General features: G+C 69.9%; 86 protein-coding genes and 1 tRNA gene. 53 read left to right on the forward strand and 34 right to left on the reverse strand.

All coding sequences use genetic code 11. The features are described 5' to 3' along the window. The 3 genes from GC203_RS16570 to GC203_RS16580 all read left to right on the forward strand — a co-directional run. Positions 1 to 1132: class I tRNA ligase family protein (locus tag GC203_RS16570; RefSeq protein WP_293456784.1), on the forward strand; the 1132-nt coding region annotated here is incomplete at its 5' end. A 131-nt stretch (positions 1133 to 1263) separates the two neighbouring features. Next, positions 1264 to 2145 carry a hypothetical protein gene (locus GC203_RS16575; RefSeq protein WP_293456787.1) on the forward strand — a complete coding sequence of 294 codons (882 nt, stop codon included), beginning with the start codon at positions 1264 to 1266 and terminating at the stop codon, positions 2143 to 2145. Between the two features lie 105 nt (positions 2146 to 2250). After that, positions 2251 to 2865: a PEPxxWA-CTERM sorting domain-containing protein gene (locus tag GC203_RS16580; protein ID WP_293456790.1), complete on the forward strand. Its 615-nt coding sequence runs from the start codon at positions 2251 to 2253 to the stop codon at positions 2863 to 2865. A 73-nt stretch (positions 2866 to 2938) separates the two neighbouring features. On the opposite strand, the gene katG is transcribed toward GC203_RS16580, so the two are convergent. Both katG and GC203_RS16590 read right to left on the reverse strand, forming a co-directional pair. Beyond that, entirely contained in the window at positions 2939 to 5173 is a 2235-nt protein-coding gene (gene katG, locus GC203_RS16585; RefSeq protein ID WP_293456793.1) for a catalase/peroxidase HPI, read from the reverse strand. A gap of 215 nt (positions 5174 to 5388) precedes the next feature. After that, the gene (locus GC203_RS16590) at positions 5389 to 6102 is read right to left on the reverse strand and encodes a methyltransferase (RefSeq protein ID WP_293456796.1); all 714 of its coding nucleotides are present in this window, start codon (positions 6100 to 6102) and stop codon (positions 5389 to 5391) included. 166 nt (positions 6103 to 6268) lie between these two features. Here GC203_RS16590 and GC203_RS16595 point away from each other — a divergent pair, with 166 nt between their 5' ends. Beyond that, on the forward strand, positions 6269 to 6790 hold the full coding sequence (locus tag GC203_RS16595) for an ACT domain-containing protein (protein ID WP_293456799.1): 522 nt from the start codon (positions 6269 to 6271) through the stop codon (positions 6788 to 6790). Between the two features lie 37 nt (positions 6791 to 6827). On the opposite strand, the gene GC203_RS16600 is transcribed toward GC203_RS16595, so the two are convergent. Beyond that, entirely contained in the window at positions 6828 to 7202 is a 375-nt protein-coding gene (locus tag GC203_RS16600) for a glycine zipper 2TM domain-containing protein (protein WP_293456802.1), read from the reverse strand. A gap of 189 nt (positions 7203 to 7391) precedes the next feature. Beyond that, the gene (locus GC203_RS16605) at positions 7392 to 8444 is read right to left on the reverse strand and encodes a hypothetical protein (protein ID WP_293456805.1); all 1053 of its coding nucleotides are present in this window, start codon (positions 8442 to 8444) and stop codon (positions 7392 to 7394) included. Between the two features lie 229 nt (positions 8445 to 8673). On the opposite strand from GC203_RS16605, the gene GC203_RS16610 reads away from it, so the two are divergent. The 4 genes from GC203_RS16610 (at position 8674) to GC203_RS16625 (ending at position 13413) form a co-directional block, all read left to right on the forward strand. Beyond that, positions 8674 to 9183 carry a hypothetical protein gene (locus tag GC203_RS16610; protein WP_293456808.1) on the forward strand — a complete coding sequence of 170 codons (510 nt, stop codon included), beginning with the start codon at positions 8674 to 8676 and terminating at the stop codon, positions 9181 to 9183. A gap of 117 nt (positions 9184 to 9300) precedes the next feature. After that, a complete protein-coding gene (locus GC203_RS16615) occupies positions 9301 to 10818 on the forward strand; it encodes a peptidase S10 (RefSeq protein WP_293456811.1) in 1518 nt (505 codons plus the stop codon). 115 nt (positions 10819 to 10933) lie between these two features. After that, on the forward strand, positions 10934 to 12688 hold the full coding sequence (locus tag GC203_RS16620) for a class I adenylate-forming enzyme family protein (RefSeq protein ID WP_293456813.1): 1755 nt from the start codon (positions 10934 to 10936) through the stop codon (positions 12686 to 12688). After that, the gene (locus GC203_RS16625; RefSeq protein WP_293457029.1) at positions 12685 to 13413 is read left to right on the forward strand and encodes a TlyA family RNA methyltransferase; all 729 of its coding nucleotides are present in this window, start codon (positions 12685 to 12687) and stop codon (positions 13411 to 13413) included. The genes GC203_RS16620 and GC203_RS16625 overlap by 4 nt, the downstream gene beginning before the upstream one ends. Here the strand turns inward: GC203_RS16625 and GC203_RS16630 are convergent. After that, positions 13410 to 14012 carry a glycine zipper 2TM domain-containing protein gene (locus GC203_RS16630; RefSeq protein WP_293456816.1) on the reverse strand — a complete coding sequence of 201 codons (603 nt, stop codon included), beginning with the start codon at positions 14010 to 14012 and terminating at the stop codon, positions 13410 to 13412. The two genes, GC203_RS16625 and GC203_RS16630, sit on opposite strands and share 4 nt — an antisense overlap. 206 nt (positions 14013 to 14218) lie before the next feature. On the opposite strand from GC203_RS16630, the gene GC203_RS16635 reads away from it, so the two are divergent. Together GC203_RS16635 and GC203_RS16640 are read left to right on the forward strand one after the other, a co-directional pair. Continuing rightward, on the forward strand, positions 14219 to 15448 hold the full coding sequence (locus tag GC203_RS16635; protein WP_293457032.1) for a class I SAM-dependent RNA methyltransferase: 1230 nt from the start codon (positions 14219 to 14221) through the stop codon (positions 15446 to 15448). Then, a complete protein-coding gene (locus GC203_RS16640; RefSeq protein ID WP_293456819.1) occupies positions 15445 to 16515 on the forward strand; it encodes a glycosyltransferase family 2 protein in 1071 nt (356 codons plus the stop codon). The genes GC203_RS16635 and GC203_RS16640 overlap by 4 nt, the downstream gene beginning before the upstream one ends. Here GC203_RS16640 and GC203_RS16645 read toward each other — a convergent pair. Both GC203_RS16645 and GC203_RS16650 read right to left on the reverse strand, forming a co-directional pair. After that, positions 16512 to 17078, reverse strand: coding sequence for a PEPxxWA-CTERM sorting domain-containing protein (locus tag GC203_RS16645; RefSeq protein WP_293456822.1), 567 nt, complete (start codon positions 17076 to 17078; stop codon positions 16512 to 16514). The genes GC203_RS16640 and GC203_RS16645 overlap by 4 nt on opposite strands. A gap of 121 nt (positions 17079 to 17199) precedes the next feature. Then, positions 17200 to 18294 carry a PA0069 family radical SAM protein gene (locus tag GC203_RS16650; RefSeq protein WP_293456824.1) on the reverse strand — a complete coding sequence of 365 codons (1095 nt, stop codon included), beginning with the start codon at positions 18292 to 18294 and terminating at the stop codon, positions 17200 to 17202. A 77-nt stretch (positions 18295 to 18371) separates the two neighbouring features. Between GC203_RS16650 and GC203_RS16655 the strand changes: the two genes are divergently transcribed. Then, a complete protein-coding gene (locus GC203_RS16655) occupies positions 18372 to 18818 on the forward strand; it encodes a cell wall biosynthesis glycosyltransferase (RefSeq protein ID WP_293456827.1) in 447 nt (148 codons plus the stop codon). Here the strand turns inward: GC203_RS16655 and GC203_RS16660 are convergent. Next, on the reverse strand, positions 18726 to 20324 hold the full coding sequence (locus GC203_RS16660) for a lytic transglycosylase domain-containing protein (protein WP_293456830.1): 1599 nt from the start codon (positions 20322 to 20324) through the stop codon (positions 18726 to 18728). The genes GC203_RS16655 and GC203_RS16660 overlap by 93 nt on opposite strands. 77 nt (positions 20325 to 20401) lie before the next feature. Further along, positions 20402 to 21223, reverse strand: coding sequence for a uracil-DNA glycosylase (locus GC203_RS16665; protein ID WP_293456833.1), 822 nt, complete (start codon positions 21221 to 21223; stop codon positions 20402 to 20404). 88 nt (positions 21224 to 21311) lie between these two features. Here GC203_RS16665 and GC203_RS16670 point away from each other — a divergent pair, with 88 nt between their 5' ends. Then, positions 21312 to 22724: a M48 family metalloprotease gene (locus tag GC203_RS16670; protein WP_293456836.1), complete on the forward strand. Its 1413-nt coding sequence runs from the start codon at positions 21312 to 21314 to the stop codon at positions 22722 to 22724. Positions 22725 to 22752: 28 nt separating this feature from the next. Here GC203_RS16670 and GC203_RS16675 read toward each other — a convergent pair whose 3' ends face one another. Continuing rightward, positions 22753 to 23400 carry a PEPxxWA-CTERM sorting domain-containing protein gene (locus GC203_RS16675; protein WP_293456839.1) on the reverse strand — a complete coding sequence of 216 codons (648 nt, stop codon included), beginning with the start codon at positions 23398 to 23400 and terminating at the stop codon, positions 22753 to 22755. 229 nt (positions 23401 to 23629) lie between these two features. Here GC203_RS16675 and GC203_RS16680 point away from each other — a divergent pair, with 229 nt between their 5' ends. The 5 genes from GC203_RS16680 to GC203_RS16700 all read left to right on the forward strand — a co-directional run bounded on the left by GC203_RS16680 (position 23630) and on the right by GC203_RS16700 (position 29947). Beyond that, a complete protein-coding gene (locus tag GC203_RS16680; protein ID WP_293456842.1) occupies positions 23630 to 24631 on the forward strand; it encodes a sodium:calcium antiporter in 1002 nt (333 codons plus the stop codon). Positions 24632 to 24695: 64 nt separating this feature from the next. Continuing rightward, positions 24696 to 25499, forward strand: coding sequence for a universal stress protein (locus GC203_RS16685; RefSeq protein ID WP_293456845.1), 804 nt, complete (start codon positions 24696 to 24698; stop codon positions 25497 to 25499). A 158-nt stretch (positions 25500 to 25657) separates the two neighbouring features. Further along, complete coding sequence (locus GC203_RS16690; protein WP_293456848.1) at positions 25658 to 27316, forward strand: electron transfer flavoprotein-ubiquinone oxidoreductase; 1659 nt, start codon at positions 25658 to 25660, stop codon at positions 27314 to 27316. 67 nt (positions 27317 to 27383) lie between these two features. Beyond that, on the forward strand, positions 27384 to 29069 hold the full coding sequence (locus GC203_RS16695; RefSeq protein ID WP_293456851.1) for a tetratricopeptide repeat protein: 1686 nt from the start codon (positions 27384 to 27386) through the stop codon (positions 29067 to 29069). A gap of 2 nt (positions 29070 to 29071) precedes the next feature. Next, positions 29072 to 29947: a 4-(cytidine 5'-diphospho)-2-C-methyl-D-erythritol kinase gene (locus tag GC203_RS16700; protein WP_293456854.1), complete on the forward strand. Its 876-nt coding sequence runs from the start codon at positions 29072 to 29074 to the stop codon at positions 29945 to 29947. 201 nt (positions 29948 to 30148) lie between these two features. Here the strand turns inward: GC203_RS16700 and GC203_RS16705 are convergent, their stop codons facing one another. Both GC203_RS16705 and GC203_RS16710 read right to left on the reverse strand, forming a co-directional pair. Continuing rightward, on the reverse strand, positions 30149 to 31618 hold the full coding sequence (locus tag GC203_RS16705) for an ammonium transporter (RefSeq protein ID WP_293456857.1): 1470 nt from the start codon (positions 31616 to 31618) through the stop codon (positions 30149 to 30151). 25 nt (positions 31619 to 31643) lie between these two features. After that, entirely contained in the window at positions 31644 to 31982 is a 339-nt protein-coding gene (locus GC203_RS16710) for a P-II family nitrogen regulator (protein WP_293456860.1), read from the reverse strand. 392 nt (positions 31983 to 32374) lie between these two features. Between GC203_RS16710 and GC203_RS16715 the strand changes: the two genes are divergently transcribed. The 6 genes from GC203_RS16715 (at position 32375) to ppdK (ending at position 39699) form a co-directional block, all read left to right on the forward strand. After that, the gene (locus GC203_RS16715; RefSeq protein ID WP_293456863.1) at positions 32375 to 32986 is read left to right on the forward strand and encodes a fasciclin domain-containing protein; all 612 of its coding nucleotides are present in this window, start codon (positions 32375 to 32377) and stop codon (positions 32984 to 32986) included. Between the two features lie 87 nt (positions 32987 to 33073). Continuing rightward, positions 33074 to 33490, forward strand: coding sequence for a hypothetical protein (locus GC203_RS16720; RefSeq protein ID WP_293456866.1), 417 nt, complete (start codon positions 33074 to 33076; stop codon positions 33488 to 33490). Positions 33491 to 33584: 94 nt separating this feature from the next. Continuing rightward, positions 33585 to 34469, forward strand: a complete 885-nt coding sequence (locus GC203_RS16725; protein ID WP_293456869.1) for a glycine--tRNA ligase subunit alpha — start codon at positions 33585 to 33587, stop codon at positions 34467 to 34469. 8 nt (positions 34470 to 34477) lie between these two features. Further along, positions 34478 to 34984, forward strand: a complete 507-nt coding sequence (locus tag GC203_RS16730; protein WP_293456872.1) for a DUF2314 domain-containing protein — start codon at positions 34478 to 34480, stop codon at positions 34982 to 34984. Beyond that, entirely contained in the window at positions 34984 to 36987 is a 2004-nt protein-coding gene (gene glyS, locus GC203_RS16735) for a glycine--tRNA ligase subunit beta (RefSeq protein ID WP_293456875.1), read from the forward strand. Before GC203_RS16730 ends, glyS begins: the two co-directional genes overlap by 1 nt. A gap of 18 nt (positions 36988 to 37005) precedes the next feature. Next, on the forward strand, positions 37006 to 39699 hold the full coding sequence (gene ppdK / locus GC203_RS16740) for a pyruvate, phosphate dikinase (protein WP_293456879.1): 2694 nt from the start codon (positions 37006 to 37008) through the stop codon (positions 39697 to 39699). Between the two features lie 52 nt (positions 39700 to 39751). Here ppdK and GC203_RS16745 read toward each other — a convergent pair whose 3' ends face one another. Both GC203_RS16745 and GC203_RS16750 read right to left on the reverse strand, forming a co-directional pair. Further along, on the reverse strand, positions 39752 to 40096 hold the full coding sequence (locus tag GC203_RS16745) for a VOC family protein (protein WP_293456882.1): 345 nt from the start codon (positions 40094 to 40096) through the stop codon (positions 39752 to 39754). 96 nt (positions 40097 to 40192) lie between these two features. After that, positions 40193 to 41914, reverse strand: coding sequence for a D-aminoacylase (locus tag GC203_RS16750; RefSeq protein ID WP_293456885.1), 1722 nt, complete (start codon positions 41912 to 41914; stop codon positions 40193 to 40195). Positions 41915 to 42009: 95 nt separating this feature from the next. On the opposite strand from GC203_RS16750, the gene GC203_RS16755 reads away from it, so the two are divergent. Continuing rightward, positions 42010 to 43221 carry a M48 family metalloprotease gene (locus GC203_RS16755; protein ID WP_293456888.1) on the forward strand — a complete coding sequence of 404 codons (1212 nt, stop codon included), beginning with the start codon at positions 42010 to 42012 and terminating at the stop codon, positions 43219 to 43221. Here GC203_RS16755 and GC203_RS16760 read toward each other — a convergent pair. Then, on the reverse strand, positions 43208 to 44323 hold the full coding sequence (locus GC203_RS16760) for a beta-ketoacyl-ACP synthase III (protein ID WP_293456891.1): 1116 nt from the start codon (positions 44321 to 44323) through the stop codon (positions 43208 to 43210). The genes GC203_RS16755 and GC203_RS16760 overlap by 14 nt on opposite strands. A gap of 197 nt (positions 44324 to 44520) precedes the next feature. Between GC203_RS16760 and GC203_RS16765 the strand changes: the two genes are divergently transcribed. From GC203_RS16765 to GC203_RS16775, 3 genes are all read left to right on the forward strand, one after another. After that, entirely contained in the window at positions 44521 to 45057 is a 537-nt protein-coding gene (locus tag GC203_RS16765) for a porin family protein (RefSeq protein ID WP_293456894.1), read from the forward strand. Positions 45058 to 45201: 144 nt separating this feature from the next. Then, entirely contained in the window at positions 45202 to 45591 is a 390-nt protein-coding gene (locus GC203_RS16770; RefSeq protein WP_293456897.1) for a hypothetical protein, read from the forward strand. Then, positions 45588 to 46526, forward strand: coding sequence for a sterol desaturase family protein (locus GC203_RS16775; RefSeq protein WP_293456900.1), 939 nt, complete (start codon positions 45588 to 45590; stop codon positions 46524 to 46526). The genes GC203_RS16770 and GC203_RS16775 overlap by 4 nt, the downstream gene beginning before the upstream one ends. On the opposite strand, the gene GC203_RS16780 is transcribed toward GC203_RS16775, so the two are convergent. Together GC203_RS16780 and GC203_RS16785 are read right to left on the reverse strand one after the other, a co-directional pair. Further along, positions 46462 to 47421, reverse strand: coding sequence for an NAD regulator (locus GC203_RS16780; RefSeq protein WP_293456903.1), 960 nt, complete (start codon positions 47419 to 47421; stop codon positions 46462 to 46464). The genes GC203_RS16775 and GC203_RS16780 overlap by 65 nt on opposite strands. Then, positions 47418 to 48062, reverse strand: coding sequence for an HD family hydrolase (locus GC203_RS16785; protein ID WP_293456906.1), 645 nt, complete (start codon positions 48060 to 48062; stop codon positions 47418 to 47420). Before GC203_RS16785 ends, GC203_RS16780 begins: the two co-directional genes overlap by 4 nt. Positions 48063 to 48169: 107 nt before the next feature. Between GC203_RS16785 and GC203_RS16790 the strand changes: the two genes are divergently transcribed. Beyond that, positions 48170 to 48985, forward strand: a complete 816-nt coding sequence (locus GC203_RS16790; RefSeq protein ID WP_293456909.1) for a universal stress protein — start codon at positions 48170 to 48172, stop codon at positions 48983 to 48985. A 32-nt stretch (positions 48986 to 49017) separates the two neighbouring features. Continuing rightward, a complete protein-coding gene (locus GC203_RS16795; protein WP_293456912.1) occupies positions 49018 to 49392 on the forward strand; it encodes a hypothetical protein in 375 nt (124 codons plus the stop codon). Here the strand turns inward: GC203_RS16795 and GC203_RS16800 are convergent, their stop codons facing one another. Further along, the gene (locus GC203_RS16800) at positions 49393 to 50235 is read right to left on the reverse strand and encodes a hypothetical protein (RefSeq protein ID WP_293456915.1); all 843 of its coding nucleotides are present in this window, start codon (positions 50233 to 50235) and stop codon (positions 49393 to 49395) included. An 82-nt stretch (positions 50236 to 50317) separates the two neighbouring features. Continuing rightward, the gene (locus GC203_RS16805; protein WP_293456918.1) at positions 50318 to 51187 is read right to left on the reverse strand and encodes a MoxR family ATPase; all 870 of its coding nucleotides are present in this window, start codon (positions 51185 to 51187) and stop codon (positions 50318 to 50320) included. A gap of 211 nt (positions 51188 to 51398) precedes the next feature. On the opposite strand from GC203_RS16805, the gene GC203_RS16810 reads away from it, so the two are divergent. Together GC203_RS16810 and pseH are read left to right on the forward strand one after the other, a co-directional pair. Further along, the gene (locus tag GC203_RS16810; RefSeq protein WP_293456921.1) at positions 51399 to 52097 is read left to right on the forward strand and encodes a glycosyltransferase family protein; all 699 of its coding nucleotides are present in this window, start codon (positions 51399 to 51401) and stop codon (positions 52095 to 52097) included. After that, on the forward strand, positions 52094 to 52675 hold the full coding sequence (pseH, locus tag GC203_RS16815; RefSeq protein ID WP_293456923.1) for a UDP-4-amino-4,6-dideoxy-N-acetyl-beta-L-altrosamine N-acetyltransferase: 582 nt from the start codon (positions 52094 to 52096) through the stop codon (positions 52673 to 52675). Before GC203_RS16810 ends, pseH begins: the two co-directional genes overlap by 4 nt. Here pseH and GC203_RS16820 read toward each other — a convergent pair. Together GC203_RS16820 and GC203_RS16825 are read right to left on the reverse strand one after the other, a co-directional pair. Then, the gene (locus GC203_RS16820) at positions 52672 to 53199 is read right to left on the reverse strand and encodes a hypothetical protein (RefSeq protein ID WP_293456926.1); all 528 of its coding nucleotides are present in this window, start codon (positions 53197 to 53199) and stop codon (positions 52672 to 52674) included. The two genes, pseH and GC203_RS16820, sit on opposite strands and share 4 nt — an antisense overlap. Before the next feature lie 64 nt (positions 53200 to 53263). Beyond that, positions 53264 to 55069, reverse strand: a complete 1806-nt coding sequence (locus GC203_RS16825) for a tetratricopeptide repeat protein (protein ID WP_293456929.1) — start codon at positions 55067 to 55069, stop codon at positions 53264 to 53266. A 198-nt stretch (positions 55070 to 55267) separates the two neighbouring features. Here GC203_RS16825 and flbT point away from each other — a divergent pair, with 198 nt between their 5' ends. The 10 genes from flbT (at position 55268) to ssb (ending at position 64405) form a co-directional block, all read left to right on the forward strand. After that, positions 55268 to 55693, forward strand: a complete 426-nt coding sequence (gene flbT / locus GC203_RS16830; RefSeq protein ID WP_293456932.1) for a flagellar biosynthesis repressor FlbT — start codon at positions 55268 to 55270, stop codon at positions 55691 to 55693. Then, positions 55653 to 56021, forward strand: coding sequence for a flagellar biosynthesis regulator FlaF (flaF, locus tag GC203_RS16835; protein WP_293456935.1), 369 nt, complete (start codon positions 55653 to 55655; stop codon positions 56019 to 56021). Before flbT ends, flaF begins: the two co-directional genes overlap by 41 nt. Before the next feature lie 309 nt (positions 56022 to 56330). Further along, positions 56331 to 57158 carry a flagellin gene (locus tag GC203_RS16840; RefSeq protein WP_293457035.1) on the forward strand — a complete coding sequence of 276 codons (828 nt, stop codon included), beginning with the start codon at positions 56331 to 56333 and terminating at the stop codon, positions 57156 to 57158. A gap of 280 nt (positions 57159 to 57438) precedes the next feature. Next, positions 57439 to 58266, forward strand: coding sequence for a flagellin (locus GC203_RS16845; RefSeq protein WP_293456938.1), 828 nt, complete (start codon positions 57439 to 57441; stop codon positions 58264 to 58266). Between the two features lie 124 nt (positions 58267 to 58390). Further along, positions 58391 to 58678 (forward strand): flagellar protein FlaG, encoded by a 288-nt coding sequence (locus GC203_RS16850; protein ID WP_293456941.1) that lies wholly within the window; start codon positions 58391 to 58393, stop codon positions 58676 to 58678. Between the two features lie 179 nt (positions 58679 to 58857). Then, positions 58858 to 59694 (forward strand): flagellin, encoded by an 837-nt coding sequence (locus GC203_RS16855; RefSeq protein WP_293456944.1) that lies wholly within the window; start codon positions 58858 to 58860, stop codon positions 59692 to 59694. A 134-nt stretch (positions 59695 to 59828) separates the two neighbouring features. Next, positions 59829 to 62615, forward strand: a complete 2787-nt coding sequence (locus GC203_RS16860; protein ID WP_293456947.1) for a hypothetical protein — start codon at positions 59829 to 59831, stop codon at positions 62613 to 62615. A 46-nt stretch (positions 62616 to 62661) separates the two neighbouring features. Then, positions 62662 to 63366: a hypothetical protein gene (locus GC203_RS16865; protein ID WP_293456949.1), complete on the forward strand. Its 705-nt coding sequence runs from the start codon at positions 62662 to 62664 to the stop codon at positions 63364 to 63366. A gap of 49 nt (positions 63367 to 63415) precedes the next feature. Beyond that, positions 63416 to 63793, forward strand: coding sequence for a hypothetical protein (locus GC203_RS16870; protein ID WP_293456952.1), 378 nt, complete (start codon positions 63416 to 63418; stop codon positions 63791 to 63793). Between the two features lie 135 nt (positions 63794 to 63928). Beyond that, positions 63929 to 64405, forward strand: coding sequence for a single-stranded DNA-binding protein (gene ssb, locus GC203_RS16875; RefSeq protein ID WP_293456954.1), 477 nt, complete (start codon positions 63929 to 63931; stop codon positions 64403 to 64405). A 6-nt stretch (positions 64406 to 64411) separates the two neighbouring features. On the opposite strand, the gene GC203_RS16880 is transcribed toward ssb, so the two are convergent. The 4 genes from GC203_RS16880 to GC203_RS16895 form a co-directional block, all read right to left on the reverse strand. Further along, positions 64412 to 65221: a tryptophan 2,3-dioxygenase gene (locus tag GC203_RS16880; RefSeq protein ID WP_293456957.1), complete on the reverse strand. Its 810-nt coding sequence runs from the start codon at positions 65219 to 65221 to the stop codon at positions 64412 to 64414. Positions 65222 to 65280: 59 nt separating this feature from the next. Continuing rightward, positions 65281 to 65721: a DUF3617 family protein gene (locus tag GC203_RS16885; RefSeq protein ID WP_293456960.1), complete on the reverse strand. Its 441-nt coding sequence runs from the start codon at positions 65719 to 65721 to the stop codon at positions 65281 to 65283. A gap of 76 nt (positions 65722 to 65797) precedes the next feature. Further along, positions 65798 to 66856 (reverse strand): 2OG-Fe(II) oxygenase, encoded by a 1059-nt coding sequence (locus tag GC203_RS16890; RefSeq protein WP_293456963.1) that lies wholly within the window; start codon positions 66854 to 66856, stop codon positions 65798 to 65800. Continuing rightward, positions 66856 to 67893: a 2OG-Fe(II) oxygenase gene (locus GC203_RS16895; protein WP_293456966.1), complete on the reverse strand. Its 1038-nt coding sequence runs from the start codon at positions 67891 to 67893 to the stop codon at positions 66856 to 66858. Before GC203_RS16895 ends, GC203_RS16890 begins: the two co-directional genes overlap by 1 nt. Positions 67894 to 68048: 155 nt before the next feature. Between GC203_RS16895 and gyrA the strand changes: the two genes are divergently transcribed. From gyrA to GC203_RS16915, 4 genes are all read left to right on the forward strand, one after another. Next, on the forward strand, positions 68049 to 70814 hold the full coding sequence (gene gyrA, locus GC203_RS16900) for a DNA gyrase subunit A (protein ID WP_293456969.1): 2766 nt from the start codon (positions 68049 to 68051) through the stop codon (positions 70812 to 70814). 86 nt (positions 70815 to 70900) lie between these two features. Then, the gene (gene coaD, locus GC203_RS16905) at positions 70901 to 71395 is read left to right on the forward strand and encodes a pantetheine-phosphate adenylyltransferase (protein WP_293456972.1); all 495 of its coding nucleotides are present in this window, start codon (positions 70901 to 70903) and stop codon (positions 71393 to 71395) included. A 41-nt stretch (positions 71396 to 71436) separates the two neighbouring features. Further along, complete coding sequence (locus GC203_RS16910) at positions 71437 to 72285, forward strand: peptidylprolyl isomerase (protein WP_293456975.1); 849 nt, start codon at positions 71437 to 71439, stop codon at positions 72283 to 72285. Beyond that, positions 72285 to 72746: a peptidylprolyl isomerase gene (locus tag GC203_RS16915; protein WP_293456978.1), complete on the forward strand. Its 462-nt coding sequence runs from the start codon at positions 72285 to 72287 to the stop codon at positions 72744 to 72746. The genes GC203_RS16910 and GC203_RS16915 overlap by 1 nt, the downstream gene beginning before the upstream one ends. Here the strand turns inward: GC203_RS16915 and GC203_RS16920 are convergent. Then, complete coding sequence (locus tag GC203_RS16920; protein WP_293456981.1) at positions 72743 to 73741, reverse strand: endonuclease/exonuclease/phosphatase family protein; 999 nt, start codon at positions 73739 to 73741, stop codon at positions 72743 to 72745. The genes GC203_RS16915 and GC203_RS16920 overlap by 4 nt on opposite strands. A gap of 54 nt (positions 73742 to 73795) precedes the next feature. Here GC203_RS16920 and queA point away from each other — a divergent pair, with 54 nt between their 5' ends. Continuing rightward, complete coding sequence (gene queA, locus GC203_RS16925; protein WP_293456984.1) at positions 73796 to 74872, forward strand: tRNA preQ1(34) S-adenosylmethionine ribosyltransferase-isomerase QueA; 1077 nt, start codon at positions 73796 to 73798, stop codon at positions 74870 to 74872. Next, positions 74872 to 76047: a tRNA guanosine(34) transglycosylase Tgt gene (gene tgt / locus GC203_RS16930; RefSeq protein ID WP_293456987.1), complete on the forward strand. Its 1176-nt coding sequence runs from the start codon at positions 74872 to 74874 to the stop codon at positions 76045 to 76047. Before queA ends, tgt begins: the two co-directional genes overlap by 1 nt. Positions 76048 to 76094: 47 nt before the next feature. Here the strand turns inward: tgt and GC203_RS16935 are convergent, their stop codons facing one another. After that, entirely contained in the window at positions 76095 to 76760 is a 666-nt protein-coding gene (locus GC203_RS16935; protein WP_293456990.1) for a hypothetical protein, read from the reverse strand. 132 nt (positions 76761 to 76892) lie between these two features. Here GC203_RS16935 and GC203_RS16940 point away from each other — a divergent pair. Next, positions 76893 to 76967 (forward strand) — tRNA-Lys (locus GC203_RS16940). Positions 76968 to 76983: 16 nt separating this feature from the next. Here the strand turns inward: GC203_RS16940 and GC203_RS16945 are convergent. The 6 genes from GC203_RS16945 to GC203_RS16970 form a co-directional block, all read right to left on the reverse strand. After that, positions 76984 to 77697, reverse strand: a complete 714-nt coding sequence (locus GC203_RS16945) for a TorF family putative porin (protein ID WP_293456993.1) — start codon at positions 77695 to 77697, stop codon at positions 76984 to 76986. Positions 77698 to 77865: 168 nt separating this feature from the next. Then, entirely contained in the window at positions 77866 to 78324 is a 459-nt protein-coding gene (locus tag GC203_RS16950) for a hypothetical protein (RefSeq protein ID WP_293456996.1), read from the reverse strand. Positions 78325 to 78423: 99 nt separating this feature from the next. After that, entirely contained in the window at positions 78424 to 80079 is a 1656-nt protein-coding gene (locus tag GC203_RS16955; RefSeq protein WP_293456999.1) for a glycosyltransferase family 4 protein, read from the reverse strand. Positions 80080 to 80113: 34 nt separating this feature from the next. Then, a complete protein-coding gene (locus GC203_RS16960) occupies positions 80114 to 83263 on the reverse strand; it encodes a CHAT domain-containing protein (protein WP_293457002.1) in 3150 nt (1049 codons plus the stop codon). Next, a complete protein-coding gene (locus tag GC203_RS16965) occupies positions 83260 to 86979 on the reverse strand; it encodes a filamentous hemagglutinin N-terminal domain-containing protein (RefSeq protein ID WP_293457005.1) in 3720 nt (1239 codons plus the stop codon). The genes GC203_RS16960 and GC203_RS16965 overlap by 4 nt, the downstream gene beginning before the upstream one ends. Then, the gene (locus GC203_RS16970) at positions 86976 to 88550 is read right to left on the reverse strand and encodes a ShlB/FhaC/HecB family hemolysin secretion/activation protein (protein WP_293457008.1); all 1575 of its coding nucleotides are present in this window, start codon (positions 88548 to 88550) and stop codon (positions 86976 to 86978) included. The genes GC203_RS16965 and GC203_RS16970 overlap by 4 nt, the downstream gene beginning before the upstream one ends. Before the next feature lie 454 nt (positions 88551 to 89004). Between GC203_RS16970 and GC203_RS16975 the strand changes: the two genes are divergently transcribed. The 5 genes from GC203_RS16975 (at position 89005) to GC203_RS16995 (ending at position 98886) form a co-directional block, all read left to right on the forward strand. Then, positions 89005 to 90315: a multiheme c-type cytochrome gene (locus GC203_RS16975; protein WP_293457011.1), complete on the forward strand. Its 1311-nt coding sequence runs from the start codon at positions 89005 to 89007 to the stop codon at positions 90313 to 90315. Further along, positions 90312 to 92261 carry a heme-binding protein gene (locus GC203_RS16980; RefSeq protein ID WP_293457014.1) on the forward strand — a complete coding sequence of 650 codons (1950 nt, stop codon included), beginning with the start codon at positions 90312 to 90314 and terminating at the stop codon, positions 92259 to 92261. Before GC203_RS16975 ends, GC203_RS16980 begins: the two co-directional genes overlap by 4 nt. A 2-nt stretch (positions 92262 to 92263) precedes the next feature. Beyond that, positions 92264 to 94240 (forward strand): hypothetical protein, encoded by a 1977-nt coding sequence (locus tag GC203_RS16985; RefSeq protein ID WP_293457017.1) that lies wholly within the window; start codon positions 92264 to 92266, stop codon positions 94238 to 94240. A gap of 7 nt (positions 94241 to 94247) precedes the next feature. Then, positions 94248 to 98228 carry a hypothetical protein gene (locus tag GC203_RS16990; protein ID WP_293457020.1) on the forward strand — a complete coding sequence of 1327 codons (3981 nt, stop codon included), beginning with the start codon at positions 94248 to 94250 and terminating at the stop codon, positions 98226 to 98228. 88 nt (positions 98229 to 98316) lie between these two features. Then, the gene (locus tag GC203_RS16995; protein WP_293457023.1) at positions 98317 to 98886 is read left to right on the forward strand and encodes a pyridoxamine 5'-phosphate oxidase family protein; all 570 of its coding nucleotides are present in this window, start codon (positions 98317 to 98319) and stop codon (positions 98884 to 98886) included. Between the two features lie 117 nt (positions 98887 to 99003). On the opposite strand, the gene GC203_RS17000 is transcribed toward GC203_RS16995, so the two are convergent. Continuing rightward, positions 99004 to 99443, reverse strand: a 440-nt coding sequence (locus GC203_RS17000; protein WP_293457026.1) for a hypothetical protein, incomplete at its 5' end; no start/stop codon positions are given.

Raw genomic sequence — 99443 nt, forward strand, 5'->3', positions numbered from 1 at the left:
CAAGCGGGTCTTCATCAACGCCCTCGTGCGCGACGCCGAGGGGAAGAAGATGTCCAAGTCCAAGGGCAACGTCATGGACCCCCTGGAGCTGGTGGACGACTACGGCGCCGACGCCCTGCGCTTCACCCTGACCGCCATGTCGGGCCAGGCGCGCGACATCAAGCTCAGCCGCCAGCGCATTGAAGGCTATCGCAATTTCGGCACCAAGCTGTGGAACGCCACGCGCTTCTGCCAGATGAACGGCTGCGCCCGCGCCGAGGGCTTCGACCCGGCCGCGGTGAAGGCGCCGCTCAACCGCTGGATCGTGGGCGAGACCGCCCGCACGGCGCGGACCGTCACCGCCGCCCTGGCCGACTGCGGCTTCGACGAGACGGCCAACGGCCTCTACCGCTTCATCTGGAACCAGTTCTGCGACTGGTACGTCGAGCTCGCCAAGCCGCTGCTGACCGGCGACGACGCGGCCGCCAAGGCCGAGACCCAGGCCACGGCCGCCTGGGTGCTGGACGTGATCCTGAAGCTGCTGCACCCGGTCATGCCGTTCATCACCGAGGAGCTGTGGGAGAAGACCGCCGATCTCGGCGCCCCCCGCGCGGCCGCCGGCCAGCTCATGACCGCCCGCTGGCCCGATCTGCCCGCCAGCCTGGAGGACGCCGCCGCCGACGCGGAGGTCAGCCTCGTGATCGAGGCGATCACCGAGGGGCGCTCGGTCCGCCAGGGCCTCAACGTGCCGCCGTCCGCCCAGCCGCAACTGCTGGTCCTGGGCGCCGACGCGGCCCAGCGCGCCGTGCTGGAGCGCAACGCCGCCCTGGTGAAGCGCCTGCTGCGCGTGGCCGACGTCGGCTTCGTCGAGGCCGTCCCGACCGGCGCGATCCCGTTCGTCGTGCAGGGGGTCACCCTGGCCCTGCCGGTGGCCGAGTTCATCGACATCGCCGCCGAACGCGCGCGCCTGACCAAGGAGGTCGCCTCGCTCACCGGCGAGATCGACAAGCTGGAGAAGAAGCTGGGCAATCCCGACTTCGTCGCCCGCGCGCCGGAGGAGGTGGTCGAGGAGAACCGCGAGCGCCTCGACGACGCCAAGGCCGCCCGCGACAAGCTGCAAGGCGCCCTCAAACGCCTCGGCGACGCGGGCTGACCGGCTGTCTCCGCGCGACCCGTAACAGGTCGATAACAGAAACCGTGTGAAAGCTGCTCCACTCGGCATTGACTGAGGCGTCGCGATGCGGCGCGGGCGGGTGACGAGGCTCTTCGATTTGGAGTCTTGGCGTGCCGATGGGCCCCTTTCAGCTCGCCGCGAGCCTTGAGACGGACGGCGAGGTGTCGGCCGCCGACATCGGCGAGATCCGCGACCATCCCGGATTCCGCGCCGCGGTCGAAGCGTACGCCGCGGCCAATCTGGCGCGTTACAGCGGCCTGTCGCTCGTGGAGCGTTGGCTGATCAGCGACATGGGGCGCGCCTCGCTGTCGGGCTCGGTCGCGGTGCTCGACAGTCAGGGCCTGTTGACGGCCGCCTCGTTCATGAACAGCCCGCCGATCCGGAGCGGCGAGGTCAGCCGGGGGCGGGCGCGGCTCTATCTCCACCGGGCGATGGCCAACGGCCTGATCGCCGCCGTGGCCGGCGACGCAACGCCGGGCCGCAACACGCCGCTCGCGCCTACGCCCAGGTTCCGCGCGGTCATGACGGGCGTGCTTTCCGTGGGCCTTCTGGCGGTCTCGCGAATTGCGCCCGAAGTCGCCCCGGCGCTGTCGCGCCTGGAGGACGTCGGCTTCCTCAGGCGCGCGTCGTTCCACGTCGGCCGTCTGCTCGCGGCGCAGAACCTCTTTCCCCTGGATCTGCCCGTGCGCCTGTTCCAGGGCCGAGACGGCGGGACGCGAATGCTGGAGGTCCTGATCCAGCAGCAAGCGCCCGATCGCGTGCGGCTGCTGGGGCGTTGCCGCGCGTCCCGTTCGGCGCTGGCGCGGGCCGGATTCGTTTCGCGCGCACATGTGATCCAGACGTTGCGCGACGGTCTGGCCGCGGGGCTTCTGGAGACCGACGGCCGCTGGCTGATCATCGCCCCAGCGCTCTCGGACGACGCCACCCGCTACTACGCGACCCTGTTCGCCGTGACCCGCAGGGCGACGCTGGCGGCCCTGAGCGACACCTGACCCCGTCGCGTCGGTGGCAAATTTCTACAGTTGAGACGCGGCCCCGCCCGGCCCAGCGTCGCTCCGGCTTGTGGCGCGGGCCGTCGCGCGTTCCGGGGATTTCAGATGAAGGCTTCTCAGTGTGCTGTCGTTGGCGCGCTTCTCAGCGCCGCCATTTCGGGGACCGCATCCGCGGCGACCGTCGTCCAGGACTACAGCTTCCAAGCCACGACCGCGCTGGGGCTCGCCGTGGGGGGCACGTTCTCGCTCAACTACGATGATGTCTTGAATAAGATGTCCTTGAAAGCGCTGGATTTCCAGTATCCGCCCTATAGCCAGTTCACAGAGGCGACCTCTCACGCGGCTGGAAATATCGACGGAGTTAGTATTGATGGGTATTATCAGGGATATATTGGTAGCGTAAAAGCAAACTACGAAATCTTCAAGTTGAAGTTTGCGCCGTCGTCAAACACGTTTCAGTCGTTATCTTATAATCTCCGCTATTGTCCTCAGCCGGACAATTGTGTGGACATCGCTGATAGCGCCTCTAGCGGCACGATCACGCGCCTCAACCCGGATCCGGCGCCCGGGGGCGTGCCGGAGCCTTCAGCCTGGGCGCTGATGCTGCTGGGCTTCGCGGGCATGGGCGGCGCCTTGCGCCAGCGCCGTCGGCTCGCCCAGGAGGGCGCCTCGGCGGAGATCATGGTCGACGCCGCCCCGGCCGCCGCGAACGAGGCGTGATCCGCAGACCTACGACGGCGCCGGCGAGCCGGGCCGTCGTGGGTCGTGGGGACGCTCCAAGCCAAACGAGCCGTTACGCGCGCGGCAGGTCGAAGCGGTCGGCGTTCATCACCTTGGTCCAGGCGGCGACGAAGTCCTTCACGAACTTCCCGCCGGCGTCGGCGCAGGCATAGACCTCGCTCAGCGCCCGCAGCTGCGAGTTCGAGCCGAACACCAGGTCGGTGCGCGTGGCCGTCCACTTCGGCTTGCCGGTGGCGCGGTCGGTTCCGACGAACGTCTCGTCGCCCGTGTCGTCCACTTCCTTCCACGCCACGCCCATGTCGAGCAGGTTGACGAAGAAGTCGTTGGTCAGCTGGCCCGGCCGGTCGGTGAAGACGCCGTCCTTCGAGCCGCCGTGGTTGGCGCCCAGCACCCGCAGGCCGCCCACCATCACCGTCATCTCCGGCGCGGTCAGGCCCAGCAGCTGGGCCCGGTCGACCAGCAGTTCCTCGGTCGGCACGCTGAACTTCACGGCCAGGTAGTTGCGGAAGCCGTCGGCCCGGGGCTCCAGCGGCTCGAAGCTGGCCGCGTCGGTCTGCTCGGCCGTGGCGTCCGTGCGTCCCGGCGTGAACGGGACTTCGATCGCGTGGCCGCCGGCCTTCGCCGCCGCCTCCACCGCCGCGCAGCCGCCCAGGACGATCAGGTCGGCGATCGACACCTTCTTGCCGCCGCCCGCCGACGCGTCGAACCCGGCCTTGATGTCCTCATAGACCTTCAACGCCTTGGCCAGCTTCTGGGGTTCGTTGACGTCCCAGTCCTTCTGCGGCGCCAGGCGGATGCGCGCGCCGTTGGCGCCGCCCCGCTTGTCCGACCCGCGGAAGGTGGAGGCCGAGGCCCAGGCCGTCCTCACCAGGTCGGCGACGCTCAGGCCCGAGTCCAGGATCTTCGCCTTCAGCGCCTTGATGTCGGCGGCGTCGATCAGCGGGTGGTCGACCGGCGGGATCGGGTCCTGCCAGATCAGGTCTTCCGCGGGCACCTCGGGGCCGAGGTAGCGGGCCTTGGGGCCCATGTCGCGGTGGGTCAGCTTGAACCACGCCCGCGCGAAGGCGTCGGCGAAGGCGGCCGGATCGTTGCGGAACCGCTCGCTGATCTTCCGGTACTCGGGGTCTTCCCGGAACGCCATGTCGGCGGTGGTCATCATGGTCGGCACGCGCCGGTTCGGGCTGTGCGCGCCGGGGGCCATGTCCTCCGGCTTGGGGTTCTTGGGCTGCCACTGCTGAGCCCCGGCCGGGCTCCTGACCAGCTCGTATTCGTAGTCGAGCAGCATGTGGAAGTAGTTCATCGACCACTTGATGGGCGTGGGCGGCCAGGCGCCTTCCAGCCCGCTGGTGATGGTGTGGTCGCCCACGCCGCTCTCGTGCGTGCTGGCCCAGCCGAGCCCCTGCTGGGCGATGTCGGCGCCCTCGGGCTCGGCGCCCACCTTGGAGGCGTCGCCCGCGCCGTGGCACTTGCCGAAGGTGTGCCCGCCGGCCGTCAGCGCCACGGTCTCCTCGTCGTTCATCGCCATGCGGGCGAAGGTCTCGCGGATGTCGCGGGCCGACTGCAGCGGGTCGGGGTTGCCGCCGGGGCCCTCGGGATTGACGTAGATCAGGCCCATCTGGATCGCCGCCAGCGGGTTCTCCAGCGCCATCTCCTTCTCGGGCTGGATGCGGGTCTCGGCGCCTTGGCCCACCCACTGCTCCTCGGTGCCCCAGTAGATGTCCTTCTCGGGCTCCCAGATGTCCTCACGGCCGCCGCCGAACCCTAAGGTGGGCCCGCCCATGGACTCGATGGCCACGTTGCCGGCCAGGATCATCAGGTCGGCCCAGGAGAGCTTGGCGCCGTACTTCTGCTTGACCGGCCACAGCAGGCGCCGCGCCTTGTCCAGGTTGGCGTTGTCCGGCCAGCTGTTCAGCGGCGCGAACCGCTGGTTGCCCGACGAGGCCCCGCCGCGCCCGTCGCCGGTGCGGTAGGTGCCGGCCGAGTGCCAGGCCATGCGGATGAAGAACGGGCCATAGTGGCCATAGTCGGCGGGCCACCACGGCTGGCTGTCGGTCATCAGCGCGGTCAGGTCGCGCTTCACCGCGGCGTAGTCCAGCGTCTTGAACGCGGCGGCGTAGTCGAAGTCGTCGCCCATCGGGTCGCCCGACAGGCCCTGCTGGTGAAGGATCTCCAGCGACAGCTGGTTGGGCCACCAGTCGCGGTTGGTGCGGCCCAGCAGCGACCGCAGCGCGGCCGGCGTCTTGATCGGGTTGCTCAGCGGATCGCCCTTCGAAGGTGCGTCGTCCATGGCCTTCTCCTCATCTCGTGAGGCAGACCCTAGGCCCTCGCGCACCGCGCCGGCAAAACGGAAAACCCTATACGCAGCAGTGGGATAATCTATGGAACCGACCGCCCGCGCGGGGGTTGCCCGCAAGGGCCTCCGCGTCTTGGGGCGCGTCCCAAACGCCTGAAGACAGAGCGATTTCGTCCGGATCAGGTGATCCCACCTGATCCGGGAAGGCTCTAGGGCTTCCTGAAGCGCAGCAGGAACTGGTCGGTCTTTCCCCGGATCTGCGGGTTGAACACCATCTTGCTGTGATCGTCGTCCGGGTTGGCCAGCAGGGCGCTCTCGGCGTCCAGCACGAAGCCCGCCGCCGTCATGTCCTTGATCACCTGCGCCTTGTCGATGCGGTGCAGGGTCTCCGTTACGCTCAGCGGGGCGTCCGGCGCGTCGTGGTCCAGGATTACGAAGACGCCGCCGGGCTTCAGCGCGTCGAACACCTGCTTGTTGAAGCCGGGCACGTCGGCCGGGCCCATGAACTTGTCGTAGAGGTCGTGGTAGTTCTGGCGGATGAACACGGCGTCCAGGGCGCCCTTCGGCAGGCCCATGGCGTTCACCGGCGGCGCGCTGGCCTCGATCACGCCGTTCGAGGCGGCGGCGCCGGCCTGCAGCATCGGCCACACCTCGGGGTGCGCCTTCACCACCTCGGCGGGCATCACCGCGTAGAGCTTGCCGCTCGGCCCCACGGCCGCGGCCAGCGCCCGGGCGAACCGGCCCGAGACGATGTCGGCCACCTTGTCGCCGGGCTTCACCCCGATGAAGGCGATCACCTCCGGCCCCTTGAGCGCCGGGTCGGTCACGGCGTCGGCGGGCGGCCCGCCTTGGGCGAGCGTCACGGCGGGGGCGGAGACGCCCAGCATCAGGGCGGCGAGGGCGGCGGCAAGTCTGGCGCTCATGGCGTTTCTCCCGGATTTGCCGGCGAGGTTAGCAGGTGACGGGAGGGGCGCTAGCCGCCGATTGGGCTCCGTCCGGCCGGCGCCGAACCGGCCTTGCCCCTTGAGTGCGCGCCCCGCGGCCCTACAGATGGCGGCCACAGAAAAAGACGGAACGCGGGAGGATGCGGTGGCGTCGGTGGTCTTGAGCGTGAGCGGCAGCGACCGGCCGGGTCTCACGGAGGCGCTCGCGGAGGCCGTGCTCGCGGCCGGCGGCAACTGGCTCGAAAGCCATCTGAGCCGTCTGGGCGGCCTCTATGTCGGCTCGGTGCTGGTCGAGCTGGACGGCGACCGGACCGACGACCTGCGCGCCGCCGTGCGCGCCGTGGACGCCAAGGGCCTGGAGGTGCGGATCGCCCCGGCCGTCGACGGCGGGGTCGGGGCCGGGGAGGCGCTGCGCCTCAGCCTGGTCGGCCAGGACCGGCTGGGCATCGTGCGCCAGGTGACCACCGTCCTCAGCGGCCTCGACGTCAACATCGAGGCCTTGGATACGAAGATCACCGCCGAGCCCCACTCCGGCGCGCCCCTGTTCAACATGGAAGCCGAACTGCGGCTGCCGCCCGGCCTGCCCGTCGCCAAGGTCCAGGCCGCGCTCGAAGCCATCTCCGCCGAGATCATGGTCGACACCGCGCTGACCCCGGCGGGCTCCTAGGCTCTCCCATGTCATCCCGGCTTGCGGGCTCAGACTCCTAGCGGCACTTCAGGTCGCCGCTGTCGATCGCCTTGCCCAGCAGGCCGCCGCCCACCGCGCCGACGATCGTGCCCAGGGTGCGGTCACCGCCCCTCGACAGCTCGCGGCCGGCCAGCGCGCCGACGGCCGCGCCGATCACCAGGCCCGTGGTGCCGTTGTCGCGCCGACAGTAGTAGCGCCCGTCGTTCCCGCGCCACACGCGGTCGCTGCGGCTGATGACGACCGGCTGCACATAGCGCCCGCGATCGTCATAGCGATGCGCGGCCTTGTGGCGATAGCCGTGGGCCGGCGCCCACGGGGGCGGGTCGGCCGCGGCGGGCAAGGCGGTCAGGGCGGCGGCGGCCGCGACGGCCGCAACGGCGAACTTGCGCATGCGAAACTCCCTTTGCGCGACCGCACGGTCCCTCGGCGTCGGCGCAGCCTGTTCCAACGGCCAAGGCGTCGGCCCGGTTCCGCCAACTCGCGCCGTGATATCGCCCGTCGCCTGGTCGCGCTCAGCTTCGCATAGGATATCGGGGCTTCCCCCGGCCGGATGGAACTTGAGGGTGGGGTTCCGGCCGGCTCAAGGCGAGCATTCGAGCCCGGCCTCGCAGGCGACAAGGCGCTTTTGTTGCGCGATGAGATCCGCCTGGCCCTTCAGCTCGGCCGCCCGTTCGGCGTCCGTCTTGGGTTTGGCTTCGGTGAGGCCCGCGGCGGCAGTGTTCAGCACGCCGCCGATGCCGGCTTCCTTGCTGTAGCCCAGACTAGTGATCGCGCCGGCTTCGGTGAGGGCCAGTGTGAACCCCTGCTTGCCGAAGAGCGCGGACTTCGGGATGGGGACATCGTAGTCGTGCTCCGCAGCGGCCGGAACGAACGCGGTCCCCTCCCAGAAGGGTTTGTCGGTGCCGTTCGAGACTGACAGCTTTACCTCGCGCGTGGCGTTCAGCTTCAGGATCAGCACGTCCTTCTTGTCGGGCTTTCCCTCAGCGTCCTCAGGGGGCTCATAGCGGGCCGGGTTCACCAAGACGTCTTTTAACGTCGCCACCAAGATCGGCTGCGGGAGCGAGGAACCCACTGCTGCGACGAACTGGTCGTTGCCTGGGTCGGGCTTGAGCGGCTTCGTGATTGTGTCGCTGGAGGCAAAGTCGCGAGCGTAGTCGATTGTTGTACCGTAGCTCAGAGTTACGGGATCGCCGCCACCCCAGGCTTTGATGACATCGCAGGGCGTTTGCTCGGCAGCTGGCTCCTCGGTAAGCCCAAATATTGGAAGCGCGATGCTGGCCACGGTTATGGCCGCCTTGGCGATCTCGTCAGCCTTGCCGCCTGTGCTGGCGTTGACGCCCTTCAGGCGTCCATCGTCGTAGAACGCCAGGGCGGTGTTGCTGTCCGAGAAGGCCCCGTCCAGTACTTTGTAGGATACGGGGTGGCCGCGATCCCGATCTGCGCTGAAGCTCGTCACCTGGCTGGCGTCGCTATGGTAGAAAACGCGCTTGCCTTCGCTGTTGCAGACCACGGACTGGACGACCGTGACCTTCGTCGTGGCCTTGGGCAGGTAGTACGTCGCCGTGACGTCCGGCACGGTCGCGCACGCCGACAGGGCGGCGGCGGCCAGGACTATGGCTAGAAGTCTGGACATGTCCGCGTTCCCCCGATGCGTCTGACACAACCCCAGAGCGCGTTCATACCATAGGTTGCTGGTGCTGTGGCGCTTGTTTTTTTGATGTGGGTCGTTCGGCGGACCCCCGCGTCTTCCGTGTCATCCGTGCAATCCGTGGTTCCCCCCCTTTCGTGTCGTTCGTGTTTTTCGGGGTTCCAACCCCCCGCTACGTCCGAACCTGACGCACCGCCGTGTTCCCCTCGCGATCATGTCCGAGGCCGCCACCGACCGCGCCGAGGCCATCCTCGCCGAGCTGGCCGAGATGGACCTCGAACTGGCCCGCAAGGCCCACGGCGCCGCCATGGCCGCCGAGGATCCGGCCGAGCTGGCCGGACACATCCGCAACTACCAGCGCATGGCCCGCTCGGTCCGCCAGACGCTCGCCATCAAGGCCCGGCTGGCCGAGGGCCGCGTCCGCCGCCTCGCCGAGCGGCCGCGCCTGGCCGAGCCCAGCCCCTTCGGGATCAAGCGCCGCATCCGCGAGCTGAACCCCGCCGTCTGCCGGGTGATCGACGCCTTCACCGAGCGCGAGGACGAGCGCGAGAGCTATCGCGACGACCTCGTGGAGGCCTTCTGCGACCTCGACGCCACCATCGACTACACTCAGGTTCCCCTCGACGCCCACGTGGCCGACGTCTGCCACGTCCTGGGCCTGCCCGCCGGCCTCGCCGCCCGATGGCGAGAGCTTCCCGCCGGGGAAGGGGAGGACACGTCCTGAACTCAACATGCCCCCCGTCGGCGCGCCGGCACGAAAATCACCGTTAGCCGCAAATTGCTCGGCTTCGGGCGAGACCCGCGATAGCGTGCCCGCTTCCCAGGGAGAGGGGCAGGAAACATGCACAGATGGATGCTGGCCGCGGCGGTCGCCGCCGGTCTCTCGCTGAATTTCGCGGGCGCCGCCGCACTGGCTGACGACAAGCCCGCCGCGGCCGCCAAGGACGAGGCCAAGGACAAGGTTGACCTGCCGCCGTTCCCGGCCGACGCCACGGTGAAGCAGGTCACCCACGTCGCCGGCAAGACGCTCAGCTACACCGCCACCGTCGGCTCGCTGCCGGTGCGCGACGAGAAGGGCAAGAAGATCGCCGAGGTGGTCTTCACCGCCTACGTCCTCGACGGCCAGAACGCGGGCGAACGGCCCATCACCTTCGCCTTCAACGGCGGGCCGGGCGCGGCCTCGGTCTATCTCAACATGGGCGCCATCGGGCCCAAGCGGGTGCAGTTCGGCGCCCAGGGCGACAGCCCGTCCGACCCGGTGCGCCTGGGCGACAACCCCGGCACCTGGCTCGACTTCACCGACCTCGTGTTCATCGATCCGGTCGGCACCGGCTACTCGCGCTCGCTGGAGGGCAAGGACGAGACCAAGAAGGACTTCTTCCAGGTGAAGTCCGACGTCGCCTACCTGTCGCGCATCGTCTTCGACTGGCTGGTGAAGAACGGCCGCATGGCCTCGCCCAAGTACGTGGTCGGCGAGAGCTACGGCGGCTTCCGCGCGCCGGCCATCGCCCGCTATCTCCAGACCGAGATCGGCGTCGGCATGCGCGGCGTGATCATGGTCTCGCCGTTCCTCGACGCGCGCACCCAGTCGGCCGAGGATATCTCGCCCTTGCCCTACATCGTCAGCCTGCCGTCGATGGCCGCGGCCAACTACGAGCGCCAGGGCAAGACGCTGAATGCGCAGACCATGGCTGAGGTCGAGAATTACGCGCGCGGCGAGTTCGCGGTCGACCTGCTGAAGGGCCGCTCCGACCCGGCGGCGCTGCAGAGCGTCATCGACCACGTCACCAAGTACTCGGGCCTCGACCCGACGCTGGTGAAGCGGATGGGCGGCCGCATCGACGGCGGCGCCTACCTGCGCGAGCTCTATCGCGACCAGGGCAAGCTGCCGAGCGTCTACGACACCAATGTCACCGGCTGGGACCCGTTCCCCTGGTCGCCGCGCCAGCGCACGGGCGACCCGATCCTCGACACCATCGTCGCCACCACCACGGCCGCCGTGGTCGACTTCACCACCCGCACCGTCGGCTGGAAGGTCGAGGCCCGCTACAACGCGCTCTCCAACGACGTGAACGAGAACTGGGAGAAGGGCTGGTACAACGACGTCGAGTCCGTCGCCGACCTGCGCCAGGCCGTCGCCGCCGACCCAAAGATGAAGGTGCTGATCGTCCACGGCTACGACGACCTGAGCTGCCCGTACTTCGCCTCGAAGCTGATCCTCGATCAGATGCCGCAGATGGGCGATCCGGACCGTGTGCGCCTGTCGCTCTACCCCGGCGGCCACATGTTCTACAGCCGTCCGGGCAGCATGGAGAGCTTCCGCAAGGACGTGATGGCGCTGTTCGGCGCGGGCGGCTGATCCAGACCGCACGACGGTCTCGAACGGGCGTTTGCCTCTGACGCTGGGTTATGGTTGTTCACCCAAGTTGACGCCCGGGCGGGATTCCGGCGCGCAGACACGGGAGATACGCTCAATGTCCGAGGCCATCCTGCCGGCCGGCTGGCCCGCCATGTCCATCCAGCAGGCGCACGCCATGATGGGCCAGCCCGGCTTGCCCACCGAGGTGGGCGAGGCGGCGATCCGGGGCGTCACGTACAAGGTCTGGAAGAACCAGCCGCCGACGCTGCGCGCCGTGGCCGAGATGGCCAAGGGCCATGGCGAGAAGATCTTCCTGGTCTACGAGGACGAGCGCGTCTCCTACGAGGCCTTCCACCGCGCCGTCGCGGCCTTCGCCAAGGAGCTCCAGGCCCAGGGCGTCGCCAAGGGCGACCGGGTGGCGGTGATCATGCGCAACCTGCCGGAATGGGTGGTGGCCTTCTACGCCGCCGCCTCGATCGGCGCGATCGTCACCCCGCTGAACGCCTGGTGGACCGGGCCGGAACTGGAATACGGCCTGACCGATTCCGGCACCAAGGTCGCGGTGATGGACGCTGAGCGCTTCCAGCGGCTCTCCGAGCACTTCCACAACTGCCCCGAGCTCAAGCGCGTGTACGTCAGCCGCGAGCCCGACGAGATCGCCCATCCCTACGTCACCAAGCTGGAGGCCGTGCTGGGCGAGGCGAACGCCTGGGCGGCTCTGCCCGATCAGCCGATCCCGCCCGTCGAGATCGACACCGACGACGACGCCACCATCTTCTACACCTCGGGCACGACCGGCCGGCCGAAGGGCGCGCTCGCCACCCACCGGGCGATCAACACCAACATCATCACCGCCGGCGCCGCGGCCGCGCGCGTCTTCCTGCGCAAGGGCGAGATGCCGCCGGCGCCCGATCCCGACGCGCCGCAGCGTTCGAGCCTGCTGTCGGTGCCGTTCTTCCATGTGACCGGCTGCTTCGCCGTCCTGAACCCGTCGGTGTTCGCCGGGGCCAAGCTGGTCCTGATGTACAAGTGGGACCCGATCCGCGCCTTCGAGCTGATCGAGCGCGAGAAGGTGACGGCGGCGGGCGGCGTGCCCACCATCGCCTGGCAGCTGATCGAGCATCCGGCGCGGGCCAACTACGACCTGTCATCGCTGGAGGCGGTCAGCTACGGCGGCGCGCCCTCGGCGCCGGAATTGGTGCGGCGGCTGCGCGAGACCTTCCCGAAATCGCAGTCGGGGCAGGGCTGGGGCATGACCGAGACCTGCGCCACGGTCACCTCCAACTCCGGCGAGGACTATCTGAACCGCCCCGACAGCTGCGGCCCCGCCGCCGCCGTCGCCGAGCTGCAGATCCGCGATCCGGCCGACGGCAAGACCATCCTGCCGCCCGGCCAGATGGGCGAGCTGTGGTCCAAGGGGCCGATGAACGCCAAGCTCTACTGGAACAAGCCCGAGCCCACGGCCCAGACCTTCGTCGACGGCTGGGTGCGCACGGGCGACCTGGCCAAGCTGGACGAGGAGGGCTTCTGCTACATCCTCGACCGGGCCAAGGACATGCTGATCCGCGGCGGCGAGAACATCTACTGCGTCGAGATCGAGAACGTCCTCTACGACCATCCGGCGGTGATGGACGCCGCGATCGTGGGCGTGCCCCACCGCATTCTCGGTGAGGAGCCGGCCGCCGTCGTGACGCTGAAGCCGGGCGCGGAGGCCACCGAGGCCGATCTGCGGGCCCACGTGGCCGAGCACCTGGCCGCCTTCAAGGTGCCGATCGCGGTCAAGTTCTGGCACGAAACCCTGCCGCGGAACCCCAACGGCAAGATCCTGAAGAGCGAGCTGAAGAAGCTCTTCCAGGAAGAGACGGCCTGAAGACCCGCGCCGATCTCCTGCTGGTCGCGCGCGGCCTGTTCGAGAGCCGCGCCAAGGCCCGCGCGGCGATCGAGGCGGGCGGGGTGACCGCCGACGGCCGGCCGGTGGCCAAGGCCTCGGACCTGCTGGCCGACGACGCGACGATCGAGGCCGTGGCGGCCCATCCCTGGGTGGGGCGCGGGGCGCTCAAGCTGGTCCACGCCCTCGACGCCTGGCCGATCGCCGTCGAGGGCCGGATCGTGCTGGACCTGGGCGCCTCGACCGGCGGCTTCACCGAGGTCTGCCTCTCCCGCGGCGCGGCGCGCGTCTACGCCGTCGACGTCGGCCGAGGCCAGCTCCATCCGAAGGTGGCGGCCGATCCGCGCGTGGTGAGCCTGGAGGCCGTCGACGCCCGCGACCTGACCGCCGCGCTGATCCCGCAGGCTCCGGGCCTGATCGTCACCGACGTCAGCTTCATCTCGCTGGCCAAGGCGCTGCCGGCCGCGCTGGCCCTGGCCGCGCCGGGCGCCGACCTCGTGGCCCTGGTGAAGCCGCAGTTCGAGGTCGGGCCGGCCCGCGTGGGCAAGGGCGGCGTTGTCGCCGATCCGGCCGCCCGCGCCGACGCGCTGGCGGACGTCGAGGCGTTCCTTCAGGCAAGCGGCTGGACCGTTCAGGCGACCGCGGACAGCCCGATCACGGGCGCCGACGGCAACCGTGAGTTCCTGGTCTGGGCGCGGCGGGCCTAGTCGACGACGGCGTAGCGGCCGGTCGCGTCGCGGCAGACGCGCACGAAGCGGGTCTGGGTCCGGCCGTCGGGCATGTAGATCGGGCTCTCGGCGAGGGTGCAATCGTCCGCGTCGGGCTTGCGGTCCTCGACGCGGCGGCGCTCGTCGGCCCATGCGTCGTCCCGGCGCGCGGCGTCCTCGCGAGCCTGGTCGGCCGCGGCGTCGGCGTAGGCGTCGCGGTTGTAGTAGGGCTCGCGCGTCTCGTAGTTCGTGGCCACCGGCGGCGGCGGCGGCGGCGGGGCCGAGGTGCAGGCCGCGGTCTTGTTGCCGATCACGCCGCCGGCGATGGCGCCCAGCAGGCCGCCCAGGATGGCGCCCTCGGTGCGGGCGTTGCGGGCCGCGGCGTTCGAGCCGATCACCGCGCCCATGCCGCCGCCGATCAGCGCGCCGGCGGTGCCGCGCTGGGTCGCGTCGCGCTTGCACGGATCGTAGTAGTAACCGTTGGAGCTCTGAGCGGTGTAGGGTGAGGTCTGGGCCACGGCCGCTGCGGACGAGGCCAGCGCGATCACGCCAGCGAGGGCGGCGGCTCCGGCCTTGGCGATGGTGACACGCTTGGACATTAGGTATCCCTCTGCTCGACCCTTTAGCCCGCCTTACGGCAAGCCTGACCGTGAAGATGCGTCGGCGAAGCTGAACGGCTGTTGAGAAACTCGTTCATGTTCGTTCATTTTGGCCGAACCAAGACCTTGATCGCGGGGCGCGCATGAGGCCGCCCGCGCGCCGGGCCAAGGGCCGGCCGAATCCCCGGCCGACGCCCGGCCCGCCGGTGGAGCTGCGCATCGAATCCCTGGGCGGAGAAGGCGACGGCGTGGCGGCCGGCCCGGTCTTCGTGCCGTTCACGCTGCCGGGCGAGCGGGTGCGGGCGCAGGGTTCCGGCGAGCGCCGCGAACTCGTCGAGGTGCTGGAGCCCAGCGCCGAGCGCATCGAGCCGGCCTGTCCCCATTTCGGCGCCTGCGGCGGCTGCGCCCTGCAGCACTGGGCGCACGGTTCGTACCTGGCCTGGAAGGTGGAGCGCCTGGGCGTCACCCTCGCGCGCCAACACATCGAGACCGAGATTCTCGCCCCCTTCGCGGCCGCTCCGGGCACGCGGCGGCGCGTGGCGCTGCACGCCCGCCGGGGCGGGCCCGACGGCGCGCGCCTCGGCTACAAGACGCGTCGCTCGTGGGACCTCGTGGACATCCGGGCCTGTCCGGTCGCCGACCCGCGGATCACGGCGGCCCTGCCGGCGCTGAAGCGGCTGGCGGCGCCCCTGTTCGAACATCCGAAGTCGGCGCCGACGCTGCACCTTACGCTGACCGACGCCGGCCTGGACATCGACATCACGGGCGTCGAGGCGAAGAGCGGCGGCCTGTCGGCCGACGCCCGCATGCAGGTGGCCGAGCGCGCAGCCGCGGCCGATTTCGCCCGCGTCACCCTGGCGGGTGAGGCGGCCTACATGATCGGCGCGCCGCGGGTGCGCCTGGGGCCGGTGGTCGTTTCGCTTCCGCCAGGCGCGTTCCTGCAGGCGACCGTCGAGGCCGAGGCCGCGATGGCGGCGTTCGCGACCGAGGCGGCGGCCGGCGCGGCGCGGATCGCCGACCTCTACTGCGGCGTGGGCACCTTCACCTTCCGGCTGGCCGAGATCGCCCCGGTCTACGCCGCCGACTTCGCCGCCGAGGCGATCCAGGCCCTGACTGGCGCGCTGGCCTCGGCGCCGGGCCTGAAGGGCGTGACCGCCGAGGCGCGCGACCTCGCGCGGCGCCCTGTGCTGGCCGAGGAGCTCAAGCGCGTCGACGTCGCCGTCTTCGATCCGCCGCGGGCGGGCGCGGCCGAACAGACGGCGGAGCTGGCGCGATCGGGCGTGGCGCGGGTCATCGCCGTCTCCTGCAATCCGGCCACCTTCGCCCGCGACGCGCGCACCCTGATCGACGCCGGCTTTCGACTGGAGCGGGTGCTTCCGGTCGACCAGTTCCTCTGGTCGCCGCATATCGAGCTGGCGGCGGTGTTCTCGAGATGACGACCGACCCGCCGCTCGTGTCGGTGATCATCCCCTGCTTCAACGCTGGCGCCATGCTCGGCCCGGCCCTGAAGTCGGTGCTGGGCCAGACGTGGCCGAACCTGGAGATCATCTTCGTCGACAACAACTCCACCGACGGCAGCTTGGCGACGGCGCGTGACGTGCTCGAAGGGCAGGGCCGACCGTTCCAGGTCCTGACCTGCGCGGAGCAGGGCGTGAACCACGCCCGCAACCTGGGTTTCAGCCTGGCGGGTGGCGACTTCATCCAATGGTTCGACGCCGACGACGAACTGGCGCCCACCAAGATCGCGCTGCAGGCCGCCGCCATGCAGGCCGATCCCGCGATCGACATCGCCTATGGCGACTGGGTCGAGGCGCGCATGGCGCCGGGTCAGCCCCCGCGGCTCTTGCCGCACAGGTTGCGGCAAGACGACGACCAGCTCGCGCGCACGCTGGCGGGCGCTTGGTATCCGCCGCATCTCTACCTCATCCGGCGCGCGGCCGCCGAGCGGCTCCAGGCGGCGCAAGCCTGGTTCCCCGGGCGGCCGGTCGCGACCGATGTGGAATACAGCGCCATCGCCGCCCTCATGGGCATGGCCTTCCGGCACGTGCCCGAGGCGATCGTGCGCTACAACCTGTGGTCCGGTAGCCAGATCGGATCGACGATCGGCTACTCGCGCCGTGTAGCGGTCCTGGAAGCCATCTTCACCCGGCTCAAGGGCTGGTCCGGTCAGGTCGCGCTGAGTGAACGCCATCGGGTTCTGTTGAACCAGAACTGGAAGGTCTGGCGCATGGCGCCCGATGCGGTGACCTTGGCCAAATTGCCCGGCCGGCGGTTCAGGCTGACACGGAAGGCCGATGGCCGCAGCCGGGACCTGCGTCCACGCGAGGCTGAGGTCGCGCGCATGCTACTGGCCGCGGCGAGGCCTCTGACGACCTGCCACTATGCTCTGATGCTGGCCGAAACCGTCGCCGCCCTGGGCGGCGACCACGCCTTGGCCGTGCAGGCGATGGAACGCCTGCAGGCCGAAGGGTTCATGCAAGAGGTCGACCCGTCGCGCCTCTAGGCGACCTCGATCCGCCGCCTTCGCCTCGCCAGGGCCCCGGTCGCGCCGAAGCCCAGGATCAGCAGCGCCCATGTCGCGGGTTCGGGGACGCCGCCTCCGGGTGCGCGCGCCTCGCCAGTGAATGTTTGAAAGCTGTTCGAGCCGTCGAAGATGCTGATGGCGTAGGTGCTGGCGACCGCCGTCGAGAAGTAGAATTGGCCGCTCGAGGTGTGGGGCGCGATCAGGTTGGCCGCTGTGTCATTGAGGTGGCCGTCGAACCGATAGTCGTAATAGCTGTAGAAGGGCGTTTCCAAGGGACCCGAGCAGCTGCCGGTGCACGAGTAGGCGCTCCAATCGTCGCGGTCAGTCCATGCATAGCCGTAGTACGCATCCGGGTTGGTGACGGAAAAGGCGTAGATGTACCAGTCGTCGGAGTTGTTGAAGACCGTGTACTGGCCCGCGGTCTCGACAACGTAGAAGTCGTTCGGATCGAACACGGGGTCGGCGTGAGCGACGGCGCCCAGGCCCATCGTCGCGGCGACCGCCGCCGAGGCCAGCAGCCCCTTCAGTCCCTTCGTTTGCATCGAAAGCCCCCCATCGATTGCACGGCGACCGCAGTTCCGCAGACGCGCCAATTGAACGCTACCAGATCGCATCGGGAGGTAAATTGCATACCCCTGTCAGGCGAGCATCGTTCGGTGACGCCTAGGTCCCGAAAAGGTCGATCTGGTCGCCCGCTTTCGGCGGGACTCGGAATTTCTCCATGGAGAGGGGCTCCCACGGCCGATCCAGGCCGAACTTCCGCTGCGCCGCCTTGAACCGCGCCGCCATCAGGTCGGCGACAGGCCCGCCGCCGCGCATCCTTTGCCTCCACTCAGGGTCGTAGTCCTTGCCGCCGCGCATCTGGCGCACCAGCGACATGACGCGGCGCGCGCGGTCGGGATGGTCGCTCTCCAGCCACTCGCGGAACAGGTCCTTGATCTCCATGGGCAGGCGCAGGGCGACGTAGCCGGCGCCGGAGGCGCCCGCCTCGGCGGCCTGTTCCAGCACGGCCTCCATCTCGTGGTCGTTGAGACCTGGGATGCAGGGGGCGAACATCACGCTCACCGGCACGCCGGCGGCGCTCAGTCCGCGCACGGCGTCCAGGCGGCGCTGGGGCGTGGCCGCCCGCGGCTCCATCGACCGCGCCAGCTTGCGGTCCAATGTGGTGATCGAGACGGCGACCCGCGCCAGACCTTCGGCGGCGGCCTCGGCCAGGAGATCGACATCGCGCAGGATCAGCGCCGACTTGGTGATCACCGTGAAGGCATGGCGGAAACGGACGAGCACCTCGATCACGCCGCGCGTCACGCGCAGGCTCCGCTCCTGCGGCTGGTAGGGATCAGTGTTGCCGCCGATGTGGATGAACTCGGGCTTGTACCTGGGCTTGGAGAGTTCCGCCTCCAGCAACTTCGCCGCCTCGGGCTTGAAGAAGAGCTTGGATTCGAAATCCAGGCCCGGCGACAGGCCCATGTAGGCGTGGGCCGGGCGCGCGTAGCAGTAGATGCAGCCGTGCTCGCAGCCCCGGTAGGGATTGATCGACGCCGAGAAGCCCACGTCGGGGCTGTCGTTGTGGCTGATGATGACCCGGGCCTTCTCGGCCGTGAGCGTGGTCTGGATCTGTCCCGGCCCGTCGTCGTCGCCCGTCCAGCCGTCGTCGAACGCCTCGCGCACCTGCGTCTCGTAGCGGCCCGTGGCGTTCGAGCGGGCGCCGCGGCCCCGGGCGGCGTTGGGGATCTGGGAGGTGAAGCCGGACGACATGGCCCGAGCATAGGGAAATGGATAGAACGAAACAAGAACTCTTGACGCCCTCCGCCGAAGCACGGTCTGACGAAACGATGCTCACGGTGATCATCGACGCGCGGGAGGGCGCGCAGGGGCTGCCGGCGCTGCTGGCCCAGCTCACCGCCGGCGCCGTCGACGGCCTGGTCCGGCAGGTCCAGATCGTGGCGGCCGAGGGCGCGCCCCAGATCGGCGCGCTGTGCGAGGAGACGGGGGCCGAGGCCCATCCGACGCTCGAAGCCGGCGCCGTGGCGGCGCGGGCCGACCAGCTCCTGATCCTGCCGGCCGACTTCCGCCTGCGCGACGGCTGGATCGGATCGCTGGAGGGCCACCTGGGCCGCGGCGGCGAGCCGGCGGTCGTCAGCGGCCTCGCCGACGTCGGATTGTTCGGCCGCCGCCCGTTCGGAGTGCTAGTCGAACGCCGCCGCCTGGAGGGGCGCCGAGGCGCCGATCTGCAGCGGTTGCGGCGCGAGCTCGGGCTGCGCGTCCGGCGCATCGGGTAGGTCGAGAGCCACGTCGACCCGCGAGGCCCCGGCCGCCAGGGCGTCAAGGGTGCGTGGCTCTTCGCCGAACAGGCGCTTGTAGGTCCAGTAGGCGGCCATGACCTTCTCGACGTAGTCGCGCGTCTCGTAGGCCGGCAGGCATTCGATGAGCAGCAAGGGATCGTCGTCGCCGACCATGGCGACGGTCTTGAGCACCGCGCCTGGTCCCCCGTTGTAGGCCGCGACCATGCGCAGGATGTCGGGCCCGACCCCGCGCCGCATCAGATAGCCCAGATACTCCTGGCCCACCTCGAGGTTCACCGCCGGATTGAGCAGGAGGCGAGGGCTCCGGCGGAAGCGCCGGTCCCCGGTGACCTGCGTCGCCGAAGCCGGGACCACCTGCATGAGGCCGAACGCGCCGGCGTGAGACCGGGCGCGGGGATTGAACCGGCTCTCCTGGCGGACGATCGCGTAAACGAGCGCGCGGTCCATGGTGAAGCCGCCGTTGGGGTGCAGCGCGGGCGCCTCATAGTCGCCCAGGGTCAGGTATCGCGGCTGGCCGGCGCGCGGCCCGATCGTGGGGCCGAGGGCGGCGATCAGCGCGTTCCAGGCCTGGCGCTCCTCGGCCGACCGGGCCAGGGCGAGACCGGTGCGAAGTTCCTGCTGGGCTTCCGCCGCGCGGCCGACCTGTGCGAGGGCGGCGGCCCGGTGCGCGCGCGGGTCCTCCTCGACGAACCGCGCCAGGCTCGGATCCGGCGCGACGTAGGCCGCCGGCGCCAGCTCGCCCGTGGGCGCGCCCGCGGCGGCCATCTCCACCTGTCGCGCCGCCAGCATGCCGTAGAACGTCTGCGGAGCCTGGGCGGCGAGGTGAAGGAAAGCGGTGGCGCTGGCGGCGTCGCCCAGAGCCGTCGAGGCCCGCGAGGCCCAGTAGGCGCCGGCGGAGCGCAGCCAGGGGTCGTCGTCCTGATCGTTGGCGACCTGGGCGAAATAGGTCTGGGCCTGGGCGTAGTCGGCCATGCGCCAGGCGGCGAGGCCCGCGATCCAGCCCTCGCCGACGTCGACCGCCAGCTTGAACGCCGTCTCGGGATCGCCGGAATAGAAGGCCTCCCGCGCGGGCCGGGTGAGCGCGCTGTCGGGCGGCTCGGTCAACGCCACCTGCGGTTCGGGCGGCGCCTCGGCTTCGGACGGCTTGCGCTTGGACGCCAGCGAGAAGACCCGCCCGGCCAGGGGCAGGTCGCGGAACCGCGCCAGCCAGCCGCAAAGTTCGTCGAAGCTGGCGGTGTGCGCCGTCGGGTGCATGAGCGCGCCGAAGGACAGATAGCCGGTGAGCGACTTGTCGCGGATCTGGGACGCCTGGAGCTGGGCGCCCACGAAGTCGCCGTCGTCCACGGCCTGGAAGGCGGCGGCGTAGGCGCGCGCGTCGGTGTCGGAGAGGGCCTTGAGCGTGTCGGCCGCCGCAACGCTGGCGATCGAGACAGCAGCGACGAGGGAGAACACCCCGACGCGCAGGCGCTTTTCGAGCGTCATGCGGCCCCCATATCCACGCGCAGGCCTAACGCCTGTTGAACGCGGGTCCTTAATTCTCGAGTCCCCGGAGGCGGAGGCTAGTGGGGCCGCTCGGGCCGATCAAGCCTTTCGGTCAGGGTGAGCAGGTCGGCCCACGCCCGCTTCTTCGCGCCGGGTTGGCGCAGCAGGAAGGCCGGGTGCAGGGTCGGCATGGCCGGGAGTTCCATCGCCCCGTCCGAGGCGCGCCATTCGAACCAGCGGCCCCGCATCGACAGGATGCCTTCCTCCCGCTTCAGCAGCGACTTCGCCGAGGCGCCGCCGGCCAGCAACAGCATCTTCGGCCGCACCAGCGCGATGATGCGTTCGAGGAACGGCGCGCAGACCGCCTGCTCGGCCGGTGTCGGCGTGCGGTTGCCCGGCGGACGCCAGAAGACGGTGTTGGTGATGAACACGCGGTCCTCCAGGCCCGCGGCCGCCACCATCCGATCGAGCAGTTTTCCGGCGCGGCCCACGAAGGGCTTGCCCTGGATATCCTCCTCGGCGCCCGGGCCTTCGCCGATCACCATGACCGGCGCCTGCGGATCGCCACGATAGACCACCGCCTTGGTGGCCGCGCCCTCGAAGCGCAGGGGGCAGCCCTCGAACGCGGCGATGGCGGCCACCAGGGCGTCGAGGTCGGCCGCGGCCGCGGCGGCCGCCTTCGCCTGGGCGACCGCGCCGGAGATGTCGGGCTGGCCGGCGCGCGCGACGGGCGCCACCGGCGCGGCGATCGGCGCCGGCCGCGGGGGCGGGGCGATCTTCCCGGCCTCGATCCTGTCGAGGGGCGCGTCCAGCAGCATGGCGTCGACCCCCGCATCCGCCCAGAAGGCGAGCAGGCTTTCGGCGAGGCGGCTGTCGGGGCCGTCGGCGGCCGGCGGCATGGCGGCTGTTCACTCCGGTCGAGGCTTGCGCCACTCTTCGCCCGAAGCGGCGCGCTTGTCAGCCCGTGACCGCAAGGAGAGACCGCAAATGCGCATGAGGACGGCCGCGGGCCTGCTGGCGGGACTGGCGATGGCGCTCGCCGGCCCGGCCGTTGCGCAGGTCAGCCGCGCCGAGCGCGCGCAACAGGCCCAGATCCTCCAGGCGGCGGGCGGCGCCTACGAAGGCCCGCAGTCGGAGTATGTCTCGCGGATCGGCGAGCGGATGGCCGAGGCGGCGGGCCTGGGCGGGCGCTGCGCCTTCACCATCGTCGACAATCCGGCCGTCAATGCTTTCGCCGCTCCGCCGGGCTGCCACATCTATATCACCCGCGGCCTGCTGGCGGTGATGAACTCCGAGGCCGAGCTGGCCGCCGTGTTGGGCCACGAAGTCGGGCACGTGGCGGCGAACCATGCCCAGCGCCAGCAGTCCCGGGAGGCGCTGACCGGCCTGGCGGCGGCGCTGGTGGGGGCGGTGACCAAGTCGGACCTGGCGGGCGACGTGGCGGGCAAGGTCGCCAAGCTGAGCAACCTCGGCTACTCGCGCAGCCAGGAGTACGAGGCCGACAGCCTGTCGCTGCGCTACCTCCCGCTGGCCGGCTACGCCCCGCAGGCCCTGGCCGACCTGCTGGGCGACCTGGAGCGCGAGGACCAGTTCGAGGCGAGGGTGGGGCAGGGCGCGCGCGACATCCCGGTGTGGGCCAGCACCCACCCGCTCACCAGCGATCGCATCCGCCGCGCCGCGGATGCGGCGGCCATGATCCCGGTGGACCGGCCGCTGGAAATCAAGGGGCCGACCTATCTCGTGGCGATGGACGGCCTGGCCTACGGCGATGCGCTGGGCCGCAGCCTGATCGAGGGGCGGTCCTACGTGCAGCCCTGGCTGCGGCTCGCGTTCGAGGCCCCGGAGGGGTTCCGTCTCCAGGAAGCCAGCGGCGGCGTGGTGATCGCCGGGCCGGACGGGATGCGCGGGGAGTTCGCCTCGGGGACCGCGTCGGCGTCGAGGCTGGAGGACTATGCCCGCCAGGTGCTGGCCGGTGTGGCCGGCCGCACGCCGGTGGAACTCGACCCGCCCGAGCGCCGGAGGGTCAACGATCTCAACACCGTGCTGCTGGCTGCGCACGCGTGGACCCGGCAGGGGCGCATGCAGGTGACGGTGGTGGCCTTCGCCCTGGGCGCCGACCACGTCTACCACTTCGCCACCATCGCGCCGGAAGCCGAGGCGTGGCGGTTCGAGCCGATGTACGCCTCGTTCCGGCGGCTCCCGCCCGGCGAGAGGGTCGGCGGCGGTCCTCGCCGGATCGTGGTGATCCCGGTGCGCGACGGCGACACGGCCGACAGCCTTTCGGCGCGCATGGCCGGCCCCGCGCCGCTGGAGCGGTTCGAGATGCTCAACGGCCTGACGCCCGGCGAGCCGGTCGGGCCGGACCGGCTGGTCAAGCTCGTGGTGGAAGGCGACCGCTAGGGGCGGCGCCTTCCGCTCCCGCGAGTTGTCAGGCGAAGGCGCGACGCTTCTGGCGCACCATGGCCCCCGCCATGCCGAAGCCCGCGATCATCAGCGCCCAGGCCGCCGGCTCCGGCACGCCGGCGGTGAAGCCGGTCGCCGAATAGGAGACCACGTCGGGCCGGTTGACGTCGGCCGGGCCGAAGATGGGGAGAATTTCGCCCGGCGTCGTGTCGGTCGGCGTCGAGGTGCCGACTTCGAAGGCGCTGTTGAGCACGACGTTCAGGACCCACTGGTCGAAGATCAGCCCCGGCGTCAGCGCGAGGCTGTTGGTGCCGATGTGGACCTCGGACACGTTTTCGTTGCCCGACGTGGAAAACACCGACGCGCCGTCGTTGAAGAGCGTCAGGGTGAAGTCGACGTTCCGGTCGGCGGATTCGTTGGTGGGCAGGGCGATCAGCGGGAAGACTTCGTCGGCGGTCAGCACCTTCCACTCGCCGGCGCCGTCGGCGGTCAGCGTGTAGGTGAAGTCGTCGCCGGCGAACATCGTCGTGGAGAGGATGTCGTCGCTGCCGAGGTCCTGGACCCCGACACCGCCGCCGCTGTAGGTGACGTTGAAAAAGTAGCTGTCGGCGTTGGCCGCCGACGCGCAAAGCGCCGACGCCAGGACGGCGCCTGCAAGCAGATGAATCTTCATTGGATTGAACCCCCGGTGACAGTTTCCGTGTCTATGGGAAGCAATCCGTGTCCATCGCTTCGCGAGCATTGAACGGGCGGCCGCGGAAATGGGCAAGGCGGCTCGCGCGCGGGGCGAACTCGCGCCCCGGATGTCGCCCTATCCGGGTGCGCGGGCGCCGGCCGGCGCCTTGACGCGGCGGCCCGCCATGGTCGCCAATCGCGGACGCGCAGCGGAATAGGACGCCGACTTGCCGATCGCCTGGATTTCGTTCGTCGCCTTGGCCGCCGTGATCGCCGTTTCCGGCTTCTGGCTGCTGCAGTTCGGCGACGTGATCGCCGAACGCACGGGCCTGTCCGGCAGCTGGATCGGCCTGGCGCTGGTGGCGACCGTCACTTCGCTTCCCGAGATCGTCACCGGGGTCAGCGCCGTGCGCATCACCGGCGCGCCGGACCTCGCCATCGGCGACGCGCTGGGCAGCTGCGTCTTCAACCTCGCCCTGCTGAGCGTCATGGATCTCGCCTACCGGCCGGCCTGCATGTTCACGCGGGCCTCGCAGGGTCATGCGCTGTCGGCGGGCTACAGTGTCGTGCTTCTCAGCCTGGTCGGGCTGAGCCTGGTGGCGCCGGCCGCGTCGTGGGGCCTGCCGGTCAGCCCGGTCACCCTCGCGATCGCGCCGATCTACCTGTTGGCGCTTCGAACGATCTTCACCTATGAGCGCCGCGCGCTGATCGAGCCGCCCGAGCCGGCCGCCGCGCGATACCCCGAGATCACGCTTCCGAGGGCGGTGGCCGGCTATCTGGTCTGCGCCGCCTTCGTCGTGGCGGCGGGCGTCTTCCTGCCCGGCGCAGCGGAGCGGCTCGCCGAGGCCATGGGGTGGAGCCGCACGCTGGTCGGCACGCTGTTCCTCGCGGCGGCGACCTCATTGCCGGAACTGGTCGTGACCCTGTCGGCCGTGAGGATCGGAGTGGTCGACATGGCCGTCGCCGCGCTCCTGGGCAGCAACCTCTTCAACATGATGGCGCTGGTGGTGGACGACGTGGCCTACGTCGAGGGGCCGCTGTTCGGCGCCGCCTCGCCACACCATCTCGCCACCGTCATCACCGCGCTGCTGATGACCGGGCTGGTGACGGCGGGCCTGATCTATCGGCCGGCGTCCCGACCCGCCGGCATGATGAGCTGGGTGAGTTTGGCCCTGCTCGCGGCCTATGGCCTCAACGCCTACCTGCTGTTCGCGCAGGCCGGGACTTGATCCTGGTCATGGCGGGCCGCCGCCATGGCCCGCAGGTTTGGACATGGCCGTCCGGAGGTGTGCGATGGACTACCGAACCCTGCTCGTCCATGTGGACTCGACCGCGGAGGGAGCCTCGCGCCTGCGAAACGCGGCGCAACTGGCCCAGCGGCTGGACGCGGCGCTGATCGGCGTCGGCGCGGTCGAATTCAACCCGATGCCCGATCGCACGGGCATGGCCGGCAAGTACCTCAAGGCGTGGATCGACGAGGAGCTCGCGGCCGCCGAGGCCATGTTCCGAGAGGCGACGCCGGACCTGAGGGAGGCCGTCTGGCGCAGGGAGGCGCGCCGCCCCGCGCAGGCCCTCGCGGACGCCGCGTGCGGAGCCGACCTGATCGTCGCGAGCCGCGCGGCCGAGATGGACGCCCCGGAGGCGTTCGCCCGCCCCGACGATCTGGTTCTCGCCGCCGGCGCGCCTGTGCTGGTCCAACCGCTGGATGCGTCGCCGCTCGACGCCGAGCGGGTGATCGTCGGCTGGAAGAACACCCGGGAGGCGCGGCGCGCGGTCTGGGACGCCCTGCCGCTGCTGGAGCGCGCCACGGAGGTGCGGGTCGTGCGCTTCGTGCCGGAGCTCCCGGCGGGCGCCGACGACGGGCTTGAGGACGTGGTGCGCCGCCTGCAGCGCCACGGGGTGGCCGCCGTCGCCGATCGCCGCCTGCGCGAACGCCGCCGTGTCGCCGACGACCTGCTCGGGGCCGCCGAGGCGGCGGGCGCCGACCTGATCGTCACGGGCGCTTACGGCAGCCCCCGCGCCCGGGAGCTGATCCTGGGGGGCGTCACGAGCGGCCTGCTAGGCTCGGCCAAGGTCCACGTGCTGTTCAGCCACTGACGCGCCCGCGACGCCACAACACCCGTCGAATGCGCCGGCCTGCAGGCGGGATCGCCCGCTTCGCGCTTGACCGCCGTAGTGTGACATCCCGATAAGACCCCGAAGGATAGGGGCTCCGGCCAATGGCCGGGATGCGCCGCGAGGCGGAGGGGAACGCAATGAGCGAAGGCGTCCAGCGGGAAGCGATGGAATACGACGTCGTGATCGTCGGCGCCGGGCCATCGGGCCTCGCCGCGGCGATCCGGCTGAAGCAGATCAACGCCGATCTGACCGTGGCGGTGCTGGAGAAGGGCGCCGAGGTGGGCGCGCACATCCTGTCGGGCGCCGTGATCGATCCGAAGGCGCTCTCCGAGCTGATCCCCGACTGGAAGGCCCAGGGCGCGCCGCTGGAGACGCCGGTCGCCAAGGACGTCTTCCTGCTGCTGGGCGAGGCGGGCAGCCTGGAACTGCCCATGTGGGCGATGCCGCCCTTCATGAACAACCACGGCAACTACATCGCCAGCCTGGGCAACGTCTGCCGCTGGCTCGGCCAGCAGGCCGAGGCGCTGGGCGTCGAGATCTATCCGGGCATGGCCGCCTCGGCCCCGGTGTTCGACGGCGACACCCTGGTGGGCGTGGTGGCCGGCGAGTTCGGCATCGGCAAGGACGGCAAGCCGGGTCCCAGCTATGAGCCGGGCATCGAGCTGCGCGGCAAGTACGTGCTCATCGGCGAGGGCGTGCGCGGCTCGCTCTCCAAGGTGCTGCGCAAGAAGTACGGCCTGAACGACGGGGCCGACGCCGAGAAGTACGGCATCGGCATCAAAGAGCTGTGGCAGGTGCCGGACGCGGTGTTCCAGCCCGGGCTGGTGCAGCACACCACCGGCTGGCCGCTGGACGACAAGACCGGCGGCGGCAGCTTCCTCTATCACTTCGGCGACAACTACGTGGCGATCGGCTTCGTCACCCACCTGAACTACAAGAACCCCTGGCTCTCGCCGTTCGACGAGTTCCAGCGCTTCAAGCACCACCCGGACGTCTCGCGGCATCTGGAGGGCGGCAAGCGCATCGCCTACGGCGCGCGGGCCATCAGCGAGGGCGGCCTGCAGTCGATCCCGAAGCTCTACTTCCCCGGCGGCGTCCTGCTGGGCGACAGCGCGGGCTTCGTGAACGTGCCGCGGATCAAGGGCAGCCACGCCGCGATCAAGAGCGGGATGATGGCCGCCGAGGCCGCCGCCGAGGCCATCGCGGCCGGTCGCTCGGGCGACGAACTGGCGGCCTACAAGGACGCGTTCGATCACTCGTGGCTCAAGAAGGAGCTGAACCTCGTCCGCAACGCCAAGCCGATCCTGTCGAAGTTCGGGACGGCCCTGGGCGGCGCCGTCAGCATGTTCGACATGTGGACGACGAGCCTGCTCGGCGGCTTCTCGTTCTTCGGCACGATGAAGCACGGCAAGACCGACGCGGCCTCGACGGGCGATGCGAAGGACTACAAGCCGATCGTCTATCCGAAGCCCGACGGCGTGCTGAGCTTCGACAAGCTGTCGAGCGTGTTCCTGTCGAACACGAACCATGACGAGAACCAGCCGGCGCACCTGCACCTGCGCGATCCGTCGGTGCCGATCTCGGTGAACCTGCCGAAGTACGGCGAGCCCGCGCGGCTCTACTGCCCGGCCGGCGTCTACGAGGTGCTGTACGACGACAACGGCCAGAACCCGAAGTTCCAGATCAACTTCCAGAACTGCGTCCACTGCAAGACCTGCGATATCAAGGATCCGTCGCAGAACATCGACTGGACGACGCCGCAGGGCGGCGACGGGCCCAACTACCCGAACATGTGACGAAATCGGGCGCCGTGCGGCGACGCGGAGCTTGCCGCGGACGCCGCGCACGCCCAGAGTCCGGGCCATGCGTCGTATCCTTCTCGCCGCCAGCGCGCCCCTGCTCCTGCTGGGCGCCTGCGCCACCGTCCCGCCCGCCTCGTCCCAACCCGCCGCCGAAGCCGCCGCCGACAGCGCCTACGGCATGTTCCTCGCCGGCAGCGCGGCGCTGAGCAACGGCCGGCCAGGCGAGGCGGCGAAGTTCCTCGATCTCGCGCGCGCCGAGAGCGGCGACGAGCCGGCGGTGGCCGAACGGGCCTTCACCGCGGCCCTGATGGCCGGCGACATCGACCACGCCGCCGAACTGGCCCCGGACGGCCCGAACGCGTCCGAGCCCGGCAAGCGGCTGGGGCGGCTGGTGAAGGTGGTGGCCGACCTCGCCAACGGCCGTGGCAAGGCGGCGAAGGACGAGCTGACGGGCGAGAGCATCGGCTTCCCGCACCGCGCCGCCGCGGCGCTGTTGGGCCCCTGGGTGGCGGCCGCGGCCGGGGACACGGAAGGCTCCATCGTGCGGCCGCAACTGCGGGGCGACGGCGGCGTCGACTATTTCGGCCAGATCGGCCAGGCCCACCTCTTCGAACGCGCCCGGCGCTTCGACGAGGCCGAGACCGACTACAAGCTGGTGACCGGCGGGGACAATCCCAGCGAGATCGCCGTGCTGGCCTATGGCGGCTTCCTGGAGCGGCGCGGCCGGCGGGCGGAGGCGGTGGCGCTCTACGACGCCGCCCTGGGGCGCAATCCCGAGAGCGTCGCCCTCAAGGCCGCGCGGGCGAGGGCGGCGGCCGGCAAGACCGCGCCGGCGACGCCGACGATCCGGGAGGGGGCCGCTTTCGCGCTGCTGGCGCCGGCCGCCACCATGATCAGCGCCAAGCAGGACCAGATCGGGCTTGCCTATCTGCGCCTCGCGCTGCGCCTCGATCCGGAACGCAACGACGCGTGGCTGATGCTGGGCGACGTGCTGCAGCAGGCCGACGACGCCGAAGGCGCGCGCCTGGCCTACGGGCGCCCCAAGCCGGGCTCGCCGGAGTATCCGGCCGCCCAGGCCAAGCTGGCCTGGAGCTACCAGCGCGAGGGCGACAAGGAGACGGCCCTGAAGCTGGCCCGCAACGCCGCGGCCTCGGGCGATTCCGACGCGCGGATGGTGCTGTCCGACCTGCTGCGAGCCGACTACAAGTACGAGGAGGCGATCAAGCTGCTCGACACGCTGATCGCCGAGCAGAAGACGCCCGACTGGACGCTCTACTACGCCCGCGGGCAGGCCTATGAGCGTCAGGGCCAGTGGCCGCCCGCGGAGAAGGACCTCTCCAAGGCGCTGGAACTGCGGCCCGACGAGCCGGAGCTGCTGAACTATCTTGGCTATGCCTGGATCGACCGCGGCGAAAACCTCAAGACGGCGCTGGGGATGGTCGAGAAGGCGGTGGCGGCCAATCCGCGCTCGGGCGCGATCGTCGACAGCCTCGGCTGGGCGCATTATCGCCTGGGCGACTACAAGAAGGCCGTGGAGATCCTGGAGCAGGCGGTCGAACTCGAGGCCGGCGACCCTGAGATCAACAACCACCTCGGCGACGCCTATTGGATGGTGGGTCGCAAGGACGAGGCCGATTTCCAGTGGCGGCGCGTGCTGACGCTGAAGCCGGACGACAACGTCAGGGCCGACGCCGAGCGGAAGCTCGCCTCCGGGCTCGGCCCCGCGCCGCGGCTTGCCGGACAGTAGGCATGCCCACGGCGCTGGCGCCGGCCAAGATCAACCTGTTCCTGCACGTGGGCGCGCCGGGCGATGACGGCTATCACCCGGTCTGCAGCCTGATGGCGTTCGCTGATGTCGGCGACCGGGTGAGCATCGAGCTGGGGGAGGGGCGGCTGACGGTGTCCGGGCCATTCGCGGGCGCGTTGGGCCGGGAGACCGACAACCTGATCTTCAAGGCGGTCCGGGCTTTCGTCGACGAACTGGGCCGGCCGATGGCCGAGCTGTCGATGTCGCTCGACAAACGCCTGCCGGTGGCCGCGGGCCTGGGCGGCGGGTCCAGCGACGCCGGCGCCGTGCTGCGCCTGATCCGCGACGTGTTCGCGCCACAGATCGATGACGCGCGCCTGGAACGAGTCGCCGCCCGGCTAGGAGCGGACGGCGCGGCCTGCCTGTGGGGCCGGCCGGTGCTGGCCGAGGGCAGGGGCGAGCGGCTCTCCCCGGCGCCGGGCTTGCCGCCGCTGGACGTCGTGCTCGTCAATCCGGGCGTGCCGGTCTCGACGCCGGAGGTCTATCGCCGCCTCGACGGGATCGGCGCGTTCGGCGACGTGACCCCGCCGCCGATGCCCGAGGCCTTCGAAACGCCGCAGGAACTGGCCGCCTGGCTGACCGGGCTCCGCAACGATCTGGAGGCGCCGGCGGTGGCCGTCGCGCCGGAGGTGGGCGTGGTGCTGGAGGCCCTGCGCGGCGAGCCCGAAGCGCTGCTGGCGCGGGTCTCGGGCTCGGGCGGAACCTGCTTCGCGCTCTGCGCCGACGACCTTGCGGCCGAGACGCTGGCCGAGCGGATCGAGGCGCTGGCTCCGCGATGGTGGGTGCGGCGCGGCCGCCTGGGCGGCCCCTGGAACTAGAGCGCGTTAGGCGAAAGTGTGAGCGGTTTCGCCGCTCGAACGCGCTCCATACCTTTGAATCTCGAGCGCGATTCAGCCGTCAGGTGATTCCACCTGACCCCATCGCGCTCTGGGCCAAAAGAAAACGGGGGCCCGAAAGGACCCCCGTCTCCATCCCAGGGACGCCCGGCCGCATGGACCCGGGCGTCCTCTCCCCCAGAACTACTCGTGAAGGGCTTCGCCGTGGAGGGCCAGGTCGAGGCCTTCCACTTCGCCTTCCTCGCTGACCCGCAGGCCGGTGGTGAACTTGCAGACCATCAGGATCACGAAGCTCACCGCGCCCGACCACACGATCGTGGCGCTGACGCCCATGAGCTGCTTCACGATCGAGGCGCCTTCACCGGCGCTGTTGATCGCCTTGTCGGCCAGCAGGCCGGTCAGGAGAGCGCCCGTGATGCCGGCGATGCCGTGCACGCCGAAGGCGTCCAGGCTGTCGTCGTACTTGAAGGCCTTCTTGATCCAGACCGCGCCGGCATAGCCCGCCACGCCGCCGGCCAGGCCGACGAGCAGCGCGCCCTGCGGGTTCACGAAGCCGGCGGCCGGGGTGATGGCGACGAGGCCGGCGACGGCGCCCGAGGCCAGACCCAGCATGCCGGGCTTCTTCCGCTCGATCCATTCCACGGTCATCCAGGCCAGCGCCGCCGCGGCGGTGGCGACCTGGGTGTTCAGCATGGCGGCCGAGGCCAGGCCGTCAGCGGCCCATTCCGAACCGGCGTTGAAGCCGAACCAGCCGACCCACAAGAGGCTGGCGCCCACCATCGTGAAGACCAGGTTGTTCGGCGCCATGTTCTCCGAGCCGTAGCCTTTGCGCGGTCCGAGCACGAGGGCGCAGACGAGGCCCGCGACGCCGGCGTTGATGTGCACCACCGTGCCGCCCGCGAAGTCGAGGACGCCCAGGCCGCCCAGCCAGCCGCCGCCCCACACCCAGTGGCAGATCGGCGCGTAGACGAAGATCGACCACAGGACCATGAAGAGCAGCATGGCCGAGAACTTCATGCGCTCGGCGAAAGCGCCGGCGATCAGGGCCGGGGTGATGATCGCGAAGGTCATCTGGTAGACGACCCAGAGGAACTCGGGCAGCTGCGGCGCCGACGCGAACGCGGTGTCGATCGTCACGCCCTTCAGGAAGATGAGCGAGAAGCTGCCGACGTACTTGTTGAGCCCCTCGGAGGGGTTCACGCCGAAGGACATGCCGTAGGTGATGCCCATCCAGACGAGCGTCACCACGCAGGTGATGGCGAACGACTGGGCCACCGTGGCGATGAAGTTCTTCTTCCGCACCATGCCGCCGTAGAACAGCGCCAGGCCCGGGACCGTCATCATCAGCACGAGGGCGGTCGAGGTCAGGATCCAGGCTGCGGCGCCGCCGTCCAGCTCCAGCTTCTTCTGGTGAGCCATCAGCACCGGTTCCGGCGCTGCGGGCTCGGCCGCTTCCGAGGCCGTCGCAGGCGCTTCCGCCGGGGTGGCCGTCACCGCACCGGCGTCGGGCGCCGGAGCCGCCTCAGGCGCGGCCGCTTCGGCCGCGGGCGGCGCGGCCGCCTCCTGTGCAAACGCCACGGACGCCAACGGCGCCCCGGCGACCACGGCGGCGAGCATCAGTCCCGCCAGCCGCTTTTTCCCAAAGAAATTCATGAGTTAATCCCCTTGTCCCGTCTCGCTAGAGCGCCGCGGCGCCTGTCTCGCCCGTCCGGATGCGCACCGCCTCCGAGACGTCGAGGACGAAGATCTTTCCGTCGCCGATCTTGCCGGTGGCGGCTGCGGCCTTGATGGCCTCCACCGCCTTGCCCGCCGCGGCGTCGTCGACGACCGCCTCGAGCTTCACCTTGGGCAGGAAGTTGATCTGGTACTCCGCCCCCCGATAGATCTCGGTCTGACCCTTTTGCCGGCCATATCCCTTGACCTCCGAGACCGTCAGACCCTCCACGCCGGCGGCGACGAGCGCTTCGCGCACATCGTCCAGCTTGAAGGGTTTGACGATCGCCATGATGAGTTTCATCCGCTCGCTCCCGCGTCCGGCCCTGAGGGCGGGCCTACCCCTCTCGATTGCTCAAAGACCGCCGCAAATCGTCTTGCAGTCCCCGTTGGCGGCGGTCGGTCGAACGCTACGGTGGGAGGTCGCGGGGCACGGCCCGTCGGCTTGACAGTTTGTTGAAGAAGCCTCGGCCCGCTCAATTGTTGGGCGCCTCATGGCGTTGGCGCCGTCAAATGCGGCAAAATGTGGTGTCCAGAGGGGGGGTGGCGCCCTTGACGTGTCCGCTCACCGTCGTAAATCCGGCGCTTTCCGCTCCTAGTCTCATCGCAACGCGAGACTGGAAACCGCGCCCGCTTCTTCAGCTCGGCCGTTCAGGCGCGCCGAGGGGCCATCATTTTGAACCGCAAGGATACTGAATGTCGCTGACCCGCTTTCTCACCGCCGCCGCCGTCGCCGCTCTGATCGCGACGCCGGCCTTCGCCCAGGACCAGGCCGCCACCGCCGCCTCGCCCCCGGCCGCGGCCGCGGCCAAGCCGGTCGTGGTGAACGGCGATCTCGTCGACACCCTGAAGCTGTCGGGTCAGTTCACGACGTTCGTGAAGGGCATCGACGCCACCAACCTCGCCGGCCTGCTGAAGAGCAACCAGTACCACCTGACCGTCTTCGCCCCGACTGACGCGGCCTTCGCCGAGATGCCGGCCGACAAGCTGGCGGCGCTCCAGTCCGACAAGACGGCGATGCAGCACTTCATCCTGCACCACATCGTCAACGCGCCGATCCCGTCGTCGAAGATCAAGGGGGCCAAGGGGCCGGTCCCGTCGGCCGCGGGCGACACCATCATGCTGGACGGCAGCGATGAGGGCGGCGCGCTGAAGGTCGATGGGGCCACCATCGTCCAGCCCGACCTGCAGACCTCCACCGCCCTGCTGCAGGTGGTCGACCACGTGCTGGTCCACGGCGAAGGCGCGCCGGCCGAACCGGCGGCGGCCGACGCTTCCACCACCGCCCCGGCGAATCCCGGCGCCTGATCGGGAACCATCCGGCGTCTGAACCGTAAGAGCTTCAGCACACATCGGGAGGGGCGTGGGGACCACGCAACCACCGGAGTTCTGATCATGAAGCTCTTACATTTCGCCACCGCGACGGCCGTCGCCGCGCTTCTGGGCGGCGCGGCCTTCGCGCAGCAGGACCAACCGGTCACCTCGACGGGCGCGCCGCTGCCCGGCTCGGTGACGGGCGACTGGAACGGCGCCCACGCGCCGCCGGACGACAAGCAGTACACCGACACCGTGAAGGTCCAGACGGGCGCGGACGCGGAGACGGCGACGCCGCCGCCCGCCGCCGCGTCCGGCCTGGCGGTCAACCCGCCGCTGCCGTCGACGCCTTCGGTGAGCGAGTACTCGCAGCCGACCGCGACGGTGACGAACCTGACCGTGACCAACGGGCCGATCCCCGACACGCCGGAGAACCGGGCCAAGTACGGCGGGCCGCGTTCGCACGCCGGCAAGATGACGAAGCCGGCGGGCAACTGAACACCCGTTTGACTGGTTGAAGCGAAGGTCGGCGGGCCCTATGGTCCGCCGGCTTTTTTTGCGCCTGCGAACGCCCACGATTTCGAACCCCCCGATGCCTGACCAACCGCTTTCGTTTCAGGGCCTGATCCTGAAGCTCCACGACTATTGGAGCCGCCAGGGCTGCGCGATCCTGCAACCCTATGACGTCGAGGTCGGCGCGGGGACGCTTTCGCCGATGACGGTGCTTCGTACGCTGGGCCCCAAGCCCTGGAAGGTGGCCTATGTGCAGCCTTCGCGACGGCCGGCCGACGGCCGCTATGGCGAGAACCCCAACCGGCTGCACCAGCACCATCAGTACCAGGTGATCCTGAAGCCCAATCCCGAGAACCTGCAGGAGCTCTATCTGGGCTGCCTGGAGGCGATCGGCATCGATCCCCGCGTGCACGACATCCGCTTCGTGGAGGACGATTGGGAGAACCCCACCGTCGGCGCCTGGGGCCTCGGCTGGGAGGTCTGGTGCGACGGGATGGAGATCACCCAGTACACCTACTTCCAGCAGGTGGGCGGGCTCGACGTGTTCCCGGTGGCCGGCGAGCTGACCATCGGCCTGGAGCGGCTGAGCCTCTATCTGCAGGACAAGGACAACGTCTACGATCTGCGGTTCAACGACGAGTTCCGCTACGGCGACATCTACCTCGCCAACGAGCAGCAGTTCTCGGCGTTCGAGCTGGAGGTGGCGGACGTGGCCACCTGCAAGCGCCAGTTCGAGGACATGGAACGCGAGGTGCCGCGCATCCTGGCCGCCAGGGGGCGCCAGGGCCAGCCGCTGGCCCTGCCGGCCTACGACCACGTGTTGAAGGCCAGCCACCTCTTCAACATCATGGACGCCCGCGGCGCGATCGCCGTGGCCGAGCGCCAGAGCTACATCGGCCGTATCCGCGACCTCTGTAAGATGTGCGCCGAGGCCTGGGTCGCCGAGCAGGGCGGGAACGCGTGATGTCTCGCATGTCGTTGGTCCTTGCCGCTCTCGCGGTCGCCGCCTGCGCAGATCCGGCCGAGCCTGCCAGGGCCCAGTCGGACACGACCGTGCGGAGTTCGGCGCGCGACCCGGCCCTGGACGCCGCTCGGAAACAGGCGACGGACGCGCTGCCCGTATTCTGGGCGAAATTTAACGCTCACGCCGAGGGCTACAGCCGTTTCGCCGTCAAGGCGCTCTTCCCAACCGACGACGGCCGGGGTCAGGAAGCACTCTGGATCGCGGTGTTCGAGGTGGCCCCAGACGGAAAGGTGCGCGGCCGTCTGGCGAGCGCGCCCGAGGCCATCAAGAACCTCCAGCCAGGCCAGCCGGTCGAGTTCCAACCCTCGCGTATCGTCGACTGGCAATATGTGAAGGACGGCCGCGCCTATGGGCACTTCTCCACGCGCGCGATGATGAGCAGGGTTTCCGCGGCCGAACGCGCCGAAGCCTCGGCCTTCCTCGCCCCGACCCCGCTCGAGGCCGGCGACCACTGATGCCCCAGTTGCTTCTCGAACTCCTCAGCGAGGAAATCCCCGCGCGCATGCAGGCGAACGCCGCCCGCGACCTGGAGCGCATGGTCCGCGAGCGCCTGGCCGCTGAGGGGCTGCTGCCCGAGGCGCTGACCGCCTTCGCCGGCGCGCGGCGCCTGACGCTGGCGGCCGAGGGCCTGCCCGCGGCCCAGGCCGACCGCCATGAGGAGCTGAAGGGCCCACGCACCAGCGCGCCCGAGCAGGCGCTGGAGGGCTTCCTGCGCAAGACGGGCCTCTCCAAGGATCAGCTCGTCGAGAAGGACGGGGTCTGGTTCGCTGCCGTCCATAAGCCCGGCAAGCCGACCTCGGAGATCGTCGCGGCGGTCGTCGAGGACGTGATCCGCAACTTCCCCTGGCCGAAGTCGATGGTCTCGGGCGTCTCGAAGCTGCGCTGGGTGCGGCCGCTGCGGCGCATCCTCTGCGTCTTCGACGGCGAGATCGTGCCGCTGAACGTCGACGGCATCGAGAGCGGCGACACGACCGAGGGCCACCGCTTCATGGGCTCGGGCCAGCCGTTCAAGGCGCGCGACTTCGAGACCTACGCCGACAAGCTGGCCAAGCACTACGTCGTGCTGGATCCCGATGAGCGGAAGGCGCGCATCCTCGACGCGGCCCGCACCCTCTGCTTCGCCCGCAACCTGGAACTGGTCGAGGACCAGGGCCTGCTGGACGAGGTGGCCGGCCTCGTGGAATGGCCCGTGCCGGTGCTGGGCGACATGGACCCGGCCTTCCTCGATCTGCCCGCCGAGGTGATCCGCACCTCCATGCGCGTGCACCAGCGCTACTTCGCGGTGCGCGACCCGCGGAACGGCAAGCTGGCGCCCCACTTCATCACCGTGGCCAACATCGACGCCACCGACGGCGGCAAGACGATCGCCAAGGGCAACGCCAAGGTGCTGTCGGCCCGCCTGGCCGACGCGCGGTTCTTCTGGGAGGAGGACAAGCGCGTCCGCCTTGAGGATCGGCTGGAGAAGCTGAAGGGCGTCACCTTCCACGCCAAGCTGGGCACGATGTACGACCGCGTGCAGCGGATCGTCAGCCTGGCCGAACAGCTCGCCCCCTATCTGGGCGACGACGCCGTGCGCTCCAAGGCGGCCGAGGCCGCCAGCCTCTGCAAGTCGGACCTCGTCTCGGGCGTAGTGGGCGAGTTCCCCGAACTGCAGGGCGTCATGGGCGGCTACTACGCCCAGCACGAGGGCCTGGACCCCGAAGTGGTCGAGGCGATCCGCGACCACTACCGCCCGCAGGGCCCCAGCGACGCGGTCCCGACCACGCCGGCCGCCGCCACCGTGGCCCTGGCCGACAAGCTGGACACGCTGGTGAGCTTCTTCGCCATCGGCGAGAAGCCGACCGGCTCGCGCGACCCCTTCGCCCTGCGCCGCGCGGCCCTGGGCGTGATCCGGATCGTGCTGGCGACGGGCGTGCGCCTGCCGCTCAAATCGTCCGTCTCCGACGAACTGCTCGCCTTCTTCGCCGACCGCCTGAAGGTCCAGCTTCGCGACGACGGCCAGCGGCACGATCTGGTCGACGCGGTGTTCGCGCTGGGCGACGACGACCTCGTGCGGATCGTGGCGCGGGTGCAGGCGCTGGCCGCCTTCCTCACGACGGAGGATGGCGCGAACCTGCTGGCCGGGTACAAGCGCGCCGTGAATATCCTGAAGGCCGAGGAGAAGAAGGGACCGCTGCCCACCGGCGCGCCCAGGCCCGCGAACCCGGAGCCCGAGGAGCGGGACCTGATCGCGGCGGTCGAGACGGCGCAAGGCGAGCTGGGCGCGATGCTGGCCCGCGAGGATTTCGCCGGGGCGATGACGGCTCTGGCGGCGCTTCGTGCGCCCGTCGACGCCTTCTTCGACAAGGTGTTAGTGAATTCGGATGTACCGGAAGAGCGGGAAAACCGCCTGCGCCTTTTGGCGACGGTCAAGGACGCCATGGGCCAGGTGGCGGACTTCTCTCAGATCACTGGCTGACGAGGGACTGCGAAGACGATGGCCGAGACGATGGTGAAGACGCGTTGGGTCTATGCCTTCGGCGGGGGGGCGGCCGACGGCGATGCGTCGATGAAGAACCTGCTGGGCGGCAAGGGCGCCAACCTGGCGGAGATGTCGTCGCTGGGCCTGCCGGTGCCGCCGGGCTTCACCATCACCACCGAGGCCTGCACCCACTACTACGCCAACGGCCGCAGCTATCCGGCCGAGCTGGAGGCGCAGGTCGCCACCGGCCTGGCCAAGGTGGAGGAGCTGACCGGCAAGAGCTTCGGTGACGCGGCCAATCCGCTGCTGGTGTCGGTGCGATCGGGCGCGCGGGCCTCGATGCCGGGCATGATGGACACCGTCCTAAACCTGGGCCTGAACGACGCGACCGTCGACGGCCTGGCCAAGCTCTCGGGCGACCGCCGCTTCGCCTTCGACAGCTACCGCCGCTTCATCCAGATGTACTCGAACGTGGTGCTGGGCCTCGACCACCACATGTTCGAGGAGATCCTCGACGACCATAAGGACCGCCTGGACGTCCACGTGGACACCGGGCTGACCGCCGAGAACTGGGAAGCCGTCGTCGCGGACTACAAGCAGGCCGTCGAGCAGGAGCTGGGCGAGCCCTTCCCGCAGGACCCGAAGGCCCAGCTCTGGGGCGCGATCGGCGCCGTGTTCGCCAGCTGGATGAACGACCGGGCCAAGTTCTACCGGCGCATGCACGACATCCCCGAAAGCTGGGGCACGGCCGTGAACGTCCAGTCGATGGTGTTCGGCAACATGGGCGACGGCTCGGCCACCGGCGTGGCCTTCACCCGCAATCCGTCGACCGGCGACAACCGGCTGTACGGCGAGTTCCTGATCAACGCCCAGGGCGAGGACGTGGTGGCGGGCATCCGCACGCCGCAGCCCCTGACCAAGGTGGCGCGCGAGGAGATGGGCGAGACCAATCCCTCGATGGAGGAGGCGCTGCCCGAGGTCTTCGCCCAGTTCAAGGAAGTCGTGGGAACGCTCGAGAAGCACTACCGCGACATGCAGGACATCGAGTTCACGGTCGAACAGGGCCGGCTCTACATGCTGCAGACCCGCAACGGGAAGCGCACGGCCAAGGCGGCGCTGAAGGTGGCGGTGGACCTCGCCAATGAAGGCCTGATCACCAAGGAAGAGGCGGTGATGCGCGTCGAGCCGGCCTCGCTCGACCAGCTGCTGCACCCCACCATCGACCCGGCCAGTCCACGCGACGTGATCGCCACCGGCCTGCCGGCCAGCCCCGGCGCGGCCACCGGCAAGGTGGTGTTCACCGCCGAGGAGGCCGAGAAGCTGGGCGGTTCGGGCGAGGCGGTGATCCTGGTGCGCGAGGAAACCTCGCCCGAGGACATCCGCGGCATGGACGCCGCCCGCGGCATCGTCACCGCCCGCGGGGGCATGACCAGCCACGCCGCGGTGGTGGCGCGCGGCATGGGCCGTCCCTGCGTCTCCGGCGCGGGCGAAATCCATATCGACGCCCGGGCCGGCGAATTCCGGGCCCGCGGCAAGACCATCCGCGCCTACGACATCGTCACCATCGACGGCTCGACCGGCGAGGTGCTGCAGGGCGCGGTGAAGATGATCGAGCCCGAGCTGTCGGGCGACTTCGGCGCGCTGATGGGCTGGGCCGACCAGGTGCGCCGGCTGAAGGTGCGCGCCAACGCCGAGACCGCGCTCGACGCCTCGACCGCCCGCCAGTTCGGCGCGGAGGGCATCGGGCTGTGCCGCACCGAGCACATGTTCTTCGACCCGGCGCGGATCGCCGCCGTGCGCGAGATGATCCTGGCCGACGACGTGGCCGGCCGGAAGGCGGCGCTCGCCAAGATCCTGCCGATGCAGCGGGCCGACTTCGTCGAGCTGTTCAAGATCATGGAAGGCCTGCCGGTCACCATCCGCCTGCTCGATCCGCCGCTGCATGAGTTCCTGCCGCACACCGAGGAGGACGTGCAGTCTGTGGCCGAGGCCACCGGGCTCGATCCGGCCAAGCTGCTGCGCCGCGCCCAGGAGATGCACGAGGTGAACCCGATGCTGGGCCACCGCGGCTGCCGGCTGGGGGTTTCGTACCCCGAGATCTACGAGATGCAGGTGCGGGCGATCATGGAGGCCGCCTGCGAGGTGGCCGCCGAGGGCCGCCCGGCGCCGATCCCGGAGATCATGCACCCGCTGGTGGCCAAGGGCGAGGAGATGAAGTTCCTCCGCGACCTCACCGACCGCACCGCCAAGGCGGTGATCGCCGAGCAGAAGCGAGAGATCGACTACAAGGTCGGCACCATGGTCGAACTGCCGCGCGCCGCGATCCGCGCCGGCGACCTGGCCGAGAACGCCGAGTTCTTCTCGTTCGGGACCAACGACCTGACCCAGACGACGTTCGGCATCAGCCGCGACGATTCCGGCCGCTTCCTGAACGCCTATATCGAGAAGGGGATCTTCGAGAAGGACCCCTTCGTCAGCCTCGACCAGGACGGCGTGGGCGACCTGATCCGCATCGCCGCCGAGCGCGGCCGCGCGGTGCGTCCCGACGTGAAGCTGGGCATCTGCGGCGAGCACGGCGGCGACCCGGCCTCGATCGACTTCTGCGAGAAGGTGGGCCTCGACTACGTGAGCTGCTCGCCCTATCGCGTGCCGATCGCCCGCCTCGCCGCGGCCCAGGCCGCCATCGGCGAGCGCGAGAAAGACCGCTAGGTCCTTCCCGGATCGGGCGGGCGAGGCGGAGGCGTCTGCGCCCCGACGGGCTCTAGGTCGTCCTGCTGGAGATCTGGATCGGATTGCCGTCGGGATCGGCGCCGTCGCACATGTCGAAGTTGGCGGTCGATGTCACGGGACCCAACCCTTTCATGCCCCGGGTGACGAGGTTCGTCCGGGCGACGGCGACATCGGCGGCGAAGAACACCAGCTTGGGCGGCCTCGCGCCGATCTTGGGGCGGCCGGCGTGCAGGGCCAGATTGCAGCCGCCGGCGTCGAATTCCACCCATCCGGGTTCATGGCCGATCGCCCGAAGGCCGATCACCTGCTCATAGAACGCCGCCAGGCGCGGTAGGTCGGCCGTGAAGACGATGATCCGGCGAAGGGCGAGCTGCATGACGTGTCCTGTTCGACGCTGCTCCCGAATAGGCCGGCAGACATTTTTTTTGGCAACGCCATTCTTGCCGTTCCCGCCGCGGTGGGCCGGGCGATCCTACCAGCTCCAGTCGGCGGCGCTCTTGCGGCAGCCCCCGTCGGACCAGCCCGTCCAGCCGCGGCCACGCACGACGCGACCGGGCCGCGCGTCGGTGGCCACGCCGTGTTCGAGCGCGAGCTGGCCGTTGACCACCACCTCGCTGACGCCGGTGGCGAGCTGCTGGGGCTTCTCGTAGGTGGCGTGGTCCTGGATCGTGGCGGGATCGAAGACCACGATGTCGGCGTAGGCGCCGGCCTTCAGCATGCCGCGGTCGTGCAGGCCGAGGTTATGGGCGGGCAGGGCGGAGAGCTTGCGCACCGCCTCGCTCAGGGTGATCCGCTTCTCGTCGCGCACATACTTGGCCAGCACCCGGGCGAAGTTGCCGTAGGCGCGCGGGTGGGTGGACGACAGGAGGAACGGGCCCTCGGGCGCCTGGCCCTCGGCGTCGGAGCCGAAGCTGACGTAGGGCAGGGCGACCTCGCGGGCGACATTCTCCTCGCTCATCAGGAAGTAGATCACCTGCACGCGGCTGCCGTCCTCGATCACCAGGTCGATGGCCGCGTCCTGGGGACTGACGCCGCGCATCCTGGCCACCTCGGCGAGGGTCTTGCCGGTCAGCGGCTTGAGCGCGGGGTTCTTGAAGCCCACCAGCAGCGTGCCCTCGGCGCCGGCGCTGCGCTGGAGGTTCTCGAACCCGGGCGTGGGCGAGCGCATCTCGGCCAGCACCTTGGCGCGGATCGTCGGGTCCTTCAGGCGGGCGATCCAGGCCTCCACGCCGCCGGCCTGCACCCAGGTGGGCATGGCCGCGTCCAGCCCCGTGGAGCCGGCGGTGTAGGTGTACATGTCGGCGGTGATCCGTTGGCCGGCGGCCCGGGCGGCCTCGATGTGGGCCAGGGCCTCGTCCAGCTTGTTCCAGTTCTCCTTGCCGCTGGCCTTGAGGTGGTAGATTTCGGCCGGCGCGCCCGATCGTCGCGAGATCTCGATCAGTTCGTCGATCGCCGGGATCAGCCGCGCGCCTTCCGAGCGCATGTGGCTGATGTACATGCCGCCGCAGCGGCCGGCCTCGGTCATCAGGGCGGCCAGTTCGTCGGTCTTGGCGAAGGTGCTGGGCGCGTAGATCAGCGACGAGCCGACGCCCATGGCGCCGTCCTCCATCGCCTTGCGGACGATGCCACGCATCCGATCGAGCTGGGCGGGCGAGGGGGCGACGTCGCCTTCGCCCAGGACGTTCACCCGCACCGTCCCGGCCCCGACGAACGACGCCACGTTCATCGACACGCCCTTCAACTCCAGGAAGCGCAGATACTCGTCCAGGGTGGTCCAGGTGATCGGGTATTTGATGTCGCCCTGACGCTGGAGTTCGAGCGCCTTCATCTGCGGCGTCAGCGGCCCCATCGACGAGCCTTCGCCCATCACCTCCAGCGTGATCCCCTGGCTCAGTTCCGACAGGCCGCGGCCATCCTGGATCAGGCTCTCGGTGGACCACGACAGCATGTTGATGAAGCCCGGCGACACCGCCTTGCCCGTGGCGTCCACCGTCCTGGCCGCCGCGCCCGCCGGGCAACCGCCGACGCACACGATCCGGTCGCCCTTCACGCCCACGTCGCCCTTGATCGGCGCCGCGCCCGAACCGTCGTAGATGTCCCCGCCGCGGATCAGCAGGTCGTAAGCCGGCGGAGCGGGGGCGGCGCCCGTCGTCAGGGCGCTGGCGAGGGCGAGGCCGGCGAGGCGAAGTTTCATGGGACTCTCCTGTCGCGGCGCAGACTAGCGCGAATTGGCCGCTGAAAAGCCTCGCCGTAGGTGATCTACTCGCCTGGGAGGGGACAAGCTCAATTATGGCTCAGGGATTCGATCCGGCCGCCGCGACCGCGGCCTACCTCGCACAACTGCCCCCCGAGGCGCACGCCAAGGCCGAGGCGTACACGCAGGGCGGCCACTGGCTGCTGCTCTGGGGCGCGTTGGTGGGCGTCTTGTCCGCCTGGCTGATCCTGCGGTCGGGCGTGCTGGTGCGGCTGAGGGCCCGGATCGAGCGGCGCCGGCCGCGACCGGCCCTGGCGGTGGCGGCGGTGATCGCCGTCTTCGCCATCGCCGATTTCGTGCTGACCCTGCCCTGGAGCGCCTATGCCGGCTGGTGGCGCGAACACCAGTACGGCCTCACCAGCCAGGCGTTGGGCGGGTGGCTGGGCGAACAGGTCCTGAATCTTGCCCTCGGCGCGGCGGCCCACGTGATCCTGACCGAGCTGATCTACCTGGCGATCCGGCGACGGCCGCAGACCTGGTGGATCTGGAGTGGCACGGCCGTGGCCGTGTTCATCGTCTTCATGTTCGTCGTCTCGCCGGTGCTGGTCGAGCCGCTGTTCAACGACTACCGGCCCGCCCCGCCGGGACCGGTGCGCGACGCCATCGTCGAGATGGCCGAGGAGAACGGCGTGCCGGCCGACAAGATCCTGATCTACGACGGATCGAGGCAGTCCAACCGCTACACCGCCAACGTCTCGGGCCTGTTCGGCACGGCGCGGATCGCCATGAGCGACGTGATGTTCAAGAAGAACGCCGACCTGGCCGAGGTGAAGGGCGTCGTCGGCCACGAGATGGGCCATTACGTGCGCGGTCACGCGTTCGCCTATTCCGCCGCCTTCGGCCTGATGGCGCTGGCGGGGTTCTTCCTGATCGACCGGCTCTACCCTCTGGTGCTGCGGCTCGCGGGCGGCCGCGGGGTGGGGTCCATCGCCGACCCGGCCGGCTTTCCGGTGATCGCGATGCTGCTGGCGGTGCTGGGCCTGCTCGCGACGCCGGCGATCAACACCATCGGCCGCCTGGGCGAAGCCGACGCCGACAGCTTCTCCCTGGAACACGTCGACGAGCCCGACGGGCTGGCCCGCGCCCTGGTGAAGACGATCGAGTACCGCGCGGCGACGCCCTCGAAGCTCGAGGAGATCCTGTTCTACGACCATCCCTCGGTGGGCAGCCGCGTGCGCAAGTGCATGGACTGGAAGGCGGCGCACCCGAAGCCGGCGACGCCGCCCGCCGCGCCTAGCGCTTCCTGACGAACACCGTGCCGGCCGAATAGCCCGCGCCGAACGAGCAGATCAGGCCGGTCTCGCCGGCCGCGAAGTCGTCGTTGGCTTTGTGGAAGGCGATGATCGAGCCGGCCGAGGAGGTGTTGGCGTACTCGTCCAGGATGATCACGTTCTCGGCCCGCGTCGGTTCGCGGCCCAGGACGCGCTTCCCGATCAGCTCGTTCATGTTGATGTTGGCTTGGTGCAGCCACAGGCGCTTCAGCCCGTGCGGGTCGATGCCCAGGTCGTTCGCGTGCTCGACGATCATCTCCGAGACCATCGGCACCACCTCGCGGAACACCTTGCGGCCCTCCTGCACGAACAGCTTGTCGGCCTGGCCCATCCCCTCGGGCGCGGCGCGGTTCAGGAAGCCGAAGTTGTTGCGGATGTTGTTGGAGAACTGGGTCTTGAGGCGCGTGCCCAGGATGTCCCAGCCGCCCGTGGCGTCTTCGGTCCGCTCGACGATCACCGCCGTGGCCACGTCGCCGAAGATGAAGTGGCTGTCGCGGTCGCGGAAGTTCAGGTGGCCCGAGCAGATCTCCGGGTTGACCATCAGCACGGCCTTCGCCGAGCCCGAGGTGACGAAGTCGGCCGCGGTCTTGATGCCGAAGGTGGCCGAGGAGCACGCCACGTTCATGTCGAAGGCGAATCCGTCGATCCCCAGGGCCTGCTGCACCTCGATGGCCATGGCCGGATAGGCGCGCTGCATGTTGGAGGCCGCGCAGATCACCGCGCCGATCTCGCTGACGGGCTTGCCCCAGCGCGCGATCGCCGCCTTCGCCGCTTCGACGGCGATCTCGGCCAGGACGGAGATCTGGTCGTTGGGCCGTTCGGGAATGACCGGCCGCATCACCTCGGGGTCGACGAGGCCGGTCTTGTCGACCACGAAGCGGGCCTTGATGCCCGAGGCCTTCTCGATGAACTCGACGGAGGAGGGCTGGAGCGGCTGGACCTCGCCGGCCTCGATGGCCTCGGCGTTGGCGGCGTTGAAGCGCTCCACATAGGCGTTGAAGGTTTCGACCAGCTCGGCGTTCGAGAGGCTGTACGGCGGCGTGTAGAGCCCCGTGGCGGCGATCACCGCTTTCGACATTCCTGAATTCCTCCCGAAACTTGGAGCGTCTGATTAGCACGCTGCGCCGTGGCGTCACGGGGAATGTGGCTTTCGGGCAACGACACCGAACGAACATGTCGCCGCCACAGAACCGGCGGCCATGCGCCGCGTTTTCCGGCGATCCCGAATGGGCTTGGGCGGGCTGTCCAGGACGCGTACGGAGTACCTCCCCCAAAATGAAAAAGTCTCTCATCGCTGCGGCCTCGCTGGCCGCCATCGCCGCCGCTTTCCCCGCCGCCAGCCAGGCCCAGACGGCCACGACCGGCGCCTACGCCAACCTGAACCTGGGTCTGGACGACCTGGGCTCGCCCGATCTGAAGATCGTGCAGGGCCGCCTCGGCTACCGGTTCAACAACTGGCTGGGCGTCGAGGGTGAAGCCGCGACCGGCCTCAAGGGCGACACCGACACCATCGCCGGCGTCGACGTGAGCACCAAGATGCGTCACGAGCTGGCCGGCTATGTGGTGGGCTTCGCGCCGATCAGCCCCAACACCGACCTCCTGGCCCGCGTCGGCTACGGCACCACGCGCCTGCGGACGACGGTGGGCGGCGTCGCCGATTCGGCGTCGAACGAGTCGTGGAACTACGGCGTCGGCGCCCAGCACTTCTTCGACGGCGCCAACGGCGTGCGGGTCGACTACACGCGACAGGAGTTCAACCACGACCAAGGCCACGCCAACGTGTGGACCATCGGTTACACGCGCAAGTTCTAGCGGCGCGGACCCGGGCTTCGGCCCGGTTCCCGGAAACACCGGAGCCCAAGGAAAGGCCGCCCTGTCGCAGGGGCGGCCTTCTCCTTGACCCTGTGACGGTTTCGCGACCACCTTGCCCGTCCAAAGACGTGGGAGGAAACCGCCATGAATGCGGGCTTCTTCGTCCAGTTGGGCGCGTCGGCCGCCGCCGTCGGCGCTCTCGTCGCGCTCGCCGCCTGGGCCAAGATCGCCCGGCCGGTCTCGCCGCTGGACGAACACAAGGCGCGGGAGATGCTGGCCGAGGAGTTCCCGGGCCGCCGCATCGACGCGGTGTGGGTGGCCTCGGACGGGGCGGGCGCGCTCGCCCGGTCGGGCGGGCTGGCGCTGGTGCTGTGCCGGGTGGGCGACGGCTTCGCCGCCCGTCAGATCCCGTGGGCCCAGGCCATCGCCGCCAGCTTCCGCGACGGACGCCTGCGGCTCAACCTCGCCGACGTGGCCGCGCCCACCGCCGTCATCGCCCTGCCGGCCTGGCCGCCCAAAGACTTGGCCGCATGACCCGGGTCCACATCGATCCGGTCACGCTGGCGACCCCGCTCTTCATCCTGACGATCATCCTGGAGATCGTCTTTGCGCGCCTGGGCAAGGCCAAGGCCAGCTACGAGACCAAGGACACCGCCGTCTCCCTGGCCATGGGCCTGGGCTCGACGGTCGCCGGGGTGCTCACCGGCGGCGTGATCGTGGCGGCGACCCTCTGGGTCTGGCAGCACCGCCTGTTCGACATCCCCATGACCGCGGCGTGGGCCTGGGTGGCGATCTTCCTGCTGGAGGACATGACCTACTACTGGTTCCACCGGATCAGCCACGAGCGGCGCTTCTGGTGGGTGAGCCACGTCAATCACCACTCCAGCCAGCACTACAATCTCAGCACGGCGCTGCGGCAGACCTGGACGGGCGCGTTCAACGGCAGCTGGCTCTTGTGGCTGCCCCTGGCCTGGCTGGGCTTCCCGCCGGCCATGATCGCCCTCCAGAAGGGCGTCAGCCTCGTCTATCAGTACTGGATCCACACCGAGGCCGTCGGCCGGATGCCGCGCTGGTTCGAGGCGGTGTTCAACACGCCGTCGCATCACCGGGTGCACCACGCGCGCAACCCGGTGTACCTCGACCGCAACTACGCCGGCATCCTGATCGTCTGGGACCGGATGTTCGGCACCTTCCAGCCCGAGCTGGACGAGGAGCCGTGCCGCTATGGCCTGGTGAAGAACCTGGCGACCTTCAACATCGTCCGGGTCGCCTTCCACGAATGGATCGCCATGGCGGGCGACGCCCTGCGCCACCCACGCCACGCCCTGGGCTACGTCTTCGGTCCGCCCGGCTGGAGCCATGACGGGAGCCGCGAGACGAGCGCGATGCTCAAGGCCAGGGCGACTAGTCCCGCAGCAGCGGGAGCGACAGGCCCCCAACCGGCCGCGCCGCAAGAATCTCCCGCCTGAACCGGAACAGCTCCGCGGGCCGCCCGCCGGTCTCGGCGTCGAGACGGCCCAGCCCCTCGACCAACTGGGCGCGCTCCAGCGCGCGGCGGAAATTCTGCTTGTGCAGCGGCACCCCGGCGATGGCCTCCACCGTCCGCTGCAGGGCCGAGAGGGTGAACTCGTCGGGCATCAGCTCGAACACCACGGGGCGGTACTTCAGCTTGCCGCGCAGACGGCTCAGCGCGGTGGCCAGGATGCGGCGGTGGTCGGAGATCATCGACTCGCCCAGGGCGGCGATCAGGGCGTCGCCGCGCTGGGGGGCGGTCTCGCCGCGGTCGCGCGTCGCTTCGGGGGCGAGGCCGGCCTCGTAGAGCAGTTCGTAGCGCTCGAGCACGCGCTCCTCGTTCCAGGGCGCGCCGTCGAGGGCGAACAGCAGGCGCGCGCGCGCCAGCTTCTGCGGGTCGCCGCCGGCCCAGTTGCGCAGGGCGGGTTCGATCGCGGCGAATGCGCCCGGGCGGCCGGCGCGCCAGTCTTCCCAGGGAAAGAACCGCGACCACGGCTTCCACTCGCTGCCGGCGAAGTGGGTGTCGACGGCGGCGGGGGCCAGGGCGAGGTAGCCCACCGAGACGACGCGGCCGGCGCGGTCGCCGCCCACGTCGGCCAGGGGCGCGTCGCGGCCCCTGTCGCCGAAGGTGTAGAGCTGTTCGACATAGCCCAGGTCGAACCGGGTCTGTTCGGTCACGAAGGCGCGCAGCGCGAGTTCGAAGGTGCGATGGCCGCCCGGGCTGAACGGGCCCGAAGGGAGGCCTGTCAGGTCGCCCCCCGGTCCCTTCTGGCGCACAGTGAGCACGACCGCCTCGCCGTCGCTGATCGCGACGACCACGGCGGACAGTCCGATGACGACGGACGACGTCATTCCGTGTCGAACGCCTGGGCGTGCGGCGTATAGCCCGCGGCCTCCGACAGCACCTCGAAGCGGCGCAGATAGTGGGTCTGGGCGTCGTCGGGCGCCTGGGGCTCGATCCTGAGCGTGTAGCCGGCGGGCGGCGCGTCGAAGAAATCCAGCGCCTCGGCGTGGTTGAAGCCCGCGAGCTGGGTGGCCTCGAAGAACGCGCAGGCGCGATCGGCCCGCTTGATCAGCTTCTTGATCGCCACGGGCGTCTTGGCCGGCAGGCCGAAGCGCACATGGATCGCCGTCTCCAGACGCTCCTCGAACAGCTTGTAGTCCACGCCCAGGGCCGCCTTGAACGGCGAGATCATGTCGCCGATCACATATTCCGATGCGTCGTGGAGCAGGGCGGCCAGCCGCCAGCGGGGTTCGACGTCGGGCTGGATGTGGGCGACGATCTCCTCCACCACCACGGAATGCTGGGCTACGGAGAAGGCGTGCGCGCCGACGGTCTGACCGTTCCAGCGGGCCACCCGGGCGAGGCCGTGGGCGATGTCCTCGATCTCGATATCCATCGGCGACGGGTCGAGCAGGTCCAGCCGGCGGCCCGACAACATGCGCTGCCAGGCCCTTGGAGCCTCCTTTCCGCGACGCAGCCCTTTTCTCAAGCGCGCATTCCTTTCACTGTCGGGGCGAGACCTGACCCAGGACCTGACAAAGATCAATCCGCCTTGGGGCGACCTCCGTCAGGATCAAAGCGAGGAAGGACGGACATATGAGTTGGGCCCGCATCATGGCGCCGCTGTCGGGCGGCCAGGGAGACGCTGCGGCCGTCGCGGCGGCGACGCTGGTCGCCGAGGCGTTCGGCGCGGAACTGGCGGGTGTCTATACGCCTGCCGACGTCGCCGACGTGATGCCCTGGATGGGCGAGGGGTTCCTGGGCGGCGTCCAGACCACGGCGTTGGAATCGCTCAAGGAGGCCACGGCCGCGGGCGAGGTCAGCGCGCTGAAGGCGCTGGACGGCGTCGTCTACGACAAGAAGCAGTTCGTGGCGCTGCAGACGCCGGTCTGGGCGGGTCTGTCGGCCGAGAGCCGGCTGTCGGACGTGATCGTCTTCACCAGCGATCCGGCGCGTGGGCGCGGCCCGCTGGCCGAGGCCTTCCAGCAGATGGTGGCCGACGAACAGCGGCCCGTGCTGGTCGCGCGGGACGGCTTGAAGATCGACGGCGGCGTCGTCGCCGTGGCCTGGGACGGCGGCAAAGAAGCCTCGCGCGCCGCGCGTCTGGCGACCCCCCTGCTGGAGAAGGCGTCCAAGGTGGTGATCATCGCCGCGCCGAAGGCCAGTTCGCGCACCTTCGACCCGGCCAAGCTCCAGGCCTACTACGCCGCGCGCGGCGTGGCGGCCGAGGTCCGGCTGCTCGACGACAGCGGCGATGCGGCGCCTGCGATCATGGGCGCCGCCGCCAGCGCGGGCGCCGACATCCTGGTGGCGGGGGCCTTTGGCCATCCGCGGCTCCAGGAGTTCATCTTCGGAGGGACGACGCGGACGTTGCTCGGCGCAGACAGTCCGTCCCTGTTCCTTTCCCACTAACGTGCTTATCTGACCTATCAGGAGGTGTCTGAATGGCCCTGTCGCGCATCGTGATGCGGCTTGCCCGCAACCCGGGGACCGAGTTCGCGGGAGGCGATGACCACCGCGGCTACGCCCTGACCGCGCCGCTGACGCCGGACGGGCTGCTGGATGCGGACGCCTACGCCAAGGCGCGCGACGCCTGCACGGTCCGCCGCTTCGCGCCCGACGAGGATCCGGCCGACGGTCGCCTGGCCCGCAAGGGGCAGAAGTGGTTCTTCGACTATGACGAGGGCGACACGGCCGACGATGAGCCGGTCTATCGTCTCGGCCAGCACCGCTTCGCGGTGGGCGAGTACGTGACCGTGACCGACGAGGACGGCCGGCCGCTCACCTACAAGGTGGTCGAGGTGCAGCCGGCGGCGTGATCAGACGCCGCCGTTCCGGCGCACCAGCCGCTTGACGTCGGGATAGAGCTCGCCGCCGTCGGGACCGTGCGACTTCGACTTCACGATCGCCACCGTGATCGGCCCGGCCTTGGGGCCGCCGGCCTCGTAGCCGACGTAGCGATAGCCGTCGGGCAGGTTGGGGCCGGTGTAGATGAAGGTGGCCCGCACGCCGCGCTTGTCCGGGCTGAACGCCTCGCCGCGCAGCCGCACGTCGCGCCGGACGCGGATCGTCGCGCCGTCGTCGCCGGCGTTGACGTGCAGCGGGCCGATCTGGACGTTGGCCGTATCCTCGTCGTCGTTGGCGGTGATGTGGATGCCGGGAAGGTTCACGTGGGTGGTCCCGTGGGTGTCCTCGACCACCGCGGGATGATCGCCGTGGATGTCGACGATCGTCTGGCCGTCCTTCTCGATCTTCACGCTGGCCATGGCGGACTTCGAGTCCTGCTCGGCCTCGGCCGCGGCCTTGCGGGCGGCGTCGCTGGGCTTGGAGACCACCTCCGCGGGCTTGGCCTCGCTGGCGTCGGCGGTCGCGCCGGCTTCGCCAGCGGCGACGGCTTCGCCCGCGGGCGTCAGTTCGCCCTCGAGCCCGGACAGGGTGGCGTCGATGCCGCCCTTCACCGAGACGAGCTGGAGGGTCACCTCGGCGCCGTCGTCGGCCACATAGGTGCAGGTCTTGCCGTCGGCCGCGACCGACGTGCGCTCCAGGTCGCCTTGCTTCGAGGGGCAGTCCAGCGCGGCGCGCTTCGGCGGCGGCCCGTTGGGGCTGCAGGCCGCCGCGCCCAGCGCCAGCGCCGACACCGCGAGAAGGGCAGTGGTCTTCATGAAAAAGGGCTCCGTCCTGTCGCCCGCAAGCGTGGTCGGAGCCCTTCGAAAAGGCGAGTGAATTCGATGTAACGCCGAGGCGTTACTGCCCGCCGGGCCGGGCCGCGCCCTCGCGTCGCGCCAGGAAAGCGAGGCGCTCGAACAGGTGAACGTCCTGTTCGTTCTTCAGGAGGGCGCCGTGCAGCGGCGGGATCAGCTTGGTCGGGTCCTTCTCGGCCAGCGAGTCGGCATCGATGTCCTCGACCATCAGCAGCTTCAGCCAGTCGAGCAGTTCCGACGTCGAGGGCTTCTTCTTCAGGCCGGGCACCTTGCGCATGTCGTAGAAGATGCGCAGCGCCTCGGCGACCAGCTTGTTCTTGATGCCCGGGTAGTGGACGTCGACGATCGACTGCATCGTGTCGGAGTCGGGGAAGCGGATGTAGTGGAAGAAGCAGCGGCGCAGGAAGGCGTCGGGCAGCTCCTTCTCGTTGTTGGAGGTGATGATCACGATCGGCCGGATCTTGGCCTTGATCGTCTCGTTGGTCTCGTAGACGTAGAATTCCATCCGATCGAGCTCCTGCAGGAGGTCGTTCGGGAATTCGATGTCGGCCTTGTCGATCTCGTCGATGAGCAGGACCGGGCGCTTGGGCGCTTCGAACGCCTCCCAGAGCTTGCCCTTCTTGATGTAGTTCTTGACGTCCTTCACCCGCTCGTCGCCCAGCTGGCTGTCGCGCAGGCGGGTCACCGCGTCGTACTCGTAGAGGCCCTGGATCGCCTTGGTGGTCGACTTGATGTGCCAGGTGATCAGTTCGGCGCCGAGCGCGTTGGCGATCTCGTAGGCCAGGACGGTCTTGCCGGTGCCCGGCTCGCCCTTGATCAGCAGGGGCCGCTCCAGCGCGATGGCGGCGTTGACCGCCACCTTCAGGTCTTCGGTGGCGACGTAGTTGTCGGTGCCTTCAAAACGCTGGCTCATCGAGTCTCCCCGCGCGGGGCTACGCCCGCGTTCGAACAGTTGTTTGTCGACCCGCCAACCTATAGGGCGCGGCGGGATGTTCAAGCGCGATGACAAGCGTCGCCTTGCCGGCCGGCTTCGAAAGGGCGGTCTGGACGCGATCTTGGCCGTTGTGGCTGGGCGCGAGGCGCAATAGTCCTGGCCCGGGCGCAACCGCGGGAGGCCCGGCGACGTGAACCTGGCGATCCTGCAGGCGCGAATGACCTCGACCCGCCTCCCTGGCAAGGTGATGGCTCCCGTGCTGGGCGAGCCGATGATCGGCCGCCAGCTGGAGCGGCTCGGCCGGGCGGCCCGCCTGGACCGCATCGTCATCGCCACCAGCCGCGAGGCGAGCGACGATCCGCTGGCCAGCTATTGCGAGGGGCTGGGCCTCACCGTGTTCCGCGGTGAGTTGGCCGACGTGCTCGGCCGGTTCCTGGGCGCGCTCGACCTGTTCCCGCAGGCGCAGACGGTGGTGCGGCTGACCGCGGACTGCCCGCTCGCCGACCCTGCGGTCATCGACGCCACCATCGCGCGTCACGAGGAGGCGGGCGCCGACTACACCAGCAACACGCCGGCCGTGCGCACCTATCCGCACGGCCTCGACACCGAGGTCATGAGGCGCGAGACGCTGGAGGCCGCCGGTCGTGAAGCGACCGACCCCTACGAGCGCGAGCACGTGACGCCCTTCATCTACCGGCGGCCCGAGCGGTTCCGTATCGCCAGCCTTTCGCGGGAACCCTCGCTGGCCCACCTGCGCTGGACCGTGGACCTGCCCGAGGACCTCGACTTCGTACGCGACGTCTATGCGAGGCTCTATCCGGCGAACCCGGCGTTCACCTCCGATGATATCGTGGCGCTGGACCGCAACAGCTCGGGAGCGGTGACATGAGCGCGCCTGAGGTCAGGCTTCGCGGTGTGGAGGCCGGCGACCGAGATCGGCTGCTTGCCTGGCGCAACCTGCCCGAGGTGGCGGCGTGGATGTACAGCGACCACGTCATCTCGCCGGAAGAGCACGCCCGCTGGTTCGCCGCCGCGACGGCCGACCCCGCGCGGCGCTACTGGATCATCGAGATGGATGGGGCGCCGGTGGGCCTCGCGAACCTGGCCGACATCTCGCGCGAGCACCGCAAGTGCGCCTGGGCCTACTACCTCGCCGATCCGGCGGTTCGCGGGAAAGGCGTCGGCTCGTTCGTGGAGTTCTGTGTCATCGAGCATGTGTTCGGCGCCCTGGGCCTGAACAAGCTCAATTGCGAAGTGCTGATCGAGAACGAGGCGGTCTGGAAACTGCACGAGTCGTTCGGCTTCCGGCGCGAGGCCCTGTTCCGGGCGCATGTCTGGAAGGCGGGCCAGCCGCGCGACGTGGTGGGCCTGGGGCTGATGGCGGCGGACTGGGCGGGGCAACGCCCCGTCAGCGCCGAGCGGCTCGCGGCGAAGGGCTTCGACCTGGCGGCGGCCGTAGTCGGCTAGCGCTTGGCGCGCGACCCGTCGGCCGGACGGGCATAGCCCAGATCCCGCAGGTCGTCCTCGTCGGCCTCACGCGCTTCGAAGTTGGTGAAATCGTCCGCGCGGCCCTCGGCGTCATCGGCGTCGCGGACCTGATCCTGGCCCGCCACTTCGCTGTAGGCGCGAGGTATCGGTTCCGCGCCCAACTCCGGCCCCTGGCCGTCGATGTCGTCTTCCCGCTCGGCGTCGGCGGCGCGATAATTGAGCTCGTCATCCTCTTCCAAATCGCGATCCTCGACCGCGTCCGGGTCGAACTCGTCGGCGTCGAGCGCCACGGCCTCGTCCTCGTCAGCGTCACCTTCGGCCCGTGTGACATCCTCGAGATCGGGCAACTCCTCGAAGGTGCGCATGTCCTCGCCGATGCTCAGGGGTGAGTCGCCGGCCAGCGGCGAGTCGCCCTCGCCACCGGCGGTATTGGCCTCGTCGAAGGTTTCGGCTTGGTCCTGCGGATCGTAGCCGGGATCGGATTTGGGCGCGGGTCCCGCCATGTCGGGCTCCTTCGGGCTGCGCGCCGGCGGCCCGGCGCATGCCCCGGAGAACCCGTTGCGGCGGTTACCGTTCCGCGTGCGCCTCGGCGAATTCGCCCAGCGCCGCGGCCGTCTGGTCCATCACCTCGGTCCAGTCGCTCAGGGTCGGCGTCACGAAGGTGCGCACCTGGGGGTACCAGGGATATTCGAAGGTCCCCAGGCGCGGCCAGGCGCCGGGCACGGTGATCAGCCAGGCCGGGGCGCCGCAGGCGGCGGCGATGTTGAACGTGGCGTTGGAGAAGCCCAGCACCAGGTCCATGGCGCTCGAAAGGGCGGCGACCTCGTCCAGATCCTGCTTCAGGTCGATGCCCGGCGGGTTCCAGATCTTCACGCCGAAGTCGCGCTCTGCCTTGGCCAGCTCCTCGGAGCAGTCGCCGTACTGCAGGTTCACGAAGGTCACGCCGGGCGTGGCCAGCACCGGCGCCCACCGGTCGAACGGCGAGAAGAAGCGGTGGCGCGCGTTGGCCACGATGGCGCTCTTCCACAGCAGGCCCACCTTGGGACCGGCCGGCGCGCTCTCCAGCACCTTGCGCCAATGCGCCACGCGGGCGGGATCGGCCTTCAGGAACGAGGGACGGGCGGGGAAGGCCGAGACGCTGCGCCGGTGCTGCCGCAGCAGCGACGCGATCGGGGTCCAGGCGTCGACGGGCGGCGCGTTCTCGAGGAACGGCATGACGCGGTAGGTGCGCCCGCCCTTGGCGTAGGTCGCGTGTGCGCCGACCGTCGCCTCGGGGAAGCTGCGCTGGAAGAGCGGAACCAGGCGCGGCTCGACGGCGATCGTCAGATGGCCTTCCGGGCCCAGCGCCTCGGCGACGTCCTGCAGCACGTTGCCGAACAGGATTTCGTCGCCCAGTCCCTGCTCGCCAATGACCAGGAGCGACTTGCCGCCAATGTCCTCGCCGGGGGTCCAGACGGGCTTGTCGATCACGAAATGCGTCACGTCGGCGAAGGCCGGATGCAGGCGCGCCTCGTATTCGTCCCACCCTTCGCCGATGCGTCCCAGGGTGATCAGGATGGTGGAGCGCGACAGGCGCATCATCTGGCGCTCGTCCTCGGCCTCGACCAGTTCGAGCGCCCGTTCGCAAAGGGGGAGGGCACCTTCCGGGTCGCCTTGGGAAAGGCGCGCATTGCCGAGGTTGTAGATAGCCTTGCAGAAGTCGGGCTCGAGGCGAATGGCCTCCTTGAAGAAGGTCTCGGCGTTATCGAAATCGCCCAGTTCGGCGACGATCGTGCCCATGGTGTTCCAGAGCATCGGCGTCTGGGGACTGGAGACGATGGCGGGCCGCAGCAGTTCGATGGCTTCGTCGAACCGCATCTCGTCGCGCAGCACGCAGGCCAGGTTGTTGCTGCCTTCCGGATGGCCGGGGAAGCGGGCCAGGTAGTGGCGGAACAGCTTCTCGGCCTGGGGTTTCATGCCGATGCGATAGGCCAGCCGTCCGAGGTCGTTGGCGATCTCGGCGTGGTCCGGCAGCAGGCGCAGGGCCGTCTCGTAGGCGGTGATCGATGAGGAGAAGTCGCCGTTCCGCTCGAAGGCGATGGCCAGCAGGTACCAGACGAAGCCGTTTTGCTCGTCCTTCTCCAGCGCCTTGATCGCCCACTCCGCGCCTTCCTGGAACCGGCTGGCGTTGAGGCAGGCGACGATGCGGTCCACCAGCGGCTGGATCGCCAGGGCCTTCAGCTCGGCCATCGCGTCATTGAGTCGCGCCAGCGACTCCTTCGAGCCCGCCTCGCCCAGCGCGCTTGTCGCCATGCGGAGGGGTGTGGGGGCGGCGCCCATGGCCGTCTCGAGCGCGAGGGTGGAGGCGGCGCTTGGCGGGGCCTTGGCGGGCATGGGCGGCTATCTCCGAAGTGCCCATGCCGTATCGGCGATTATGCTTAATCCGCGCTTAAGGATGTGCGAATTCCCATCGGCAATCGGGCGTTAACTGCTCTTGGCTAACCGTGGCGTGCGTTCGGGCCAAGGGAGGGCGAGAATGGTTCATTCGAATCGCGTCGCCGGTTCTCTGGCTTCGAAACGAGGGAGCGGAACTTGCCGCTGAAGCTGTCTCTGAGGCCGGGCGAGAAGTTCGTCCTGAACGGCGCCGTCGTTCAGAACGGCGATCGCCGCGCCGTCATGGTCCTGCAGAACAAGGCCTCCGTCCTTCGCGAGAAGGACATCATGCAGCCCGACGAGGTGCATACGCCCGCGCGGCGGATCTACTTCCCGGTGATGATGATGTACCTCGAGGAAGCCAATGCGGAGCGCTTCTACGACGAGTTCGTGCGCCGGCTGACCGAGTTCATGGGCGTCATCTCGAACCCGACGGTGCTGGCGGAATGCGTCAACATCTCCAAGTTCTGCATGGCGCGTGAGTACTACAAGGCGCTCATGCTGTGCCGAAAACTCATCGAGTACGAAGACGAAAGGCTGGGGAATGTCCCTACAGGCGTATCAGCAGGCGGCGACGCGGGCTGAAAGCCCGCGCGAGATGGAATATCGCCTGTTCGCGCAGGTGACCCGCGCCTTGATGGAAGCGGCGGCGCTCGACGAGACCGAGGTCGGCAAGCGCACCGATGCGCTCGACTGGAACCGCCGTCTCTGGTCGACGCTGGGCACGGAGTGCGCTGATCCCGCGAACAAGCTGCCCGCGCCGCTGCGCGCCTCGATCATCTCGCTCAGCATCTGGGTGGGAAAACACACCACGCTGGTGATCCGCCGCCAGGAGGAAATCGAGCCCCTGATCGAGATCAACCGCATGATCATGCAGGGCCTCTCCGGCAACGGGGCCGCCGCCGCGGCCTGATCCCGTACGGCGCCGCGAGCGCCTCGCCGATTCCCCGAAGACTGCAAGCCGCCGGCCGTCCCGGCGGCTTTCTCATGTCCCGCCCGCGGAGGGTCGAGGTTGACCGGCAGCTCCTGCCGGGCTGCAGGTTTGGCTAACGCGCGCCGCCTGGGCTCGTTCGTCGCCTCGTAACAAAATCAATAGTTTCAGACATTTAATCCGAACCGGACAGGGTTAATTCTGGCCCGGCGCTTGCTTGGATCACGCCGGGCGAAAAATCGCCTACCGGCAGAAGCCCGGATCAACCCCTCCAGAATGGAAGGCATGACCATGTCCAACTCGGTCAACACCAATGTCAGCGCGATGGTCGCGCTGCAAAACCTGAATATGACGAATACGGAACTCGCCAGGACGCAAGGGAGGATCAACACTGGTCTGAGGATCGCCAACGCCAAGGACAACGGCGCCATCTGGGCCATCGCCCAGAACCAGCGCGCGACGTCCCAAGCGTTGAACGCGGTCAAGGAATCGCTGCAGCGCGGCCAATCGACGGTGGACGTGGCCATCTCGGCCGGCGAGACCGTTTCGGACCTGCTCGTTCAGATGAAGGAGAAGGCCCTGGCCGCGGCCGACGCCTCGCTCGATGCAAACAGCCGCACGGCCCTGAACGAAGACTTCAAGGCGCTGCGCGACCAGCTGGCGAAGGCCGTGAGCAATGCCGAGTTCAACGGCATCAACATGGTCAAGGCCAGCGGCACCACCATCGAGGCGCTGGCGAACTCGGACGCGTCGTCCAAGATCACTGTGGCGGCTCAGGACCTGTCGCTGACCGGCTCGATCGTGAACCTGGGCGCCACGGCGTCGATCGGCACGATCACCACGGCGACGACGATGATCTCGTCGGTGAACACCGCGATCGTCAACGTCTCGACCGCGCTGAGCAAGCTCGGCACCGGCTCGAAGTCGCTGGCCTCGCACCTGGACTTCATCGGCAAGCTCCAGGACTCGGTGGACGCCGGCGTGGGCAACCTGGTCGACGCCGACCTGGCGAAGGAAAGCGCCAAGCTGCAGTCGTTGCAGACGAAGCAGCAGCTCGGCGTCCAGGCGCTGTCGATCGCGAACCAGTCCTCGTCGATCCTGCTTGGGCTGTTCCGCTAATTCGTTTCCCCGGGGGGCGCTCGCGCTCCCCGGGGCCCTCTTTTGGACGTCCCGGCACAATTTGCCGAGCGGGCGCGGCAAATTGTGCCCAGTGCGCTGATAATCGGCAAATTTTGCCGGTTCGCCGCAACCCTAATGACACAATAACGCAATAATTTCAAAAGCTTCCGCGGGAAATCCCTAACGCGCGGATGGCCTCCAGATTGCTGCTTGGTCCGTTGGGCAAAACGCCCTCGGCCGCCAGAACGGCTGCCGGTCTCCTGTGAAAAGGACCATCTGTATGACCAATAGCGTCAATACCAATGTGAGTGCGCTGGTTGCGCTTCAGAACCTGAACGCCACCAACAACGAACTCTCCTCGGTGCAGGCCCGGATCAACACCGGCCGCAAGATCAACTCCGCCAAGGACAACGGCGCCATCTGGGCCATCGCCCAGAACCAACGCGCCACCTCCTCGTCGCTGAACGCGGTCAAGGAATCGCTGCAGCGCGGCCAATCGACGGTGGACGTGGCCATCTCGGCCGGTGAAACCGTTTCGGACCTGCTCGTTCAGATGAAGGAGAAGGCCCTGGCCGCGGCGGACGCCTCGCTCGACGCCAACAGCCGCACGGCCCTGAACGAAGACTTCAAGGCGCTGCGCGACCAGCTGGCGAAGGCCGTGAGCAATGCCGAGTTCAACGGCATCAACATGGTCAAGGCCAGCGGCACCACCATCGAGGCGCTGGCGAACGCCGACGCGTCGTCCAAGATCACCGTGGCGGCTCAAGACCTGTCGCTGACCGGCTCGATCGTGAACCTGGGCGCTACGGCGTCGATCGGCACGATCACGACGGCGACGACGATGATCTCGTCGGTGAACACCGCGATCACCAACGTCTCGACGGCGCTGAGCAAGCTCGGCACCGGCTCGAAGTCGCTGGGCTCGCACCTGGACTTCATCGGCAAGCTTCAGGACACCATCGACGCTGGCGTGGGCAACCTCGTCGACGCCGACCTGGCGAAGGAAAGCGCTCGACTCCAGGCTCTGCAGACCAAGCAGCAGCTCGGCGTCCAGGCGCTGTCCATCGCGAACCAGTCTTCGTCGATCCTGCTGGGCCTCTTCCGTTAAGGCCCGCGCGTCGCGGGGCCGCTTGCGGCTCCGCGGCCGACGCCAATGCGTCGGCGGACGGGTTCGCCCGTCCGCCGATCGCCTTGGACAGGCGCGACGACGCCAACCCTGAAGGTAAGGAGTCATGGACACCAAGGTCGCGGCTGTCGCTGCCGCGCCCGATCCCGGGACCGCCCAGGTTCCAGCCAGCCCGCCGGCGTCAGCCGGTGGCGCGACGCCGGGGGCGGGGGCCCCGGATCAGGTCGACATGCGACTGATTATCGAAGTGGATCAAGCCAGCGGTTCGTACGTCTACAAGACGATCAACCGCTTGACCGGCGAGGTCGTCAGCCAACTGCCCCGGGACGAGGTCCTGCGGATGCACGAGGAAGGCGGCTACCAGGCCGGCGCGGTCATCCGCACCAAGGCCTGATCCGACAGCCGATCGCTCGCGGCGAGCGAGCGTAGGACATATTGTCCCAACCGCCCCGGGAAGCCCCGGCGGCGGCGCCTTGCGTTGCGCGCGTTAACCATATGAACACCACGTTTTCCTAGCGTTCCTTCACGGCGCGGGGACGAGTCGCCTCGGGGGCCGGTCGCTAGGAGAGCGTGATGACGATCAGCGTCCACACGAATAAGTCTGCGCTGACCGCGCTGCAGAACCTTAACAAGACGAATGACGAGCTGGGCGGGGTCCAGGGCCGGATCAACACCGGCCTGAAGATCGGCAACGCCAAGGACAACGCGGCCGTCTGGGCCATCGCCCAGGGCCAGCGCGCGGACATCGGCGCGCTCGGGGCCGTGAAGATGAGCCTGGAGCGCGCGCAATCGATCGCCGAGGTCTCGGCGACGGCGGGCGAAACGGTGTCGGATCTGCTCACCGAGCTGAAGCAGAAGGTCGTGGCCGCGATGGACACGTCGCTGGACACCTCGTCGCGCACGGCTCTCGATTCGGATTTCAAGGCGATCCTTCGCCAGATCACCCAGGTCGTCGGCAACGCGCAGTTCGATGGCGCCAACCTGCTGGACGGCTCGGTCGGCCCGAACATCCAGTTCCTGGCCAACGCCGACGCCACGAACAAGATCACGCTGTCGACGCAGGATCTGTCGCTGGGCGGCTCCATCCTGACCATCGCCTCGACGGCTTCCATCACCACGGTCACGCTCGCGACGGGGGTTCTGACCCAGCTCGACTCGTCGATCAGCCAGGTCAACCAGGCGCTGGGCAACCTCGGCTCGCAAGCGAAGCAGATCGAGGCCCACCTGGGCTTCGTCGGCAAGCTCACCGACGTTCTCGAGACCGGGGTCGGCAACCTCGTGGACGCCGACCTCGCCAAGGAGAGCGCGCGCCTCCAGGCCCTGCAGGTGCAGCAGCAGCTGGGCGCCCAGGCGCTCTCGATCGCCAACCAGGCGCCGCAGATCATCCTGCAGCTGTTCCGCGGCGGCTAAATCCGGTTTCCGTTGGGGCGTAGGAAAAGGCCTGGGCGCGATCGCCCAGGCTTTTTTCTTGATCGCTTAACGAGTGGTAAGCGTTGTCGCCCCAGTATGGCGACTGGCGGACCGTATCTCCGCGTTAGGACGCCATGGTCACTTCGATCGATTCGAGCCTGCTGCTGAGCTACTACAGCTCCCGGATCGGGTACTCCTCCGGGTCGAGCGCCGGCGCGTCTTCGTCGGTGTCGAAGCAGGTGGCGCCGACAGCGCCGTGGGCGAACGAAGGCCTCAATCCCGACCGCTCCGCGGCCGTCAGCGCCGTGATGGCCGGGCGTAAATTCATCAACGAGAACACGGCCCAACTCGATCTTCCGGGCGCCAGCGCCGACTACAGGAAGCTGTTCGCACTCTATTCCGGCCTTGGCACGCTGAGCGGCATCGTCGAACAGGTCCAGAAGAAGGGCGTCACCAGCATCGAGAAGCAACGGCTGCAGGAGACGTTCGCCAAGGGCATGGCCGAACTGACTTCGTACCTGAAGACCGTCAAGCTGGATCAAGCGCGCCTCACGATGGGCGAGGTGAACGCGACCGCGAAGACCACCGCGCCTGTCTCCGCCAAGAACAAGACCGAGTATGTGACCGCGCCGCTCTACTCCGGCGCCAGCTCCGACGCGGTGCCCCAGTTCCAGGGGGCGGTGCAGTTCACGATCAATGTAACGCGGTCGGGCGTGCTCCACGCGGTCGACGTCAACCTGGCCGACATGGGCGCGCAGACGCGCTCGATGGCGAATGTGGTCAATTTCATCAATTCCAAGCTGCAGGCCGAGGGGGTCGACACCCGTTTCGCCACTCAGCGGCTGCCCGGCGAGGAGCGCACCACGACCGCCGGCGGCAAGACAATCAGCCTGGGCGCCGGCCCCGATCAATGGGCGCTGAAGGTCAAGACCGGCGGCGAGGCGGTCAATTTCTCGGCGGCCAGCACGGCGGGCTCGGTCTATCTCGCGCAGGGCGTCGGCAACCCGAATCCGGACGGCAAGGCCGACACCAAAGACGGGGTCATCAGCCAGCAGCTGCTGAAGTTCCAGACCGACACAACCAGCGTCGAGGCGCCGATCCAGGGGCAGAACGAGGCCAACTGGGTCGACGGCCGGGTGTTCGCCAAGACGATGGGCCCCGAGATCGGCGCGGTCCACGCGACCCAGGTCGGTCCGGACGGCTCGGTCTATGTGCTCGCCGACGTCACCAACTCGACGGCGGGCCAGGACATCAAGGGCGACCAGGACGTCGCGCTGCTCAAGTACGATTCCGCCGGCAAGCTCATCTACACGCGCACCCTCGGCGCCTCTGACTCGGCGACCGGCCTCGCGCTCGCGGTGTCGGCCGACGGCAAGATCGCGGTGGCGGGCTCGGTGAGCGGCGGCCTGAACGGAGCGACCAACGGGGCGCTGAATTCCGGCGACAGCGGGGCCTACGCCGGGGAGGCCGACAGCTTCGTCACCGTGTTCAACGCCGACGGCGAGGAGCAGTGGACCCAGCGCCGCGGCGCACGCCTCGCCGACGAGGCCAGCCAGATCACCTTCGGCGCCGACGGCACGGTCTATGTGGCCGGCCGTTCCAAGTCGGCGCTGCCGGGCACGTCCAACCTGGGCGGCTGGGACAACTACGTCGAAGCCTTCGCCCCGCCCGACGCGGCGGGCAAGGTGCAGACGCTGTTCGCCCAGAACTTCGGCACCGCGGGCTCCGATCGCCCGGCGGGCATGGTGCTGGATGGAACCTCGCTGGTCGTGGCCTCGGTCGAGGACGGCCGCGGCGTGCTGCGCCGGTTCGACATTTCCAGCGGGACGCCCGTGCTGAGCGCGACCCGCGACCTGGGCGACCTGCAGGGCGGCGACATCGCCGGCCTGGCCCTGGACGGTAGCGACATCATCGTCGCCGGTTCGACCTCCAACGGCGCCCTGTCGGCCGGAACCGTGACCCGCGCCCTGTCGGGCGGCGTCGACGCCTTCGCGGCGCGTCTCTCGGCCGACCTGTCCGGTTCCGGCGACTCGATCGCCTACTACGGCGGCGCGGGCGACGATCGCGCGACGGCGGTCTCGGTGGCGGGCGGCAAGGTCTGGATCGCCGGCTCCGCGGGGACCGATCTGCCGGGTCAGCCCGCGGTGGGGAAGCAGGACGGGTTCCTCGCCAACCTCGACGTCGCGACGGGCTCCATCGACTGGTCGCGCCGCTTCACCGGCAAGGAAGGCTACACGGCGCCCACCGCCATCGCCGCGACGACCAGCGGCTCGACCTCTCTGGATCGTCTCGGCCTGCCGTCGGGCGACCTGGACCTCTCCGACTCGCAGAAGATCACCGCGGTCACCAGCATCCGTCCCGGCGATCAGTTCACCGTGCGGGCGGGATCGGGCGCCAGCAAGACGGTGACCATCGACGCCAACGACACGCTGGACACGCTGGCGCAGAAGATTCGCCGCGCCACCGGCTTCCAGGCCAAGGTCACGATCGGGACCAGCGACGGCGTCCGCAAACTCACCGTCGCGCCGCTGAACAATCGCATGGTGCTCGAGTTCGGCGCGGGAAAGACCGACAAGGACGCCCTGGAATTCCTGGGGATTCCGGAAGGCGTTGTGCGCAATTCCACGGTGAAGGGCACGGCGACCGTCCCGGCCGACGGCAAGTCGCAGATCTACGGCCTGAAGCTCGACAGCTCCCTGAACCTGGACGACACGCTCGGCATCAATCACGCGGCCGCCGAGCTGGCCGCGGCGGCCGGCGTGATCCGCACGATCTACAAGGACCTCAAGGCGGCCGCCGATCCGCTGGCCGCCCAGAAGGAAGCCGCCGCGGCGGCCACGAACGGCAAGGTGCCGGCCTATCTGACCAACCAGATCGCCAACTACCAGGCCGCGTTGGACCGCCTCACCGGCGGGGGGTAGAGCCTCGGCGCTTGAAAGAGCGCGCGGCTGGGGCTAGCGAGGCCGCATGGCGACATCCCCGAACACGCCGCGAGCCGGGCCGGGCGGTCGGTTTCCGCTCGTCGCGGCCGGCGCGGCGCTCGCGCTCCTGGCCGGCGCGGCGATCGGCTGGGTGTTCATCTCCGGAGATCGCGGCGCGCACGCCCCGCCGCCGGCGTCGCAGGGCGGCCTCGTCATCGATTCGAGCGGCGAGGAGGAAGGCAAGATCGACCCCGGCAAGCCGCTGCGATGCTTCGTCCAGGGCCAGTTCGTGGGGGAGTTCTCCCTGACCGAATGCGCCCGGCGCAACGGCGTGGCGACCGATGCGCTCGACGTCGGCCTCGACGAAACCGGCGCCCTGGCGGCGGCCGAGCAGGCCGGCCAGGTGCTGACGCCCCTGCCGCCGCCGCAGGAGGTCGCGCCGGGGCCCGAAGCCGCGGCGCCGGCGCCGGGCGTCACGCTCTCGACAGGGCCCGCCGGCGCGCCGCCCGCCGTCTGCTGGCGACATGGCGACGGCCGTTGGCGCAAGCTATCCGGAGAGATGGGGCTCGACGCCTGCGTCCAGACCCTGTTCGCGGGCCGGTGCGAGAAGCCCGGCGGCGCCTCGTATGGCCGATGGGCGCAACAGACCCTCAGGCTGGTGCCCGGGCGCGTGGAGGTGTCGGACGACAATCGCACGTTCCGCACGCTGGTCACCCAGTCGGCCGACTGCAGCCTGCCGCCCGTCGGATGACCGCGCGCGGCGTCTCCCCGCCGGGCGGAATCCGGGCTACGGTGACATCATGCGCCTGACGCCCGTCCTCCCGATCCTTCTGGCCGCGCTCGCGGTTTCGGCCTGCTCTCAAAAGACCGTGCCGCCGGGCGACCCGGGCGTCTGCTACCACGTCGTGCCGCAGAAGGACGGTACGCTGAAGTACAACAAGCTGGTCATGGCCAAGAGCCTGGAGGTGTGCGCCGCCAACCTCGAGGCCATGCGGATCAAGTTCCTGACCATGGGCGGCAACCAGCAGGATCTCCTGGGAGCTTATCAGTCCAACTTCCTGTTTCTGCAGAAGGAAGGGATCCTGACATCCACCTCGCTGGAGGGGCCGAGATACGTGGCTCTGGTGCGCACCGGCGACGGGCGTTTGGCGATCCCGGGCGCGATGCCGCAGCAGTAGCCGCCGGCGCCCACACTCTGCTGTGGACGGTTTGGAACATAAATAGAACATCTGCTTGTTAACAGTCCTGCGACGGGCTAGCTTGCGCGCAGGGCGCGATGCCCGCTGACCACGGAAAGCAGGGAACAGATCGAAATGGCGGGCAGCGTCAACAAGGTGATCCTGGTGGGCAATCTGGGGGCCGACCCCGAGATTCGCACGCTCAACTCCGGCGACCGCGTCGCCAACCTCCGCGTGGCCACCTCCGAGACCTGGCGCGACCGCATGAGCGGCGAGCGCAAGGAGCGCACCGAGTGGCACCGGGTGGTGATCTTCAACGACAACCTCGTGAAGGTGGCCGAGAACTTCCTGCGCAAGGGTTCGAAGGTCTACATCGAGGGCGCGCTGCAGACCCGCAAGTGGACCGACCAGTCGGGCCAGGAGAAGTATTCCACCGAGGTGGTCCTCCAGAAGTTCCGCGGCGAACTGACCATGCTGGACGGCCGCGGCGACGCCGAGCGGGAAGAAGGCGGCGGCTATGGCGGCGGCAATTTCTCGTCGGGCCCGCGTCAGTCCAGCTCGGCGCCGCGCGAGGAGTTCAGCCACGAGCTGGACGACGAGATCCCGTTCTAAGTCGGGTCAGAGCCGCGTCCTGAGCGACCAGAGCTCGGGGAAGCAGCGGCGCTGCAGCGTGCGCTGGAGATAGCCGCCGCCCGCGGCGCCGGCCGTGCCGCCGGTGCCCGGCTTGCCGCCGATGATCCGCTCGACCGTCAGCACGTGCTTGTGCCGCCAGGTCAGCAGGGCGTCGTCCAGGTCCACCAGCTTCTCGGCGAGCTGGTAGAGCTCCCAGTAGCGGGCCGTGTCGCGATAGACGGCGAGCCAGGCGTCCTCGACGGCGGGCGAGGGCGCGTAGGGCTGCGAGACGTCGCGGTTCAGCACCTCGTCGGGAACGGCAAGCCCATGGGCGGCCATCCGCGACAGCGCGTCGTCGTAGAGGCTGGGCGCCTCGAGCGCGCCCTTCAGTTCGGCCATCGGCGCCGAGCCCTCGTCCTGGAAGGCCAGGAACGAGGCGTCCTTCAGGCCCAGCAGGTATTCCAGCGTCCGGAACTGCCACGACTGGAAGCCGGAGCTGGTCCCCAGGCCCTCGCGGAAGCTCATGTAGTCCGCGGGCGTCATGGTGGCGAGGACGTCCCACGACAGGGTCATGATCGACTGGATGCGCGAGACTCGCGCCAGCGCCTTGTAGGCGGGCTCGACCTCGCCCGAGCGCACGAGACGCTTGGCGAGGCGCACCTCGTGGATGATCTCCTTGAGCCACAGTTCCTTGGTCTGGTGGATCAGGATGAACAGCAGCTCGTCATGGCGGTCGCTGCTCGGGTGCTGCGCCGCCAGCAACCGGTCGAGATCCAGGTAGCTGGCGTAGGTCACGGTCTTGGTGTCGGTGCTCACGCCGCCATGAGGGAGGGCCACGGCGGCGGCGAGTCAAGCCGCCAGCGGGTTCGGCGCCCTCAGCCGCCGTCCGCGGGGGCTTCCGGGGCCGGGCAGACGTCGCCGATGCGCCGCGCCTCGGTGCTGGCCTTGCCGGCGATGTCGAGGCCCAGGAACTCCACGGCCACTTCCGCGGTCAGGTTGAAGCTGGTGGGGGTGTACGAGCCCGAGCCCTCGATGGCCACGCGGCGGCCCTTCTTGCTGCGGCATGTGCCCTTCAGGCGGATCACGCCGTCGGAGATCACCTTGGTCGGATAGGTGCAGGTGTAGTGGCGGTTGGACGGGCCCGACATGAACTTGTCGACGTCGGCGGGCGTGATGCAGCGCTTCTCGGTCGAGGTCTGCCGGATCGGGGACAGCAGCCGGTTGGTCGATTCCCAGTAGCCGGGCTGGATCGGCGGCGCGGCCAGGGCCGGCGCCGCGATGGCGGTCAGGAGGAGGGTGGCGGCGAGACGCTTCATCGGTGTCGGGACAAGTCGGGGCTGGCGCATCGCCGGTCAAGGTGGCGCACGGCGCATGAACCGCGGATTAGCGGCGTCACGCCGGCGGGCCCGGCGTGTCCAGGAACGGCAGGTTCTTGTCGCGGATACGCTGCCCGGCCTCGTCGTAGAGGAAGGGCAGGAAGGCATGGCGCCGGCCGCGCGTCACCGCCGTCGCTTCGTGCTGAAGGCTGCAGCAGAACACCACCGCCCCGCCGGTCGGCGGCCGGTAGGTGCGCGATCCGAACTCCGGGAACCGCAGGTCGCCGCCCTCGTGCTCCTCGGCGTTGAGGTTGATCGACACGGCGAAGCGGCGGTGCGCCGTGCCCAGGGTCTCGTTGTCACGGTGCGGCATGAACCATCCGCCGCTGGAGGCGTCGTAGCAGGCCACGAGGTAACGCTCGAGGCGCGTGGCGCGGAACTGCAGCGCGCGCTCGACCATCGGCACGAGGTTTCGTGCGAGCGCGCCCCTGACCTCGTCCTTGAGATCCTGCGTCTCGATGAGCACGTCGCTGCGGCGCTTCATGGGGTCGAGGACGCCGATGGTCCGGCCGCCCACGTCGCGCATCACGCCGGAGGGCGCGCCGCCCCTGGCCTCGTAATAGGCGATCAGGCGGCGGCACAGGTCCGGCTCGAACACCCGGGGCAGGGTGAGGACCGGCGCGACCAGGGGCGCGCCGGCGTGGTCGTCCACGCCGCCCAGGGCCGCGATGCGGCGCGCCAAGGCGTCCGTCTCGTCGAGGGGGATTCGCTGGAGCAGGCGCAGCGTCGGATCGAACAGCAGCCAGGCCGGCTCGTCCTCGGCGTCCAGGAGGCGCGCGACCGCGCCGTCCGGGTCGAACATCCACCGCTGCGTGGGGATGTTGTCGACCATGTCGTCCCGCGGCGCCCGGGCAACGAGGAACGCCGCCAGCCGCCGGCCGTCGATGTGCGGCCGCAGGGCGTCGAGCGCCGCGAGCGCGCGGGCTCGGCGTGCGCCGTCGTCGGGCATCACGCCGACCAGGGCGTACCGCCCGGCCACGGTGCTGAAGCGATAGCGGGGGTTGGCCCGCGTCGCGGCGACGATGGGGGGCGCGAGTTCGCCGGGCGACAGCGGCGGGAGGTCCCAGCGCCCCATCAGGCGGCCGCCGGCCCGGTCGCGGCCATCCGGGCCTCGTAGGCCTCGCGCACCTTGGCTGCGTCCTCGTCGTAGAAGTAGGACAGCAAGGCGTAGCGCCGGCCCGAGGTCACCCGCGTGGCCTCGCCCATCAGCGCACACGAGTGGACCACGGCCCCACCGGGCGGCGCCCGATAGGTGGCGGGCCCGAACTCCGGCAGCCGCAGGTCGCCGCCTTCGAACTCGGCGTTGAGGTTCAGCGAGCACGCGAAACGGCGATGCGCGGTCCCGGGGGTCGTGTTGTCGCGACGGGCATCGAACACGGCGTCGTCGGCGGCGGCGTCGTAGCAGCTCACCAGGTGACGCTCGACGCGGGTGACCTCGAAGCCGAAGCCCAGCTTGATGAGGGGGAACAGCCGCCGCTCGAGTCGCACGGTGACGGCCTCAAGCAACTCGGGATCCGTCAGCACGATGTCGCGGCGGCGTTCGCGGGGGGCCATCGCCGGGATCGTCCGCTCGCCCCCGTCGGACGACACGCCGGCGAACGCCCCGCCGTCGGCCTCGTGCAGGCCGATGAGGGCCGCGCACAACTCCGGTTCGAAGATCCTGGGCGCGATGAGCACCGGCGCGGTGACCGGCCCGCCCGCATGCTCGCCGGGCGGCGGCAGGGCCGCGATCCGATCGAGCATCGCGGCGGCGGCCTCGATCGGTTCGGAGGCCATCACCCGAAGCGTGGGATCGAGCAGCAGCCAGTGCGGCGCGCCGCCGAAGCGGGCGGCGATGGCGCCGTCGCGGTCGAGCAGCCAGCGCAGGCCGCGGAGGTCGCGCGCGCCCTCCAGCCCGGCGTCGGGGGCCACGACGAAGGCGCAGGCCTTCCGGTCGTCGAAGAGCGACTGGCGCGCGGCCAGCGCGCGTAGCGCCGCCGTCCGCGCCTCGGCCTCGCCCGGCAGGAACAGCATCAGGACATAGCGCCCGGCGGCGCTGTCGAAGACGAATTCGGGGTTCGATGGGGTCGGCGCGGTGAACCACGGCGCCGGCAGCCCGAGGCGGAGCGGCATGGCGCATTCCTAGTGCGTTCCCGCGCGCCGGTCATCAGCCTCGCGGGTCGCGCGTGCGCACGCACGCACGCGCGCGTGAGTTGGCGTTCGGTCTGCCGGGATGCTATCTGGAGGGCCTACCCGATCAGTCCGATTCTTACGGCGACATCCCAGCTTTGACCGACGACAGCACCACCCCACCCGAAGACGGGCGCGGGGGCATCGCCCCTATCGCCATCGAAGACGAGCTGAAGCGCTCCTATCTCGACTACGCGATGAGCGTGATCGTCAGCCGCGCCCTGCCGGACGTGCGCGACGGTCTGAAGCCGGTCCACCGGCGCATCCTGTTCTCGATGGGCGAGAACAACCACACGCCCGACCGCAGCTATGTGAAGTCGGCCCGCGTGGTCGGCGACGTCATGGGTAAGTACCACCCGCACGGCGACGTCGCGATCTACGACACCCTGGTGCGGATGGCCCAGCCGTTCTCGATGAGCCTGCTGCTGATCGACGGACAGGGGAACTTCGGCTCGGTCGACAACGATCCGCCGGCCGCCATGCGCTACACCGAAAGCCGGATGACGCGCGCGGCGATGTCCATCCTGGCCGACCTCGACAAGGACACGGTCGACTTCAAGGACAACTACGACGGCTCCGAGCAGGAGCCGGTGGTCCTGCCGTCGCGCATCCCCAACCTGCTGGTCAACGGCGCCGGCGGCATCGCCGTCGGCATGGCCACCAACATCCCGCCGCACAATCTGGGCGAGGTGGTCGACGCCTGCCTGGCCTATGTGGACAATCCCGAGATCGGCCTCGACGAGCTGCTCGACATCGTGCCGGGGCCCGACTTCCCGACGGGCGGCCAGATCATCGGTCGCACCGGCGCGCGCCAGGCCCTGATGACCGGCCGCGGGTCGGTGATCATGCGCGGCGAGGCCACGATCGAGGAGATCCGCAAGGATCGCGAGGCGATCGTCATCACCTCGATCCCCTATCAGCTCAACAAGGCCGCGCTGGTCGAGCGGATCGCCGAACTGGTCCGCGAGAAGCGGATCGAGGGCGTCTCCGACCTGCGCGACGAGAGCGACCGCCAGGGCATGCGCATCGTCATCGAGATGAAGCGCGACGCCACGGCCGACGTGCTGCTGAACCAGCTCTATCGCTACACCCCGCTGCAGACCTCGTTCGGGGTCAACATGCTGGCCCTGAACCGCGGCCGGCCCGAGCAGATGGGCCTGAAGGAGCTGGTGTCGGCCTTCGTGGACTTCCGCGAAGAGGTCGTGGTCCGCCGCACCAAGTTCGAGCTCTCCAAGGCGCGCGACCGGGGCCATGTGCTGGTCGGCCTCGCCATCGCCGTGGCCAACATCGACGAGTTCATCCACATCATCCGCTCGTCGAAGGACCCTGCGGAGGCCCGTGAGCGGCTGGTGGCCCGCGACTGGCCGGCGGGCGACATGATGCCCCTGGTCGACCTGATCGCCGATCCGCGCACGGTGCTGGTGAGCGACAACCAGATCCGCCTCACCGACGAACAGGCCCGGGCGATCCTGGCGCTGACGCTGTCGCGCCTGACGGGCCTGGGGCGTGAGGAGATCTTCGGCGAGGCCGGCGAACTGGCCGGGACGATCCGGGGCCACCTCGAGATCCTGGCGTCGCGCGAGAAGGTCATGGCGATCGTCCGCGAGGAGCTGGAGGAGGTGAAGGCCGCCTTCGCCGTGCCGCGCCGGACCGAGATCGTCGAGGGCGACGCCGACGTCGAGGACGAGGACCTCATCGCCCGCGAGGACATGGTGATCACCGTGACCCACGGCGGCTATGTGAAGCGCACGCCGCTCAGCGTCTACCGGACCCAGCACCGGGGCGGGAAGGGGCGCTCGGGCATGGCGACCAAGGAAGAAGATGCGGTCACCCGCGTCTTCTCCGCCAACACCCACACGCCGATGCTGTTCTTCTCGTCGGGCGGAAAGGCCTATCAGCTCAAGGTGTGGCGCCTGCCGGTCGGCACGCCGACCTCGCGGGGCAAGGCGTTCGTCAACCTGCTGCCGATCGAGCCCGGCGAGAGCATCACCTCGATCCTGCCGCTGCCCGAGGACGAGGCGACCTGGGATCAGTACGACGTGATGTTCGCGACCCGCTCGGGCAACGTGCGCCGCAACAAGCTGAGCGACTTCATCGGCATCAAGCGCAACGGCAAGATCGCCATGAAGCTCGACGAGGGCGACTCGATCATCGGCGTGGGCGTCTGCAACGCCGACCAGAACGACATCCTGCTCACCACGGCGCTTGGCCGATGCATCCGCTTCGCGGTGGACGAGGTGCGGGTCTTCGCCGGACGTGACTCGACAGGCGTGCGCGGCATCCGCCTGGCCGAGGGCGACATCGTGATCTCCATGGCGATCCTGCGCTCCGTCGGCGCGACGGCCGACGAGCGGGCGGCCTACGTCAAGCAGGCCAACGCCAATCGCCGCGCGGCGAGCGGCGAGACCGATGACCTCGAGGAGGCCGCGGTCGAGGACGACGAGGAAGTCGCAGGCGAGGCGGCGCTGTCGGTCGAGCGCTTCGCCGAACTCGGCGCGGCCGAGGAGTTCATCCTCACCGTGTCGACCGAGGGGTACGGCAAGCGCAGCTCGGCCTACGAGTTCCGTCGCACGGGGCGCGGCGGGCAGGGCCTGCTGGCGCAGGATCTCACCAAGCGCGGCGGTCGCCTTGCCGCCTCGTTCCCGGTGGACGACAGCGACCAGATCCTGCTGGTCACCGACCAGGGCCAGCTGATCCGCACGCCCGTCAGCCAGGTCCGCATCGTGGGCCGCAACACCTCGGGCGTGATCATCTTCCGGACGAGCGCGGACGAACACGTCGTCTCGGTTGAGCGCCTGGCCGATTCCGGCGAGGACGAAGAAGGCCCGGAGGTCGGGGAAACACCTGACGCAACGGAAGGCTAGGGTCACAAAAACACAGATACCCTCTTGCAATGCGCGGCCTCGGCGGCGAAACGCGAGGGAAAGGGTGTGTTGGGGGACCAGCGTCCATGACTCGAGTCGGCCTCTATCCGGGCACGTTCGATCCCATTCACAACGGCCACACCGATATCATGGGGCGGGCCGTGAAGCTGGTGGACCGGCTGGTGATCGGCGTCGCGATCAACGCCGGCAAGGGCCCGCTGTTCTCGCTCGACGAACGCGTGGCGATCGTCGAGGAGGCCGTGGCGCCCCTGCGGAACAAGGCCGACATCACGGTCCAGCCCTTCGAAGGCCTCACCATGCACTTCGCCCGCGAGGTGGGGGCGCAGGTGATCGTGCGCGGCTTGCGCGCGGTGGCCGACTTCGAGTTCGAATTCCAGATGACCGCCATGAACCAGCAGCTCGACCGCGAGATCGAGACGGTCTTCTTCATGGCCGATCCGCGCCACCAGGCCATCGCTTCGAAGCTGGTGAAGGAGATCGCCCAGCTCGGCGGGGACGTGAACAGCTTCGTCAGCCCGGCGATCAAGGACCGGCTGATGGAAAAGGTTGGCCGGGGCTGATCCACTGGCGGACCGCGCCTCGGGCGGCTAGGAGAGGCGCGATGAAGCGTTCTCTCGTGCTTGCCGCCTGCCTGGCGGCCCTTGCGGCTCCCGTCGCCGCCCAGGCGCCGGCCGGTTCCGCGCCGCCCGCCGCCTCGGACTGGCGCACGCCGAACCCCGACGACATCCTGGTGATCGACACCAACAAGGGCCGGATCATCGTGGAGATGATCCCCGAGGTCGCGCCGCAGTTCGTCGCGCGGGTGCGCGAACTGGCCCGGCGCCACTTCTACGACGGCCAGACGTTCTTCCGGGTGATCGAAGGATTCATGGACCAGACCGGCGATCCCGAGAACCGCGGCACGGGCGGCTCCGACCTGCCCGACCTGCCGGCGGAGTTCACGTTCCGCCGCGGCGCCGACATGCCGTTCGCCCTGGCCCAGGACCAGAGCGTGGCCGAGGTCGGCTTCATCAAGTCGCTGCCGGTCACCACCCAGTCGATGATGCTGGCGCCGCTGACCAAGGACCAGAAGATTTCGGGCTGGGCGCTCTATTGCCCCGGCGTGGCCGGCGCGGCGCGCGGTCAGGAGGAGGCCTCGGCCAACAGCCAGTTCTTCCTGATGCGCGACAGCTATCCCAAGCTGGAGAAGCGCTACACGGCCTGGGGCCGGGTGATCTCCGGCCAGGAGGTGGTGACCGCCATCAAGACCGGCGAGCCGGTGCCCGAGCCGCAGGACCGGATGGAGCGCCTGCGCCTGCTCAGCGACATGCCGGAGACCGATCGTCCGAAGATCCGGGTGATCGATCCGTCCGGAAAATGGTTCAAGACCGAGATGGCTCGGGCGGTCGCTGCGGCCGGCGGCGCGCCGTTTTCGGCCTGTGACGTGAAAATTCCTGTCGAGGTGAAGTGATGGATGCGGAAAACACACTCCTGATGGAGCTCGAAACCGGCCCGGTGAAGATCGAGCTGCGGCCCGATCTGGCGCCCCAGCACGTGGCGCGGATCAAGGAGCTTGCCCGCGAGGGCTTCTACGACGGCGTGGTCTTCCACCGGGTCATCGATGGCTTCATGGCCCAGGGCGGCGATCCGACCGGCAGCGGCATGGGCGGCTCCGACAAGCCGAACCTCCCCGCCGAATTCTCCCGGGAGCCGCACGTGCGCGGCGTGTGCTCGATGGCGCGCACGGCCAACCCGAACTCGGCCAACAGCCAGTTCTTCATCTGCTTCGACGACGCCCGCTTCCTCGACGGCCAGTACACCGTCTGGGGCGTGGTGACCGAGGGCATGGAGAACATCGACGCCCTGCCCAAGGGCGAGCCGCCGCGCAGCCCGGGCAAGATCGTCTCGATGAAGGTTGGCGCCGACTCCTAGGAGCCGGGCGGAAGCACCTCGCCGCCGGACGGCGCCCGTCGTTCGGGTTCGCCGGGCGGGCCCTCGCGCGGCGCCAGGGTGACGACCAGCGGATAGTGGTCCGAGCCCAGCCAGGGGCCGCGCTCCACCTTGACCGTCGCCCAGCCGGGGCCGGCGTAGACGTGGTCGATCGGCAGGAAGGGCCAGGGCCAGGGCCGCCCGAAGACCTGGGCCGGCCAGGTGGGGAGCGCGCGGTCGCGGCGGATCAGGCCGAGTTCGTCGTCCAGGCCCCGCAACTCCGCCGACCAGGGCGTGGCGTTGAGGTCGCCGGTCAGGATCATCCGCTCCCGCGGCAGGCGCGAGACCACGGTCACGAGGTCCCGGGCCTGGGCCTCGGCCGCGTCGCTGATGCGCCAGCCGAGGTGCGCGGTGACCAGCTCCATCGGGCCGTCCGGGCTTGCATAGCTGGCGTTCACGAAGGACAGCGTCCACGGCGGCTTCCGCCGCGGCCGGTTCATCCGCGTGTAGGGCTGCGGCGTGAAGATGATCAGGTTGCCGTGGGCGCCGGCCGTCTGCCAGCCGGTGCGCTTGATCAGCAGGTCGCGAAGGTCGTGCCGCGCCTCGTTGATCGTCACCACGTCGGCGTGCTGGGCGGTCACCCAATCCACGACGCGCTCGATGTCGGCGTTGCTGCGGAGCGCGTTGATCTGGATGACCTTGATCGCGCCCGGCGCGCCGGGCGGCGCCGTCGGCCCGGTGTCGCGCTGGAACTCCGGGGCCATCAGCAGGCCGCCCGCCACGATCGCCAGGATCGCCGCGCCCGCGACCGGGCCGCGCCCCGCCGCCAGCGCCCAGAGTCCGCCCAGGGCTCCGAGGCCGGCGTAGAGCGGCGCGAAGTGGGCCAGCACGTCCAGGCGCGTCACCCGCCCCCCGGTCAGCGCCAGCAGGGCGGCGAGCGCCGCCGCCAGCACGACCACGGTCAGCGCCACGTTCAATCCATCGACGAACCGCCGCATCTGTTGTCCCGAGCTTGACGCGCGCGGCGCCGCGTGGCCTTCACCTCGCCCTTCATGACGCTAGACGATTTCGATTTCCACCTGCCGGATGACCGGATCGCGCTGCGGCCCGCCGAACCGCGCGACGCGGCGCGGCTGCTCGTGGTCGCTCCGGAGGGTCCCTTGCGGGATCTGACCGTGCGCGACCTGCCCGGCGAGCTGCGGGCCGGCGACGTTCTGGTCGTCAACGACACCCGCGTGATCCCGGCGCGGCTCAAGGGCGTGCGGATTCGCGGAGAGAGCCGCGTGGCGGTGGAGGCCACCTTGCACCGCCAGACTGCGGGCCACGTCTGGACCGCCTTCATGCGCCCCGGCAAGCGCCTGGCCGTCGGCGACCGCATCGCCTTCGGCGCGGCCGAGGATCGCGCCTGCGCCCTGGCCAGCCTGGACGCGACCGTCCGCGACAAGGGGGAGGGCGGGGAGGTCACCCTGGCCTTCGACCTGTCCGGCCCCGACCTGATGGCCGCCATCGCCGAGCGGGGCATGATGCCGCTGCCGCCCTACATCGCCGCGAAGCGGCCGGAGGACGCCCGCGACCGCGCCGACTATCAGACGATCTACGCCGCCGAGGACGGCTCGGTGGCCGCCCCGACCGCCGGGCTCCACTTCACGCCCGAACTGATGGACCGGCTGGCGGCCATGGGCGTCGGCGTCGAACGGGTCACGCTGCACGTGGGCGCCGGCACCTTCCTGCCGGTCAAGGTCGAGCGCATCGCCGAGCACCGCATGCACGCCGAGTGGGGCGAGGTGGCGGTCGGCGTCGCCGAGCGGCTCAATGCGGCGCGCGCCGCCGGCGGGCGGATCGTGTGCGTGGGCACCACCTCGCTGCGCCTGCTGGAGAGCGCCGCGGGCGAGGACGGGCTGATCCGGCCGTTCGCGGACGAGACGGCCATCTTCATCACACCGGGTTACCGGTTCCGCGCCGTCGACGGGCTGATGACCAACTTCCACCTGCCGAAATCAACCCTGTTCATGCTCGTCGCCGCGTTTTCCGGCCTGGAGCGCATGCACGCGGCCTACGCCCACGCCGTGGAGGCGGGCTACCGCTTCTACTCCTACGGCGACGCCGGCCTGCTCTGGCGGGCGCGCTGATGGGGGCGTTTCCGTTCACCGTCGAGGCTGAGGACGGGCGCGCGCGCACGGGCCGCCTCGTCACCCCGCGCGGCGAGGTGCGCACGCCCGCCTTCATGCCCGTGGGCACGGCGGGCACGGTGAAGGCGCTCACGGTCGAGCAGGTGGCCGAGACCGGCGCCGACATCCTGCTGGGCAACACCTATCACCTGATGCTCCGCCCGACGGCCGAGCGGGTGCGGCGAATGGGCGGCCTGCACCGCTTCATGCGCTGGGAGAAGCCGATCCTCACCGACTCGGGCGGCTTCCAGGTGATGTCGCTGTCCAAGATCTCCAAGGTCACGGAGGAGGGCGTCACCTTCCAGAGCCACCTCGACGGCAGCCGCCACGCCCTGACGCCCGAACGCTCCATCGAGATCCAGGCCGACCTGCTGGGCTCCGACATCGTGATGCAGCTCGACGAACTGGTGGGCCTCCCGGCGGAACGGGAGCGCGTCGCCGCGGCCATGCGGCGCTCGGCGCGCTGGGGCGAGCGATCGAAGAACGCGTTCGGCGAACGAGATAGCCAGGCGCTGTTCGGCATCCAGCAGGGCGGGACCGACGAGGCCCTGCGCCGGGAGTCGGCCGAACGCCTCACCGAGATCGGCTTCGACGGCTACGCCATCGGCGGCTTGGCCGTGGGCGAGGGGCACCAGGCCATGGTGGAGGTGCTGGACTTCGCCCCTGGCATGCTGCCGCCCGACCGCCCGCGCTACCTCATGGGCGTCGGCAAGCCCATCGACATCGTCGAGGCGGTGGCGCGGGGCGTCGACATGTTCGACTGCGTGCTGCCCACGCGCTCCGGGCGCCACGGCCAGGCCTGGACCTGGGACGGCCCGATCAATCTGAAGAACGCCCGGTTCGCGGAGGACGAGGCGCCCCTGGACCCGGCGAGCGCCGTGTCGGCAAGCCGCGACTATTCCAGGGCCTATCTGCACCATCTGGTCAAGGCCAGTGAGATCCTGGGGCAGGTGCTGCTCTCCTGGCACAACCTGGCCTTCTTCCAGGCCCTGATGGCGGAGATGCGCGCCGCCATCGCCGAGGGGCGGTTCGAGGCGTTCCGCGCGGCGTTCGCGGCGCGCCAGAATTCTAGAGCCTTCCCGGATCAAGTGGCATCACTTGATCCGGACAAGAAGGCTCGATCTTCAAGAGTGTAGAGCCCGTCCAGGCGGGTGAACCGGCATCCACTTCACCCTGACGGGCTCTAGCGGGTCGGATACTTCGGCTTAGGCGCCTGCTCGTCGACGGCGGGAGCCGTGCCCGCGCGCTCGTGCGACGGCGTGGCGGGCGGCTTGCAGCCGCGGGCCTCGCCCAGGCCCTTCAGATAGGCCCTGCGAACGTTGCCGGCGATGATGGCCGACTGGACGAGCTTGTCGTGCGCTTCGGCGCCAGAGAGCCTCCGGACCACTCCGCGGAAGGGAATGGCGCTGGCCGCGAGGTCGCCGGCCGTGCCGAGCGCGGCGGACTTGCCGCGTTCCGTCAGGTCCTCGTCGCCCGGCGGCACGAGGTCGAGGTCGGGACCCAGCGCGACGTTCAGCGGCACGATGAGGGCGGCGAGCTGCGGGCACTTCCAGCGCGGCGGCGGCCGCGCGTAGGGATCGCTCAGCGCCTGAAGCAGGACTTCGGGAATCTTGGTCTTGCCCATGTTGAGGTCGCGCAGCGGCGTGGTCACGGCGCCTTCGACGCTGCCCTTTTTCACGTCGTCGGAGGTCTTCACCTGATCGGCGGGATCGGCCGGAGCCGGTGGGGGCGGGGGCGCCTGCTGGACGGTCTTCTTCCTGGTCGCGGCCCAGCCTTCGTCGACCGTCGCCACGGGAAGCCCGGCGACGATCAGCGCAGCGACGATCCGGCGAAGCGCGGCCGACCTCATAACCTCGACAATACGCCGACTTGCGGCGTTGTTAAGGCCGAGGTGGGCGAATGCGGGGCTTCCCCTTTCGCGCGCCGCCCTCTAGTTTCCGCGCCGCTTGGCCCGGGGCGTCCCAGTACGTACCGGCGTCGAGGGCCGGTAGCTCAGTGGTAGAGCATTCGACTTTTAATCGAATGGTCCTGGGTTCGACCCCCAGCCGGCCTACCACCCGCGCGTCTGCGGATCAGAACGTCAGCTTGATGCCGGCCACCACGCGGCTCTTCGCCAGCCTGTCGCCGCTGACGTCGGTGTCCCAGTAGCGGACGTCCACGCCCACATGGTCGCCGAGCGCATATCCGACGCCGAGGTTCCAGGTGTTGAAGTCGCCCGACCCCTTGACCTCCTGCCGCCCGAGGGCGCCGGAGAGCGAGAAGGAGGTTCCGGGGATCGTCGTCTGGGCGTTCACCTCGTAGTAGACCGCCGCGCCCGTCTTCCCGAAGTTCTCCGGCGAATAGTAGACGGCGGCGCCCAGGGTGGCGGGTCCGGCCGGCACGGAGGCGGCGACCTTGCCCTCGAAATAGTCCTCGTGGCTGCCCTTCGGTTGGTCGGTGTAGCCGTAGTACAGGATTCCGATGTCGAGGCTGACGGGGCCGGCCTGGGGCGTGATCCCGGCGTAGAGGTCGAACTCGGCGTCGGTGCCGTTGTTGAAGTCGACATTGGAGACCCAGACGCCGGCGTAGGCGATGCCCGCCGAAGCATCGACGCTGCCGTAGATTTCGGGATCCCGGTCGGTCTGGCTGAAGCCGCGGAACACGTAGTCCGATGCGGCCCCGACGTTGAACGACACCGATACGTCCTCCGCGCAGGCCGGCGCGGCGAGGCCCGCCGCGGCCAGCGCCGCGATGGCGGCCACGCTCGACGATGCGAAATGCCGATGACGAAGGGCGCGTTGGATCATGGAAGCCTCCCTGGTGGCGCGCGTCCACGCGAGGCGAACCCGCTGCCCGCTTCATTAGCGGCGGCCGCCATAAGCTACTCTTAACGACATCGGGCGGTGCGCGCCGGAACGCAAAACGCCGCCCCCTTTCCGGGGGCGGCGCTTCGAAGCATCACGCGTCGGCCCGCGCTACGGGTTGTCGACGCCGGTCTTGGCCAGGTAGGCGTCCAGCGCCTTGCGGGCGACGGTCTTGCAGCCACTGGTCTCGGCCACGCGGACGATGTCGTCCAGGCTGGTCAGGCTCTCGATCGCCGGGCAGATGCCGCCGCGGCGGGCCCCGAACGTGCGGCCCTGGGGCGGCGGCTCGACCAGCGCGCGCAGGGTTTCGAAGCGGGCGGAATCGGCGGCGGCCATCTTGGCGGCCGGCACGATGACGCCGGAGGCGCCGCCCTTCAGCGTCATGACTTCGCCGGTCGCGCGCATCACGGTGATCGTCTTGCCGGCGCCCAGCGCCACCCGCGCACCGGCGTCCAGCGCCTGGCCGCGCGGAATCGACGGGTCGCTGGAACTGACCACGATGTAGTCGCTCGCCGCGGCGGCGCCCCCGAACGCCACGGAAAGCACAACCCCAATCAACAGCTTACGCATCAATCTGACCCCCGTACGTCCTCTGAGTCCACGTCGTGCATCGATATGCAGACTACCACATGGGCCGGCTGAACGGTACCTGAAGCGCCGGTTTGTACTTCAGTTACGCAGACGCCCGCTCCGAAGACGCAAGACGCCAAACTTGATGAGCCAGACCAGCCCGCGCTCGATGAACGGACGGCGATCCGGCGGAAAGATGGCGAGCAGATCGACGACGCTCCGGGAGTCCGCATCCAGCGCCGCCACGATGACCTCGACCTCGGCGTCGTCGGGCAGTCGCGCGGCGGATGCACGTACGCCGGGGCGCGCCGTGAGCCTGCTCGCCTCGCCGGGCGCCATGGGGCGCGCCAGCCCGAGCACGTCGGCCTCGGAAAGCGTCGCGCTCGGGTAGGCCCCGAACATCCGGAAGGGGTCGGGGCGATACGGGTTCTCCAGCGCCGGCCGCGGAGGCGCCGCCTGGCGGCGTCGGGCGAGCTCGGCCCACAGGGCCTGGTATTGGGGAATGACCGTGCGCCAGTCGAGCGTCTCGCGGACGCGGCGGGTCGCCGCCTCGCCTATGCGTCGCCGCAGGTCGGCGTCGCCGAACAGCGCCGTCAGCGCCTCGGCCGCGTCGGGGATGTCGATGGCCGTGAGGAGCGAGGCCGCCCCGGCGTAGGCCTCGAACGACATCAGCCGGTGGGCGTGGGCGTAGGCGAGGTCGGCCGCCAGCCCGGGTCGCGGCGTGGTGGTGCGGATGCGGAAGCCGTCGACGCCGTGCCGGACCGTGTCGCGGTAGCCGTCCCAGTCGCTGACCACCACCGGCAGTCCCGCCGCCATGGCCTCGACCGGCGTCAGGCCGAACGTCTCCTGGATGTTGTCGGAGAACGACAGGAAGACGTCGGCCGCCGCCAGCACGCCGCTCCGGGTGGCCGCCGAGGTGTCGGGCGCGAAGCGGACCTCCACGTCCTCGCAGAACGCCGTGGCGGCGGCGCGGAAGGCCTCGTCCTCCTCCGGGCGCCGCGCGCCGCCGAAGAGTATCCAGTAGACCGGCCGCCCGACCCGGCGGGCGGCTTCCTGCAGGGCCAGGCCCATCGGGCCCGGGTGCATCTTGGTCGTAGCGCTGAAGCGGCCCAGGTGCAGCGCCGCCGGCGCGTCGGCCGGGATGTCCAGCGCCTCCCGCCACGCGTGGCGCGCGTCGGGCGCGGCCACGAAGTCGTCGCAGTGGACGCCAAGCGGGATGGTGACCAGCTGGGCGGGCGGGATTCGCGCGGCCCCGAACCGCTCCTGGAGATAGGTGGCGACGGCCTCCAGGAGCGTCTCCACCGCCTTGCGTCCGGCCTCCGAGGTGCAGATCAGCGCGTCCCACGGCTCCAGCGGGGCGGTGAGGAGGGCGGCGATCTCGTCGAGGATGTAGGTCTCGGCGATGGTATGGGTCACGCCGGTCAGGGAATAGGCCGTGGCGCCGGTCGCCCACCGCGCCCAGGCCTCGGTCTTCATCTCCGGCGTCGGGATGTAGAGCGCGCCCGGTTCGGCCAGCGCGACCCGGTCGCCGCGGCCCAGCCAGGAGACCGGCTGCTTCGGCGGGCCGAGGCGCTGCAGCAGGGCCTCGATCTCGCTCCGGTCCTGCTCGTAGACGTTCCAGAGCCACAGCCGGTCGACGTCGGCGTATTCGAGGAACCCGCGCAGGAAGCCCTCGCCGGCGGAGACGCGGCCCATCGGATGCGTCATCGACGCATCGTAGGGCTCGGTGTTCAGCTGAATCGCGGCGTTGGCCATGATCCCCCTGGAGACGCCGAGCCGGCGCCGGGCGTCAATGCTGCGCGACCTGCGCCGTGGCGTTGGGCAGCGGCCGCGAGCCGTCGCCCACGATGGTGAAGGGCGCCCAGAAGTAGGGGTGCGACCACTGGGCGGTCTGCTGGAGCGCCACCTGAGAGTCGAGCAGCGCCTCGGCCTTGGTGGGGGCGTTGGCCGAGAACATCCCGGTCATCAGCCGCACCGTGGCCACCGAGTCCACCGACCAGTGCGAGACGATCAGCGCGCGGCCGCCGGCGTAGATCACGGCGCGGGCCAGGCCGCCCAGGGCCTCGCCGCCGCCCTGCAGGCCCGTCTCGCTGGCGTCGCCGCCGGCCCCGCCGGTGTCGCAGGCCGAAAGCACCACCAGGTCCGCGTCGAGCTTCAGGTCGAGGATCTCGCTGGTGTCGAGCAGGCCGTCGCTGTCGCCGATGCCCACCGACGTCATCAGCGCGGGCTCGGGCAGGCAGGCCGACGGCTGCGGCAGCAGCCCGTGGGTCGCGAAATAGAGGACCTTGTAGTCGGCGAGGTCATTGCGGGCCTTCACGCCGGCGTCGGTGAACGCCGCGCCCGTGACGATCTGCTCGCCGGCCCCGCCGATGCTCGCGCCCACCTCGCGGACCTCGTCGGCCGTGTCGGGCAGGGGCGGCATCTCCAGCAGCGCCAGGCGCGTGTTCTCGCAGATGTCGCCCAGGTCGCGTCCGACCCGCAGGTTGACCGAACGGCGCACCACCGACGAGTAGGCCTGGTTGTCGCTGCGCGCGGGCGTCGCCGGGTCGGCGAAGGCCAGGAAGCTGCGCTTGGCCTGCGACGGCGCGAACGCCCGGGACTGCATGAAGCTGGCCGCCGACAGCACGAGCACGGAGTCGGTGCGGGCGCCCAGCCACGCCACCTGGCGATAGTCGGGATCGGCGCCGGGCCTCGTGGCGGCCACGATCGCCTTGGGATCGGCCGTGACCATCGTCGCCACCGGCAGCGAGATCAGCGCGCCGTCGGGCTCGTAGACCAGGTGCTTCGCCGCCAGCACGTCGGAGGCGACGGGACCGAACAGCTTCTGGAAGAGGTCATAGGAAGCGGCGACGTCGAACGGGGGCAGGGTCTCCTCGGCCTCGAAGACCGAGCGCAGGCGCACGACGGCAGCGCCGACGGCGCCTCGCGTCATGTCGATCGCGTAGGGCTTGGCCGCGGTGGGCGACACCAGGATGCCGTAGCTGCCCGTGTTGAGCAGCAGGACCTTCAGGAACACCTCGTCCTTGCCCAGCGTCTTCTGCAGGTCGGCCAGGGAGGCCTCGGACGACACCAGCTGGGAGTACCGCGGGTTGGCGGCGAGCAGCTGCGCCTCCAGCACGTCCGCCTGCTTTTGAAGGGACGCGAGTTTGGTTTCCACCGCCTCGCGCTCGGGACCGGTGTAGGCGTCGGCCGCCTGCAGGTTCGCGGCCTGGGCCTCGGTGGCGCGCAGCTCGCGGCGCGTGTCGTCCAGCGCCCGGACGAGCCCGGTGATGGCGCCGTCGCCCGACGCCACGCGGGCGGCCAGCTTCGACACCGTCTGGGCGGTGGCGTTGGAGATCACGCTCTCGGCGGCGCCGAAGAAGCGCGCCTTGTACTCGTCGGCCTTCGCCGGATCGCTCTGAATCCGCTTGAGCAGCAGGTCGAAGTAGGGCGCGGCCGAGTCCGCCGAGGCTCCGAGCGCGCCGCGCTGCTGCTGGAACAGCGCGAAGGCGCGGGCGTAGGTGGCGAGGGCGTCGTCGTCCTGGCCGGCGCGGGTCTGGGCGCGGCCCAGGTCGAGCAGCAGGCCCGCTTCGGCGGCCGTGCCGGCATGGCGCAGACGGATCGTCTTGATCGCCGCGTCGTACTTGCCGACCGCCGCGGCCGGCTGGCCGGCGTCCATGTCGAGGTCGCCGAAGTCGGCGTTGACGCGCGCGCGCAGCCAGACGTTCACGGCGCCGGTGGCCTCGGCGGCGGACAGCAGGGCGCTGGCCCGGTCGAGCGCCTGGCGGGCGCCCGCCGCGTCGCCCTGGGCCGACAGGGATGACCCGACGACTTCCAGCGCCTGGGCGTCCTGCACCATCAGCTTGTCGGCCAGGGCGACCTTGCTCCCGCCCAGGATGTCGCGGCCGCTGGGGCTGCTGTTCAGCGCGATGGCGAGATCCGATCCGATCGCCACGCCGCCGTCGGCCGTCTTGGTGACCGCCGGGCCGCCAGAGGGAATGCCATGGGCGGCGCGCGCCTCCTCGTTGGCCCGCAGGGCCGCGCGGCCCGCCGCGGCGGCGTCGGCGAAGCGTCCGGCGTTGCGCAGGTGCAGGGCGCGATAGGTCCGCGCCCGGGCGGCCAGCAGCGGGTCGTTCGCCGCCGCGATCTGGGCGTCGGCGTCGGCGAACAGCTTGTCGGCTTCGGCGAAGCGGCCGTTGTTCGAGACGTTTAGCGCCAGGTTGAGCATGGCCTCGCCCAACTCGGCCGGCGGCGCGTGGCGCGACTGGGCGTCGGCCACCAGCGCCTGGAAGTCGGTTTCCGCCTTCTCGAACCGCCACTCGTTGTTCTGGACGTAGGCCCGCGCCCGCAGGCGCGCGGAATCCGCGGCGGCGGCGGCCTGGGCGCGCGCCAGCCCGCCGGTCGCGCCGCCGAAGTCGGCGGCGATCTCGGCGCTGGCGGCCGAGGTCTGCACCTCGGCGGCGTCCGGCGCCTTGGCCTCGCCGGAGACGACCTTCAGGCCGGTCTCGAGGATGTCGGCGATCTGCGCCGCGCCCTCGGCGGTGATGACATAGCCGCCCTTGCGGCTCTGGTAGGCGAGATAGGGGGCCTTGGCGGCGGCGCTGCGGCAGGCGCGGCGCTCGACGGCGCCCAGGCCGGACACCGGCTCTGACTTCGCCTCGGCGCACTCGGCCCGGCCGGCGAGCGCCTGCTCCCAAACGCCCGCGTCCGCGGACTTGGGCAGGACGTAGAGCCGCCCGAGGCTGCCGTCCCAGCCGCGGCAGCGGATGTTCCAGGCCCGTCGGCCCGCCGCCTGCACCACGGGATCCTCGTAGTCCCGGACCGCCTGGCAGACGGCGCCGCTGGCGGCGCTGCGGCCCAGGGGAATCAGGTCGGCCCGGCTCGGCGAGGCGGCGCCGGCCGGCGAGGCGGTCAGAAGGCCGCCGAGGCCGAGGGCGAGAACGATGCGCTTGCTGATCATGGGTTCTGCCTGCGCTTGCGCCAGATTTCCTCGCTGCCGGCGCCGGTGATCACCGGATCGACGACGATCTCGTCGGAGTCGGCGGGCGCGATGCCGAGGAGGTTCGGAGGCTTGGTGAGGCTTTCGGAGGAGACGGCCGCTTCGCCCGCCTCTTCGGACGTCTGCGATCCGTCCATCGTCGCGTCCGAAAGCTGGTCGCGGATGGTGAGCAGGCTGGCGTTCTGGTCGGCCGTCGCGGACGATCCGCCCGCCGACAGCCCGATGCAGTTCGACGTGCCCACGTCGCAGCTGTTGAAGCGGTACTCGGCGTCGGCCGGCTTGTTCGTCGGCGTGCCGCTGGCGTCGACGACGGTGAAGGTGAGGACGCTTGCCGCGCCGGGTCCCGACACCGTCTGGCCGTTGGCGCCGCTGAACGCGCCGTACAGTTCGAGGATCTTCGGCGGGTCGATGGTCAAGGCGGGCGTCGCCGCTCCCGAAAGATAGAGTCCCACCGCCTGGGCCGAGCCGGATGGCGCGGTGTTCTGCTGGACCACCTTGTTCTCGGCTGAAACCTCGAGATGTCCGGTGGCGGCGAAGATCTTGAACTGCTCGCCGGCCACGGGCGCGACGCCGGACGGCAGGCCCGACGAGATGTCGATGTCGCGCACGTCCGTCCCCTGGATCAGGGTGATGAACCGCTGCGACCCCATCAGGATATCGTTCCGGGCGGCGAGCCGCAGGTCGTCGAACGCCTTGATGTTGCTGTAGTCGCCGCCGGAGAACGTCGCCGATCCAAGCGCGCCGGTGACCAGGATCGAGCCCGGCCGCCAGCTGAGGTCGCTGGCGTCGCCGATCCGGAGCACGCCGCCGCCGGTGGCCGGGGTCACGACGCCCTGAACCTGGGCGTCGAAGGCCGAACCGACGAGGAACGCGACGTTGGGCGTCGAGCCCGGGGTGATCGTCAGGTCCTGCAGCACGAGGCCGCCGCGGGCGCTGCCGGTGGTCGAGCCGGCGTACAGTCGCAGCTGGCCCGCGACGTGCAGCTGGCCGAACTCGGCGTTGTCGAGGATGAGCCCGCCGCCCGAGCCGGCCGCCCCGCCGACCCGCAGGGCGCCCGTCTTGGACTCGATCTGCGCCGTGGCCGCCGTCACCGCGCCGGTGAGATCGAGGTCGCCCGCGACCACGCGCAGGTTCCCGGCCGCCGTGGCCTGGCCGATGACCGCCTTGCCGGCGACGTCGAGCGTCAGGTCGCGGCCGGCGCTCAACGGCGTCGTCGACGTGAAATTGCCGGACGAAGTAATTGAAAGATCGCGGTTGACCGGCCCGATGGAGCTTCCGAGCGAGAGCGTGGACCCCTGGATGATCAGGTCCCGCCCGACGGCGTAGCTGGTGGTGCTGACGCCGCCGCTCGTCGCCTGGAGGATGAGGTCCTCGCTGGCCGAAACCGCGCCCGCGGCGACGCTGGCCCCGGTGAGCGTCACCGACCCGGAGTCGGCGCGGACGTCGCCCACCTTCAGCGCGCCCGCCGCGGTGATCGTGATGTTCCGCGTGGAGGAGAGCGCGCCCGTCAGCGTGAAGTCGCCGACCGTGCTGCCCACCGTCAGGTCGCGCCCGGCCGTGACCGCGTCGATGCTCACCGAAGGCGCCCTCAGCGTGGCGTCGCGCGCGGCCACCACGCTCAGGACGCCGGAGGTCTGCTGCAGCACTTCCACGAAGGCGTCCTGCCCGGCCGCGACCGATACGGTCGTGGCGCCCGAGACGCCGCCGGTCCCCAGTCCCAGCAGGGCGTCCAGGTCGGAGGAGCGGACGCTGACGACCCGGCCGTTGCCGGCGGCGTCCGTATTGCCGGTGAACGTCAGGCTGACGGAGTCGGCGCCCTGGCCGGTCAGGTTCGCCACGCCGAGCGACGCGGCGCCATGGGTGGCCTCGATATAGACGTCGTCGCCCGCGTTGGCCGTGCCGACGGAGGCGGCGCCGCTGGTCGAGAAGACGTAGACGTCGGTCGCGCTCGTCGCCGTTCCGATCTTCACGCTCTGCGCCTGGGCGAGCAGGCGCGATGCGGTCACCGAGCCAATGTCGAGCGCGCCGCCGCTCAGGCTGGCCAGGCCGCCGGCGACGACGCCGTCCATCTTCCCCGACGCCAGGTTGACCCTGACGTTCCGGGCCGCCGTCAGGGTGACGAGCCCCGAGACATCGGAGGTTCCGTCGCCCAGGATGATGTCGCGGCCGGCCGAAACCGCGAGCGTCTGCGGGGCCGTGATCGTATCGATCTTGGCGTCGGTCGTGGCCGAGACGACGCCGGAGCCCATGGCGCCGATACCCGAGATCGCCACCTCGCCGTCGCTCGCGGTCGCGGTCAGGGCGCCCGAGGCGATGAGGGCGTTGGCCTTGATCGACGGGCCCTCCACCGACACGTCGCCCGAGGCGATGATCCGCCCCAGTTCGATGCTGGCCGTGGCGTTGATCCGGGCGTCGCCCGCGACGTTGATCGTCGAGATCGCGGTCGGGTCGAACAGGCTGGCCAGCAGTTCGACGTTCTCGACGACGTCCATGCCGAAGCCGTTGCCGTTGCCGTTCCCGTTGCCGTTCCCGAAGCCGTTGTCGACGCTGTCGCAGCCGTTGATGTCCTGGCACTCGTCGTTGATCGCCGGCGGGTCGAGCGCCTCCGAGGCCGGCCGCGCCCACGGACGGGCGAAGATCCGGCCGGCGTTCTGGATGAGCAGGTCGCGCGAGGCCGAGGCCTTGTTGAGGTAGAGGTCGCCCCCGGTGGCGCCTGGCGGCGGCGGCGCGGGCATGCGGTTGGCGATGCCGCCGCCGCCCGACAGCACGATGTCGCCGCCGTCGGCCTTCGCCGCCTGGGCGGTGATCAGCCCCTCGACGTTGATGACCGCGCTGCCGAGCGCCGCGCGGCTGACGGCGGCCACGAACACCGAATTGGCCTTGGTCTCGCCCGCCAGGTCGGCCGCCACGCGCGCGTCGGTCGCGCCGCTGCTGTCGGCGACGATGAAGTCGACGAGGTCGAAATCACCGGCCGCACCCGGCGCCAGGCGGATCTGGAACGTCTTGGCCGCACCGTAGAGCACGTCGCCGCCATCGCTCGCCGTGACCGTGGCGTTGTAGCGCGTCACGATCTTGGGGCCGGCGAGCGCCACGAAGCCGCCGTGGCCGTTCACCTGTCCGCCGCTGAGCACCATCACCTTGGAGTCGGGCAGCACGTCGCCGCCGCTGAACGAGAACAGGGTGTTGGACGGATCGAGGAAACTGGTGATGTCGGCAGAGCCGACGACCGCGAGCAGTCCGCCCGTGTCGACCTGTGCGGTCTTGCCGAAGACGATGCTGTTGTTTGCGACGAACCAGATGTTGCCGCCGAAATCCGAGCCGACCTTGCCCTGCAGCGTGCCCTCGATCCGGGAGATCTGCAGGCCGCTGATCCGGTTCAGGACGATCCAGTCCCGCGAGCCGAAGTTGTAGGTCGCCGTTTCGTTGGGCGCGAGGTCGTAGGAGCCCCAGCTGATGACCGTGCGGGGCGCGTTCAGGGTCACGTCGACCCGGTCGGTCCCGGTCGAGATCACCGGCGCGCCGCCGCCGCCGGTCTGCGCGACGCCGCCGATGGGCAGGGCCCGGGCCGCTTGCGGCGACAGCGCGCCAAGGCCGCAGAGCGCGCCGCAGAGCGCCGTCTTGCTGAGAAGCGAGCGTCGGATCGACGCGGCCGCGACGGTGGGGAGGGTCGGCGTCATAGCAGGCTGGCCGTGAGCTGGATGAGGAGCCGGTCGCCGGGCTTCGGCGCGCCCGGCGCGATGGCGTCCAGGGGATGGGCGTAGGTGACCTCGAGATTGGCCCGGTTGAACACGCGGAAGATCACCCCGGCGCCGATCGACGTCAGGGTGCGGTCCTTGAGCAGGCCCGAGGCCGTCGAGTTGTTGTTGGCCACATAGCCGGTGTCGACGAAGGCGTACGGGGCCGCGATGACCTTGGGATGGAGCTGCACCGGCCCGTAGCGCAGTTCGGCGGAGCCGGAGACGCCCTTGTCGCCGAGCAGGCTGGCGGGGTCATAGCCGCGGCCGACCGTCAATCCGCCCAGCGAGATCTGCTCGTAGGGAAGCAGCCCGCTGTCGGAATACTGCGCCTGCGCGCGGATCATTCCGGTGAGCCGGTCGCTGAAGGCGATGTCGGCGCCGCCCTGGGCGCGGACCACCCAGGCGTCGGGCTTGGCGAAGGCGCGGGTCAGGCCCGGGTCGCCCGCGTCGCTGCCCCCCAGGATCGACAGCCCCTTGCGGAGGCTGACGCCGGCGGTGGCCAGCACGGGCCGCTGCGCGACCTCGGTCCGATAGTCGCCGTCGGCGCGCAGGTAGGCGACCCGGAGCTTGTCGTGGCTGAGCCGCCCGGCGCCCGAGATGTTGGTCTTCTGATCGATGAGATCCAGGCCGCCGGCCACGCTCAGGTTGCGGTTGCGCGTGCGGATGATCGGGTAGGCGACCTCGGCGTTGCCGACGAGCGATTCGCTCTTCAGCCCCAGCGGCTTCAGCGCCGCCCCGGGCTTGCTTTCGCCGTAGGTGAGGGCGGCGCGGCCGGTCAGGCCCTCGCTGCCGTAGCGCGCCGCTTCCGCGATCTGGACGAGCCACTGCTCATTGGAGTCCAGCGTGTGGAAGGCGGTGAGCGACGTGCTTTCGGCATAGCCGGTGTAGCCGGCGAAGACGCCGCGAACGAGCCCGCCCCAGCGGCCGACCTGCTTCGAGCCCGAGTTCTGGATGTTGGCGAAGACGTCGGGCCCTTCCCGGGCCACGGTCAGGTCGATGTCGACGGCCCCGCGTTCGCTGCTGGTCGAGGGCCGGACCGCCGCGCGGACGCGCACGCCGGGCACGTCGGAGGCCAGGAGCAGGTAGCGCTGGGCTTTCTCCATGTCGAACGGCGTCATGCCGCGGAGCTTCTCGGCGTAGCGCTCGATCGCGTCCTGGGCCGGGCCGGCGTCGCCCCGCACGCGGACGTTGACCACGTGCGCCTCGATCACCTCGAGCACCAGCGCGCCGCCCGAGATCCGCTGCTCGGGAATCTCGACGCGGGCCAGCACGCCGCTGTCGAAGATCATGCGCGCGGCGCGATCGCGGATGGCGCAGATGATCGAAACGGGCTCGGCCCTGCCCAGATATTCCGCGTAGGCGTCCCTGAGTTCGGCCGGATCGACCGCCGAGGTTCCCCGGAACGTCACCGAGCTCAGCGTCACCTGGACGCTCGAACCTTCGAGGGGGCAGGGGCCCGGCGGTTCGGGCGAGAACGCCCCGCCCGGCGCGCGCGGCGGTGGCTGCGTCACGCGGGTGTTCGGATTCAGCTCCGCCGCGCTCGTGCCGGGCGCGGGTCCGGCAGGCGTTTGAGCGAGCGCGCCGACAGGCGTCGCCACCGCCGCCGTGGATATCGCGGCGAGGCAAGCGCGTGACCATAGGCCAACGCCATGCGCCTTCCCGCGACGCCAAGAAATGAGCATCGCCCCCCAGACCCCAATTGCTTTCCGTACCACCCCTAGGCGTGCCTCTTACAATTCGCAGAACGTGTTGTTAAGCGGAGACTCCAAGTACGCGAGGCGATTGCGTCTGTAGGCGCCCGGTCGCCGGTTTTCGCGGCATCGTGCGGTATTCGGGCTACCGGAGCCGGGACGAGCCCGCTAGAAATGCGCCGGGTGTTCCAGGGGAGGGACAATGGGGGCAGCACGAGCGTCGCGAGTGATAGGCGCGCTTTGCGTCGCTGCTGCGGTCGCGGCGTCTGTCATCTTGGGCGGCCACGCGGCGCGCGCGGCCACGGAATCGGCGTCCACGCGCAACGTCCATGAGGGCGTCGCCACCTGTGCGGGCTCGGCCTGCCACAGCCGGCAGGTCGAATCGGGCGTGACCGTTCGCCAGAACGAGCTGATCACCTGGCAGGACCGCTCCAGTCAGGCGGGGGCGCACAGCCGCGCGTGGCGCGTGCTGACCGAGCCGCGCGCCCAGGCCATCGCCCAGCGACTCGGCATCGGGCCGGCCCAGCGGGCCAAGGAATGCCTCGGCTGTCACGCCGACCCGGCTCCGGCGAATCTCCGCGGCGCCCAGTTCCAGCTTTCGGACGGCGTCGGCTGCGAGGCCTGCCACGGCGGCTCGGGCCGCTGGCTGGCGAGCCACCGCACGGTCGACGGCTCGCATCAGGCCAATATCGCGGCGGGGCTGGTCCCGCTCGAAAACCCGGTCACCCGCGCCAATGTCTGCCTGGATTGCCACTTCGGCAGTTCGCGGCCCGGCCAGTTCGTGACCCACGAGATCATGGCCGCGGGCCACCCGCGCGTGTCGTTCGAGCTCGACCTGTTCTCCAGCCTCGTCCGGCACTGGGACGTGGACGCTGACTATGTGAAGCGCAAGGGCTACGCCGGCGGGGTCAAGACCTGGGCGGTCGGTCAGGCGCTGGCGCTCGATCGCGCCGTGTCCCTCTACGCCGCGCCGGGTCGCGGGCAGGGCGCGTTCCCTGAATTCTACTTCTTCGACTGCCACAGCTGCCACCGGGCGATCTCGGACGACCCGAAGGCGCGGCCGACCTGGGAAGCCAATCCCGGCCGGCCCATCCCGGCGGGCCAGCCGCCGTTCAACGACGAGAACATGATCATGCTCTCGGCGGCGGCGAAGGTGGTCGCCCCGGCCCTGGCGGCGCGGCTCGACGCCGACTCGCGCGCCTTCCACACGGCCCTGACCCGCGACCGGGCGGAATCGATCCGGGCGGCGTCGAAGCTGGGCGCGACGGCGCGGGCCCTGTCGGCGGCTTTCGCGGCGCGGTCGTTCTCGCGCGCCGAGACCCTGGCGATCCTCGACGCGGTGGTGTCGGGTGACGGGGTCAAGCGCTACACCGACTACACCGGCAGCGCCCAGGCGGTGATGGCGGCCGACACGCTGCTGAACGCCCTCGTCAGTTCCGGCCAGGTGGACCGCGGCGCGGCCGCGCGGGTGCGCCCCGCGCTCGACCGGGCCTACGCCCAGGTCCGCGACCCCAACGCCTATCGTCCGGCGGCCTTCCGGGAATCCCTGGCGCAGGTGGCTGCGGCTACGAGGTCCCTGAGATGAAGTCCGCGTCGCGTCCGGCCGTGTTCCTGGCCGCCCTAGCGCTCGCCTCCTGCGGGGGAGGCGGCGGCGGAAGCGTCGACACCACCTCGCCGCCGCCGTCGAGCGGCGGGGGATCGAGTTCCGGCGTCTACACGCTGCCCGCGGCCGAATCGCTCAGCGCCGCCGATGTCCAGAAGGTGCTCGCCCAGGCGATCGCCGAGGCCAAGGCGCGCAACCTGCCGTCGGTGATCGCAGTGACCGACCGGGTCGGCAATGTCCTGGCCGTCTATTCGATGACCGGCGCGCGCGCGACGGCGACGCTCCGAGCCGGGCCGACGGGGGTCAACACCGGCGCCCAGGGCGTCGTGGTCCCGGCGGCGGCGGCGGCGATCTCCAAGGCCATCACCGGCGCCTATCTGTCGTCGGGGGCCAACGCGTTCTCGACCCGCACCGCCAGCCAGATCGTGCAGGAGCACTTCCCGCCGGCCCCGTCGACCGTCGGGCTGGAGGGCGGTCCGCTGTTCGGCGTCCAGTTCTCGCAACTGCCCTGCTCGGACGTCGTGACGCGCACGGCGCTCCTGCCCGTGGGGCCGCGCCGCGCGCCCCTAGGCCTGTCGGCCGACCCGGGCGGCCTGCCGCTCTACAAGAACGGCGTGCTGGTCGGCGCCATCGGCGTGATGGGCGACGGCGACTACGGCTTCGACACCAACATCCTCGACGTCGACGACGACGCGGAGGAGGGGATCGCGCTCGCCGGCACGGTCGGCTTCGACGCGCCCGCCGACATCCGGGCCGACCGCATCACCGTCGACGGCACCTCGCTCCGGTTCAGTGACGCGACGACGAGTTCTCTGCGGACCACGCCCGCCAGCGCGCCGGCCTTCGCCAGCCTGCCGGCCGGCACGGGGGCGTTCACCGCGGTCACCGGCTACTACGCCGGCGGCGGCGCGCTCGCCGGCCAGACCTATGGGACCGAGGGGTCGGGCCTGCGCCTGGCCACCACGTCGGAGTTCTCGATCCCGAGCGCCATGGTGCTCACCGACGGCTCGGGCAACGACCGCTTCCCCATCCGGGGCGGCACCGACGCGGGCGACGGGCTGACGCCCCTCAGCGCGACCGAGGTGCGGACGCTGCTCGAGGAGGCCTTCACGATCATGAGCCGCGCGCGCGGCCAGATCCGCCGCCCGCTCGACAGCCGCGCCCAGGTGTCGATCACCGTGGTGGACAGCCGCGGCCAGATTCTCGGCATCGTGCGGGCGCCCGACGCGCCGATCTTCGGCATCGACGTTTCGGCCCAGAAGGCGCGGACCGTCTCGCTGCTGTCCGGCCTCTCCGCGGCCAACGACCTGGGCGCCGATCCCAGCGCCGAGGTGCGCGGCTATATTCCGAAGGCGCGCGCCTTCTTCCCCGACGCCGCCGCGTTCAGCGGCAAGACGGCGTTCGCGGCCAAGTCGATCGGCAACCTCTCGCGGCCGTTCTTCCCGGACGGCCAGGTCGACCAGGCCAACGGCCCGTTCTCGCGGCCGATCAGCCAGTGGAGCCCGCTCTCCACCGGCCTGCAGACCGATCTGATCCTGACCAACATCGTCCAGCACCTGCAGTACGTCACCGGCGCCTCGGCGACCGACACGCCGGCCCGCTGCACCTTCCTGCCCGACGTCGCGCCGGGGCAGAACCGGATGCAGAACGGCATGCAGATCTTCTCGGGCTCGGTGCCGGTCTACCGCGGCGGCCGCCTGGTCGGGGCGATCGGCGTGTCGGGCGACGGCATCGACCAGGACGACATGATCTCGTTCCTCGGGACCCACAACGCCGGGCTGCGCGTGGGCGGCATCGGCAACGCCGCGACCGCCATGCGGGCCGACCAACTCCTCGTGGGTCCGACCAAGACGCGCCTGCGCTACGTGGGTTGTCCGTTTGCGCCTTTCCTCGACTCGAACGAACAGAACGTGTGCGAGGGGAAATAGGCATGCGCACGGCTTCACTGCTAGCGTTGACGGCGTTCGCCGCTCTCGCGGGGCAGGCCGAGGCCGCCGAGCGCGCGCCGCAGCGTGCGCTCACCATCGACGACATCCTGGGCGGGATGAACGTCGACGTGACGACCGGGCGGCCGCAGACCATCGACGACGTCCTGGACGCCTGTTCACCGCCCGCGGCCGCGCCGGTGGGCGTCGCCGTGGACGCGGCCGCAGCCGACCAGCCCGCGGAAAACGCCGAGAACGAACCGTCCACGGGCGCGCCGCCGACCGACGAAGCGCCCATCGAGGGCCGCCGCCGCCCCGGCCGGATCGAGACCTTCCCGGCGCCCGTGGTGCAGGACAATCCCGGCGCCGTGCGCGCCCCGCCGCCCGAGGCGTTCCCGCGCGACGAGTTCCCGGTGCCCGACCGGTGGCGTCTCGCCGGCGCGCTGGGCGTCACCCGCCCGCGCTGGTTCGACCCCTACAATCAGAACTTCTTCAAGGGCGACATCCCGATCAAGGGGACGCACGACTGGTTCTTCGCGGTGACGGGCGTGTCCGACACGGTGATCGAGCCGCGGAGCTTCCCCATCCCCGTGGGCGTGCAGACGACCGAACGGGCCGGGAGCATCGACGTCTTCGGCAAGAACACCAGCCTGGTCGTCGCCCAGACCTTCATCGCCGGGATCTCGCTCATCCAGGGGTCGACGGCCTACGAGCCGCCGAAGCTGGAGTTCCGGCTGACCCTGGCGGCGCAGGACAACTACGTCGACGTGCCCGAGAAGCGGGTGCTCTACGTCGAGCCCAGCCGGCCCTCGCACCGCTACGACAACTTCATCGGCGTCCAGGAAGCGTTCGTCGACTACCACATCCGCAACGTCTCGGACCGGTTCGACTTCGACAGCGTGCGGGTGGGCATCCAGCCGTTCTCGACCGACTTCCGCGGCTTCCTGTTCCAGGACAACCAGTTCGGGATCCGGTTCTTCGGCAACCGCGACAACAACCGCTTCCAGTACAACCTCGCCGCCTTCAAGCGGGTGGAGAAGGACACCAATTCGGGCCTGAACGATGTGGGCCAGAACCTGCGCGACGACTGGATCTTCGCGGCGAACCTCTACCGCCAGGACCTGCCGGTGCCCGGGTTCACGTCGCAGGTGACGGTCGTCTACAACCGCAACCGCGAAGCCGACGACATCCACATCGACAAGAACGGCTTCCCGGTGCGGCCGGCGCTGCTGGGCGATCTGCGCGGGCGCGACTACGACGTCACCTACGTCGGCTACAACGGCGACGGCCATTTCGGCCGGGTGAACCTGACGGCGTCGGTCTATGGCGCGTTCGGCGAGGACCGGAATTCGATCTTCACCAACCGCAAGGCCAAGATCCGCAGCTGGTTCGCCGCCGCCGAACCCTCGATCGACTTCGACTGGGTCCGCGTGCGCCTGTCGGGTCTCTACGCCTCGGGCGACAAGGATCCCTTCGACAACACCGAGCACGGGTTCGACGCGATCCAGGAGAACCCGCAGTTCGCGGGCTCCGACACCAGCTACTGGATCCGCCAGACGATCCCGTTCGCGGGCGGCGGGCGGCTGATCTTCGTGAACTCCCGCAACGGCGTGCTCAACGACCTCCGCTCGTCGCGCGACGAGGGTCAGTCGAACTTCAACAACCCCGGCACGGTGCTGCTGGGCGGGGGCGCCGACTTCGACGTGCTGCCCGAGCTGCGGTTGACGGCCAACCTCAACCATCTGTCGTTCGTCAACACGGCCGTCTTGCAGAATCTCCGCCAGGAGGGCTCGATCCCGAAGTCGCTGGGATGGGACGCCTCGGTGTCGGCGATCTGGCGGCCGCTCATGACCCAGAACATCGTCCTGCGCCTGTCGGGCGCGGTGTTCGATCCGGGCAAGGGCTTCAACGACCTGTTCGAAAACCGCGATCGCGACAAGCAATACTATTCAGTCTTATTCAACGCGATTCTGACTTTCTAGGGACAAGATGCTGAAATTCAGGGGTAAATGGCTGAGGATGGCGGCGCTGGCGGCGCTGGTCGTGCTCGCGCCCCTGTCGCTGAAGGCCAGCGAGGCGGAGAAGCCCGTCAAGCGCCACTACGTCATGGCGCCCGCGGCCCGCGACGGCATGACCGACGCCGACGTCGAGGCGGCCAGCAAGGGCTGCGTCTCGTGCCACACCAAGTCCGACGCGGCCACGATGCACATGACGCCGTCGGTGAAGCTGGGTTGCGTGAGCTGCCACGGCGGCGACGCCAATGTGATCGCCCCCGAGGGTCTGGCCGCGACCTCGGCGGAGTATGTGCGGCTGCGCGACCGCGCCCACGTGCTGCCGAAGTATCCGAAGAGCTGGCACTTCCCCAGCTCGGCCAATCCGAAGCAGAGCTACACGCTCCTGAACCGCGAGGCGCCCGAGTTCGTCCGGTTCGTGAACCCGTCGGACTACCGCGTCGCGCGGATGGCCTGCGGCGCGTGCCACATGGAGATCATCGAGCGCGCCGAGCGTTCGCTGATGTCGACGGGCGCGATGCTGTTCGGCGGCGGCGCCTACAACAACGGCATCCTGCCCTACAAGAACTACGTCCTCGGCGAGGCCTACACCCAGGACGGCGAGCCGGCGCGGCTGGTTTCGCCGGGCGATCCGCCGGGCCAGGTGACGCCCGAGCAGGCCAAGCGCGGCGCGCTGCCGACGATGTATCCGCTGCCGACGTGGCACGTGACGCCGCCGGGCGACGTGTTCCGGGTGTTCGAGCGGGGCGGGCGCAACATCAACAGCCAGTTCGCCGAAGTGGGCCTGCCGGACTCGACCGGCCAGCTCCAGCGCCTGGAGGAGCCGGGCCGGCCCGACATCCGCCAGTCGAACCGTGGCCTGGGCACGGGCCTGCGCGTCGCGATCCCGGTCCTGAACATCCACAAGACCCGCCTCAACGACCCGTTCATGTGGTTCATGGGCACCAACGACCAGCCGGGCGACTACCGCACCTCGGGCTGCGGCGGCTGCCACGTGGTCTACGCCAACAACCGCGAGGCGCCGGCCAGCCTGACCTGGGCCAAGTACGGCCGCGACGGCGAGACGGCCACGGTTGACCCGACGATCCCGAGGAACGAGCCGGGCCACCCGATCCAGCACGCGTTCACGCGCTCGATCCCGACGGCCCAGTGCATGAACTGCCACATGCACCAGCCGAACATGTTCCTGAACACCTACCTCGGCTACACGATGTGGGACTACGAGGCCGACGCGCCCTTCATGTGGCCGGAGCGGCAGAAGTACCCGACCACCGAGGAGATGCGGAAGGTCCTCGACCGCAACCCCGAGGGCGCCGCGCCGCGGGGCCTGTGGGCCGACCTCGACTTCCTGCGCAACGTCTTCGACCTGAACGCCAAGCTGAAGGACACCCAGTTCGCCGACTACCACGGCCACGGCTGGAACTTCCGCGGCATCTTCAAGCGCGACCGCGCGGGCAACCTGCTCGACGCCGAGGGCAAGATCGTCGCCAACGACGACCCCGAGAAGTGGCGCAAGAAGGGCGAGGGCGAGTTCACCCCGATCGGCGTGAACCCCGGCAAGACCGTCCACATGATGGATATCCACGCCGAGGTTGGCATGCAGTGCGCCGACTGCCACTTCGCCCAGGACAGCCACGGCACCGGCTTCATCTTCGGCGAGGTCGCCAACGCCGTGCAGATCCGCTGCAAGGACTGCCACGGCACCACCTCGGCCTATCCGACGCTGCGCACCTCGGGGCCGGCGGCCGACAAGGACGGCGCGGACCTCAGCGTCCTGCGCAACCCCGACGGCCAGCGCCGGTTCGAGTGGGTGGAGGAGGGCGGCCGCGAGGTGCTGGTCCAGCGCTCGCTGCTGGATCCCAAGCTGGAGTGGCGCATCCACCTGGTGAAGGACACGGTCGATCCGGCCAGCCCCGACTACAATCCGCGCGCGGCGCGGGCGAAGCTGATGTCGAAGATCAGCAAGGACGGCAAGCCGTTCGCGTGGGGCCCGGGCGTGAAGCCCGAAGAGCGCGCCCACAACGACGACGAGATGGAGTGCTTCGCCTGCCATACGTCGTGGACGACGGCGTGCGCGGGCTGCCACCTGCCGATCGAGGCCAACTGGAAGACCAGCAGCCACAAGTACGACGGCATCGAGACCCGCAACTACGCGACCTACAACCCGCAGGTCGCGCGGGACGACATGTACCAGCTGGGCAAGCACATGACGACGAAGGGGGCCACCATCGCGCCCGTGCGCTCGTCGTCGGCCCTGGTGCTGTCGTCCACCAACGTCAACCGCGAGCGGATCTATGTGCAGCAGCCGCCGATCGCGGCGAGCGGCTTCTCCAGCCAGGCCTTCGCGCCCCACTTCCCGCACACGGTGCGGACGACCGAGACCAAGACCTGCAGCGACTGCCACGTCTCCGAGGCCAACGACAACAACGCCATCATGGCCCAGCTGCTGCTGCTGGGGACCAACTGGGTGAACTTCGTCGGCCAAAACGCCTGGGTGGGCCTGGGCGGCGGAATCGAGGCGGTGCGGGTTTCGGAATGGAGCGAGCCGCAGGCGGTGTTCGGCTCGTACCTGCAGAAGTACGCCTATCCCGACTTCTACCGCATACACGTCGAGGACAATAAGCGCGAGCTGAAGACCTGGGTGCGCGGCGGGCCGCTGGCCAAGGGCAAGGGCCTGAGCGGCGGCGAGGAGGACGGCGCCGAGTACATCGCCAACATCGTGCACAAGACCGACGACGCGGCCCGGTGCCTGCAGCTGCGCGGCGAGTACATGTTCGTCGCCGAAGGCAAGGGCGGCTTCCGCGTCTATGACGCCGCGAACATCGGCAACAAGTCGGTGTCGGAACGGGTGGTCACCGCGCCGTTCTCGCCGCTGGGCCACGACACCCACGTGGCGACGAAGAACGCCACCTGCATGGCCCTGCCGACCGATCAGAACATCGCCCCCGAGCGCAACGAGGCGATGCAGAAGACGATGCTCAAGAATCCGATGACGGGGCAGGAGGACAGCCTGCTCCACATCAACCAGGAGCAGACCTTCCATCCGATCTATTCGTACGCGGTGATCACCGACTCCGAGGAAGGCCTGATCCTCGTGAACGTGAACACCCTCGCCGACCGCGATCCGCGCAACAACCGGCTGAAGCGCGCCGTCACCTGGAACCCGGGCGATGTGCTGAAGGGCGCGCGCCACATCACCCTGGGCGGCCACTTCGCCTATATCGCGGCCGACGCCGGCCTGGTGGTGGTGGACCTCGACGACCCGCTGAAGCCGCGGCTGGTGACCACGGTGGCGCTGCCCGACGTGCGCGGCTCGGCGCTGCAGTTCCGCTACCTGTGGGTCACCGACGCCCGCGGCCTGGAAGTTCTGGACGTCACCCATCTCGACCAGCCGAGGCTGGTGGATGGCGCGACCATCCCGCTGGCCGACGCGCGGCGGGTCTATGTGGCGCGCACCTACGCCTATGTGGCCGCGGGCCGCGAGGGCCTGGTCATCGTGGATGTGACGCGGCCCGAGAAGCCGGCCGTCTATGAGCGGTTCACGGCCGGCGGCGCGCTGAACGACGCGCAGGACGTGATCGTGGGCTCCACCAACGCCTCGCTGTTCGCCTACGTGGCCGACGGCAGGAACGGGATGAAGGTGCTGCAACTCACCAGCCCCGAGAGCCAGCCCAACTTCTACGGCTTCTCACCGGCGCCTAAGCCCGAGCTGATCGCCTGGGCCAAGACGCCGACGCCGGCGCTGGCGATGTCGAAGGGTCTCGACCGCGACCGTGCGGTGGACGAGACCGGCGGCCAGATCGCCATCTTCGGCCGGCTGGGCTCGCGGCCCTTCACCCGGCCCGAGATGGAGCGGTTCTTCATGGACGCCTGGGGCCGGCCCTACCGCGTGTCGGACAAGGTGGACATGAACGCCTGGCTCGGCCCGCCGCCGGGTGTCCAGACGGCCGATCGGTAGGACGCCCCGACCACGGGTTCGACCGGCCGTGACGATGCGGGCCCGGGCGCCTGGGTGACGGGATCTTGGGGTGCCGGGAGGAGTACGCATGGCCGCCACCTACGATCGCCTCGACGACAAGCTGATCGATTTCATCCGTCGCCAGAAGCTGTTCTTCGTGGCGACGGCGCCGCTCTCGGCGGATGGGTCGGTCAATCTCTCGCCCAAGGGCTACGACAGCCTGGCCATCATCGACCCGAGGACGGTCGCCTACCTCGACCTCGGCGGCTCGGGCATCGAAACCCACGCCCACCTGCGCGAGAACGGGCGCATCACGCTGATGTTCTGCGCCTTCGAGGGCCCGGCTCTGATCCTGCGCCTCTACGGACGCGGCGAGAGCTGCGGCTTCGACGAGCCTTGCTTCGCCGAGAAGATGCAGCTGTTTCCAGGCTTCGAGAGGGCTCGTTCGGTCGTCACGGTGCGCCTCACGCGGATTTCCGACAGTTGCGGCTGGGGCGTTCCGTTCTTCGACTTCAAAGGCGAGCGCGACCAACTGCGGCGCTGGGTCGACGCGAGGCCGCACGACGAATGGGCGGCCCGACGCTACGAAAGCAACAAGGCCTCGATCGACGGACTCCCGGGCCTCCTGGCGCCGGGAATCGCGACGGCGGACCGGTAGGGGCGCGACGCCGCGCCCGCCGGCGTGGGCCGCCGTGGGTTTGCCTGGACGATCGGGTGTTCATGGGTCCCGGTCTTCGGCCTTTGGCCGAAACCGGGATGACACGCGGGGGTGTGGCTACCAGCCGGAACCGCCGGGGAAGCGGGCGCCGGGCGGGGCGCGTTCCCAGGGCATCAGGTAGGGCTCGGGCGATTCTTCGTCAGAGGGGGGCTCGACGGGCGGGGATGCTGGGTCCCGGGTCTCCGCTTCGCTCCGCCCGGGATGACGGGGGTGGAGGGAGGCCCCCTCCGTCGTCCCGGCTTGAGGCCGGGACGCCACCTCCCCCGCGGAGGCGGGGGAGGAGCGGGTGGTGCGGACAGGCTCCTCCCCCGTGACGACGGGGGAGGTGGCGCGCAGCGCCGGAGGGGGCGTTGGCGCGGGCTTCAGGCGCCGGACGACGGCTTCGACCTGGGCGTCGAGGGGCAGGTCCTCGAAGGCGGGGTCGTCGAAGGCCTCGTGCAGGGCGTCGACCAGTTCGTCTTCGAGCCGTTCGGCCTCGGGGCGTTCGTGCTCGGACC

The sequence above is a fragment of the Phenylobacterium sp. genome (genome assembly GCF_016124325.1).
GTDB lineage: Bacteria > Pseudomonadota > Alphaproteobacteria > Caulobacterales > Caulobacteraceae > Phenylobacterium.

Excerpts from the sequence above, each read along its gene's own strand:
- GC203_RS16580 (WP_293456790.1), top strand. The coding sequence starts at position 2,251 with ATGAAGGCTTCTCAGTGTGCTGTCGTTGGCGCGCTTCTCAGCGCCGCC.
- katG (WP_293456793.1), bottom strand. The coding sequence starts at position 5,173 with ATGGACGACGCACCTTCGAAGGGCGATCCGCTGAGCAACCCGATCAAG.
- GC203_RS16590 (WP_293456796.1), bottom strand. The coding sequence starts at position 6,102 with ATGAGCGCCAGACTTGCCGCCGCCCTCGCCGCCCTGATGCTGGGCGTC.
- GC203_RS16600 (WP_293456802.1), bottom strand. The coding sequence starts at position 7,202 with ATGCGCAAGTTCGCCGTTGCGGCCGTCGCGGCCGCCGCCGCCCTGACC.
- GC203_RS16605 (WP_293456805.1), bottom strand. The coding sequence starts at position 8,444 with ATGTCCAGACTTCTAGCCATAGTCCTGGCCGCCGCCGCCCTGTCGGCG.
- GC203_RS16610 (WP_293456808.1), top strand. The coding sequence starts at position 8,674 with ATGTCCGAGGCCGCCACCGACCGCGCCGAGGCCATCCTCGCCGAGCTG.
- GC203_RS16615 (WP_293456811.1), top strand. The coding sequence starts at position 9,301 with ATGCACAGATGGATGCTGGCCGCGGCGGTCGCCGCCGGTCTCTCGCTG.
- GC203_RS16620 (WP_293456813.1), top strand. The coding sequence starts at position 10,934 with ATGTCCGAGGCCATCCTGCCGGCCGGCTGGCCCGCCATGTCCATCCAG.
- GC203_RS16630 (WP_293456816.1), bottom strand. The coding sequence starts at position 14,012 with ATGTCCAAGCGTGTCACCATCGCCAAGGCCGGAGCCGCCGCCCTCGCT.
- GC203_RS16640 (WP_293456819.1), top strand. The coding sequence starts at position 15,445 with ATGACGACCGACCCGCCGCTCGTGTCGGTGATCATCCCCTGCTTCAAC.
- GC203_RS16645 (WP_293456822.1), bottom strand. The coding sequence starts at position 17,078 with ATGCAAACGAAGGGACTGAAGGGGCTGCTGGCCTCGGCGGCGGTCGCC.
- GC203_RS16650 (WP_293456824.1), bottom strand. The coding sequence starts at position 18,294 with ATGTCGTCCGGCTTCACCTCCCAGATCCCCAACGCCGCCCGGGGCCGC.
- GC203_RS16655 (WP_293456827.1), top strand. The coding sequence starts at position 18,372 with ATGCTCACGGTGATCATCGACGCGCGGGAGGGCGCGCAGGGGCTGCCG.
- GC203_RS16660 (WP_293456830.1), bottom strand. The coding sequence starts at position 20,324 with ATGACGCTCGAAAAGCGCCTGCGCGTCGGGGTGTTCTCCCTCGTCGCT.
- GC203_RS16665 (WP_293456833.1), bottom strand. The coding sequence starts at position 21,223 with ATGCCGCCGGCCGCCGACGGCCCCGACAGCCGCCTCGCCGAAAGCCTG.
- GC203_RS16670 (WP_293456836.1), top strand. The coding sequence starts at position 21,312 with ATGCGCATGAGGACGGCCGCGGGCCTGCTGGCGGGACTGGCGATGGCG.
- GC203_RS16675 (WP_293456839.1), bottom strand. The coding sequence starts at position 23,400 with ATGAAGATTCATCTGCTTGCAGGCGCCGTCCTGGCGTCGGCGCTTTGC.
- GC203_RS16685 (WP_293456845.1), top strand. The coding sequence starts at position 24,696 with ATGGACTACCGAACCCTGCTCGTCCATGTGGACTCGACCGCGGAGGGA.
- GC203_RS16690 (WP_293456848.1), top strand. The coding sequence starts at position 25,658 with ATGAGCGAAGGCGTCCAGCGGGAAGCGATGGAATACGACGTCGTGATC.
- GC203_RS16695 (WP_293456851.1), top strand. The coding sequence starts at position 27,384 with ATGCGTCGTATCCTTCTCGCCGCCAGCGCGCCCCTGCTCCTGCTGGGC.
- GC203_RS16700 (WP_293456854.1), top strand. The coding sequence starts at position 29,072 with ATGCCCACGGCGCTGGCGCCGGCCAAGATCAACCTGTTCCTGCACGTG.
- GC203_RS16705 (WP_293456857.1), bottom strand. The coding sequence starts at position 31,618 with ATGAATTTCTTTGGGAAAAAGCGGCTGGCGGGACTGATGCTCGCCGCC.
- GC203_RS16710 (WP_293456860.1), bottom strand. The coding sequence starts at position 31,982 with ATGAAACTCATCATGGCGATCGTCAAACCCTTCAAGCTGGACGATGTG.
- GC203_RS16715 (WP_293456863.1), top strand. The coding sequence starts at position 32,375 with ATGTCGCTGACCCGCTTTCTCACCGCCGCCGCCGTCGCCGCTCTGATC.
- GC203_RS16720 (WP_293456866.1), top strand. The coding sequence starts at position 33,074 with ATGAAGCTCTTACATTTCGCCACCGCGACGGCCGTCGCCGCGCTTCTG.
- GC203_RS16725 (WP_293456869.1), top strand. The coding sequence starts at position 33,585 with ATGCCTGACCAACCGCTTTCGTTTCAGGGCCTGATCCTGAAGCTCCAC.
- GC203_RS16730 (WP_293456872.1), top strand. The coding sequence starts at position 34,478 with ATGTCGTTGGTCCTTGCCGCTCTCGCGGTCGCCGCCTGCGCAGATCCG.
- glyS (WP_293456875.1), top strand. The coding sequence starts at position 34,984 with ATGCCCCAGTTGCTTCTCGAACTCCTCAGCGAGGAAATCCCCGCGCGC.
- ppdK (WP_293456879.1), top strand. The coding sequence starts at position 37,006 with ATGGCCGAGACGATGGTGAAGACGCGTTGGGTCTATGCCTTCGGCGGG.
- GC203_RS16745 (WP_293456882.1), bottom strand. The coding sequence starts at position 40,096 with ATGCAGCTCGCCCTTCGCCGGATCATCGTCTTCACGGCCGACCTACCG.
- GC203_RS16750 (WP_293456885.1), bottom strand. The coding sequence starts at position 41,914 with ATGAAACTTCGCCTCGCCGGCCTCGCCCTCGCCAGCGCCCTGACGACG.
- GC203_RS16755 (WP_293456888.1), top strand. The coding sequence starts at position 42,010 with ATGGCTCAGGGATTCGATCCGGCCGCCGCGACCGCGGCCTACCTCGCA.
- GC203_RS16760 (WP_293456891.1), bottom strand. The coding sequence starts at position 44,323 with ATGTCGAAAGCGGTGATCGCCGCCACGGGGCTCTACACGCCGCCGTAC.
- GC203_RS16765 (WP_293456894.1), top strand. The coding sequence starts at position 44,521 with ATGAAAAAGTCTCTCATCGCTGCGGCCTCGCTGGCCGCCATCGCCGCC.
- GC203_RS16770 (WP_293456897.1), top strand. The coding sequence starts at position 45,202 with ATGAATGCGGGCTTCTTCGTCCAGTTGGGCGCGTCGGCCGCCGCCGTC.
- GC203_RS16775 (WP_293456900.1), top strand. The coding sequence starts at position 45,588 with ATGACCCGGGTCCACATCGATCCGGTCACGCTGGCGACCCCGCTCTTC.
- GC203_RS16780 (WP_293456903.1), bottom strand. The coding sequence starts at position 47,421 with ATGACGTCGTCCGTCGTCATCGGACTGTCCGCCGTGGTCGTCGCGATC.
- GC203_RS16790 (WP_293456909.1), top strand. The coding sequence starts at position 48,170 with ATGAGTTGGGCCCGCATCATGGCGCCGCTGTCGGGCGGCCAGGGAGAC.
- GC203_RS16795 (WP_293456912.1), top strand. The coding sequence starts at position 49,018 with ATGGCCCTGTCGCGCATCGTGATGCGGCTTGCCCGCAACCCGGGGACC.
- GC203_RS16800 (WP_293456915.1), bottom strand. The coding sequence starts at position 50,235 with ATGAAGACCACTGCCCTTCTCGCGGTGTCGGCGCTGGCGCTGGGCGCG.
- GC203_RS16805 (WP_293456918.1), bottom strand. The coding sequence starts at position 51,187 with ATGAGCCAGCGTTTTGAAGGCACCGACAACTACGTCGCCACCGAAGAC.
- pseH (WP_293456923.1), top strand. The coding sequence starts at position 52,094 with ATGAGCGCGCCTGAGGTCAGGCTTCGCGGTGTGGAGGCCGGCGACCGA.
- GC203_RS16820 (WP_293456926.1), bottom strand. The coding sequence starts at position 53,199 with ATGGCGGGACCCGCGCCCAAATCCGATCCCGGCTACGATCCGCAGGAC.
- GC203_RS16825 (WP_293456929.1), bottom strand. The coding sequence starts at position 55,069 with ATGCCCGCCAAGGCCCCGCCAAGCGCCGCCTCCACCCTCGCGCTCGAG.
- flaF (WP_293456935.1), top strand. The coding sequence starts at position 55,653 with ATGTCCCTACAGGCGTATCAGCAGGCGGCGACGCGGGCTGAAAGCCCG.
- GC203_RS16840 (WP_293457035.1), top strand. The coding sequence starts at position 56,331 with ATGTCCAACTCGGTCAACACCAATGTCAGCGCGATGGTCGCGCTGCAA.
- GC203_RS16845 (WP_293456938.1), top strand. The coding sequence starts at position 57,439 with ATGACCAATAGCGTCAATACCAATGTGAGTGCGCTGGTTGCGCTTCAG.
- GC203_RS16850 (WP_293456941.1), top strand. The coding sequence starts at position 58,391 with ATGGACACCAAGGTCGCGGCTGTCGCTGCCGCGCCCGATCCCGGGACC.
- GC203_RS16855 (WP_293456944.1), top strand. The coding sequence starts at position 58,858 with ATGACGATCAGCGTCCACACGAATAAGTCTGCGCTGACCGCGCTGCAG.
- GC203_RS16860 (WP_293456947.1), top strand. The coding sequence starts at position 59,829 with ATGGTCACTTCGATCGATTCGAGCCTGCTGCTGAGCTACTACAGCTCC.
- GC203_RS16865 (WP_293456949.1), top strand. The coding sequence starts at position 62,662 with ATGGCGACATCCCCGAACACGCCGCGAGCCGGGCCGGGCGGTCGGTTT.
- GC203_RS16870 (WP_293456952.1), top strand. The coding sequence starts at position 63,416 with ATGCGCCTGACGCCCGTCCTCCCGATCCTTCTGGCCGCGCTCGCGGTT.
- ssb (WP_293456954.1), top strand. The coding sequence starts at position 63,929 with ATGGCGGGCAGCGTCAACAAGGTGATCCTGGTGGGCAATCTGGGGGCC.
- GC203_RS16885 (WP_293456960.1), bottom strand. The coding sequence starts at position 65,721 with ATGAAGCGTCTCGCCGCCACCCTCCTCCTGACCGCCATCGCGGCGCCG.
- GC203_RS16890 (WP_293456963.1), bottom strand. The coding sequence starts at position 66,856 with ATGGGGCGCTGGGACCTCCCGCCGCTGTCGCCCGGCGAACTCGCGCCC.
- GC203_RS16895 (WP_293456966.1), bottom strand. The coding sequence starts at position 67,893 with ATGCCGCTCCGCCTCGGGCTGCCGGCGCCGTGGTTCACCGCGCCGACC.
- coaD (WP_293456972.1), top strand. The coding sequence starts at position 70,901 with ATGACTCGAGTCGGCCTCTATCCGGGCACGTTCGATCCCATTCACAAC.
- GC203_RS16910 (WP_293456975.1), top strand. The coding sequence starts at position 71,437 with ATGAAGCGTTCTCTCGTGCTTGCCGCCTGCCTGGCGGCCCTTGCGGCT.
- GC203_RS16915 (WP_293456978.1), top strand. The coding sequence starts at position 72,285 with ATGGATGCGGAAAACACACTCCTGATGGAGCTCGAAACCGGCCCGGTG.
- GC203_RS16920 (WP_293456981.1), bottom strand. The coding sequence starts at position 73,741 with ATGCGGCGGTTCGTCGATGGATTGAACGTGGCGCTGACCGTGGTCGTG.
- queA (WP_293456984.1), top strand. The coding sequence starts at position 73,796 with ATGACGCTAGACGATTTCGATTTCCACCTGCCGGATGACCGGATCGCG.
- tgt (WP_293456987.1), top strand. The coding sequence starts at position 74,872 with ATGGGGGCGTTTCCGTTCACCGTCGAGGCTGAGGACGGGCGCGCGCGC.
- GC203_RS16935 (WP_293456990.1), bottom strand. The coding sequence starts at position 76,760 with ATGAGGTCGGCCGCGCTTCGCCGGATCGTCGCTGCGCTGATCGTCGCC.
- GC203_RS16945 (WP_293456993.1), bottom strand. The coding sequence starts at position 77,697 with ATGATCCAACGCGCCCTTCGTCATCGGCATTTCGCATCGTCGAGCGTG.
- GC203_RS16950 (WP_293456996.1), bottom strand. The coding sequence starts at position 78,324 with ATGCGTAAGCTGTTGATTGGGGTTGTGCTTTCCGTGGCGTTCGGGGGC.
- GC203_RS16955 (WP_293456999.1), bottom strand. The coding sequence starts at position 80,079 with ATGGCCAACGCCGCGATTCAGCTGAACACCGAGCCCTACGATGCGTCG.
- GC203_RS16960 (WP_293457002.1), bottom strand. The coding sequence starts at position 83,263 with ATGATCAGCAAGCGCATCGTTCTCGCCCTCGGCCTCGGCGGCCTTCTG.
- GC203_RS16965 (WP_293457005.1), bottom strand. The coding sequence starts at position 86,979 with ATGACGCCGACCCTCCCCACCGTCGCGGCCGCGTCGATCCGACGCTCG.
- GC203_RS16980 (WP_293457014.1), top strand. The coding sequence starts at position 90,312 with ATGAAGTCCGCGTCGCGTCCGGCCGTGTTCCTGGCCGCCCTAGCGCTC.
- GC203_RS16985 (WP_293457017.1), top strand. The coding sequence starts at position 92,264 with ATGCGCACGGCTTCACTGCTAGCGTTGACGGCGTTCGCCGCTCTCGCG.
- GC203_RS16990 (WP_293457020.1), top strand. The coding sequence starts at position 94,248 with ATGCTGAAATTCAGGGGTAAATGGCTGAGGATGGCGGCGCTGGCGGCG.
- GC203_RS16995 (WP_293457023.1), top strand. The coding sequence starts at position 98,317 with ATGGCCGCCACCTACGATCGCCTCGACGACAAGCTGATCGATTTCATC.